This is a genomic window from Marinobacterium aestuarii (genome assembly GCF_001651805.1).
Classification (GTDB): domain Bacteria; phylum Pseudomonadota; class Gammaproteobacteria; order Pseudomonadales; family Balneatricaceae; genus Marinobacterium_A; species Marinobacterium_A aestuarii.
In genome coordinates this window covers 2,014,034-2,129,376 of record NZ_CP015839.1, presented here as the reverse complement: position 1 = coordinate 2,129,376, position 115,343 = coordinate 2,014,034, and the positions used below count along the sequence as shown (strand labels likewise).

80 protein-coding genes and 4 pseudogenes (2 of these 84 running past the window's edge) are annotated in these 115,343 nt (G+C 57.1%); 30 read left to right on the top strand and 54 right to left on the bottom strand.

Annotated features, from left to right (window positions below; genetic code table 11):
* The 6 genes from acpP to A8C75_RS09325 form a co-directional block, all read right to left on the bottom strand.
* A protein-coding gene (acpP, locus tag A8C75_RS09350) for an acyl carrier protein (RefSeq protein ID WP_067381152.1) crosses the window boundary here: on the bottom strand, positions 1–37 show its beginning. 197 nt of this gene lie to the left of the window's left edge; only the first 37 of its 234 coding nucleotides appear in the window; its start codon is at positions 35–37; its stop codon lies off the left edge, out of view.
* Positions 38–204: 167 nt separating this feature from the next.
* Positions 205–948 carry a 3-oxoacyl-ACP reductase FabG gene (gene fabG, locus A8C75_RS09345; protein ID WP_067381149.1) on the bottom strand — a complete coding sequence of 248 codons (744 nt, stop codon included), beginning with the start codon at positions 946–948 and terminating at the stop codon, positions 205–207.
* A gap of 20 nt (positions 949–968) precedes the next feature.
* Complete coding sequence (fabD, locus tag A8C75_RS09340; protein WP_067381146.1) at positions 969–1,901, bottom strand: ACP S-malonyltransferase; 933 nt, start codon at positions 1,899–1,901, stop codon at positions 969–971.
* 144 nt (positions 1,902–2,045) lie between these two features.
* Positions 2,046–3,062 carry a phosphate acyltransferase PlsX gene (gene plsX / locus A8C75_RS09335; protein ID WP_084783914.1) on the bottom strand — a complete coding sequence of 339 codons (1,017 nt, stop codon included), beginning with the start codon at positions 3,060–3,062 and terminating at the stop codon, positions 2,046–2,048.
* Between the two features lie 2 nt (positions 3,063–3,064).
* Positions 3,065–3,247 (bottom strand): 50S ribosomal protein L32, encoded by a 183-nt coding sequence (gene rpmF, locus A8C75_RS09330; RefSeq protein ID WP_067292304.1) that lies wholly within the window; start codon positions 3,245–3,247, stop codon positions 3,065–3,067.
* 18 nt (positions 3,248–3,265) lie between these two features.
* Positions 3,266–3,790, bottom strand: coding sequence for a YceD family protein (locus tag A8C75_RS09325; protein ID WP_067381143.1), 525 nt, complete (start codon positions 3,788–3,790; stop codon positions 3,266–3,268).
* 126 nt (positions 3,791–3,916) lie between these two features.
* On the opposite strand from A8C75_RS09325, the gene A8C75_RS09320 reads away from it, so the two are divergent.
* Positions 3,917–4,495 carry a Maf family protein gene (locus A8C75_RS09320; protein WP_067381140.1) on the top strand — a complete coding sequence of 193 codons (579 nt, stop codon included), beginning with the start codon at positions 3,917–3,919 and terminating at the stop codon, positions 4,493–4,495.
* An 83-nt stretch (positions 4,496–4,578) separates the two neighbouring features.
* Here the strand turns inward: A8C75_RS09320 and A8C75_RS09315 are convergent, their stop codons facing one another.
* Together A8C75_RS09315 and A8C75_RS09310 are read right to left on the bottom strand one after the other, a co-directional pair.
* Positions 4,579–5,586 (bottom strand): S49 family peptidase, encoded by a 1,008-nt coding sequence (locus A8C75_RS09315; protein WP_227819871.1) that lies wholly within the window; start codon positions 5,584–5,586, stop codon positions 4,579–4,581.
* Between the two features lie 12 nt (positions 5,587–5,598).
* A complete protein-coding gene (locus A8C75_RS09310; protein ID WP_067381137.1) occupies positions 5,599–6,255 on the bottom strand; it encodes an HAD family hydrolase in 657 nt (218 codons plus the stop codon).
* A 292-nt stretch (positions 6,256–6,547) separates the two neighbouring features.
* On the opposite strand from A8C75_RS09310, the gene A8C75_RS09305 reads away from it, so the two are divergent.
* On the top strand, positions 6,548–6,976 hold the full coding sequence (locus A8C75_RS09305; protein WP_067381135.1) for an RrF2 family transcriptional regulator: 429 nt from the start codon (positions 6,548–6,550) through the stop codon (positions 6,974–6,976).
* Here A8C75_RS09305 and A8C75_RS09300 read toward each other — a convergent pair.
* Together A8C75_RS09300 and A8C75_RS09295 are read right to left on the bottom strand one after the other, a co-directional pair.
* On the bottom strand, positions 6,973–7,998 hold the full coding sequence (locus A8C75_RS09300; protein WP_067381132.1) for an NAD(P)/FAD-dependent oxidoreductase: 1,026 nt from the start codon (positions 7,996–7,998) through the stop codon (positions 6,973–6,975). The two genes, A8C75_RS09305 and A8C75_RS09300, sit on opposite strands and share 4 nt — an antisense overlap.
* A 179-nt stretch (positions 7,999–8,177) precedes the next feature.
* Entirely contained in the window at positions 8,178–8,669 is a 492-nt protein-coding gene (locus A8C75_RS09295; protein WP_067381129.1) for a putative 4-hydroxy-4-methyl-2-oxoglutarate aldolase, read from the bottom strand.
* Between the two features lie 161 nt (positions 8,670–8,830).
* Between A8C75_RS09295 and A8C75_RS09290 the strand changes: the two genes are divergently transcribed.
* Positions 8,831–9,304: a YaiI/YqxD family protein gene (locus A8C75_RS09290; protein WP_067381126.1), complete on the top strand. Its 474-nt coding sequence runs from the start codon at positions 8,831–8,833 to the stop codon at positions 9,302–9,304.
* Between the two features lie 10 nt (positions 9,305–9,314).
* Here A8C75_RS09290 and chrA read toward each other — a convergent pair whose 3' ends face one another.
* Entirely contained in the window at positions 9,315–10,478 is a 1,164-nt protein-coding gene (chrA, locus tag A8C75_RS09285) for a chromate efflux transporter (protein ID WP_067381123.1), read from the bottom strand.
* A gap of 84 nt (positions 10,479–10,562) precedes the next feature.
* On the bottom strand, positions 10,563–11,441 hold the full coding sequence (locus A8C75_RS09280; protein WP_067381120.1) for a LysR family transcriptional regulator: 879 nt from the start codon (positions 11,439–11,441) through the stop codon (positions 10,563–10,565).
* 117 nt (positions 11,442–11,558) lie between these two features.
* Between A8C75_RS09280 and A8C75_RS09275 the strand changes: the two genes are divergently transcribed.
* The gene (locus A8C75_RS09275; RefSeq protein ID WP_067381117.1) at positions 11,559–12,332 is read left to right on the top strand and encodes a ferredoxin--NADP reductase; all 774 of its coding nucleotides are present in this window, start codon (positions 11,559–11,561) and stop codon (positions 12,330–12,332) included.
* Positions 12,333–12,454: 122 nt separating this feature from the next.
* Here the strand turns inward: A8C75_RS09275 and ydiJ are convergent, their stop codons facing one another.
* Positions 12,455–15,523 carry a D-2-hydroxyglutarate dehydrogenase YdiJ gene (ydiJ, locus tag A8C75_RS09270; protein ID WP_067381113.1) on the bottom strand — a complete coding sequence of 1,023 codons (3,069 nt, stop codon included), beginning with the start codon at positions 15,521–15,523 and terminating at the stop codon, positions 12,455–12,457.
* Positions 15,524–15,646: 123 nt separating this feature from the next.
* Between ydiJ and A8C75_RS09265 the strand changes: the two genes are divergently transcribed.
* Positions 15,647–16,624, top strand: a complete 978-nt coding sequence (locus A8C75_RS09265; protein WP_067381109.1) for a LysR family transcriptional regulator — start codon at positions 15,647–15,649, stop codon at positions 16,622–16,624.
* 325 nt (positions 16,625–16,949) lie between these two features.
* Here A8C75_RS09265 and ppsA read toward each other — a convergent pair whose 3' ends face one another.
* On the bottom strand, positions 16,950–19,340 hold the full coding sequence (ppsA, locus tag A8C75_RS09260; protein ID WP_084783909.1) for a phosphoenolpyruvate synthase: 2,391 nt from the start codon (positions 19,338–19,340) through the stop codon (positions 16,950–16,952).
* A gap of 207 nt (positions 19,341–19,547) precedes the next feature.
* Between ppsA and ppsR the strand changes: the two genes are divergently transcribed.
* Positions 19,548–20,363: a posphoenolpyruvate synthetase regulatory kinase/phosphorylase PpsR gene (gene ppsR / locus A8C75_RS09255; RefSeq protein WP_067381106.1), complete on the top strand. Its 816-nt coding sequence runs from the start codon at positions 19,548–19,550 to the stop codon at positions 20,361–20,363.
* 94 nt (positions 20,364–20,457) lie between these two features.
* Here the strand turns inward: ppsR and prpD are convergent, their stop codons facing one another.
* The 7 genes from prpD to A8C75_RS09220 form a co-directional block, all read right to left on the bottom strand.
* Entirely contained in the window at positions 20,458–21,942 is a 1,485-nt protein-coding gene (prpD, locus tag A8C75_RS09250) for a 2-methylcitrate dehydratase (RefSeq protein ID WP_067381104.1), read from the bottom strand.
* Between the two features lie 49 nt (positions 21,943–21,991).
* Positions 21,992–23,182 (bottom strand): 2-methylaconitate cis-trans isomerase PrpF, encoded by a 1,191-nt coding sequence (prpF, locus tag A8C75_RS09245; protein WP_067381101.1) that lies wholly within the window; start codon positions 23,180–23,182, stop codon positions 21,992–21,994.
* 94 nt (positions 23,183–23,276) lie between these two features.
* A complete protein-coding gene (gene acnD, locus A8C75_RS09240; protein ID WP_067381098.1) occupies positions 23,277–25,871 on the bottom strand; it encodes a Fe/S-dependent 2-methylisocitrate dehydratase AcnD in 2,595 nt (864 codons plus the stop codon).
* 129 nt (positions 25,872–26,000) lie between these two features.
* The gene (gene prpC, locus A8C75_RS09235) at positions 26,001–27,134 is read right to left on the bottom strand and encodes a bifunctional 2-methylcitrate synthase/citrate synthase (RefSeq protein WP_067381095.1); all 1,134 of its coding nucleotides are present in this window, start codon (positions 27,132–27,134) and stop codon (positions 26,001–26,003) included.
* 95 nt (positions 27,135–27,229) lie between these two features.
* Complete coding sequence (gene prpB / locus A8C75_RS09230; RefSeq protein ID WP_067381092.1) at positions 27,230–28,123, bottom strand: methylisocitrate lyase; 894 nt, start codon at positions 28,121–28,123, stop codon at positions 27,230–27,232.
* Between the two features lie 83 nt (positions 28,124–28,206).
* A complete protein-coding gene (locus tag A8C75_RS09225) occupies positions 28,207–28,887 on the bottom strand; it encodes a GntR family transcriptional regulator (RefSeq protein WP_084783907.1) in 681 nt (226 codons plus the stop codon).
* Positions 28,888–29,065: 178 nt separating this feature from the next.
* Entirely contained in the window at positions 29,066–29,944 is an 879-nt protein-coding gene (locus A8C75_RS09220) for an alpha/beta fold hydrolase (RefSeq protein WP_067381086.1), read from the bottom strand.
* A 264-nt stretch (positions 29,945–30,208) separates the two neighbouring features.
* Here A8C75_RS09220 and pabB point away from each other — a divergent pair, with 264 nt between their 5' ends.
* On the top strand, positions 30,209–31,591 hold the full coding sequence (gene pabB, locus A8C75_RS09215; protein ID WP_067381084.1) for an aminodeoxychorismate synthase component I: 1,383 nt from the start codon (positions 30,209–30,211) through the stop codon (positions 31,589–31,591).
* Between the two features lie 2 nt (positions 31,592–31,593).
* Here the strand turns inward: pabB and A8C75_RS09210 are convergent, their stop codons facing one another.
* The 5 genes from A8C75_RS09210 to rluC form a co-directional block, all read right to left on the bottom strand.
* Positions 31,594–33,486: a S8 family serine peptidase gene (locus A8C75_RS09210; protein WP_067387140.1), complete on the bottom strand. Its 1,893-nt coding sequence runs from the start codon at positions 33,484–33,486 to the stop codon at positions 31,594–31,596.
* Between the two features lie 336 nt (positions 33,487–33,822).
* Positions 33,823–34,440, bottom strand: a complete 618-nt coding sequence (gene thrH, locus A8C75_RS09205) for a bifunctional phosphoserine phosphatase/homoserine phosphotransferase ThrH (RefSeq protein WP_067381081.1) — start codon at positions 34,438–34,440, stop codon at positions 33,823–33,825.
* 73 nt (positions 34,441–34,513) lie between these two features.
* Positions 34,514–35,488 (bottom strand): HTH-type transcriptional regulator CysB, encoded by a 975-nt coding sequence (gene cysB / locus A8C75_RS09200; protein WP_067381078.1) that lies wholly within the window; start codon positions 35,486–35,488, stop codon positions 34,514–34,516.
* Positions 35,489–35,606: 118 nt separating this feature from the next.
* Complete coding sequence (locus A8C75_RS09195) at positions 35,607–36,707, bottom strand: DNA-binding protein (RefSeq protein ID WP_067381075.1); 1,101 nt, start codon at positions 36,705–36,707, stop codon at positions 35,607–35,609.
* Positions 36,700–37,701 (bottom strand): 23S rRNA pseudouridine(955/2504/2580) synthase RluC, encoded by a 1,002-nt coding sequence (gene rluC / locus A8C75_RS09190; protein WP_067381072.1) that lies wholly within the window; start codon positions 37,699–37,701, stop codon positions 36,700–36,702. Before rluC ends, A8C75_RS09195 begins: the two co-directional genes overlap by 8 nt.
* 475 nt (positions 37,702–38,176) lie before the next feature.
* Here rluC and rne point away from each other — a divergent pair, with 475 nt between their 5' ends.
* Positions 38,177–41,527 (top strand): ribonuclease E, encoded by a 3,351-nt coding sequence (rne, locus tag A8C75_RS09185; RefSeq protein WP_169822844.1) that lies wholly within the window; start codon positions 38,177–38,179, stop codon positions 41,525–41,527.
* Between the two features lie 143 nt (positions 41,528–41,670).
* Here rne and murB read toward each other — a convergent pair whose 3' ends face one another.
* Both murB and A8C75_RS09175 read right to left on the bottom strand, forming a co-directional pair.
* Complete coding sequence (gene murB / locus A8C75_RS09180; RefSeq protein WP_067381066.1) at positions 41,671–42,693, bottom strand: UDP-N-acetylmuramate dehydrogenase; 1,023 nt, start codon at positions 42,691–42,693, stop codon at positions 41,671–41,673.
* On the bottom strand, positions 42,693–43,187 hold the full coding sequence (locus A8C75_RS09175; RefSeq protein ID WP_067381063.1) for a low molecular weight protein-tyrosine-phosphatase: 495 nt from the start codon (positions 43,185–43,187) through the stop codon (positions 42,693–42,695). The genes murB and A8C75_RS09175 overlap by 1 nt, the downstream gene beginning before the upstream one ends.
* A 367-nt stretch (positions 43,188–43,554) precedes the next feature.
* Between A8C75_RS09175 and A8C75_RS09170 the strand changes: the two genes are divergently transcribed.
* The 6 genes from A8C75_RS09170 (at position 43,555) to A8C75_RS09145 (ending at position 50,982) form a co-directional block, all read left to right on the top strand.
* A complete protein-coding gene (locus A8C75_RS09170) occupies positions 43,555–44,811 on the top strand; it encodes an alkaline phosphatase family protein (RefSeq protein WP_067381060.1) in 1,257 nt (418 codons plus the stop codon).
* A gap of 10 nt (positions 44,812–44,821) precedes the next feature.
* Positions 44,822–46,297, top strand: a complete 1,476-nt coding sequence (locus tag A8C75_RS09165; RefSeq protein WP_084783905.1) for an ABC transporter substrate-binding protein — start codon at positions 44,822–44,824, stop codon at positions 46,295–46,297.
* Positions 46,298–46,350: 53 nt separating this feature from the next.
* A complete protein-coding gene (locus A8C75_RS09160) occupies positions 46,351–47,298 on the top strand; it encodes an ABC transporter permease (RefSeq protein WP_067381055.1) in 948 nt (315 codons plus the stop codon).
* A 13-nt stretch (positions 47,299–47,311) separates the two neighbouring features.
* Positions 47,312–48,202 carry an ABC transporter permease gene (locus A8C75_RS09155; protein WP_084783903.1) on the top strand — a complete coding sequence of 297 codons (891 nt, stop codon included), beginning with the start codon at positions 47,312–47,314 and terminating at the stop codon, positions 48,200–48,202.
* A gap of 12 nt (positions 48,203–48,214) precedes the next feature.
* Positions 48,215–50,257, top strand: a complete 2,043-nt coding sequence (locus A8C75_RS09150) for a dipeptide ABC transporter ATP-binding protein (protein ID WP_227819870.1) — start codon at positions 48,215–48,217, stop codon at positions 50,255–50,257.
* A 74-nt stretch (positions 50,258–50,331) separates the two neighbouring features.
* Entirely contained in the window at positions 50,332–50,982 is a 651-nt protein-coding gene (locus tag A8C75_RS09145; RefSeq protein ID WP_067381052.1) for an HAD family hydrolase, read from the top strand.
* Positions 50,983–51,329: 347 nt separating this feature from the next.
* Here A8C75_RS09145 and A8C75_RS09140 read toward each other — a convergent pair whose 3' ends face one another.
* Positions 51,330–51,920, bottom strand: a complete 591-nt coding sequence (locus A8C75_RS09140; RefSeq protein WP_067381049.1) for an HD domain-containing protein — start codon at positions 51,918–51,920, stop codon at positions 51,330–51,332.
* A gap of 4 nt (positions 51,921–51,924) precedes the next feature.
* Positions 51,925–53,055, bottom strand: a complete 1,131-nt coding sequence (gene tmpA / locus A8C75_RS09135; RefSeq protein ID WP_227819869.1) for a 2-trimethylaminoethylphosphonate dioxygenase — start codon at positions 53,053–53,055, stop codon at positions 51,925–51,927.
* A gap of 93 nt (positions 53,056–53,148) precedes the next feature.
* Here tmpA and A8C75_RS09130 point away from each other — a divergent pair, with 93 nt between their 5' ends.
* Positions 53,149–54,036, top strand: a complete 888-nt coding sequence (locus tag A8C75_RS09130) for a LysR family transcriptional regulator (protein ID WP_227819868.1) — start codon at positions 53,149–53,151, stop codon at positions 54,034–54,036.
* 67 nt (positions 54,037–54,103) lie between these two features.
* On the opposite strand, the gene A8C75_RS09125 is transcribed toward A8C75_RS09130, so the two are convergent.
* The 3 genes from A8C75_RS09125 to nfsB form a co-directional block, all read right to left on the bottom strand.
* Positions 54,104–55,018 carry a LysR substrate-binding domain-containing protein gene (locus A8C75_RS09125; RefSeq protein ID WP_067381043.1) on the bottom strand — a complete coding sequence of 305 codons (915 nt, stop codon included), beginning with the start codon at positions 55,016–55,018 and terminating at the stop codon, positions 54,104–54,106.
* A gap of 125 nt (positions 55,019–55,143) precedes the next feature.
* The gene (aceE, locus tag A8C75_RS09120) at positions 55,144–57,816 is read right to left on the bottom strand and encodes a pyruvate dehydrogenase (acetyl-transferring), homodimeric type (protein ID WP_067381040.1); all 2,673 of its coding nucleotides are present in this window, start codon (positions 57,814–57,816) and stop codon (positions 55,144–55,146) included.
* A 450-nt stretch (positions 57,817–58,266) separates the two neighbouring features.
* Positions 58,267–58,920, bottom strand: coding sequence for an oxygen-insensitive NAD(P)H nitroreductase (nfsB, locus tag A8C75_RS09115; RefSeq protein WP_067381037.1), 654 nt, complete (start codon positions 58,918–58,920; stop codon positions 58,267–58,269).
* Between the two features lie 167 nt (positions 58,921–59,087).
* On the opposite strand from nfsB, the gene A8C75_RS09110 reads away from it, so the two are divergent.
* Positions 59,088–59,990 carry a LysR family transcriptional regulator gene (locus A8C75_RS09110; protein ID WP_193788191.1) on the top strand — a complete coding sequence of 301 codons (903 nt, stop codon included), beginning with the start codon at positions 59,088–59,090 and terminating at the stop codon, positions 59,988–59,990.
* Positions 59,991–61,054: 1,064 nt separating this feature from the next.
* Positions 61,055–61,657: pseudogene (locus tag A8C75_RS23920) on the top strand (IS30 family transposase).
* Between the two features lie 315 nt (positions 61,658–61,972).
* Here A8C75_RS23920 and A8C75_RS23005 read toward each other — a convergent pair.
* Positions 61,973–63,285, bottom strand: a pseudogene (locus A8C75_RS23005) (IS1380 family transposase).
* A gap of 955 nt (positions 63,286–64,240) precedes the next feature.
* Between A8C75_RS23005 and A8C75_RS09085 the strand changes: the two are divergent.
* Together A8C75_RS09085 and A8C75_RS09080 are read left to right on the top strand one after the other, a co-directional pair.
* A complete protein-coding gene (locus tag A8C75_RS09085) occupies positions 64,241–70,036 on the top strand; it encodes a hypothetical protein (protein ID WP_067381019.1) in 5,796 nt (1,931 codons plus the stop codon).
* Positions 70,033–72,990, top strand: a complete 2,958-nt coding sequence (locus tag A8C75_RS09080; protein WP_067381016.1) for a hypothetical protein — start codon at positions 70,033–70,035, stop codon at positions 72,988–72,990. The genes A8C75_RS09085 and A8C75_RS09080 overlap by 4 nt, the downstream gene beginning before the upstream one ends.
* A gap of 135 nt (positions 72,991–73,125) precedes the next feature.
* Here A8C75_RS09080 and A8C75_RS09075 read toward each other — a convergent pair.
* Positions 73,126–74,090, bottom strand: a pseudogene (locus A8C75_RS09075) (IS5 family transposase).
* A gap of 232 nt (positions 74,091–74,322) precedes the next feature.
* On the opposite strand from A8C75_RS09075, the gene A8C75_RS09070 reads away from it, so the two are divergent.
* The 9 genes from A8C75_RS09070 to A8C75_RS24255 all read left to right on the top strand — a co-directional run bounded on the left by A8C75_RS09070 (position 74,323) and on the right by A8C75_RS24255 (position 81,713).
* Positions 74,323–74,688: a hypothetical protein gene (locus A8C75_RS09070; RefSeq protein WP_067381013.1), complete on the top strand. Its 366-nt coding sequence runs from the start codon at positions 74,323–74,325 to the stop codon at positions 74,686–74,688.
* Complete coding sequence (bet, locus tag A8C75_RS09065) at positions 74,681–75,499, top strand: phage recombination protein Bet (protein WP_067381010.1); 819 nt, start codon at positions 74,681–74,683, stop codon at positions 75,497–75,499. The genes A8C75_RS09070 and bet overlap by 8 nt, the downstream gene beginning before the upstream one ends.
* A 70-nt stretch (positions 75,500–75,569) precedes the next feature.
* The gene (locus tag A8C75_RS09060) at positions 75,570–76,625 is read left to right on the top strand and encodes a YqaJ viral recombinase family nuclease (RefSeq protein WP_067381007.1); all 1,056 of its coding nucleotides are present in this window, start codon (positions 75,570–75,572) and stop codon (positions 76,623–76,625) included.
* A gap of 111 nt (positions 76,626–76,736) precedes the next feature.
* On the top strand, positions 76,737–77,696 hold the full coding sequence (locus A8C75_RS09055; RefSeq protein WP_067381004.1) for an AAA family ATPase: 960 nt from the start codon (positions 76,737–76,739) through the stop codon (positions 77,694–77,696).
* A gap of 136 nt (positions 77,697–77,832) precedes the next feature.
* On the top strand, positions 77,833–78,828 hold the full coding sequence (locus tag A8C75_RS09050) for a DUF3150 domain-containing protein (RefSeq protein WP_067381001.1): 996 nt from the start codon (positions 77,833–77,835) through the stop codon (positions 78,826–78,828).
* A 29-nt stretch (positions 78,829–78,857) separates the two neighbouring features.
* Positions 78,858–79,103, top strand: coding sequence for a hypothetical protein (locus A8C75_RS09045; RefSeq protein ID WP_067380997.1), 246 nt, complete (start codon positions 78,858–78,860; stop codon positions 79,101–79,103).
* Positions 79,104–79,234: 131 nt separating this feature from the next.
* The gene (locus A8C75_RS09040) at positions 79,235–80,845 is read left to right on the top strand and encodes a VWA domain-containing protein (RefSeq protein ID WP_067380994.1); all 1,611 of its coding nucleotides are present in this window, start codon (positions 79,235–79,237) and stop codon (positions 80,843–80,845) included.
* Between the two features lie 85 nt (positions 80,846–80,930).
* Positions 80,931–81,428 (top strand): RadC family protein, encoded by a 498-nt coding sequence (gene radC / locus A8C75_RS09035; RefSeq protein ID WP_067380990.1) that lies wholly within the window; start codon positions 80,931–80,933, stop codon positions 81,426–81,428.
* A 201-nt stretch (positions 81,429–81,629) separates the two neighbouring features.
* Positions 81,630–81,713: a transposase gene (locus tag A8C75_RS24255; protein WP_120785177.1), complete on the top strand. Its 84-nt coding sequence runs from the start codon at positions 81,630–81,632 to the stop codon at positions 81,711–81,713.
* A 69-nt stretch (positions 81,714–81,782) separates the two neighbouring features.
* Here A8C75_RS24255 and A8C75_RS09030 read toward each other — a convergent pair whose 3' ends face one another.
* From A8C75_RS09030 to A8C75_RS09015, 4 genes are read right to left on the bottom strand one after another with little or no spacing between them, the layout of a single operon-like run.
* A complete protein-coding gene (locus A8C75_RS09030) occupies positions 81,783–82,667 on the bottom strand; it encodes a DUF7281 domain-containing protein (protein WP_067380987.1) in 885 nt (294 codons plus the stop codon).
* Positions 82,664–85,441 carry a hypothetical protein gene (locus A8C75_RS09025; RefSeq protein ID WP_227819867.1) on the bottom strand — a complete coding sequence of 926 codons (2,778 nt, stop codon included), beginning with the start codon at positions 85,439–85,441 and terminating at the stop codon, positions 82,664–82,666. The genes A8C75_RS09030 and A8C75_RS09025 overlap by 4 nt, the downstream gene beginning before the upstream one ends.
* Complete coding sequence (locus A8C75_RS09020; protein ID WP_067380984.1) at positions 85,438–86,073, bottom strand: condensin complex protein MksE; 636 nt, start codon at positions 86,071–86,073, stop codon at positions 85,438–85,440. The genes A8C75_RS09025 and A8C75_RS09020 overlap by 4 nt, the downstream gene beginning before the upstream one ends.
* Before the next feature lies 1 nt (position 86,074).
* A complete protein-coding gene (locus A8C75_RS09015; RefSeq protein WP_067380981.1) occupies positions 86,075–87,352 on the bottom strand; it encodes a hypothetical protein in 1,278 nt (425 codons plus the stop codon).
* Between the two features lie 639 nt (positions 87,353–87,991).
* Between A8C75_RS09015 and A8C75_RS09005 the strand changes: the two genes are divergently transcribed.
* Complete coding sequence (locus tag A8C75_RS09005) at positions 87,992–88,294, top strand: hypothetical protein (RefSeq protein WP_067380975.1); 303 nt, start codon at positions 87,992–87,994, stop codon at positions 88,292–88,294.
* A 258-nt stretch (positions 88,295–88,552) separates the two neighbouring features.
* On the opposite strand, the pseudogene tnpA reads toward A8C75_RS09005, so the two are convergent.
* From tnpA to A8C75_RS08940, 13 genes and pseudogenes are all read right to left on the bottom strand, one after another.
* Positions 88,553–88,986 (bottom strand): annotated as a pseudogene (gene tnpA, locus A8C75_RS09000) (IS200/IS605 family transposase).
* Between the two features lie 124 nt (positions 88,987–89,110).
* Positions 89,111–92,479: a DEAD/DEAH box helicase family protein gene (locus A8C75_RS08995; protein WP_067380972.1), complete on the bottom strand. Its 3,369-nt coding sequence runs from the start codon at positions 92,477–92,479 to the stop codon at positions 89,111–89,113.
* Entirely contained in the window at positions 92,479–95,625 is a 3,147-nt protein-coding gene (locus A8C75_RS08990; RefSeq protein ID WP_067380969.1) for a site-specific DNA-methyltransferase, read from the bottom strand. Before A8C75_RS08990 ends, A8C75_RS08995 begins: the two co-directional genes overlap by 1 nt.
* Before the next feature lie 33 nt (positions 95,626–95,658).
* Positions 95,659–98,595: an SNF2-related protein gene (locus A8C75_RS08985; protein WP_067380966.1), complete on the bottom strand. Its 2,937-nt coding sequence runs from the start codon at positions 98,593–98,595 to the stop codon at positions 95,659–95,661.
* Positions 98,596–98,740: 145 nt separating this feature from the next.
* Positions 98,741–101,887 carry a UvrD-helicase domain-containing protein gene (locus A8C75_RS08980; RefSeq protein ID WP_067380963.1) on the bottom strand — a complete coding sequence of 1,049 codons (3,147 nt, stop codon included), beginning with the start codon at positions 101,885–101,887 and terminating at the stop codon, positions 98,741–98,743.
* A complete protein-coding gene (locus tag A8C75_RS08975) occupies positions 101,887–104,616 on the bottom strand; it encodes a PD-(D/E)XK nuclease family protein (RefSeq protein ID WP_067380960.1) in 2,730 nt (909 codons plus the stop codon). The genes A8C75_RS08980 and A8C75_RS08975 overlap by 1 nt, the downstream gene beginning before the upstream one ends.
* 134 nt (positions 104,617–104,750) lie before the next feature.
* Entirely contained in the window at positions 104,751–106,673 is a 1,923-nt protein-coding gene (locus A8C75_RS08970) for a DUF262 domain-containing protein (protein WP_067380957.1), read from the bottom strand.
* Complete coding sequence (locus A8C75_RS08965; RefSeq protein WP_067380954.1) at positions 106,674–107,630, bottom strand: phospholipase D family protein; 957 nt, start codon at positions 107,628–107,630, stop codon at positions 106,674–106,676. It abuts the gene before it with no gap.
* Between the two features lie 258 nt (positions 107,631–107,888).
* Positions 107,889–110,957: an AAA family ATPase gene (locus tag A8C75_RS08960; protein WP_067380951.1), complete on the bottom strand. Its 3,069-nt coding sequence runs from the start codon at positions 110,955–110,957 to the stop codon at positions 107,889–107,891.
* The gene (locus tag A8C75_RS08955) at positions 110,954–112,102 is read right to left on the bottom strand and encodes an exonuclease SbcCD subunit D (protein WP_067380948.1); all 1,149 of its coding nucleotides are present in this window, start codon (positions 112,100–112,102) and stop codon (positions 110,954–110,956) included. Before A8C75_RS08955 ends, A8C75_RS08960 begins: the two co-directional genes overlap by 4 nt.
* Positions 112,103–112,158: 56 nt before the next feature.
* On the bottom strand, positions 112,159–112,824 hold the full coding sequence (locus A8C75_RS08950) for a D-Ala-D-Ala carboxypeptidase family metallohydrolase (protein WP_067380946.1): 666 nt from the start codon (positions 112,822–112,824) through the stop codon (positions 112,159–112,161).
* 50 nt (positions 112,825–112,874) lie between these two features.
* Entirely contained in the window at positions 112,875–113,090 is a 216-nt protein-coding gene (locus tag A8C75_RS08945; protein ID WP_157890255.1) for a hypothetical protein, read from the bottom strand.
* Positions 113,091–113,114: 24 nt separating this feature from the next.
* Positions 113,115–113,384, bottom strand: coding sequence for a hypothetical protein (locus A8C75_RS08940; RefSeq protein ID WP_084783899.1), 270 nt, complete (start codon positions 113,382–113,384; stop codon positions 113,115–113,117).
* Positions 113,385–113,512: 128 nt separating this feature from the next.
* On the opposite strand from A8C75_RS08940, the gene A8C75_RS08935 reads away from it, so the two are divergent.
* The gene (locus tag A8C75_RS08935) at positions 113,513–114,406 is read left to right on the top strand and encodes a helix-turn-helix transcriptional regulator (protein ID WP_067380939.1); all 894 of its coding nucleotides are present in this window, start codon (positions 113,513–113,515) and stop codon (positions 114,404–114,406) included.
* Positions 114,407–114,672: 266 nt separating this feature from the next.
* On the opposite strand, the gene A8C75_RS08925 is transcribed toward A8C75_RS08935, so the two are convergent.
* On the bottom strand, positions 114,673–114,933 hold the full coding sequence (locus tag A8C75_RS08925; RefSeq protein ID WP_067380933.1) for a hypothetical protein: 261 nt from the start codon (positions 114,931–114,933) through the stop codon (positions 114,673–114,675).
* 329 nt (positions 114,934–115,262) lie between these two features.
* On the bottom strand, positions 115,263–115,343 hold the end of the coding sequence (locus A8C75_RS08920) for a hypothetical protein (RefSeq protein ID WP_067380929.1). Its footprint extends 315 nt past the window's final position; only the last 81 of its 396 coding nucleotides appear in the window; the start codon falls outside the window, past its right edge; its stop codon occupies positions 115,263–115,265.

The window sequence follows — 115,343 nt, the reverse complement described above, 5'->3', positions numbered from 1 at the left end:
CGATGATTTTCTTTACGCGCTCTTCAATGTTGCTCATAACTCTTCCTATATTCTTTTCAACCCGTGCACCCTGAGATGCGAATCGGGATTTTATAGATACCGCCATGCCCTAGCAAGCGTGACAGCGTTTATTATCACCGTAAACTGACGGCCAATTATCAACAAATTGCCGAAAAAAACAATTCTTTGTGACAGAAGCCGAAATCAGGCCATGTACATCCCGCCGTTGACCTGGATTGTCTCGCCTGTGACATAGGCGCCCCCCTGGCCGGCCAGAAAGCCCACCACGGCAGCGATCTCCTCGGGCTGACCGAGACGATTCATTGGAATTTGCGCCTGCAGATGCGCCTTGTGCTCATCTGCCAGACCACTGGTCATGTCGGTATCGATAAAGCCCGGCGCGACACAGTTAACCGTAACATTGCGTGAACCCACCTCACGCGCCAGCGCACGGGTGAAGCCCTCCATACCCGCCTTGGCGGCCGCGTAGTTGGCCTGGCCGGCATTGCCCATGGAGGCCACCACCGAGCTGACACTGATGATGCGACCCCAGCGCGCCTTGGTCATGCCACGCAGGCACGCCTTGACGACGCGATAAACCGAGGTGAGATTGGTATTCAGCACCGAATCCCACTCATCTTCTTTCATCCGCATCATCAGATTATCGCGGGTGATACCCGCATTATTGACGAGGATATCCACCGCACCAAACTCATCCTGAATGCGCTTGATGACCTGCTCAACAGACTCTGCACTGGAGACATCCAGCACCATGCCTGCGCCTTTGAAACCCGCTTCACCGAGGTAGGCACTGATGGTCTGAGCCCCCGATTCGCTAGTTGCCGTACCCACCACAATGGCGCCCTGACCTGCCAACTCATGCGCAATTGCCCTGCCGATACCACGGGTAGCACCGGTCACCAGCGCCACTTTACCTTCGATACTCATCTGCTGTCCCTTATCGATATTTATTCGCCCAGCGCCTTGGCAAGGCCTGCGGGCTCGTTGATCGCAACCACATTGAGTGCCTTGTGCACTTTCTTGTTGAGGCCGGACAACACCTTGCCGGGGCCGCACTCCACCATGGTCTCAGCACCGGCAGCCACCATGGCCTGCACAGTACGCGTCCAGAGCACCGGACTGTAGAGCTGCGCCAGCAGGTTCTCCCGGATCTGCTCAAGGGTCGCCGGCACAGCGGCATCCACGTTCTGCAGCACCGGAATTTGCGGTGCCTGCAGCACAATATCGGCCAGCACAGGCGCCATCCCCTCAGCTGCCGGACGCATCAGCGCACAGTGTGACGGCACGCTCACCGGCAGCGGAATCGCCCGTTTGGCACCAGCGGCCTTGCAGGCCTCCATGGCGCGCTCAACGGCCGCCTTTTCACCGGCGATCACCACCTGGCCCGGGCAGTTGAAATTGACCGGCGACACCACCTGCCCCTGGGCTGCACCCTCACAGGCCGCGGCAATAGCCGCATCATCCAGCCCGAGAATGGCCGCCATGGCCCCCGTGCCCGCAGGCACTGCCTGCTGCATCAGGCGACCACGCAACTGCACCAGGCGCACGCCATCGGCGAAGCCAAGCACACCGGCGCATACCAGGGCGCTGTATTCACCCAGACTGTGACCGGCCATCAGTGCAGGCGTAGCACCGCCGCGCTCTTGCCACAGACGCCACAGCGCCACGGCAGCACTGAGCAATGCAGGCTGGGTAACCTCGGTATTGTTCAATTCGTCTTCAGAACCCTGCTGTACCAGCGCCCAGAGGTCATACCCCAGCACCTGGGACGCCTCGGCAAAGGTTTCCTGAATAACGGAATACTGTTCGGCGAGTTCAGCCAGCATACCAAGATGCTGGGAACCCTGTCCGGGGAAAACAAAAGCAAGCGCTTGCGACATGGATTCCTCGTCTCTGCAATCTAATTGCGATGACCGCCCTAGGGGCATAATGGAGCCGTAGTTTACATGAATACGTGATGCTTGGCAGACCGAACCGCCCCGCAGATAGCCTTAAAACGGCACATCGGGGATCAGTATAGGCACTCAGACCAGGGATGCAGCAAGCTGCTCGCTGATTCGCCTCGGCACATCCATCTTTATCTCGGCGACCGCCTCATCTATGGCAAAGCCAAAACAGGCACTGTCGGCCCCGCCATGACTCTTGACGACGATACCCTGGAGCCCGAGCAGACTGGCACCATTGCGCCGCGACGGATCCAGCTGCTGCCCCAGCTCGCGCAGTACCGGCCGCGCCAGCCAGGCCAGCACACGCCTGTACCAGGTGCGCCCAAAGGCCGCACGCAGCCGGCTCGCCACCAGGCGCGACACACCCTCACTGCTCTTGAGCGCAATATTACCGACAAAGCCGTCACACACCACCACATCAGCCTTGCCGGCGAAGATATCATCACCCTCGACATAGCCGATATAGTTGAGACGCCCATGCGCCCTGATCAGCGCGGACGCGAGTTTGACCTGCTCGTTACCCTTGATGGCTTCCTGACCAATATTCAGCAAGCCGACACGGGGGGCAGTAATGCCGTCCACCGCCTGGGTCATGACTGAGCCCATGATGGCAAACTGCAGCAGATGCTCGGCACAGCAGTCCACATTGGCGCCCAGATCGAGCATGTAGCAGTGCCCCTCAAGCGTGGGTACCGCCGTCACGATAGCCGGCCTATCAATCCCCTCCAGCATGCGCAACAGATGCCGCCCGATCACCATCAGCGCACCTGTATTGCCCGCACTGACGCAGGCATTTGCCTGACCATCAGCAACCAGCTGCAGGGCAACACTGAGGGAGCTATTCTGGCCTTTGCGCAACGCATGGGATGGTTTTTCATCCATGGCAATAAGGTCATCAGCCTGAACAGGCTGCAGCCGATCGCGCACGGATGCGGAAATATCTTGCAGGTAGGGGGTAAAGGTATCGGTTTGGCCAACCAGCTTAATGGTTAGACCTGGGTATCGCTCAAGCGCCTCAACGGTGGCGGGAACCGTAACGCGGGGACCGAAGTCCCCGCCCATCGCATCAATCGCAATGGTACAAAAGCCGGACAAGCTTAGATTTCGTCCTGCTTGTTGATAACCTGACGACCACGGTAAAAACCATCGGCGCTCACGTGGTGACGCATATGAGTTTCGCCAGTGGTGGCTTCAACAGAAAGACTCGGGGTGCCCAGAGCGTCATGGGAACGACGCATGTCACGCTTAGACCGGGACTTTTTGTTCTTCTGTACTGCCATGGTGAGATAACTCCTAGTTCAACTCTTGTCAGCGTCGGCCTTCAGCCTGGCCAATACACTGAACGGGTTAGGTTTTTGTGACTTCCCATCTTCCGGGGCGATTTCCCCGAAGGAGGTCTGAATACTACAGTCGTCGTGATAAGGCACCACCGGGAGGTTTAGGATCAACTCCTCCTCCACGACAGACCAGAGTTCGATATCTTCGTCCTCAACGATCAGCGGATCATAATGACGTGGCAATGTTTTAGCCACTTCCTCGCTGGGCGCGACTGCCAGATTAAAGCTGGCCTCAACATCAATCTCGACGGACTCCAGACAGCGCTGACACGTCATGTGGACCCTGCCTTGTGCATTGCCCGAAACTGTACGAATTCGCTGAGGATCCAGAGAAAACAGAAGATCCACGGTGATCTCGCCTTCTTCCTCAACAAGGTAAGACGACAAGCGTGGCATTCCATTCAGGCTGGCAAGCCCCTGAATACGTACTTCCCGTTCGGCAAGCTTTCGCGGGTCAACTCTTTTCGGTAATGGTCCGTACGACATAAGCGCGCAATTCTAGGGTGCAAAACCCTGACTGTCAAAGAAAAACAGAGGGCTTCCACAGGATTAATTCGGGTTGGTATTCTACGACGTATAGAACCCCCTGTAACGCTGAAATGGCATTCACTGATGAATAAACTGATCCTGGCCTCGAGTTCCGCCTACAGACGCGCCCTGCTCGACAAATTACAGCTGCCCTATGAATGCATCAGCCCCGATATTGATGAAAGCCCACAGCCGGGCGAAGGCGCCGAAGACCTGGTACGGCGCCTGGCACTGGAGAAGGCCCGCGCCATCGCCAGAACGACACCCAATGCCCTCATTATTGGCTCAGACCAGGTCGCGGTGCTCGAGGGTGACATTATCGGCAAGCCCCTCACGCGTGACAAAGCCCGCGCCCAACTGCTGCGCGCATCGGGCCGCAGCGTACGCTTTGTCACAGGCCTGTGCCTGCTGAACAGCAACAGTCAGCACAGCCAGATCGATGCGATCGACTTTCACGTACATTTTCGCGCTCTCAGCGAACAGCAGATCGAACGCTATCTCGACCGCGAGGAGCCCTACCAGTGCGCCGGCAGCTTCAAGGCCGAAGGGCTCGGCATCGCGCTCTTTGAGCGTCTGGAGGGCGACGACCCCAACAGTCTGATCGGCTTGCCCCTGATACGCCTGGTACGGATGCTGGAAAATGCCGGCATTCAGGTGTTGTAAAAACGCCCGCGCACAAAAAAGGGAGACCTAAGCCTCCCTTTTTGTCGATGCCGCCTATGCCGCGGGCCTCAAGCAGGCACCCCTTAGCGCAGCGTGCCCATGCTGCCCAGGCCGAGCTCTGTGGCCAGGGACCTGGAAACGCTCACGCCGAGCCGGTCGACCAGCTTCTCCAGGGCTGAAAGCTTGGAGCCGTACTCAACCAGCTCTTCCTGCCCGACGATATCCCGCGCAACCATGCTGCTGCTGGCAAGCCCGTCGATAAGCCCCAGTTTCAGCGCCTGCTCGCCGGTCCAGATCAGACCACTAAAGAGACTGTCATCTCCCTTGAGTCGGTCACCGCGCCCGGCACGTACCTGATCAATAAACTGCTGATGGGTGGTGCCCAGCACTTCCTCCCAGAAACGCCGTTCGCTGTCTTTTAGCGGGCTGAACGGATCAAGAAAAGCCTTGTGCTCACCGGAGACCAGCGCACGGCGCTCCACACCGAGCTTGTCGATCAGCTCCACAAAGCCAAAACCCGCCGAGGTCACGCCAATGGAACCGACCAGACTCGCCTTGTCGGCGTAAATCTCATCCGCCGCCGCCGCCATGTAATAGGCCCCTGACGCGCCTATATCGCTGATGACGGCATAGAGTTTCTTCTGCGGATAAAGCCCGCGCAGGCGCTTGATTTCATCATACACATAACCCGACTGTACCGGGCTGCCGCCGGGGCTGTTGATGCGCATGATCACAGCGCGGGACTTGGGCTCCTTGAACGCGGCACGCAGGGCCCCGACTATATTGTCGGCACTGGCCTCTTCGCCATCAGCAATGGGACCGCGCACATCAATGATGGCCGTGTGCTCCTTGGTCAGCACCTCATGCCCCAGATCCTTGCCGATCAGGAAGATCGCCAGAATGCCGAACAGGTAGCCAAAGGTCAGCAACTTGAAGAAAATGCCCCAGCGCCGGCTGCGGCGCTGCTCGGCGTGCAACCCCATCAGCAGTTTTTCGATCAGGCGCCATTCGCGCTTGCCGCCGTCCTGTGCCTTGTCTACCGTCGCTTGCAACTTGTCATCCATTTTTTCGTCCCAGGGATTATCGGCCACAAAGTGCTCCTGTCAGGATAATGTCTGTTCGTCGAGCCAGTGTTCCAGCTCCGGAAAATTATCGATCTCCAGCACCGGCCGCCAGGGCTTGAGCCGGTCAATATGGTGAGCGCCATAGCTCACCGCCACCGTCGCCATGCCGGCCCTATGACCCATTTCAAGATCATACTCGGTATCACCGATCATCAACGCCTGCGACACATCAACCCCCGTTTGCTGCAGTATCTCGTGCAGCATGTGCGGGTCGGGCTTGGAGGTAGTTTCATCGGCGCAGCGCGACAACTCAAACAGATAGCCGAGCCCCGTCTGTGCAAATACCCGATCCAGCCCATGGCGATTCTTGCCCGTGGCCACCGCCAGCCGATAGCCCTTGAGATGCAGGCTCTCCAGACTGCCGCGGGCGCCGGCAAACAAATGGGTGGGTGTATCGTCACCTGTGACATAGTAATGCGCATAGCGCTCGCGCATGCCCTCGATACCTGCGGCATCGATACCCGGCACCAGCGCTTGTATCGCCTCTGGCAACCCCAGGCCGATGATATTGCGGATCGCCTCGGCATCCAGCGGCTCCAGCCCAAGGTCCAGTGCCGAGCGCTGCATGCTCGAAATGATTCGAGCGGCAGAATCGATGACGGTTCCATCCCAATCGAAAATCAGCAATTTATACACAACAGCAACCCCGTTCAGTCCCAAGGCGGCAAAGAATGCAGCAATGCGTCAGCCGGCGCAAGGCAGCAGCAGCCTGTCGGACTTACCACTGATCTACTGCGGAAATGCCGATTTTGGTCATTTTTCGCGCTCTTTATTGTTAAATAGAACCACTATTCGTCTCAAAAGAACTCAAAAACTGCCTCAAAACGGACTTTCCCTCGCTACGACCGGCCAAGCCCGACAGGCTGCTAAAGTTGCAGTCCACGGGCCACCCAACGTATATTTAGAAAACATTTTTCAGGATACCAGCATGCAACTGAGCCGCTTCACGGACTACACCCTGCGGGTACTGTTTTATGTCGCCATCAACAACGAGCGCCTGTCAACCCTGCACGAGATTGCCGACTTCTACCAGATATCGGTGGAACACCTGCGCAAGGTGGTGCATGCGCTGTCCAAAAGCGGCCACCTTAAAACCTACCGCGGACAAAACGGCGGGCTCAAGCTGAACATGGCTCCAGCCGACATCAACCTCGGTGCCATTATCAGCCAGACCGAAGGCACCAGCCCGCTGATCGACTGCGAGTCCCAGCCCTGCCGCCTGGCTGGCATCTGCAACCTGCAAAGTGCCCTGGCCGAAGCCCAGCGCGTCTTTATGGCCAGCCTGGCCCAATACAGCCTGGCCGACATGCTCAACAGCCCCCAGATGCAGCAACAGCTGATCAGCAAGACAGGCTAAGAGTCGGCATCCACACCCAGACGCCGACGCAGCAGCGGACTGGTGGTGGTGTACTGCAGATGCACCTTCTTGCCGGGCTCCAGTCGCGACTTGATGGCGAAGGCCGCCAGCGCCGCCTCATGAAAACCGCTCAGAATCAATTTTTTCTTGCCAGGATAGGTATTGATATCACCGATGGCGAACACGCCCGGCAACGAGGTCTCGAAACGCTCGGTATCCACCTGCAGCTGATTGGCATCCATCGCCAGGCCCCAGTGCTTCACAGGCCCGGGATCCGGCACCATGCCAAAGAACACCAGCAGACTGTCGGCCTCCTGCCAGCGGGTTCGCCCTTCACTGTCGGTCAGCTCAACCGCTGTGAGGCGCCCATCAGAGAGACGATAGTCGCTTGCCCGCCCCGCGACAAAGCGCATGCGCCCCTGCTCGCACAATGCATGCATTTGCTCCACCAGTGCAGGCTGGGCCCGAAAACGCTCGGAGCGGTGCACCAGCACCACAGAGCGAGCCTCAGACACCAGCGCCATGACCCAGTCCAGCGCCGAGTCACCCCCACCGAAGACCAGCAGATCCTTGCCCTGAAATTGCGCCCGATCCTTGACGGCATAGAACAGCTGATCACCCTCAAGCCTTTCGATCCCCTCCAGCTTGAGGCGCACCGGCTGAAAGGCCCCGGCACCGGCGGCGATTACCACGGCGGCAACATCAAATTCAGTCCCCTTGTTGCCACGCAGCCAGAATCGCTCGCCCCGTGGCTCAAGCTGCTCAATACGTTCACCAAAACAGAACTGCGCCTTAAAAGGCGCGATCTGGCGCAGCAGGCTCTGCGTCAGCTGGGCACCGCTGATTTCGGGAATGGCAGGGATATCGAAAATAGGTTTTTGCGGATAAAGCTCGGCGCACTGGCCGCCGGGCTGCTCCAGCGCCTCCACCACTATGGCATTGAGCCCCAGCAGGCCCAGCTCGAACACCTGAAACAGACCGCAGGGGCCTGCGCCTATCACCAGAACATCAGCAGTTCTCATTCATATGCCTCCATTGCCTGAACCGCGAGACCCGCGCCAGGTAAAACCTTCACAGACATCAGCATGCACCCGGTTGTTGAATTCAGCATGAACACCCGGGCAACAACGCCTGCGGCGCACACCCTCAGTGTAGACAGCGGACAGGCGCCAGCAGCGAGCTGCGGGCACCCGGACACACGTCAGCCCTGCGGCAGCTCGAGCTTCTGCGGGCTTACCAGCAGGCCGTTATTGTCACCGTACACGTACTCCCCCGGACGGAAGGTCACACCACCGAAGGTGACCGGCACATTGACATCCCCCAGACCCCGTTTCTCGGTCTTCAGCGGGTGACTGCCAAGCGCCTGCACGCCCAGATCCAGATCGGCGATGGCGTTAACGTCACGGATGCAGCCATAGATCACGATGCCTTCCCAGCCATTATCCGCCGCTTTCTCAGCCAGCATGTCGCCCAGCATGGCACGGCGCATGGAGCCCCCCCCATCGACAACCAGCACCTTGCCCTCACCGGGCAGCGCTACCTGTTCACGCACCCTGGAGTTATCCTCAAACGCCTTGATGGTGACAATCTCGCCACCGAAGGTACCACGGCCGCCAAAGTTGCCGAACATGGGCTCAACCACCTGTACCAGTTCTTCAAAATGGTCACACAGTTCGGGTAAAAGATCGTCCATCAGAAACTCCTTGAGATGAATATCGGCCGCTCAGCGACCATGGCAAAACGCCATGATCAGCGATCAAGCGCACAAATGCACTACCACCATGGCAGGATAACGGCTGATAATGGCATCCACAGAACCCCCCTCATCCACAGCCAACAGGGAGCACAACCACCATGCACATCTGGGTCGACGCCGATGCCTGCCCCAAAATGATCAAGGACATTCTGTTCCGGGCCGCACAGCGCACCAATACACGCATGACGCTGGTCGCCAACCAGTTCATGAGCACGCCACCAGGCAGCCTGATCGATGCCATTCAGGTGGCCAGCGGCTTTGATGTCGCCGATAACACCATCGTCAGCAAACTGCAGCCCGGCGACCTGGTCATTACCGCCGACATTCCGCTGGCGGCCGAGGTCATCGACAACAACGCCTGGGCGCTCAATCCACGGGGCGAGCTCTATACCAAGGAAAACATTCGCCAGCGCCTGTCGATGCGGGACTTTATGGAAACCCTGCGCAGCTCCGGCATTCAGACCGGCGGACCGGCAACGCTGGGCAACACCGACCGACAGGCCTTCGCCAACCAGCTCGACCGCTTTCTTGCGCGCACTACCGCAGCCGGAAGCAACCCGCCTCGCCCCTAAAACACGGTCATCAGAGCAGGAGCAGACCCGCAATGATCGCCAGCGGCACCAGGGCAATAACCCCCAGCCCCACGCCACGCAACAGATAGAGCCCTGCCAGCGCCAGCGCCAGGTCTCGCCCGCCGGTGACGGCGCTGACAAACACCGGCTGATACAGCGCCGCCAGCAACAAGCCCACCACCACCGCATTAACACCCGCCACGGCCCCGGCGAGCGCGGGCCTGGCCACCCAGCGATGCCAATCGGGCAGCGCCGCAATCAGCACCAGGAACCCCGGCAGAAACACCGCCAGGGTTGCCAGCAGCGCGCCCAGCACCGGCGCCTGCGGCACCAGCTCGTACCCCAGAAAGGTCGCCAGGGTAAACATGGGCCCCGGCACGGCCTGGGCGGCGGCGTATCCGAGCAGGAACTGGGATGGCGCCAGATCCGCGCCCAGCTGCGCCTGCAGCAATGGCAGCACCACGTGACCACCGCCAAACACCAAACTGCCGGTCTGATAGAAATCCGCCGCTACCCCCGCCAAGCCTGATTCGGTAGCCAGCCATGACAGCACCAGCAGACATCCAAACAGCAACAGTGCCCAGCGCTGCCTGCCAGCCGCGTTGGATTCGGCCGCAGGCAGCGCAGCACCGGACTGCACGGATTTTCCCGTTCTCCCCAGCCAACCGGCACCGACAGCCGCCGCCAGCACCAGTACCGCAAGTTGTGCGGCGATACCGGGCAACAGCAGTGCCACCATGGCGCCGAACAGCCCGATGACCAGCACAAGCCGACCATTACAGAAAGACCGCGCCATGCCCGAAAGGGCATCTGTCACCACCACCAGCGCCAGCAACTTCAGAGCGTGCAGCACAGAATCAAACCAGGTCTGATCCAGCAACCAGCCACCGCCAGCGGCCAGGGAGAGCATCAGCAACACTGAGGGCAGCGTAAAACCCAAAAAGGCGCAGCAGCCACCCAATATACCGCCGCGCCTATAGCCGATGGCAAACCCCAGCTGACTGGACGCGGGCCCCGGCAGAAACTGGCACAGCGCCAGCAGCTCGGCAAAACTGCGCTCATCGAGCCAGCCCAGGCGCTCTACAAAATGATTGCGAAAGTAACCGATATGGGCGGCCGGGCCACCAAAACTGACGCAGCCCAGCATCAGGAACTGCACAACAATCTGCCACATGGAGATGGATCCGCCGAAATCTGCCTAAAAGCCGCTTTGTAGCACGCCTGCATTACGATTATATGTCAGCGACCGCCGCTACCATCAAGCCTCACGACACAGCTGAATCCAACGCACCAGGCCCGCACTGCGGTATTTCTGCCGATGCATGACAAAGTAGAACAGGCGCCTAAAATCGCGCCCCGGCACCTCCAGCGGTACCAGATCGCCGCGACTAAAGGCATCTTCCAGCGTCACCCTGGACAGGCAACCAACGCCAAGCCCCGCCTGCACCGCCCGTTTGATCGCCTCTGTGTGCTGCAGCTCCAGCAGAATATGCATCTGTGGCATCAAGCCATAGAGCGCACGATCAAACGCCTGGCGCGTGCCGGAGCCGCCTTCACGCAGTATCCAGGGCACCGCCAGTAGCTGCGCGTCGCTGAGCGCACCTGCGCCGGCCAGCGCATAATCCGCGCCGCAGAACACCACCAGTTCGTCCTCGCGCCAGGGAATGACTTCGAGATCCGCATGCTGCACCTCACCTTCCACCAGGCCAATATCCAGCTCGAAGTTGCGCACCTTGTCGGCAATGGCGGCGGTGTTCTCGACATCCAGTGTGACCCTCGCATCGGGATGGTCCCTCATGTAGCGCGCCATGATCTCCACGGCCAGGTAATTGCCGATGCTCAGCGTGGCACCCACTTTCAGCGGCCCAGCCTCGGCATGCTGCAACAGCGCCATCTCCAGCTCCAGCGCCTGAGCCAACAGCGCCTCGACTCTGGGCTGCAGCAGGCGCCCCAGCTCATTCAACTGCAGGCGCTTGCCGACACGGTCAAACAGCTGGATATCAAAGTGGGTTTCGAGTTCACGCAGGGCACCACTGGCAGCAGACTGCGACATCGCCAGCTCCTCGGCCGCACGGGTGATGTTCTGGCTGTGAGCCGCAGCCAGAAACACCTGAAGTTGACGCAGGGTGTACTTCATAATCGCTAAAACCGATAAAGGTTATTGATAAATCCATTTTTACAAATGGTTATAGATAGCGCTACTCTTGCGGTCATTAAGTTATAAGCATCGCCACAGGGTGAAGGACACGACAGCATGAGCAGCCACAATCGCGAAACGGTTACCGCCGTACACCACTGGAACGAAACACTGTTCAGCTTCACCACAACCCGTGATCCGGGTTTTCGCTTCAAGAACGGCCATTTCACCATGATCGGCCTGGAGCTCGAAGGGCGCCCGCTAATGCGCGCTTACAGTATTGCCAGTGCCAACTACGAAGACGAAATGGAATTCTTCAGCATCAAGGTACAGGACGGCCCACTGACCTCTCACCTGCAGCGCCTGCAGGTTGGTGACGAGGTGCTGATCAGCCGCAAACCGACCGGCACCCTGGTGGCCGACCACCTGTTGCCCGGACGTAATCTGTACCTGCTCAGCACCGGAACCGGCCTTGCACCCTTTATGAGCATTATCCGCGACCCTGAAATCTATGATCGCTACGACCGCGTGATTCTGACCCACGGCGTACGCTCGGTATCAGAACTGGCCTATCAGCAGACCATACTGGAAGAACTGCCGAACAACGAATTTTTCGGCGAGGAAATCCGCGAAAAGCTGCTGTACTACCCGACGGTCACCCGCGAGTCCTTCCGTAATCAGGGTCGCCTGACCGACCTGATGCGCAGCGGCAAGCTGTTCAGCGACCTGGGGTTGCCACAGCCCAACCTCGAGGATGACCGCTTCATGATCTGCGGCAGCCCGAGCATGCTGAAGGAAACCTGCGACATTCTGAACGACTGGGGTTTCAGCGAATCACGCCATGGCGAACAGAGCCACTATGTGATCGAACGCGCCTTCGTTGAAAAATAAGGCCGCAGTACAGGTCGCCGCATTCCCCCCAAGGCGCTGACCTAACCAACCCCTGCAAAAAAGGCGCCCGTGCAAAACACGGGCGCCTTTTCGTTAGCTCTTTGCAGAAGATTAGCGGCTAATCAGACCCTCGCCTGGCACAGCTGTTCCAGCAGCGCCTGCACCGGGTGCGGTACTTCCTGATCGTCCAGGCGCTTCACCTGGCTGCGGCACGAATAACCGGTCGCCAGCAGCCGCTCGTGGTTTTCGGCATCGTTCACAGGCTCACGCCAGCTCAGATCATAGATACGCCGCGATGTTTCAAGATTGGCGCTCTCGTGACCGTAGGTGCCGGACATGCCACAGCAGCCCACCGCCAGCAGTTCGAGACGCTGCCCCATGGCCGAAAAAATCTGCTGCCAGTTGCGAATGGACGGCGCCGCCGAGGTCTTCTCGGTGCAGTGGGCCAGCAGCTTGAAGTGCCCTGCCGGCATACTCTTGCCAGCCGCCTCCAGCACCGCCTGCTGCTCCACCAGCCATTCCTGCACCAGCCGCACCGGGGGCAGCTTGTCAGTAGCCAGCGCATAGGCGTATTCCTGGCGGTAGGTCAGGGTCATGGAGGGATCGATGCCCACCAGCGGCAGGCCGCTGTCGGCCAGCGCGTTGAGCATCTGCGCATTGCGCTGCGCCGCTTTCTCGAAGGCCCCCATAAAACCGTGTACATGCAACGGCTTGCCATTGGGACGAAACGGCGCCACCAGCACATAGAAACCGAGCCGGCTGAGCAAATCCACCAGATCCAGCACCAGCCCCGTTTCAAAATAGCTGGTGAAGGCATCCTGCACTATAACCACCGCCTTGCTGCGCTGCGCCTCGGACAGACTCGCCACCTGTTCCGGCGTTGCCAGCTCAATGCCGCGGCGGCGCAGGCTGGACTGCAGATCCAGGGTCGAAATCGACGGACTGTCGACCATGCCAATCTGACTTCTGAAGAAGCGCTTCACCAGCATATTGTCCATGACCCAGTTGTAGGGCCCCGGAAAACGCGCCAGGGTCGGGATCATGTATTCCAGACTACCCACCACATAATCCTTCAGCGGGCGCAGGTAACGGCCGTAATAGACCTCCAGAAAGCGCGCGCGAAAGTCCGGCACATTGACCTTGATCGGGCACTGCCCCACGCAGGACTTGCACGCCAGGCAGCCCATCATCGAGCTATGCACCTCGTTGGAAAAATCATATTCGCCACGACGCTTGCGCAGGCTGTTGCGAATGCGCTGCGGCAGGCCGCCAATAAAGGACGAGCGCCGCACCTGGGCACTGGCATCATTCAGATCCACGCCCTGATTGGACATCAGGCGCAGCCATTCACGCACCAGGGACGCACGCCCCTTGGGTGAATGAATACGCTCGCGGGTGCCCTTCCAGGACGGGCACATGGCGTCATTGGGGTCGTAATTGAAGCAGGCACCATTGCCGTTACAGTTCATGGCGGAGTCGTAACTCTTGCGCACCGCCTCGCCGACCTGGCGGTCATGCTGGCCGCGGGTGGGCACGCCATCGATTTTCAGCAGCTCGGCGCCATCGATCATCGGCGTCGCGATCTTGCCGGGGTTGAGCTGATTATGTGGATCGAAGGCGCCCTTGATGCGCTGCAGTTCGGGGTAGAGTTCGCCAAAGAACTCGGGCGAATACTCCGAACGCACACCCTTGCCATGCTCACCCCAGAGCAGACCCTTGTATTTCTGCGTCAGGCGCACCACTTCATCGGTGACCTCGCGCACCAGGCCCTCCTGCGCCGGATCCTTCATGTCGATGGCCGGGCGCACATGCAGCACACCGGCATCCACATGACCGAACATGCCGTAGGTCAGACCCCGGGCATCCAGCACGGCACGAAACTCCATGATGAAGTCCGCCAGGTTTTCCGGCGGCACCGCCGTATCTTCCACAAAGGGAATCGGCCGCCGGTCGCCTTCGGCATTGCCCAGCAGACCCACGGCCTTTTTGCGCATGCCCCAGATCTTGCCAATCTCGGCGGCGCCGAACACCACCGTATGACCGAAGCTCCGACCCGGCTGGCCACTGACCTGCTCAAGGTGCGCCACCAGCACAGCGACATCGGCCCGCAGCTGCGTTTCATCGTCGCCGGTATATTCCACCAGGTTGATGCCCTGAATATCGGGCTCGCCCTCATGATGCGGGAAATAATCGCTCACCGAATCCCACACGATATCGCCCATGGCCAGATTCAGCACCCGCGAATCCACCGTTTCCAGGGATGTCGGGCCCCAAGCCATCAGTGCCTTGGCATCGCGCAGGGAGCTTTCAAAGCTGTCGTACTTGACGTTAACCAGGGCGGAATATTTGGGGATGGGCAGTACATTGAGCTTGGCCTCAGCGATAAACGCCAGCGAGCCTTCCGAGCCACAAAGCACCGAGTTGAGGTTAAAGCGCCCCTTCTCGTCGCGGATATGAGCCAGGTCGTAACCGGTGAGGCAACGGTTGAGCTTGGGAAAGCGGGCCTCGATCAGCTCTTTTTTATCCGAGTAGATTGCGTCCACCAGCCGGTGTACCTCACCCACCAGATCTTCCCGCGCCTGAATTTTCTGCAGCTTGGCGTCGCTCAGTGGCTTGGACTCCCAGAAACTGCCATCAAGCAGCACCGAGCGCAGCTCCAGCACATGGTCGCGGGTTTTGCCGTACAGACAGGAACCCTGACCACTGGCATCGGTGTTGATCATGCCACCAATGGTGGCGCGGTTGCTGGTTGACAGCTCAGGCGCAAAAAACAGGCCATAGGGTTTGAGAGCCGCATTGAGCTGATCCTTGACCACCCCGCCCTGCACCCGTACCCAGCGCTCCTTGGCATTGATCTCAATGATTCGGTTCATGTGCCGCGAGGTATCGACGATCAGACCATCGCTGAGCGACTGGCCGTTGGTGCCGGTGCCGCCACCGCGGGGACTCATGCGCAGGCGACTGAAACGCGGCAGACTGGACAGCCGTGCGATCAGCATCAGGTCCTCAACGGAAGCGGGATAGACCACGGCCTGGGGCAGCATCTGGTAAATACTGTTGTCGGTGGACTGCACCACCCGGTTAGCGTAATCCGGGCTGGTATCACCCCCGAATCCCTGCTGCTGCAGTTGCTCGATAAACTCCAGGTAAAGGGGGGCCGTAGTATCGATATGCCTGATGTGCGGAATCATGGGCTCGCGCGTCCTCGCTATCGCATCCCGGGTGTATGGGTACGCGGGATTGTCTGTATGGACGCTATGATGCAGAATTCGCATTTATCATTCAAACGCTAAAATTTTATAGATTAATAACTAATGGCGAATAATCTTTCGATCCGGCATCTGCGCGCCTTTGTAGCCGTTGCCCACCAGGGCAGTTTTACCCAGGCTGCCAAGCACCTGCATCTGACCCAGTCATCGCTCACCGCCACCATCAAGCAGCTGGAGCAGCAAAGCGGCCTGAGACTGCTGGACCGCACGACCCGGCGGGTACTGCTCAACCCCGAGGGCGAGCGTTTCCTGCCCGTGGCCGAACGACTGCTATCGGATTTCGATACCGCGCTGTCCGACTTGCAGGCCGTGGCGGAATACCAGCATGGCCAGGTGGGCATAGCAGCGTCGCCCTCCACCATCGCCTGCCTGCTACCGACGGTGGTGCAAGCCTACCGTGCGCGCCATGCCAATATCGGCATTCTGCTGCGCGACGACAGCGCCGCCGGCATCGAACAGCACGTACTGGCCAACGATGTGGACTTCGGCGTGGGGGGCAACCACTCCGACCAGCCCGACCTGAGCTACACCCCCATTCTGCGTGACCGCTTTGGCGTGGTATTCAGCCGCGGTCACCGTTTTGAAAAGCCCGTCCTGGCCGACTCATCAGGCTCGACACCCCCCCCAGAAACCCCTCTGCCCTGGCAGGCACTGGCAGACGAAGAGCTGCTGATGCTCTCGGCCGATACCGGCATTCGCGCCCAGCTGGCGCAAACACCGGCCGGCAACGCCATCCGCCTGGGGCTCGATCGCCCGGCCATCGAAGTGTCCAACCCTGCGGGCCTGGCCGCACTGGTAGAAGCCGGCATCGGCTTGTCCGTACTGCCGGCACTGGCCGCCGGCACGCGCTCCTTCGAGCACCTCGCCTTCCGGCCGCTGTCGGAGCCCGCCATCTACCGCGACCTTTACATCATCCGCCGCCGCGGACGCTCCCTCAGCCCCGCCGCCCACGCCATGCTGCAACTGCTGCGACAGACCTTCGCCGCCATGCCCCTGCCAGCCCATGTCGAGTGCGTGCTCTGAATAGAGACCCAGGGTGACGGCCTGTTAACCGCCAAACCACTGCGCGCTCAATCCGAGTCACAGCGCAAGATAACGGTATAAAATACAGATCAAAAAAAGCGGCCCTAAGGCCGCCGAATCATTGTGGAAATATTTATCGCACCCCGTCAAAACAACAGGGCAAACACAAAAGACAGGGAAGACTGCACTACCCTGTCGCAGCCAGATCGCTACTGCCATCCATTGCCAGGCAGCCACTTCGACTGCGGCGGCCAGACTGACAGCCCATTGCTGCCAGCCATTAAAGCGCGCATTTCATGACAATCGTACTATGAGTGACAGACCCTTACGCCTGAGGCTGCGCTGCGCCTTTCAGGTGGTTGGCCAGGAAGAACCAGGTATCCAGTACCGAGTCCGGGTTCAGGGATACGCTGTTGATCCCCTGCTCCATCAGCCACTGGGCCAGGTCCGGGTGATCAGACGGGCCCTGGCCACAGATGCCGATATACTTGCCCTTACTGCGACAGGCCTCTATTGCCATGGACAGCAGTTTTTTCACCGCCTCATTGCGCTCATCAAACAGGTGCGCGATCACGCCAGAATCGCGATCCAGCCCCAGGGTCAGCTGAGTCAGGTCGTTGGAACCGATGGAGAAACCGTCAAAATATTCCAGGAACTGATCAGCCAGCAGCGCGTTAGAGGGAATTTCGCACATCATGATCAAACGCAGACCATTCTCCCCCCGGCGCAGCCCGTTGTCGGCCAACAGTTCGACTACCTGACGTGCTTCCCCCGGGGTGCGGACAAAGGGAATCATGATCTCGACGTTGGTCAGGCGCATGATGTCACGCACGTACTTCAGCGCCCGGCACTCAAGCTCAAAGCAGTCACGGAACGACTCCGAGATATAGCGCGCCGCACCGCGGAACCCCAGCATCGGGTTTTCTTCGCTGGGCTCAAACTCGGCGCCGCCGATCAGATGGCTGTACTCATTGGACTTGAAGTCCGACATCCGCACTATGACTTTTTTCGGGTAGAAGGCCGCCGCCAGGGTCGAAATGCCCTCCACCAGCTTGTCGATATAAAACTCCACCGGGCCTGCATAGCCTGCGGTACGACGCCTAATGGTCTCTTGCAGTTCCGGCGTTTGACTGTCGAAATTCAGCAGCGCCTTGGGATGCACACCGATCATGCGATTGATGATAAATTCCAGTCGCGCCAGACCAACACCGGCGTTGGGCAGTGCCTGAAAATCAAAGGCGCGGTCCGGATTGCCGACGTTCATCATCACATCGAATGGCAACGGCGGCATGGACACCACCCTGTTGGTCTGATGTTCGAAGCTCAGCTCCCCCTCGTACACCCAGCCGGTATCGCCTTCCGCGCAGGACACCGTCACCGGCTGACCTTCAGTCAGCAGTTCGGTAGCATCGCCACAACCGACGATGGCTGGAATCCCGAGTTCACGGGCAATGATGGCCGCATGACAGGTACGACCACCGCGGTTGGTGACGATGGCCGCCGCGCGCTTCATGACGGGCTCCCAGTCCGGGTCAGTCATGTCGGCGACCAGCACATCACCTTGCTGCACCAGATGCATCTGGCTCAGATCGCTCACCAGGCGCACAGGGCCAGAGCCGATACGGTGCCCAATGGAGCGCCCCTGGGCCAGCACCTTACCTTTCTCTTTTAACAGATAACGCTCGATTACATTGCTCGGAGCACGGCTTTTGACCGTTTCAGGCCGCGCCTGCACTATATACAGCTGGCCGTCATCACCGTCCTTGGCCCACTCGATATCCATAGGCCGGCCATAGTGGTTTTCGATAATGACCGCTATGCGCGCCAGGCCTTCGACATCAGCGTCGGTAATGGAGAACTGGCTGCGCTGCGCCTGGGGCACCTCAACGGTTGCCACCGCCTTGCCGGCACGACCATCCGCCGTATAGATCATCTTGATCGCCTTGGAGCCCAGATTGCGGCGCAGGATTGAGGGTACCTTCTGGCTCAGCGTCGGCTTGAAGACATAGAATTCATCGGGGTTCACTGCGCCCTGCACCACGGTTTCGCCCAAGCCATAGGCGGAGGTGATAAAGACCGCGTGCTGAAAGCCGGATTCCGTATCCAGCGTGAACATGACGCCCGCAGCACCGGTTTCGCTACGCACCATGCGCTGAATACCGGCGGACAGGGCAACATCGATATGATCGTAGCCCTGATGCACGCGGTAGGAGATGGCGCGGTCGTTATACAGGGACGCAAATACTTCGCGGATAGCATGCTTGACGTTGTCCAGGCCGCGGATGTTCAGAAAGGTTTCCTGCTGGCCGGCAAAGGAGGCGTCCGGCAGGTCTTCCGCCGTGGCGGATGAACGTACTGCCACCGCCATTTCGGCGTTGCCCTGGGTCATTTCGGCAAAGGCGGTTTCAATGGCACCCTCAAGCTCCGGCTGCAGCGGTGCTTCGAGAATCCACTGGCGGATCTTGCGACCGGTAACCGCCAGCGCCTGCACATCGCTGGCATCCAGTGTTTCGAGCGTATCCTGGATGCGCTGCGAAAGACCCTCAAACGCCAGAAAATCCCGATACGCCTGGGCCGTGGTGGCAAACCCCGTAGGCACCCGGACACCGGCCGCACTCAGCTGGCTGATCATTTCGCCCAAAGATGCATTTTTCCCGCCCACTGTATCGACATCTGCCATACCAACCTGGTCCAGCCGCTGTACATAATGCTGCAAAATGCGTTCTCCTGTTGCCCTTCGTGAGTACTGCCAAACTGTCCGCAAACGACGGAAGCAGCCGGGATAATACTGCAGTTTTAGCAGAAAATCGCCGCCTCCGGGGATGTAATTTAACTACGTAAAAATCTGTTATAGTGCCAAAATTCAGCGGTTTGCAAGCCGCTAAGCCGCCATCCCAACGGCCCCAAAACCTGGACGCACGCCATGAAACGTACCGCATTCTTTATTTCGGACGGCACCGGAATTACCGCCGGAACCCTGGGCAACAGCCTGCTGTCGCAGTTCGATGGCATCGAGTTCAAAAAGGTCACACTGCCCTATATAGACACCCTTGAAAAGGCCCATGCGGTGGCACTGCAGATCAACGCGGCGATAGAAGAGGATCAGGTTCGGCCCATCATTCTGGACACCATCGTCAATGAAGACATACGCGCCTGCATTGCCCAGTGCAACGGCATGATGATCGATGTCTTCGCGACCTTCATCAAGCCTCTGGAGAAGGAGCTGGGTGTGCACTCAACCTATACGGTTGGCAAATCCCACGGCATCCAGGAAATGAACCGCTACAAGGACCGGATAGAGTCGGTTAATTTCGCCATCGACAACGACGATGGCGCCCGCACTCAGCAGTACGACCGCGCCGACATCATTCTGGTGGGCGTGTCGCGCTCAGGCAAAACGCCCAGCTGCCTTTATATGGCGATGCAATACGGTATCCGTGCGGCCAACTACCCCTTCACCGAAGAGGACATGGCGCTGCAGGGCCTGCCCGATTCCCTGGAGCCCCACCGCGCCAAGCTGTACGGCCTTACCATAGACCCCTTTCAGCTGGCGGCCATTCGCCACGAACGCCGCGCCAACAGCCGCTACGCATCCCTCGATCAGTGCACCCTGGAGGTGCGCACCATCGAGCGACTGTTTCGCCAGGAACAGATCCCGTACATCAATACCACCACCTTTTCGGTGGAGGAAATCGCCACCCGTATCATTTCCGAAGCCCGTTTGGTACGCCAGATCTGAAGCCCCCTCATGCCGATAAACACACCGCTGAATAGAAAGACCTGGCAGCGAAACTGACAGCGCCTTCGGCAACAGGTACCAGCGGCCAATCAATTCAGATTACGAACAGGTCCATAAAGGCGTTAACCGGCATGGCTTCCAGCGCGACCTGATCCCTGCACAGATCAAAGATTTGTTTGCTGCGCGCCGCCGGAAAACGCGTGGCCAGATTCGCCCTGAACTTGTCTTCCAGCAGCGGTATGCCCTCGGCACGACGACGGCGATGTCCCAGCGGATACTCGACAGCTACCTCGTCGGTACTGCTGCCATCAACAAAGAACACCTGGATGGCATTGGCAATGGAGCGCTTGTCCGCTTCCAGGTACTCCGCGGTGTAGCGCTTGTCTTCGACAATGACCATCTTGTTGCGCAGTTCATCGATAATCGGATGGGCGGCGTGAAAATCGTCCTCATAGTGTTCAGCCATGAGGTTACCGAACGCCAGGGGTACGGCGATCATGTACTGCAGGCAGTGATCGCGATCAGCGGCATTGGCCAGCGCACCGACCTTGGAGATAATCCGAATGGCTGATTCGTGGGTCCGGATCACGATCTTCTCGATCTGATCCAGTCGATGCCTCACCTGCGGGTGCAGACACACAGCGGCTTCGGCAGCGGTCTGGGCGTGGAACTCGGCCGGGAAGGAGATCTTGAACAGCACGTTTTCCATCACATAGCTGCCATAGGGCTGCGGCAGGCTGAACTGGCGCTCACCCTCAGGCTTGCTCTGCTGGTCGGCGCAGGTCTTGCTGAAAGACACGTCATAAAAGCCCCACTGCCTGGCACTCAGTACACCCGGGATACCCATTTCACCGCGCATCGACAGGTCCGCCAGTCGCACGGCGCGGGAGGTGGCGTCCCCCGCCGCCCAGGACTTTCGGGATCCGGCATTCGGCGCGTGACGATAGGTCCGCAGCGCCGAACCATCGACCCAGGCCTGGGACAGCGCTGCCATGATAGTATCGCGGTCGCCACCCATCAGTTTGGTCACCACCGCCGTGGAGGCGACGCGGACCAGCAGCACGTGGCAGAGACCAACGCGGTTAAATGAGTTTTCCAGCGCGATAACCCCCTGGATCTCGTGGGCCTTGATCATGGCCTCGAGCACCTCACGCATCATCAACGGCGCCCTGCCCTGGGCGCTGCGAACCTGAGACAGATGGTCCGCCACCGCCAGGATGCCGCCAAGATTGTCGGATGGGTGACCCCACTCGGCCGCAAGCCAAGTATCGTTGTAATCGAGCCAGCGAATGATACAGCCGATATCCCAGGCCGCCTTGACCGGATCCAGCCGCAACCGGGTACCCGGCACGCGGGCACCGTTGGGCACGACCGTACCTTCCACTATCGGTCCCAGGAGCTTGGTACACTCAGGGAATCGCAGCGCCAGCAAGCCGCATCCCAGGGTATCCATCAGGCAGTTTCGGGCGGTATCCAACGCCTCCGGGCTCTCGATTTCGTAGTTCAGCACATAATCGGCGATATCCTGGATGACCCGGTCGTAATCCGGACGCTCGTTCAGATCAAAGGTATCGGACATTTTCCTGCTCCCCGGGGGCGGCCGCCCCCCTAACCTTCAGGATAGCGCCTCAGAATACATCGCCCGGCACACGCACCCAGCCTTCCATCAGCACCCGGGCACTGCGGCTCATGACCGCTTTTTGCACCACCCAGTCGCCATCGACCCGGGTCGCCTGGGCACCAACTCGCAGGGTGCCAGAGGGGTGCCCGAAGCGCACCGCATGGCGCTCACCGCCGCCGGCGGCCAGGTTCACCAGGGTGCCCGGTATCGCCGCCGCCGTACCGATGGCCACCGCCGCTGTCCCCATCATGGCATGGTGCAGCTTGCCCATGGACAGTGCCCGCACCAGCAGGTCTGCATCGTCAGTGGAGACCGGCTTGCCGCTGGACGACACATAGTCGGCAGGACCCGCGACAAAGGCCACCTTGGGCGTATGCTGACGCGTGGCGGCTTCCTCCAGATTTGAAATCAGCCCCATGCGCAGCGCACCATGGGCGCGCAGGGTTTCGAACCGGGCCAGGGCCTGGTCATCACCGTTGATGGCATCCTGCAACTCGGTACCGGTGTAGCCAAGATCGGAGGCATTGACGAAGATCGTCGGTATACCGGCATTGATCAGGGTCGCCCGAATCACGCCGCCGGCGACCACCGCGTCCGGTACTTCCAGCTCATCGACCAGGTTACCGGTCGGGAACATGGCGCCGTCGCCGTCGGCCGGGTCCATGAACTCGACCTGCACTTCCGCCGCCGGGAAGGTCACGCCGTCCAGTTCAAAGTCACCGGTCTCCTGCACCGCACCATCCGTAATGGGGACATGGGCGATGATGGTCTTGCGGATATTCACCTGCCAGATCCGCACAACGGCGACACCGTTTTCAGGCACACGGCTGGCATCAACCAGGCCGCTGCTGATGGCAAAGGAGCCGACCGCCGCGGTGAGGTTGCCGCAATTGCCGCTCCAGTCGACAAAGGGCTTGTCGATAGAGACCTGGCCGAACAGGTAATCGACATCGTGATCCGGCTGAGTGCTTTTGGACAGGATGACAGTCTTGCTGGTGCTGGAAGTGGCGCCCCCCATGCCATCGGTCTGTTTGCCGTAGGGATCGGGACTGCCGATAACGCGCAGCAAGAGCGCATCACGCGCCTTGCCCGGTGTCTGGGCCGACGCCGGAAGATCATCCAGGTTAAAAAACACACCCTTGCTGGTGCCGCCACGCATATAGGTAGCGGCAATTTTTACTTGAGCGACATGAGCCATGGCAGCTGTTCCTTTGAAAGCGGTCCCGTGGTGAAAAGCTCCTGACGAGCCCGCGGCGCGCGCAACCGCGCCCCGCAAACCCTTTGAGTAACGATCAGGCGCTAAGAGTAGATTCAAGGAAGTCCTGCGCAAAGCGCTGCAGCACGCCACCGGCGGCATAGATTGACACTTCCTCGGCAGTATCCAGGCGGCAGCGCACCGGCACCTCGACCTGCTCACCGTTGCGACGGTTAATCACCAGCGTTAGCTCCGCACGGGGGGTGGGTTCGCCGATCACATCATAGGTTTCGGTACCATCGATGGCGTAAGTATGACGGTTCTCACCGGGCATAAACTCCAGCGGCAATACCCCCATGCCCACCAGGTTGGTGCGGTGGATACGCTCGAAGCCTTCGGCCACAATGACCTCAACCCCGGCCAGGCGCACACCCTTGGCCGCCCAGTCGCGGGACGATCCCTGGCCATAGTCAGCACCGGCCACGATGATCAGCGGCTGCTTGCGCTCCATATAAGTCTCAATCGCCTCCCACATGCGGGAGACCTTGCCTTCGGGCTCGATACGCGCCAGTGAGCCCTGCTTCACCTTGCCGTTTTCCTGCACCATTTCATTGAACAGTTTCGGGTTGGCAAAGGTTGCGCGCTGCGCCGTCAGGTGGTCGCCGCGGTGGGTGGCATAGGAGTTGAAGTCCACCTCCGGCAGGCCCATCTTGTGCAGGTAGGCACCAGCGGCGCTGTCCAGCAGAATCGCATTGGAGGGCGACAGGTGGTCGGTGGTGATGTTGTCGCCCAGCACCGCCAGCGGGCGCATGCCTTTCATGGTACGTTCGCCGGCCAGGGCGCCTTCCCAGTAGGGCGGACGGCGAATATAGGTGCTCTGCGGGCGCCAGTCGTACAACGGCATCACCTGCTCACCGTTATCCTCCTCGACGGCGAACATCGGGATATAGACCTGGCGGAACTGCTCAGGCTTGACGCTGGCCTTCACAATCGCATCAATCTCTTCATCACTCGGCCACAGATCCTTCAGTGTCACCGGCTGGCCATCCTTGTCGATGCCCAGCACATCCTTTTCGATATCAAAGCGGATGGTTCCGGCGATGGCGTAGGCCACCACCAGCGGCGGTGAAGCCAGGAAGGCCTGCTTGGCATAGGGATGAATGCGGCCATCGAAATTGCGGTTACCTGACAGTACCGCCGTTGCATAGAGGTCGCGGTCGATGACTTCCTGCTGGATTTTCGGGTCCAGCGCGCCGCTCATGCCGTTACAGGTGGTGCAGGCAAAACCGACGATGCCAAAGCCCAGCTGCTCGAGCTCCGGCAGCAGCTTGGCGTCTTCCAGGTACAACTGCACCGCTTTGGAGCCCGGCGCCAGGGAGGTTTTCACCCAGGGCTTGCGGCTCAGGCCACGGGCATTGGCGTTGCGCGCCAGCAGGCCTGCGGCAATGACATTGCGCGGGTTGCTGGTGTTGGTGCAGCTGGTGATAGCGGCGATAATGACAGCGCCATCCGGCATCAGGCCGGGCTCGTTTTCCACCGTACCAGAGATGCCGCGGGCGGCAAGCTCGGAGGTCGGAACCCGCGCATGGGGATTCGAGGGGCCGGCGATATTGCGGCCTACGCTCGACAGGTCGAATGTCAGCACACGTTCGTACTGCGCATCCACCAGACTGTCTGCCCAGAGGCCGGTGGTTTTGGCGTAGTTTTCCACCAGCTTGACCTGGTCATCGTCACGACCGGTAATACGCAGGTAGTCGATGGTCTGGTCATCGATGTAGAACATCGCCGCCGAGGCACCAAACTCCGGCGTCATGTTGGAAATGGTGGCCCGGTCACCCAAGGTCAGCGCCGCCACACCTTCGCCGAAGAATTCCAGGTAGGAGGATACAACCTTCTGGGCGCGCAGGAATTCGGTGACCGCCAGCACTATATCGGTGGCGGTAATGCCAGGCTGGCGGGTACCGGTCAGCTCGACACCAATGATGTCGGGCAGGCGCATCCAGGAGGCGCGGCCGAGCATCACGCTTTCCGCTTCCAGGCCGCCGACGCCGATGGCGATAACGCCCAGGGCATCCACGTGGGGCGTGTGGCTGTCCGTACCCACCAGGGTATCGGGAAAGGCGACACCCTCACGGGCCTGGATAACCGGTGACATTTTCTCGAGGTTGATCTGGTGCATGATGCCGTTGCCGGGCGGAATCACGTCGACGTTCTTGAACGCCTTCTTGGTCCAGTTAATAAAGTGGAAACGGTCTTCATTGCGGCGATCTTCGATGCTGCGGTTCTTGTCAAAGGCATCCTTTTCAAAACCGCCGTGCTCAACGGCCAGGGAGTGGTCGACGATCAGCTGGGTCGGCACCACCGGGTTAACCTTGGACGGATCGCCGCCCTGCTCGGCAATGGCATCACGCAGGCCGGCAAGATCCACCAGCGCGGTCTGACCCAGGATGTCGTGGCAGACAACACGGGCGGGATACCAAGGGAAATCCAGATCACGCCTGCGCTCGATAAACTGTTTCAGGGAATCGGTCAGGGTCGCAGGATCGCAACGGCGCACCAGGTTTTCGGCCAGCACACGGGAGGTATAGGGAAGCTGGGCGTAGGCGCCAGGCTGGATCGCTTCGACGGCGGCACGGGTGTCGAAATAATCCAGATCGGTGCCGGGCAGGGATTTGCGGTATTGAGTGTTCATGGCGCCGGGACTCCATCGAGTGGTGCTCTGCCAGATAGCACCCGCATCACTCCTCAGGGAATATTGCTGGCGGCTGTCTGGCTGAGCATAAAAGTGAACAGGGCGCTCGCGGTACGAGCGCCAGGGATATCAGGCGCGATCTTCGATCGCAATCCAGTCCGCGTGCTCAGGGCCGGTATAATCGGCGCTGGGGCGGATAATGCGGTTGTTGGCACGCTGCTCGATAATGTGGGCGGTCCAGCCGCTGACGCGGGAACACACAAAGATCGGCGTAAACAGCTTGGTCGGGATCCCCATGAAGTGATAGGCCGAAGCATGGAAGAAGTCGGCGTTGCAGAACAGCTTCTTCTCGCGCCACATCACAGCTTCGCAACGTTCGGAGACCGGGTACAGCACTGTATCACCCACTTCGTCAGCCAGCCGCTTGGACCATTTTTTGATCAGGGCATTGCGCGGGTCGGACTCACGGTAGATCGCGTGACCAAAGCCCATGATCTTTTCCTTGCGCTCAAGCATGCCCATGATTTCGCGCTCGGCCTCGTCCGCCGACGTCCAGTTCTCGATCATTTCCATGGCGGCTTCGTTGGCGCCGCCATGCAGCGGGCCACGCAGCGTGCCTATGGCCGCCGTAACGCTGGAATGTATGTCGGACAGCGTGGAGGCACAGACGCGGGCCGCAAAGGTCGAGGCATTGAATTCGTGCTCGGCGTACAAAATCAGCGACACGTTCATGACGCGCTCATGCAGCTCGTTAGGCTTTTCACCGCGCAGCAGGGTCAGGAAATGACCGCCTATGGAATCGACCTCGGGCGCTGTGGTGTCAATGCGCACACCATCGTGGCTGTAGCGGTACCAGTAACAGATGATCGACGGGAAGCTGCCCAGCATGCGATCAATGTGATCATGCTGTTCGGCAAAGCTGTGTTCGGTTTCCAGGTTGCCCAGCATTGAGCAGCCGGTACGCATGACATCCATCGGATGGGCATCCGCCGGAATCTGCTCCAGCACGGTTTTCAGCGCCTGGGGCAGACCACGATAACCCTTGAGCCGTGTGATGTATGCGTCAAGTTCAGCCCGGTTAGGCAACTTGCCGTACAGCAGCAGGTAGGCCACTTCTTCAAACTGCGCCTTGTCGGCGAGTTCGCTAATATCATAGCCACGGTAGGTCAGACCGGCACCGGACTGACCCACGGTACAGAGCGCAGTTGCGCCGGCAGACTGACCACGAAGACCGGCGCCGCTCAGTTGTTTTGCTTCAGCCATCCTGTCTCTCCTTGTTATTTGGGGCAACGGCTGTGGCGCTGCCCGTATAGTCGAATTGAATCTTGCCTAACAGCCTCACTCGCCCGGCGTCGCTGTTACTTGTTCTTGCCTTCGGCGAAGAGCGCATCGAGCTTCTGCTCGAAATCGTGATAGTTCAGGAAATCGTACAGTTCCATGCGGGTCTGCATGCTGTCGACCACGGCGCGCTGATCGCCGTCGTGCAGCAGATGTTCGAACACATTCAGCGCCGCCTTGTTGGCCGCCCGAAAGGCGGACAGCGGGTAGAGCACCATGCTGGCGCCGTTATCGGCCAGCTCCTGCTTGTTGAACAGCGGCGTAGCACCGAATTCGGTGATATTGGCCAGCAGGTGCGCACCCTTAATACCGTCAGTGAAAGCGCGGTAGTCTTCCAGCGTATGCACGGCTTCGGCAAAGATGCCATCGGCACCGGCTTCCAGGCAGGCCTGGGCGCGCTCAACCGCCGCATTCAGACCGTCCTGCTGGAAGGCGTCGGTACGGGCAATAATGAAGAAATCATCGTCGGTACGGGCATCCACCGCCGCCTTGACGCGGTCGACCATTTCGTCCAGCGATACGATTTCCTTGTTAGGGCGATGACCGCAGCGCTTTTGCGCCACCTGGTCTTCGATATGCACGGCCGCCGCGCCGCCCTTGATCATTTCCCGCACCGTACGGGCAATGTTGAAGGCGCCACCCCAGCCGGTGTCGATATCGACCAGCAGCGGTGTTTCCACCGCGTTGGTGATGCGACGCACATCTTCCAGCACATCGTTCAGGGAGGTCATGCCAAGGTCAGGCAGACCGTAGGACGCATTGGCCACACCGCCCCCGGAGAGGTAAATGGCCTGGTGCCCGACACGGGTGGCCATCATGGCGTGGTAAGCATTGATGGTGCCAACGATCTGCAGCGGCTTGTTTTCAGCCAGTGCCTTGCGAAAGCGTCCGCCTGCGGTAAGTTTGTCAGCCATGTTTTTCTCCCAGATTCTGATTCGGGTTATCCAGTCTGTGTTCAACGTTGAGGCAACGCGACGTCCAGCGCTAGGGTTGGTTGTCAGCCATGATTTTCACCCGCAGTGGAGCTCACGGCTTCGAGTTTGTTTTCGATATTGCGACGGGCCGCACTGATGTGGCGACGCATCAGCAATTCCGCCAGCTCGGGATCCCGCGCATCAATCGCATCCACGATCTGGCGGTGTTCCTTGAGCGCCCTTTTGGGGCGCGAACTGGAAACGCTGAACTGATAGCGGTACATGCGTACCAGGTGGTAAAGATCGCTGCCGAGAATTTCCAGCAGCTTGGCGTTCTTGCTGCCCTGCACGATGCGGAAATGAAAATCCAGATCGCCTTCCTTCTGAAAATAGGCCCGACCTTCGAGTTCTTCCACCGAACGCTCGTGCGCATCCAGCAGATCCCGCAAGCCCTGAATTTCGGCCTCGGTCATAAATTCGGCCGCCAGCCGGCACGCCATGCCCTCAAGGGCCTCGCGCACCCGGTAGATTTCAACCAGCTCATTGGCCGACAGCTTAACCACCCGGGCACCGATATGGGGCTTGCGCTCGATCAGGCGCAGACCTTCGAGGCGCCGCATGGCTTCGCGCAAGGGCCCACGGCTGATGCCGTAAACCCGCGCCAGCTCCGGTTCACTGATCTTGTAACCCGGTGGCATCTCACCCTTGACGATCGCGGTGACAATTTCTTCACAGACGCGATCCGCCAGTGTTCGGGTTTCCATCTGTATTGACCGTACAATCGTTTTGTCTGTCATAAGGACTCGAGAACTGAAGACTGTCGACAATGTTTAAGTAACGCCACCATAACGCCGCTTAAAACAGAGGTCAACAGTCATATTGATATAAAGTGTCGACACTATAGGTATATACACCTACTAAAACCGCCGTTCACACCACACATCACGCGCAAGTGTCGGCAGATCCCATATAACGCAACAGTTCGGCTTGCATGGTTGCCGCAATCTGGCGGGGCTTCTGGAACGGCAGCGAATGATCGGTGCCGGCCACCAGAAAGTAGTGCCAGTTGGGCAGGCGTTCAGCCAGATGACGGTGGTACTGGTGCATGGGATCGACGCTGCGCCCACCGATAAAGCTGCTGACATCGCCCTGGGCGGCGACTATGTCGTCGCGGTTCACCTCATTGATTGCCCGGGTGACGGCATTGAGCGCATTGGCAAAGCCCTGCGGACGCGCCGCCAGACGGGATACCATCATCCGCTCGGCCTCAGGCTTGATCTTGCGATCCGGTGAAATTGCATCGAGAAACTGGATGATGCCCTGCGCAGCATCGCTGCCACTCAGGTGACCCGCCGCATGACTGTAACGCTGGCGCAACGCCACGGTACTGCTCCAGTCCGGCCGATCCAGGATAGCGGACTCCAGCAGATACTGTTTTTTTACCCGCGTCGAATGCCGCTGCTTGAATAACATCGCCACCAACCCGCCCAGGGAATAGCCGCCCAGATCAAACGCCTGCCAGCCCAGGTGATCCACCAGGGCTTCCAGATCCGCCACCAGTGTCTGGACTACATAGGGATACTCCTGACCATCGGGACTGCGGGTATCCCCCATGCCGCGCTGATCAGGCACCAGTATCCAGCGCCACTGCTGAGTGAAAGCGGTCAGCGCATGCCAGGTATCCAGCCCGGCCACACCGGCCCCGTGCAGCAGCACCAGCCTGCGGTCCGATAGCGCCGCCGCGTTGTGATAGAGCCGATAGCTCAGGTGCTGGTCCGCCAGTTTCAGGCAGTGCCTGTCCACAGAAAAAGGGTGACGCATACAGGGTCCTTGAATAAGCACAGCGGGCGCAGCCGCCCAATTGAATAAAGTGTCGACACTTCGAGCACAGCGGGACAATTATAGCGCCCTCATCCGATTGCGCAGCCTTATCAGCCAAGCCGGCACCACTCAAACGACAGTATTTGAACAAGCCCTATTGTCTGGCACCCCATAGAAGCCGCTTCCCTATGCCTTCCCTAGTGCATTGCCCCTGCGCCGCGGGTAGAATTGCGGCTTTCTTACCGGCAGGCAGAATCCAGGCACGTGATCAGTCGTACAGCTTTAGACTACCGTGAAGACAGCAGCCCCCTGTTCGAGGCCATCCGCGACCTTGGCAGCCCGGTGTGGCTGGACAGCGGACGCCCGCTCAGCCCTTACGGCCGCTTCGACATCATCGCCGCGGCGCCGGATTTTCTGGTGCGTTTCAATCGCGGCGATCTGCAACTGATCCGTAACGGCGCCAGCGAAACCCTGCCAGGCTCCCCCTTCGATGCCCTGAGACAACTGCTGGCAAGACACCCCAGCCCCGAATCCCAGGACGACCTGCCATTCTGCGGCGGCCTGATCGGCCATCTGGGATATGATCTGGGACGCGCACTGGAGCAGCTACCAGCGCTGGCGGGCGATGATATTGCCTTTCCGGAAATGCGCATGGGCTTTTACAGCTGGGCCATTATCGTGGATCACCATCAGGCGCGAGCAGAACTGATCGCCCACCCAAGCTGTGAGGCACAACAGCTGCAGGCTGTACTGCAGCGCCTGCAGTGCCCAGCCAAAGCCACCACGACACCTGAGTTCAAACTGCGCGCGGGTTTTAACAATGACCTGCCCCCAGAGCAGTACAATCAGGCGCTGGCGCGCATTGATGACTATATAAAGGATGGCGACTGCTACCAGGTCAACTTTACCCAGCGCTTTAGCTCCACCTTTGACGGCGATCCCTGGCGGGCCTACCAGATGCTGCGCCGCGCCGCCCCCACACCCTATTCGGCTTACCTGGAAAGTGATGATGGCGCCGTACTGTCGCTGTCACCCGAACAGTTCCTCTGTACCGACCAGCGCCAGGTCACCACCAAGCCCATCAAGGGCACAAGACCTCGGGGCGACAACAAAGAGACGGATGCACAGCTGAAACAGGCGCTGCGCGAGTCACACAAGGATAGAGCCGAGAATCTGATGATTGTGGATCTGATGCGCAATGACCTGAGCAAGGTCTGCGCCTTGGGGTCGGTGAAGGTACCGCGACTGTTTGCCGTCGAAAGCTATGCCAACGTGCACCACCTGGTCACTACCGTGACAGGCACCCTGGCGCAGGAACAGCAGCCGCTGGATCTGCTGGAACACTGCTTTCCCGGCGGCTCGATCACCGGTGCCCCAAAAATCCGCGCCATGGAAATCATCGACGAGCTGGAACCGCAGCGACGCAATATCTACTGCGGCTCCATTGGCTATATCAGCCTGTGCGGGCGCATGGACACCAGCATTAGCATCCGCACCCTCTTGTGTGAACAGCACCGTATCTTCTGCTGGGCCGGCGGCGGCATCGTGGCCGACTCGATCACCGAGCAGGAATACGAAGAGACCTACAACAAGGTCAACAACCTGCTGAAGACGCTGGAAGCCACCTGCGATGACCGCGACGCCTGAGATTATTTTTTCGGCTTGCCACCACCCTTGCCACCGCCGTCAGTAACATCAACATAACCAGCCAATTCAACCCAAGCCGAGACTTCGTCGCCGTTACGCGCCCTTATCCGATAAAGGTAGCGACCAGAGCCCACATCATCGGCGTACGCAAGTGGCGATGGCGCTACTGCCCACGAAGCGGTACCGGTAACGGTTCCGCGCTTGGTATTCAGCTTGTCACGCTCGATATCAAATCCGGTGATCAGGCCGTCCTGTTCCCAGGTCAGTTCAACCGATTCGCCACCCGCCGAATCTGGCACTACCGTCGCCACAAGCAGACTCGGCGACAGCGGAACGACGACAGGCGGCGGAGGTGGCGGAGGTGGCGGCTCCACACTTGCCATCAAGGCGCCATGAAGATTGAGCCGGCCGTTCATCGACCAGGCAAGCATATTTTGCCCCAGGGCACCCGCCGTATCAGCTCCGCCTTCCAGATGCTGGCGCACCGCCTGATTGCAGGGTGTGACGCCGTTTGTATCCATACAGTTTCCCGGGTCCGTCAGGGACGCGCTAAAAAAGTGCGCCCATACCAGAGCCGCTGCACCGGCGACATGGGGGCTCGCCATCGAGGTTCCGGAATACCAGTCGAGACAGGCATCGCTTTCCGGATCGAACTCCACCCCCAGAATATCGGCATAGAAGATGCAGAATTCATTGGGCACCGTGGACAGGATGTACTCGCCCGGCGCCATCAGGGACACCCAACTACTGCCAAAGCTCGAAAAATCCGGAATATTGTCATCGTGATCCGTCGCTCCGACCGCAATCACCTGCGGATAGGCGGCGGGATAGAGCGGCGTATTGGTGCCCTCATTACCCGCAGCCGCGACCATCACCACGCCTGCATCCCAGGCGTTAGCGACCGCATCGGCTTCAGCCTGGGAATACTGGCCATAGCTGACCGGATCACCGTTCACGTCAAATTCGTCGCTGGCATAGCTCATGTTGATGACGTGATAGCCATTATCGGCGGCATACTGGATCGCTTCCGCTGATGCCGATACCGGGCAGACCCCAATAATGACGGTGTAGTATTCACAGAGCTCGGGATACGGGCAATAGTAGTACTGAAAGCAGGTCTTCAGGTTTCCGACCGAACTGTTCCAGCCAACACCGGCAACGCCGATTCCATTGTCGGTCGCTGCAGCCGCAATGCCCGCGACGTGAGTACCATGGCCGATAAAGTCAAGAAGCCCCTCCTCTGCGGCAACGAAGTTGACCTGCTCGACGCACTTGCCGGCGTCAAACTCCAGGCTGCCGACGGGGTTACTGGCGGAACGGCAATCGACACCGGTATCGAGTATCCCGATCTTGACATTGGCGGAGCCGGTGGAAATATCCCAGCCCTCGGGCGCATCGATATCCGCATCCTGAGACCCGCGAACCTCGGCGATACCGGTCACCGGATCGGGAATGGCATGGAGCTGAGCGGTATTGTTGAGCGCCCACTGGTCACTAAAATGATCGTTTCCGGTCCCGCTGGGCGGCGGCGGATCAGTACCTTCATTGGGTTCGATCAGAACCCGATAAAAATCAGGCTCGGCAAAAATCACGTTCGGATTACGCTGATAGACCGCAACCCGCTCCAGCACGGTCCCCGCCGGAACCTGAATCACATGCACATCGAGACCGGGAATGGTACGCAGATGACGGTCATGCCCCTGCCGAGCCAGTGACGCCATTTCAGCAGCGGCACTGCCAGGTTTAAACTTGACCAATATCCGGTCGGACGCAAAGGCAGGCGGAGGTGAAGCGTGAATTTGATCCGGAACACGCAGGGGCAATGCCTGAGCATGCCCCGCGGCGAAGGGGAAAAGCATTACAAGAGCAACAATAAGGGTTGTCAAATGGTGCATGGCGCTTACCTCCGCCCTGCCACCGGCGCAACGGCGCACGACCGGTTTGCCCCACATCCGTGAAGGATCAAAGGCAGAGCTGCTTTCGCTGCCACCCACAACCGGCAGTGACCGATACCAACCCCTCGCAGCGAACTACCGCCGTCCCTGACCCCCATGCACTACAAGGAATTACCTGTTGGAGTACGGCACAATCTCCGCGCCGGCGCCGCGTAAAAAACGAACCGAAAGCCGCTCGGAACCCACGGGCACCATGCCCGTAAAGTCTAGTGCACCCGCCCTGCAATAAACGGGACGGCAACCGGCAAATAATTCATGCGCCAAACAGGCCGCCAACTACAGACTCAGATCCCGCTCACTGGCGCGGATAAACTCCTGCTTGAGATCGGCGAAGGTCTGCACCGCCGGGAATTGTGGAAACTCGGCGATCACATTGGCAGGCGCATGGAACAGAATACCGGCCTCGGCCTGGGCCAGCATGGTGGTATCGTTGTAAGAATCGCCGGCCGCAACCACGCGGTAGTTAAGCAGCTGGAAGGCTCGCACTGACTGGCGCTTGGGATCCCGCTGGCGCAGCTTGTAACCGGTGATACGCCCCTGCTCACCACTCTCCAGCCTGTGGCACAGCAGCGTCGGATAGCCCAGCTGCTGCATCAGTGGTGCTGCGAACTCATAGAAAGTATCGGACAGTATTACCACCTGAAAACGCTCGCGCAGCCAGTCGATAAACTCACCGGCACCTTCCAGCGGCTTGAGGCGGCTAATCGTTTGCTGGATTTGCGGCAGCGTCAAACCATGCTCATCGAGAATGCGCAGGCGCTGGCGCATCAGCACATCGTAATCGGGGATATCCCGGGTGGTGGCTTTGAGGGCATCGATGCCCGTTTCTTCTGCGAATGCGATCCAGATTTCCGGGACCAGTACACCTTCCAGGTCAAGACAGGCCAGCTCCACATCAGTCTCCTTGCGTGATTAACGGGCAAAATATTGCCAGTCAATCTACCCCCTGACCCGCGGGCACGCAAGATTACATCTCGGGCAGCACCTGGCCTGCAAAGATGGCGTCGATTTCAGCCCGACTGGAACAGGCCTGAACCTGGCGTACCACATCTTCGGTGAGATGAGGCGCGAACTTCTGGATGAAGTAGTACATATAGCCACGCAGGAAGGTACCCTTGCGAAAACCGATGCGCGTGGTGGATGCCTCGAACAGGTGACTGGCATCCAGTGCTACCAGATCGCTGTCGATATCCGACTCATACGCCATGGTGGCGATAATACCGACGCCGAGCTTGAGCCGCACATAGGTCTTGATCACATCGGAATCGACTGCGGTAAAGATCACCTTGGGAGTCAGGCCTTCGCGCACAAAGGCATCATCGAGCTTGGAGCGCCCGGTAAAGCCGAATACATAGGTCACCAGCGGATAGGCCGCCAGCTCCTTGATCGTCAGCTTCGAGACCTGACACAGCGGATGATCCCTGGGCACCACCACAGAGCGGTTCCAGCGATAGCAGGGCATCATGATCAGATCACTGAAATGGGACATGGCTTCAGTGGCAATCGCAAAGTCCACGGTGCCATCGGCGGCCATTTCCGAAATCTGCATCGGCGTGCCCTGATGCATATGCAGGGATACGTCGGGATAGCTTTTGATAAACTGGGTGATCGACCAGGGCAAGGCATAGCGTGCCTGGGTGTGGGTGGTCGCCACGGCAAGGCTGCCCTTGCGTTCATCGCTGAACTCCTGCGCCACCTGCTTGATGCTTTCGACTTTCTGCAGAATCTCACCGGCCACCGCGAGTATGGCCTCACCGGCGGTGGTGACCCGAGTCAGGTGCTTGCCACTGCGGGCAAAGACCTCAACACCCAGCTCATCCTCCAGTAAACGGATCTGCTTGCTGATACCCGGCTGAGACGTAAACAGACTCTGCGCGGTCGCCGACACATTGAGGTCATGCTTGGCAACCTCACAGATATAACGCAATTGCTGAAGTTTCATTGGCCGGCCTGACCTCGCATCCTGGCTGTTAACATATCGCTACTCATTCAAAAAAGGCAGAGACTTATAACAGTATAGAATAAGATAGGCAGGGTCCCAACCGTAGAATCCCGCCTTATTAAAGGCGGGATGTCATCCGCTTGAGCTCTTCATCCTGGGTTATCAGGCGTTTTTCCTGCGCAACCACCTTGGCATTGGCCCGCAACAACTCTTCCTCGCGAACCTGCACCTGCGCCCGCAGCGCATTTTCGCGCCGTGCTGCTTCACTGGAGGCACTGGCATTGCGCTGTACCTGCTGCTTGATATCGCCCTCAAGCTCCTTGACCTTGCCATCCAGCCGCTTGCTGCGATTGACTTCCGACAGCAGGCTGGCATTGACCTTGGATAGCTCGCGCTGTTGCAGGGTAAGGTCCTGCTGCACCAACTTAAGCTCATCCTCCAGGCTGCGAATGCTGGTCTGCAACGTTTCTATCCGGCTGTCCTTCTTGGCCAGCTGAGCCTGCAAATCGCTGATCTCCCGCCCCAGCACAGACTCCTTCTTGCCGAACTCGTCGCGCAGCTTTTCCTGTACGGAACGGTAATGCTTTACGTCCGCCTCGCTCTTGGCCAGCGCTTCCAGGTTGTGACGCTGTTCGTCCTTGATGCGCAGATCGAAGCTGCGCTTGGCATCTTCATAGGTCTTGTGCAGGTGCTCAAGCTCTTGCTCCAGATGCATGCGCTGGGCTTCTTCCTTGGCGAAACGCGCCGCCTCGGACGTCAGGCTATTCTTCAGGTGCGCAGTTTCGGCTTCCGCCGCCTTGCTGGCACTAACGGCCTTTTCAAGCTTGAGCGTCTGCTCGCGGTAGCGCGTTTCCAGTTCCTGATAGTGATCATGGGACTGCTTGAGCGCATCTTCCGACACACGGCGCTCAGCCTCAGCACCGTATTCAGCATGACGTTTCACCAGCGTGACCGCAGAAGACGCTTCCTGAACCGCCTGCTGCCAGACACGGGAAAACGCCGTCGCCAGGCTATCGGGCACATCCGGAATAGGCGTCACCGCGGCATCCAGCCCCACACGCTCAGACAACATCTGCCACCACAACACCAGACAGGGTTCAATCTCTGCAGCCTCGATCTCAAGCTGCCGCTCGATCAGTGCCGCCGTCGGCGACTGACCACTGAGCAGCAACTGATCTGCGGCCCGAAACACCTGCTGTTTCAACTCTTCGTTACTCATTTGATCCTTCCTGGACTTCCACACCATCAGATCCGGTTTCTTCCAGCCTGGCGAGGCCTGCGAGCAGTTGCAACTCCAGCGGAGCCTCTACCCGCAGACGTTCACCATTGGGCAGCGTCAAACGCAACTGCGCCGCATGCAGGAAGAGCCGGCGTATACCAAGTGCTTTCATCTCACGATTAAGCTCATCTACACCATATTTTTCGTCGCCGATGATTGGATGACCGGCAAACTGTGCGTGCACCCTGATCTGGTGCGTACGCCCGGTCACCGGCTGCGCCTCGACCAGCGTCGCCGTCATGCCGAAGCGGCGCAATACCCGGAACAGCGTAATGGACGGCTTGCCCTCGGGCTGCACCCTGACAATACGCTCGCCGGACTTGAGCTCGTTCTTGTTCAGCGGCGCGTCAACCTGGTGCGTACGTGTCGACCAGCGACCCACCACCAGCGCCTGGTAGATTTTGGTGATCCGGCCCTTCTGACGCAAGCCCTCATGCAGAAACTTCAGCATTGAACGCTTCTTGGCCACCATGATGCAGCCCGAGGTATCCCGATCCAGCCGGTGTACCAGTTCCAGAAATCGCTGTTCCGGGCGTATCTGGCGCAAGGCCTCAATCAGGCCAAGGCTCACACCGCTGCCACCGTGCACCGCCAGCCCTGAAGGCTTGTTGATAATAATCAGATCCTTGTCTTCATACAGTACCGCCGCCTCCAGCACGTCGGCGAGGCCCTGCTTGACCGGCACATCTTCACGCGGCGCGGACACGCGGATCGGCGGAATTCTGACCAGGTCACCCGGTTTAACCCGGTAATCCGGTTTTACCCGTTTCTTGTTGACGCGTAACTCGCCCTTGCGAACGATGCGATAGATCAGACTTTTAGGGACACCCTTGAGTGCCGTGCGCAGAAAATTGTCGATCCGCTGACCGTCCTGATCTTCCGTCACTTCAACAAACTGGACACTGACCGGCGCGGCCGCAATATTTTTTGACATATTAATAGGATAGAGCGCTCTGATTGATGCCTGTAGGGATAGCTGATATATTCTACCGCTGCCGTGTGCGGTTGGCTCTTAGAGAATGCAAATTTATCGAACCGTCTGACCCTCCCCACGATATTTCTGGCGATGCGGTGGGCGCAGAAGCCCGGGCACCGGCAAAAAGACCTATTCGACAACAGTTTTCAGGAATGCACTCCAGCCACCGGTCCTGAGCGGTCCGGTTGCAGGTGAAGATGTACATCAGCCCAGAACCTGCCCGCAACGGCAGCAACAAGCAAAGAACTTAGAACTATATTGGCTGGCGTTTCCTCCACCGACGATACGAGTCTACACATTGCCAGGCGGCACTATCAGCCCCTGGCCGCGTCACACTGACCGCGTCACAAGACCGGGCCGTACCATCAAGATACGGTCAAGCAGCTCGACCAGTGGCCAGACGTGCGTTCCCCTATTAAAGAATGCTAACTACATGAAAAGAATGCTAATTAACGCAACTCAGCCAGAAGAGTTGCGGGTCGCCCTCGTTGACGGGCAGCGGCTTTATGATCTGGATATAGAGTCATCCAACCGTGAGCAGAAAAAGGCCAACATCTACAAGGGCAAAATCACCCGTGTAGAGCCGAGCCTTGAAGCGGCCTTCGTCGACTATGGCGCCGATCGTCACGGCTTCCTGCCCATGAAGGAAATCTCCCGCGACTACTTCAGCAAGCAGCCCGAAAAAGGCGGCCGTCCGAACATCAAGGATGTGCTGAAGGAAGGCACCGAAGTTATTGTTCAGGTTGAAAAAGAAGAACGTGGCAACAAGGGCGCAGCCCTCACCACCTTCATCAGCCTGGCCGGTCGCTACCTGGTTCTGATGCCCAACAACCCCCGTGCCGGCGGCATTTCCCGCCGTATCGAAGGGGATGAGCGCAGCCAGCTGAAAGAAGCCCTGTCCGGCGTCGATGTGCCCGAAAAGATGGGTATCATCATTCGCACCGCGGGTGTCGGTCGCACCTCGGAAGAGCTGCAGTGGGACCTGAACTACCTGGCCACCCTGTGGGAAGCCATCACCGAAGCCGGCACCAAGCGCAACGCGCCCTTCCTTGTTTATCAGGAAAGCAACGTCGTTATCCGTGCGATCCGCGACTACCTGCGCAACGATATCGGCGAAGTGCTGATCGACAGTGACAAGGTGTTCGACGAAGCCCGCCAGTTCATCCGCCATGTGATGCCGAGCTTCGAAAGCAAGATCAAGCTCTATAAAGAGCAGACGCCGCTGTTCAACCGCTACCAGATCGAGTCCCAGATCGAAACGGCCTTTGAGCGCGAAGTCACCCTACCCTCCGGCGGCTCTATCGTGATAGACCCGACCGAGGCCCTGGTATCCATCGATATCAACTCGGCCCGCGCTACCCGTGGCAGCGATATCGAAGAAACGGCACTCAACACCAACCTGGAAGCGGCGGAAGAAATCGCCCGCCAGCTGCGTCTGCGTGATATCGGCGGCCTGGTGGTCATCGATTTCATCGACATGACACCGATCAAGAACCAGCGTGCGGTGGAAGACCGTCTGGCTGATGCCCTCAAGCTGGACCGCGCCCGCGTCCAGATGGGGCGCATCTCCCGCTTTGGCCTGCTGGAAATGTCGCGTCAGCGTCTGCGTCCGTCACTGGCCGAATCCCGCGGCACCGTGTGCCCGCGCTGCAACGGACAGGGCTCCATTCGTGATACCGAATCCCTGGCCCTGTCGATCCTGCGCCTGATCGAGGAAGAGTCCTCCAAGGACCGCACGTCCCAGATTCGCGCCATTCTGCCGGTCACGGCTGCAACCTACCTGCTGAACGAAAAACGTCACGAAGTTCACGAAATCGAACTGCGCCATCAGGTACGCATCGTCATAGTGCCGAATCCGAACATGGAAACGCCGCACTATGAAGTCGTGCGCCTGCGTGATGACCACACCGTGGCCACCACCAACGACGCCAGCTACAGCCTGCAGCCACCGCCCAAGCAGGAAGAGTTCACCGCCTCTGCTGCCAAGGTCGTGAAGCGCGAGGAAGCCGCTGTACAGGGCATAGCTCCCGCCTCCCCGGCACCGGCTGCAGCGCCTGAACCCGCGCCTGCGCCCAAACCGGCAGCCGCAGCGCCTGCACCAGCACGCACCCAGCGCGCCCCTGCAGCGGCTAAACCTGCAGCCGCTGCACCGGCCGCTCCTGCTGCTGCCCCCGTCTCACTGGGCACCAAGCTGGCCGGCTTTATCAAGGGCCTGTTTGGTGATACGCCCAAGCCGGAACCTGAACCGACACCGCTGCCCGAGATTCGTCAGGGTCGCGCGCCGAGTCAGAACCGCGAAGAGCGTAATCGCCCGGCTCAGGAACGCAGCAACAGCAACAAGCCCAAGCGCCGTCGCGACAGCCGTGACAATGACCGTCGTCGTCGCTCGCAGCAGGACTCCGACGAAATCATCACCATCACGCCGCAGCAGGCCGACAGCGCACCGGCACCGAGTTCTTCTGCTGAAGAACAGAGTGGTTCGAGCAAGCCGCGTCGTCGTCGCAGCCGCAGCCGCAAGAATGACAGTGATGAGTCCCGCAACGAACGCTCTGCCCGCAGCGCTGAGACAAGCGAAGAGCAGCAGCTCGAGCAGAATGACACCCGCGTAAAACAGCCGGATGTCGTGAGCCCGAGTGAGACTGATGACACGCCTAAGGCAAAGCCTGCAGCAGAGAAGCGCGAAGCACGCGACAACAGCGCCGAGGACAGCGAAACCCGCGGTCGTCGCCGTGGTCGTCGTCGTCGCGGTTCTGACCGCGTTGCCGAGCGCACAGGGACAGACGCTGATGCGACTGCAACAGTTGCCGCAACGGCGGTAGCCGCCGAGACCATGCAGCAGAACGCAAGCGAGTCAACCGCCGACAAGGTTACTGCCACCGCCGTACAGGATGCCCCAGCTATTGCAGAGTCTACCGAGACGCAAACGGCTGCGAGCGATGAAGCCAATCAGAATGCCACTGTCGCCTCCGGCGACACGCAGAATGATGCGACTGCACCGCAGGCAGAGGCTGAAGCTAGCACGACTGAAGCGCCTGCTCCTGCAGAAAGCGCAGAGACCGCTGCTGAAGAGGCCCCTGTTGCTGAAACTGCAGCGCAATCTGCGGCTCAAGCTGAAGAACCTGTCCAGGAAGACGCAGCAGAAGCCCAAAAGGCAAGCACTGAAGCAACAACTGAAGCTCCTGAAGTAGTGACTGAAGCCGCAACAGACGCTGCCGAAGAGACTGCGACAGACACTGTCGAGGTTGAAACGGTGAGTGCTGAAGTGCTCGCCGAGCCCGCTGCAACCGAAGAAGCTGCACAGCAAGCTGAAGCCGAGCAGGCAACAGCGGTAACGCCTGCGCAGTCCGACAGCGCGGTAGAAGCCTCTGCAGACACAGCAGCAGAGGCTGCAGAAGTGACAGCCAGCCCGGATACCACCGAAGCTGAAAAAGCTGCCGAAGCTGAAAAAGCTGCACCGGTCGAAGCCGCTGAAGCCGCTGAAGCTGAAACAGCCGAAACAGTTACCGACGTGGTCGCTGAAGCCGCACCTGCAGCCGAAACCACTGCAGTAGAAGTAGAAGCCGCCGCTGAAACCACAGAAGTTCAGGCCCCGGAAGAAGCGACTGAAGAGCCGACTGAAGCAGCCGTAGCCGAGCCCGCTATCGACACAGCCGTAGCCCCGGCTGCACAGCAGCCTGCACCGCGTCGCCGTCGTCGCTCAGGCCGCGCGCCTAATGACCCGCGGGAAAAGCGCCGCAGTCAGCAGAAAGCGCAGGATGAAAACGTGGAAAACCAGCACTCCTGAGTGCTGAATACAAAAAAGCCGGCTTAATCGCCGGCTTTTTTTTGCGCGCTTTTTACTGAGCCTTTTTTGCTAAGCCTTCTTTTACTGCTAAAGGGCTTCCTGCCCCTGTCGTCAACCCTGTTCCACCTGCGACTCCAGCAGCATCAGGCCGGATACAGACGCGGCTCCATTTCCAGCTGCACGCCAAAACGTGCAGCAACCGACTGCACGATTTCGCCCGCCAGCAGCATCAGCTCAGGTGCGGTACCAGCACCCAGGTTGACCAGCACCAGTGCCTGACGCTCGTACACCCCCACGGCTCCGCGCACATGCCCTTTCCAGCCACACTGCTCGATCAGCCAACCCGCCGCAAGCTTGTAACCCTCGCCTGCCGGATAAGCCACGAGCCTGGGAAACTGCTGCAGCAACTCACGGTAGTGAACAGCAGATACCAGCGGATTCTTGAAAAAGCTGCCAGCGTTACCAATCTCGGCGGGGTCCGGCAACTTGGCCCTGCGAATATCACACACCACCTGGAACACATCCCTGGGCTGCGGCTCCGCAATGCCCCGGGCCTGCAGCGCGTCTACCAGCGCCTGATAGCGCAGCTGCGGCCTTGGTTGCAGTGATAGCCGAAAGGTCACGTCGATAATGATGTAACGGCCAGGTTCCATGGACTTGAAGCAGCTGTCCCGGTAGCCGAAACAGCAGTCTTCTCGACTAAAAATGCGCAGCTCGCCGGTGTGGGTATCAAGCGCCTGCAGGGAGTCGAACCCCTGTTCCAACTCCACACCGTAAGCGCCAATATTCTGCATGGGAGCCGCACCCACAGTGCCCGGGATCAGCGCCAGATTCTCCAGCCCGTAGTAACCCTGATCCAGCATCCAGTCCAGACTCTGGTGCCAGATTTCACCGGCGCCGAGCGTTACCCGCACTTCATCATCACCCACAGGCTCAGCCCGGCGCCCGCCGATGGCCATCTGGATCACCAGACCCGGTATCTGCTCACGCAGCACCAGATTGCTGCCACCACCCAGCACCAGCACAGGCCAGCCGTTATGCTGTGCCTGGGCAACGGCATCCTGCAGCTGCTCCAGTGTCTCGACACGCACGAAGTTCTCGGCACAGGCCGCGAACCCAAAACTGTTGTGCCGGCGCAGATCCTGATTATGAACAAGACACCCCATCACTCAGCTCCTTGCCAGGCGCCGCTGCGCAACTGCCCAATCAGACCATCACTCGCCGCCTCCACCCTATCCAGCACCTGCTCAAAACCCGCCGCGCCGCCATAGTAGGGGTCAGGCACCTCAGTCCCCAACCCCTTGGCAAAATCCATAAACAGCCGTACCGATGCCAAAGAACCCGCCGGCGCCTGGGCACGCAGGTCCGCCAGATTCTGCGCATCCATGGCCAGAATCAGATCAAACGTTTCGAAATCCGCCGCCACCACCTGGCGTGCCCGCAAATGTGCCAGCGGTACATTCCTACGCGCCGCAGCCGCCGTTGCACGCGCATCCGGTGCATTGCCCTGATGGTAAGCTGCTGTACCGGCCGAATCGACCGTGACCCAGTCAAGGCCGGCAGCACGCAGGCGATGCTCCAGCACGCCATGGGCCGTAGGCGAGCGGCAGATATTCCCCAGGCAGACCAACAAAATGCGCACAGATTTTTCGCAACTCATAAGCTCAACCGCACCCGCAAGACGCCCAGGGCGCCACAGTGACAAAGGGACGCATTATAAAGTAAAGCGGCCTCGTTGCAGACTACGTTGATCCACCACCGTCATTCAACGCACCCTGCCCCCTTAAAGGCCTGCGACGCACGTCTTGTTCACCGAGCCCCAACAGGACCCCATCCAGACCTAGACTACCCGCCCTCAAGTATCGATGCCCAGACAGGAGCGAGCGCCCAAGGGCGTTATTACATTAGAAAAACTATGGATCACCCGGGAAATTCTAGGGTTTATTGCGTTTTTATTTCATCGCCGTGACACAAAGCGTCTCTACCATTGGCCTCGATTACTAATGACCTGAGTGTTGAGAACTGCAATGTCTGGATTGATTCTGATTATGGTCGATGGCATCAGTGCCGATCATTTCACCCGCAAGCGCCACCTGCTGCCCAACCTCGACCGGATGGCGCGTCTGGGGGTTCAGGTCGACGGTGTGACGCCGGAAGTCTGTGGCACGTCCTGCCCCGGCCGCACGTCCATCATTGCCGGAGTCCCCCCCGGCGAACACGGCATCTACGGCAATTACATCCTCGATGGCGATGCTTTCCGCTGGGCCAACCCCTACGACGTGCAGGTCGATACCCTGCCTGCACTCGCCAAGCGCCAGGGCCTTGATGTCGCCTGCCTGGGTTACGGCATGGTCCGCCCGGAGGATTGCACCCTGTATCAGGGCCCCTGGTGGGTCGACGAAATGCTGATGCGTGGCAAGGATGCGCAGCCAACCGAAGCCGATGCTCAATGGCGTCGCGCCGCTGGCCTGCATGATCCCGAAGGCCGCATCCGTGCATTATTCGAACACGGCAAGGCCCAGCCCCCGGTTCAGCCCAACCAGTCACCCCAGATGAAACTGCAGCTCGGCATGCTGGCCGACCATCAGTTACTGGACCTTGCCGCGGCCCTGGCGGCATCGACGACTGCGCCGGACTTTATACTGCTGGAAATCGCCATAACCGATTACTTCCTGCACAAATACGGTCCTGAGCACCCGCTGAGCGACTGGTCGCTGCGTTGCGCCGACGCCCAGATTGGCTGCCTGCTTACACGCCTGGAACAGGCCGGCGTACTGGAGCACTACAACTTTGCAATCCTGAGTGATCACGGCCATACCCCCATGCCGGAGGCGCTCTACGTCGACCGACTGCTGGGCGATGAAGTGACCTGGTCCAGCGAAGGCGGTGTACTGCTGGTCCGCCCGGACACTGCCGAGCAAGCCCGCAGACTAAGCGAAAAGCTCACCGGCGAAGGCATGCAGCCCTGGAATAACGATCACCTGCCAGCCAAACAACGCGAGCGGCTGCTGACCTTCGTGGCCCCTCAAGGCTCCGCTCTGAGTTTTGAAGCCTCCAGGCCCGACACCTGCGGCCTCTATGGCCCGTCCAAGTACCAGTCGAATCACGGCATGAGACCCGGCACCCGGGCGGACGAACGTTTTTGCATTTTCTACGGCAACAACATACCGCAGCAGTCTCTCGCCCATGGTAAGGCCATACAGATCGCCCCCACTTTGGCGGCAATTCTGGATGTGACCACTCCCTGGCAGGCCTCTCCCCTGTTCCAACCCAAACATTCATGAGGAAATTCCGATGAAACCTCTGCTCTCTTCTGCACTGATGGCTGCTGCACTCTTTGCCAGCCTGGCCGACGCCGGCACACTGCGCATCGCTCACGATGTGGGTTACGCTGGCGCCGAGTCACTGGACCCGATTTCCCCGAGCCGCTTTTTCGATGCCAACCAGCTGCTTTACTCGCGCCTGGTTCGCCAGGGCAGCGATGGCGAACCCAGCGCTGAAATCGCCACTGCCTGGCACCCCTCGCCTGACGCCAGAAGCTGGACGTTCGAGTTGCGCCGCGGGGTTAAATTCCACGACGGCTCCGACCTGACCGCCGCCGATGTCAAATACACGCTTGAGCGCATCAAGGACCCCAAGATCGACTCACCGGTCGCCGCGGTCCTTGGCGTTGTCGACAATGTGGATGTGATCAACGACTACAAGCTGCGCATCAACCTGAGCTCCGCCCACGCCGACCTGCCACTGTTACTGATGGACTACCGCATACGAATCATTCCGCAGGATTCCGGTGACAGTATTGCCACCAGCGGTATCGGCTCCGGGCCCTTTATGCTGGAGGAACTGGACCCGGAAGGCACCACGTCCCTGAAGGCTTTTCCCGGTTACTGGGAAGGCCCCCCGGCAGCCGATGGCATTAACCTGATCGGCATTCCCGATTCCCAGGCCCGCGTGCAGGCCCTGATGGCAGGCCAGATAGACCTGGAACAAAGCATCACCAGCCAGCAGGCGCGCCTGTTCGTCAACAACCCTCAGTTCCAGACCCAGAGCATTGCGACCGGTGAATGGCGTACGCTGGTTTTCCGCACCGATACCGCCCCCTATGACGATCCCAGGGTACGCAAGGCCCTGCGCATGGTGGTTGATCGTGCCGAAATGATGAAACTCATTTCCGGTGAGCATGGCGGCACCGTCACCTGCGATAACCCGGTGTGGTCCGGTGATCAGTACCGAGCCGAGATCGACTGCGCCCAGGATATTGAGGGCGCACGGAAGCTGCTGGCCGATGCCGGTTATCCAAACGGCATAGAGGTACAAATCAGTTCCGCCGACAACGAACCCGAGTTTATCCGCATGATCGAGGTGTACCAGCAGCAGGCTGCCGCCGCGGGTATCAACGTCAGGCTGAACATGGTGCCGTCCGACGGCTATTGGAGCGATGTCTGGATGAAGGACCCGGCCGTCTCCAGCCGCTGGTCCCAGCGCCCGGCCGACCAGATCATGAACGAGGCCTTTCGCTCCGGCGCCGCCTGGAACGAAAGCTTCTATCAGAACCCCGAATTCGACCGAATGCTGGACGCTGCCCGCAGCGAACTTCACTTCGACAAGCGCAAGGCACTGTATGCACAGTTGCAGCAAACCCTGTGGCAGGACGGCGGCGCCCTGATTCCCTATCACCTCAACCAGACGCGGGCCCTGCGCAGCGCTGTCAGCGGCATGGACCCGGTTGAACAGTTCTCAATCCGCTGGAACAAGGTCGCAATCGACTGATTTCACCCCCTGTGGCCACCCCGACAGAGGTGGCCACGCATCCGGATTACACAATGCTGAATCTTATCTTTAAACGGCTGGTACTGGCCCTGATGACGCTCGCAACCGTCTGCGTGCTGGTATTCGCCATGACTGAATACCTGCCAGGTGATGTCTGCAGCGCCTACCTCGGTCGTGACGCCCAGGGCACCCGTCTGGACAACTGTCGCCTGGAGCGCGGGCTTGATCGCCCCGCACTGCAACGCTTTGGCGACTGGACAAGCGGGGTCTTGCAAGGTGACCTGGGCACTTCGTTAAAACGCAACAAGCCGATCAACGATCTGGTCGGTAACCGCATGCGCAATACGCTGGTGCTGGGCGTGAGCGCCGCGCTGGTTGGTATCCCGCTGGCTGTTGCACTGGGGGTATTTGCGGCACTTCGCCGCGACCGCGGTAGCGATATTGCTATCTCGACCCTGTCAATTTTTACCATGACAATTCCGGAGTTCGTCACCGCCTCCTTGCTGATCCTGGTTTTTTCCGTGCAGCTACAGTGGTTTCCTGCGGTCGTCACCGTGCGGCCGACGGTGCCGATAGTCGAGCTCCTGCCCAATGTAGTGCTGCCAATGCTCACCCTGGCGCTGGTGATGATGGCACACATTCTGCGCATGGTGCGCAGCTCAATGATCGACGTAATGGCCAGCGACTTCGTACAGATGGCAAGGCTCAAGGGCGTTCCGCTACGCCAGATCGTCTGGCGCCATGCCCTGCCCAACGCCATGCTGCCGGCGATCAACATCATCGCCCTGACCATCGCCTGGCTCCTGGGCGGCGTCGTGATCATCGAGCAAGTCTTCAATTACCCCGGTATCGGCACACTCATGATCCGCGCCATTCAGGACCGTGACCTGCCGCTGGTCCAGGCCATCGCACTGCTGCTGGCCGCGGTCTATGTCGCCTGTAATCTGCTGGCGGACCTCTGCAGCCTGGCGCTCAACCCACGTCTGCGCACCGCCCGCTAAGGAAGTCCTTACCATGATCCTATCTGCTGTTTCCGTGAACGCACCAGCCCCTCACCCCTCGGGCTGGCGCCTCCTGTGCCGCAACCTCCGCCGCTCCCGCTCCGGCGTGATAGGCCTGTCAGTGCTTGGCCTGCATCTGCTACTCGCTGTTGCCGCCCCATGGATTGCCCCCCATGACTGGACGCTTCAGGATGGCTACATGATGCTGCAGCCACCGAGCCCTGTGCACTGGTTCGGCACCGACCACCTGGGACGTGACCTGCTCAGCCGCACCCTCATGGGAGGCCGTCTGGCCATTTTCGTGACGCTGTTCGGCACCCTGACCGCCGTCGCCTGGGGGAGCCTGGTGGGCATTTTGCTGGGATTTCTTGGTGGCCGCGTCGACGAGTGGGCCATGCGACTTGTCGATGCGCTGCTGGCCATTCCCTGGCTATTGTTCCTGTTATTGATCATTGCGCTGCTGGGACAGCAGACCTGGACGCTGGTCCTGACGCTGGGATTCTTTTACGGCATCTCGGTGATCCGTGTGGTACGCGCGGCAACGCTCGATGTCGTCAATCGGGATTTTGTCATCGCAGCCCGCACCCGCGGCGAGCGGCGCATGACAATCGTGCTGCGTGAGCTGCTGCCCAATGTGCTCGATACCGTGCTGGTTGAAGTCGCCATGCGCTGGGCCTGGATGCTGCTGGCCTTCAGCTCCCTCTCCTTCCTCGGGTTCGGGGCTGTGCCACCCACACCCGACTGGGGTCTGATGATCGCCGATGCCCGCAGCATGATCTCCATCGCCCCCTGGGCAACGCTGTTCCCGGCACTTGCGCTTTCAAGCCTGATTATCAGTATCAACCTGTCGGCCGACGCCCTTGCCAAGGCAACGGGGCTCGATCGTGCCAAGGCACCCGTCTAAGGATTTCGCCCGATGATGACACCAACTCCCCTCATACAGATCAACCACCTCAGCCTGGGCTACCACAACCAGCAGGGCGCTCTGATACAGGTCTTGCGAGACATCACCCTGTCGATCAACAGCGGCGAATCCCTGGCACTGGTGGGAGAGTCAGGCTGCGGCAAGAGCACCCTGGCCCTGGCCTTGATGGGCTTTCTGCGTGCCGGCTCCCAAGTGCTGAACGGACAGATCCGCTTCCAGGGCGATGACCTGTTGCAGCTGCAGGCTCGGGAACTGGAGGCCCTGCGTGGCCAGCGTATCGGCCTGATTCCGCAGAATGCCGGCCAGTCCCTGACCCCGAGCATGACGATCGGCCGGCAACTAAACGAAGCCCTGCGCTTGCATACTGACCTGCCCCGCGCCGCCTGGCGCGATCGCAGCCTCGAGCTGTTGCAGCAGGTACGACTGCCAGCGCCGCAATCGCTGCTGGCACGCTACCCTCACCAGCTCTCCGGTGGCCAGCAACAGCGGGTTGCCATCGCCATGGCCCTGGCCGGCAATCCCTCACTGCTGGTCCTTGACGAACCCACCACCGGTCTTGATGTCACCACCCAGGCCCATATACTCGAGCTGCTGCGTGACCTGAGGCAACAACTGGGCACTACCCTTGTCTTTGTCAGCCACGACCTGGGCGCCGTCGCGCGTATCAGCGACCGCATTGCCGTGATGTACGCCGGCGAAATCGTCGAGCTGGGCAGCAGCCGCGCAGTACTGCGCCAGCCTGCCCATCCCTACACCCGGGGCCTGCTGGCCTCGATTCCGCGCCTGGAGGATGCCGGCCTGCCGCCGACCATGCCGGGCTATCCGCCACGCAGCGGGAGCACCGGCCGGATCTGCGCTTTCGCAGCCCGCTGTCCCGACGTAACACCCATGTGCCAGGACCTGCCCGCGCCGCTCAAAACCACCGACGGCCGCGCCGTACGTTGCCATCTGGAATGCTCCCAGCTGAGCCCGGCAGCAACGCCCCTGCGACCTTCGGTATCCAGGAAAAACACTGCTCAAACGCAGCTCAGTCTGCAGGCGGTAACGGTACGGTACGACAAACCAGGCCTGCTGCACCGCCTCAGAGGCCAGAGCCCGACAACGCCGGCCACTGTCGAGGACATTGAACTTGTCCTGAAAAAGGGTGAAACCCTCGCCCTGGTAGGCGAGTCCGGCAGCGGCAAGAGCACCCTGATGCGGGCGATCTGCGGTATACACCCGGCCAGCAATGGCGATATCAGGCTCGAAGGTGAAGACCTGAACGCGCCGCTGGATCAGCGCAGCCAGGCCCTGAAGCAACGGGTACAGATGATCTTCCAGAACCCCGATGCCTCACTCAATCCGCGCCATAGCATCGCCCAGATACTTGAGCAGCCACTGCGCCTGTACAGCGGTCTGGACCGGCAGGCATGCCGTTTGCGAGCAACCGAACTGCTCGCCATGGTGCGTCTTGGGCCCCACTATCTGGACCGGATGCCGGCACAGCTGTCGGGCGGCGAAAAGCAGCGGGTGGCCATTGCCCGCACCTTCGCCGGCGACCCCCAACTGATACTCTGTGACGAGGTCACCTCGGCGCTCGATGTCTCGGTCCAGGCCGCGGTTTTGCAACTGCTCAAGGAGCTGCAGGCAAAAAAAGGCGTGAGCTACCTGTTTATCGCCCACGACCTTGCCGTCGTGAAGGCAGTCGCCGACCAGGTAGCCGTGCTCTACCAGGGCCGGCTCTGCCAGGTGGGCTCAACCGCCGACGTCTTTGGCGGTGCCCGCCACCCCTACACTTGCGCACTATTGAACGCGGTACTCGAACCCGACCCCGACCATCATCCCAGACTACTGGACAATGAGGCTCCGGAGCAGCACCCGCCGGCCCGGGGCTGCGCCTATCAACGCCGCTGCCCCGGGGCAAGCGAGCGCTGCCGGCAACAGCTGCCACCCTGGCAGGAACATGGCAGCAACCGCATTCGCTGCCACCTGCCGCTTGATACGCTGTTACCACAGACCGCTGTGCGTGAAGCCCAGCTTGTCGCCTGTAACTGAACGCCCTCAATGCCGGGCCTGGCAGGCTGCCAGGGTCCCGGCACACTTTCCCCTTTATCAGGACTATTAATGCCATGGCACTGGCTCTTTACGACCTAGACGACACCCTTCTCAACGGCGATTGTTCAAGCCTGTGGATCAGTTACATGAGTGATCAGTACATCACGGACCCCGCCCCCTGGCGGGCGCAGGAACAGGCGCTGATGGTCGATTACCAACGCGGCGAACTGGACATACACCGCTACGTCGAAATGCAGCTGCAACATCACATAGGCGTGCCTCTGGCCGCGCTTGACGCGGATCTCGAGCGCTACGTGGAACAGCATATCCGGCCACGGCTGCGCCCCGGCGCCATCGAAAGTATCCTTGAACACCGGGCCGCCGGCGATCGCTGCGTGGTGATCTCGGCCTCGACTCGCTTTTTGGTTGAACCGGTCGCCCGCCTGCTCGGGATCACAGATGTGCTTGCCATTGAAATAGAACTTGAGGGGGGCTGCATTACGGGTCGCACTCAGGGCACACCGACCTACCGTGAGGGCAAGGTTATACGGCTGCAGCAGTGGCTCGAAGCCGAACGCGAAAGCCTGCAGGGCAGCTGGTTCTACTCCGACTCGCACAACGATCTGCCACTCCTGGAGAAAGTGGACAACCCGGTCGCCGTGAGCGCCGATGCGCAACTCAATGCCATCGCCGCCGAACGCGGCTGGCAGCAGCGAAACTGGTAAGATTGCACCTGCGTCTTACCCTGGTCTGAACAACGCCTGCGCACGACTTGTCCTGCGCAGGCGCAATTTGATCTATGGCGACTGCGCAATGCAGCCCCCAAGCCCCCTTCTATTTTCCCACCCTGCTGACCGCCAGCTGAGACCAGGGATTTGCCCCCCCCCGCGCGGAAAGGCGTCCCGGTCGCCTTGGTAGACAGAGCCTCGATGGATTGACCATCAGCCCAGCTGCCGGGGCTGGCGGCCGGACGACCATCCCCCGCAAAGACTCACGCTCACCCGTTGCAACGAATATCCTGAACCTGGGCAAAGGTGGCCCGCGACGGGCCGCAACCGGGGGACCTCCGTGCTCAGTACCCTGCCTGCAGGTGGGCATCGACCAAGCGCTGTACCTGAGGTGCAAAGTGGGAAAAACCGGGCGTGTTCATAGCCGGGCATTTGCCTGCTTCATCGAGGTAGCGTACCTGAAGGATGGTCTCCAGGTTGGGCAGCCGTTCGAATTCGGCGACTTCATCCGCCGTCATCGGGCCGCCCTGCAACTGCAGTGAATGTACCGAGGCCTGCGATAAACGATCGAAATAATCCGGCTGCGTCGCGCACAGAAAGCGTTTGGCGGCCACGTGGTGACGTACGCAGTCGACAACGACTTGCGGGAAGTAACCGGCCAGCAGCCGCGCGCCGCTGTTTTCGTGATGTCGGTCCCAGGTATCGTCAATCGCAAAGGTTCCCAGCGGCGAAACCATATGGCCAATATCGTGCAGCAAGGCACCGACAATCACTTCATCCGGCATGCCCCCGCGCTGCGCCAGGGTCGCACCTTGCAGCATGTGCTGCGACACCGTGACCGCCTCACCCAGGTAAGCATCATTGCAGTTGTCGAATAGCGTCTGTAGAAAGGCGACTATATTTTGCGCACTCAAGGAAGGGTATTGCTGATTCATGTGGTTATTCCCCTAAGGTTTCCCGCAGCGTTGCGAGCCGTGACAGCAGGCTATCCCTGTCGGCATAACAGCCTTGAAAATGACGCATACCCTGGCCTGAAAATTCCGTTCTGGCATGCATCACGCGGGTATTGTCCACAACAAAACATTCCCCCGGATTAAGACGAAAACGCACCGCCATCGCCGGGTCGTCGATAATTTCGCCGAAACGACGATAGGCGGCGTAGTAGGCCTCCATATCGGCGTAGGGCACATCGGTAAACGCGGCCGCGGAGCGGTTATTGAAGCGCACTGCGATCAGGCTGCCGTCGGGCTGAAGCTCGATCATCGGTCGGCGAGCTTGCAGAATCACGCCCTGTGCGCCCCGGTACTCGAAACGTGCGCAGTAGCGGCTCAGCAGATCAAAGGCCCCGGGGGCTTCGTCGCGCAGGCGCGCGGCGGCACGAAAGCCATCCACGATAAGGCTGTCGCCTCCGTCCACTGAGTTTTCCAGGCAGTACAGCACCTGCACCGTCGGCACCGGATCGCGGTAGGGGTTGTCAGTGTGCGCCTGCAGTCCCTGGCGGGTAAACGCCAGGCTGGTGGGGTTAACCTCACTGCGGACCTCAAAATATCGGCCATAGTTTGTTTCACGCACATAGCCGAACAGGTCGACCACCTGCATCAGCGCCTGGTCGGCAACAGGCCCCTGCTCAAGCTTGGCAACGCCAAAACGGGCGAGATCTGCGAGCCAGTCGTGCAACGCCTGCGGGCTGGCACAGACCTCGGCGAAACTCCCCACCGGGGGGCTGGGCATGCCCGCCCTGTCCCAGGGTTCCACCCGGGAATCAATCCAGCCCTTTTGCTGCACCCTGTCGTGGTCATAGGCATGGGCTAGCAGCCAGTCCACATCGTAGCGAACCGCCTTGTTTTCCGGTGCAAAGGTCAGCTTCAGCACCTTGCCTTCACAACAGGCCGCCGCGATCACCGTGTCGATGGGTATATCACTCAGTTTGATAAGCTTCTGGCCGTTTCCGGCCGCACGGGTCTCGCTGTCCCAGGCATTGTCACGCAGCCAGATGGCGTGAAAACGCACCCTCCTGCCCTGAGCCCGAACCTCGAGTGCCCGGCCCTCCTGCAGTATCGAAATATTCACTATGCAGCCCTCAATGAGTGGAAAATTCAGGTGCCATTCTTGGTGAGAGCTGACATCATTACAAATTATGCTTTTGTAACCTGAGATGCTGTTTTGCTAATACCTAAACGATCACTGGAGAACCTGCCGCTGGAGTGGGTAAGGGCATTCGAGGCGGCAGGCCGCAACGGCAGCTTTTCCGCAGCGGCACAGGAAACCGGACTCACCCAGTCCGCCATCAGTCAGCGTATCGGCAACCTGGAGCATCGACTTGGTACTCAGCTGTTCTTGCGCGGCGCCAGGGGCGTGGTGCTGACCGTTGACGGCGAAGCCTGGCTGCCCTATGTCAGCAGCGCCCTGCGCACACTGCAACAAAGCTCGGAGGAGCTTTTCGGCGTGAAACGCAATCAACTGAGTATCTCGGCCAGCGCGTCCATTATCGAGCTCTGGATCGGACAACGACTGCAAACGCTGCTGGCCGCAGACCAGACCCACTATTCGTTCAAGACCATGGTCCTGTCGACCGATAGCGCACTGCAGGAAGACGTGCTGCGCATCCGTTACGGCACAGGGGATTGGCCTTACCACTTCAAGGCACCGCTGTTCCAGGAAGTCATAAGCCCCGTTGCCGCCCCCTCGCTTCTGCAGGACGATGGGCACTGGCAGACACTGCCGCGCATCGCATTGTCCGGCCCCCGGGCCGGCTGGCAGGAATGGGTACAGCAGACGGGGGATCCCGCCACCCCGGTGCCACGACTTCGCTATGACTCGATGTCGGCCGCACTCGCGGCCGCCCGTGCTGGGCTCGGGGTCGTGCTGGCGTCATTACCCCTGTGTGCAGACGACCTGGCCTCGAAAAACCTGGTCAGGCTTTCCTCCCATGAACTCATATCCGCGCAAACCTACTGGCTACTTGCCCCCGAGGGTGCCATCACGGCCCGGCAATGGCGTGCGCTCACACAGGCCCTGGTCGAGCACACACCGACCCAGCACAAAGCCTGACCCGCAAGTACAAAGCTGCGAGCCAAATTAAGGCCTGCGCCGATGCGACCCTCGCAAAAACGGGGATTCATGCATCGAAACGTTGCTCCTCCGCGGCCATCTGCTGCTTCAGCCACTGGCTGAAAGCCATCACTTTGGGGGCTGGCGGCTTGTTCGGCAACACCAGGTAATGTGCCCCGGAGGCTGGCAGTGTGAAGGCGTGCGCCTGCTGCAGCTGGCCAGAGGCCAGCACTGGCGCAACACTGAAACTGCGACACATGAGCAGACCGATATGGTGGCAGGCGGCATCGATCGACGCCGTACTGGTATCGCACTCCAGCACCGGCTGCGGATAGAAATCAACCACACCCTGGCTGCGGAACCATTGTTGCCAATGCTCCTGTTCCCCGACGGTACTGATCAGTGGCAACTGCAACAGCCGCAACGGATCTTCGTTAATGCTGTAGCGCGCCAGATATTCCGGGCTTGCCACCACCAGCCAGCGCTCACGCGTCAACCTCTCGACCTGCATGCCGCGCCAGTCGCCAAACCCGTTCGAGATTTCCAGATCCGCCTCCTCCACTTCATCCTGGGAGGGCCAGACCGACGACATCAGCCGCATTCTGATGCCGGGGTGCTGGCGATAAAAATCCGCCAACCGCGGCATCAACCAGCGCTGCATAAAGCTGCTACCGCACTTGACGTTAAGCAAGGCGCGATGATCGGTATCGAACAACTGGTGGGTACTGGCCTGCAACCTGTTAAAGAGTTCGGTCAATACCGGCAGATATGCCCTTGCGGCATCGGTTAGCTCCAGCTTGCGCGGTTTACGCACGAACAGCTGGGTATCCAGATAGTCCTCCAGCAATTTAACCTGCTGGCTGACGGCGCCCTGGGTCACGTGCAGCTCTTCGGCCGCCCGGGTCAGGTTGCGCAGGCGCGCGGCAGCCTCGAAGGCCTTCAGTGCATTCAACGGTGGCAACGGTTTACGGCAGGTTTTCATAGAATCACGGGCAGGTTACGGATGGATTGACGATGACATCCACCCGCCTTTTACCTTGTTCAGATGACAGCAGGATTACAACGCCGCTTTTGGTGACGGGCAGGCCAAGCGGCCCCAGACCCTGCTCAGAACGAAGCAGGGTCTGTCTTCACCTGCGGGATATTCAACTGCACCCGCGCCTGTCGCAGCGCATCCGCACTCAAGACGCCGTCCCGGTACAGGCCGGTCAGGGCTGACCAGGCGATATAGCGCGCATCGACCTCGAAGTGATCACGTAGATCCGGCCTGGATTCACTCAAGCCAAAGCCATCCGTGCCCAGGGCAATGAACGTCTGCGGGAGCCAGCGGGCAATGCCCGTTGGCAGCGACTTCATGAAGTCACTGCACGCCACTACAACCCCGCCCTCATCCGCCATCAGTTGCTCAATGTAATTTTGCGTGGCTGCTTCTGGCGTCAGCATGTTCTGCCGCTCGGTCTGCTGGGCCTGGCGCAGCAATTCGTTATAGCTGGTGACACTCCAGATGTTGGCGCTGCAACCAAAGCCCTGCAGAATGTCGGCCGCCTGCAGCACTTCCTGCATCAGGCTGCCACTGCCCAGCAGATGAACCTTGTGCCCCTGAGCCTCACTGCGCTGATAGCAATACATCCCCTTGATAACCCCTTCTTCCACACCCTGTGGCATGGCCGGCATCGGGTAGTTCTGGTTGTAGAGCGTCAGGTAGTAGAAGATATTTTCATCGTTCTGATACATGCGCTCGATACCATCACGCACAATCACCGCCAGCTCGTAGGCAAATGCCGGGTCGTAACTGCGCATGTTCGGCACCGTGGACGCCACCACCTGTGAATGGCCGTCCTGATGCTGCAGACCCTCGCCGTTCAGGGTCGTGCGTCCGGCTGTAGCGCCGACCAGAAAGCCTTTGGCCATGGAATCGGCACAGCCCCAGATCATGTCGCCAACGCGCTGGAAACCAAAGATCGAGTAGAAGATATAAAACGGGATCATCGGCACCGCGAAATTGGCATAGGCCGTACCCGCCGCCAGAAAGGACGCCATTGCCCCGGCTTCACAGATACCTTCCTGCAACAGCTGGCCATCTTTGGCTTCCTTGTAGGGCAGCAACGAACTGGCATCCACCGGCTTATATTTTTGCCCTTCACTGGAATAGATACCGAACTGCTTAAACAGCGACTCCATGCCAAAGGTGCGTGCTTCATCCGGCACTATGGGCACAATGTATCGACCCAGCTCCTTGTCCTTGAGCATCGCCGCCAGCATGCGCACAAAGGCCATGGTGGTGGATTGCTCCCGGCTACTGCCGTCCGTCGCGGCTTTGAACAGACTCAGGGGCGGGGCCGCCAGGCACTGACAGCTCACCTCCCGCGCCGGCAAATAACCCCCGAGCTGCCGACGATGCTGGTGCAGGTACTGTGCTTCCGGGCTCTCGCCGGCAGGTTTGTACAACTCGGCCCGTGCCATCTGCTCATCGCTCAGCGGAATACCAAAACGCCGACCAATCGCAATACGCTCCTCAGCGCTGAACTGCTTCTTTTGATGCGCCGTATTCTGCCCCTCGGCGGACGCGCCCATACCCTCGCCCTTGACCGTTTTCATCAGAATGACCGTCGGTCGCCCGGTGTTTTTCGCCGCACGCTCAAAGGCTGCATAGATCTTTTTGCGATCATGGCCGCCACGGCGGATAACGCGAATCTCGTCATCATTCAGGCTCTTCATCAAGTCGGCCAAACGCTCATCGCCGTCTATCCAGTTCTCACGCACCGTCTTGCCATCGGACACCGTATAGAATTGATAGTCGCCATCGACCGCCCGGTCCATGCGCGCCTGCAGCAAGCCATCCTGATCGCGGGAGAAGAGCTCATCCCACTCGCTGCCCCAGATCACCTTGATAACGTCCCAACCGGCACCCCTATAGCTGCGTTCCAGCTCCTGAATGATCTTGCCATTGCCCCGCACCGGACCATCCAGGCGCTGCAGGTTGCAGTTCACCACCATCACCAGGTTATCGAGATTTTCGCGGGTCGCCATATTGATGGTACCCAGAACCTCCGGCTCATCCGATTCACCGTCACCGATAAAGCACCAGACCTTGCCGCCGTTATCGGGCTTGAGCCCCCGATTCTCAAGGTATTTCATGAAGCGCGCCTGATAGATCGCCGACGGCGTCGACAGCCCCATGGATGCGGTCGGCAGCTGCCAGAATTGCGGCAGGCGCCGCGGGTGCGGGTATGACGGCAAGCCACCACCGTCCTGCAGTTCGCGGCGAAAGTTGTTCAGCTGCTGCTCGCTCAGCCGGCCTTCCAGGTAGGCGCGGGCATAAATACCCGGCGCGGAATGGGCCTGCACCATCAGGATATCGCCGCCGTATGAGCCGGTGCGCCGGCGGAACCAGTGGTTGAACCCCACCTCCAGAGTGGTGGCGGCGGACTGATAGGTCGCAATGTGCCCACCCACCCCCGAGCCGTTATCGTTGGCCTTGAGCACCATCGCCATGGCATTCCAGCGAATGATGTTTTCGACCTTCTGTTCCAGCTCGATATTGCCTGGGTAGCCTGGCTGCTGATGGGGATGGATGCTATTGCGATAGGGCGTATTCAAGGTCGCCTCGGCCAGGCTGACACCCTGTTTCAGCAGGTGATCCTGCAACAACCGCAGCATCTCGCGACTACGGCCTTCGCCCTGGTCGCGGCGGATATACTCCAGCGCCTCTATCCAGTCGCTGTTTTCAAGCGCTATATCCCGTGCATCATATTCATCTGTTGAATTCAGGTTATTCATAACCAGTACCCGCCCTTTGAATTGCGCTTTGTATTTAAAATAATCCTAACATTAGGCTCTGAGTCAAAATCACCAAATGAGAAGACTAATCAGCAGAAGAACACAGATAAACCTCAAAACAGTCCGGCATATTAGTTAAAAAAAACCATGCATCACCTGCGTTCAAAACCTCTTGACCAGTAAAAACATCAGCGCCATACAATAAATAAAAGAGGCCTGTGCAATCTCGTTACAGTAGGAAATTCATGTAAACCAACGGAGTAACACCTTAATTTTTAATGAAATTATTAGCACCTCTCTACAGGAGACAGGAGACCATCAACCTCAAGAAAAGATAAAATATAATTAAATAAAAACGAGAAAGGCTACACCAAAACGCCCGTACAGCGGGATCAAGTTATGGGAACGGGGGTTAGAAAAACCTGAATAAAACCAGGCAGTAATTAAAAATCATATTTCAGTGAATACATGTTCCGCCCCATGGCGTGACTTGGGCAAAGGCGCATTAAAGTCGTCCACTGATCTTTTTCCAAGGGATACCAATACAACACTGCTATACCCCTGCTCGCGCAATCCAAGTTCCTCATCCAGTATCTCGGAATCAAAACCTTCCATCGGGCAGGCGTCTATATTGAGCGCACCGGCGCCGAGCAATACTGTACCGAGTGCCAGATAAACCTGCTTTTCCATCCAGTGCTGCATATCATTGAGTTCATCCTGGTGCAGGTTCACAAAGGTTGAACGGCCCTTGTGCTGGGCTGCACGCAGATCCGCATTGGCGAAGCGACCGCTCGCATCTTCCTGGTCCAGCAGCTGTTCAAGGTACGCCGCATCGATAGCGGTTTTCGAACACAGGGCAATAACATGGGAGGCTTTCAGAATCTTGGGCGCGTTGTAGGCATAGGCCCCAGTCGCGGCCCTGGCTATACGCGCCTTGCCCTCCTGCGTGGATGCAATCACAAAGTGCCAGGGCTGCGAGTTAACCGATGACGGGCTCATCTGCAACAGCGCCTTGATTTCGTCAATCTTGCCCTGCGGTATCTGGTAGCTCGAATCGAACACCTTGGTGGTGTAACGCGCCCGGGAAACCTGCTGAATAGCCATATGTCGACCTCTTGTCTGATAACGCTAAATAGACCTGCGCAGGACAGGCTACAAAATTTCGGGACCGCTGGGGGTCACCACCCTGCAGTCTGTTCAGACAGATTACTTTATGTGGTAAATTTGAAACACTGCTAATCAAAGCCAACACTTTCAAAAATTATTTGATAATGAAAGCCTTCAAGGATATCGAAATCTTTACCCGTACCGCGGAGCTCGGAAGCCTCTCGAAAGCCGCCAGAAGCCTGGACATCACCCCTTCGGCCGCAAGTGCAGCCCTGAAGCGGGTTGAAGAGGATGTGGATGCCCTGCTGATCGTCCGCTCGACCCGCAGTTTGCGCCTGACTCAGGAGGGAACCCTCTATCTGCGCTATTGCCAGCAGGCGCTCAAGCTGATGATCGAAGCCCGGGATGCAACCCGCTCGATTCATGCAGCACCGGGTGGCACCCTGCGGGTGTCGGTGTCCTCTGACTTTGGCCGCAACCTGCTGGCGCCCTGGCTGGATGAACTGCAGACGACACATCCGGAGTTTCAGATCCGCCTGATCCTGTCGGACCATGTCTCGAACGTTATGAAAGAAGAAGTCGACATCGCCATTCGCTATGGCGTGCCACCGGACTCGACTCAGATCGCAGTGCCACTGGCGCCCGATAATAGGCGCATACTCTGCGCATCCCCCGACTTCATCGCCCGCGCAGGACAGCCTGCCACACCCTATGACCTGGTGAACTACAACTGCCTGTGCTTCATGGTAGGCGAACGGGTGCATGATCAGTGGCACTTCCTCAACCGGCAAAAGCAGGATGAAGCTATGATCACGGTCAGCGGCAACTGCTCCTCCAATGACGGTGACATGGTCAGACGCTGGGCGATTAGCGGTAAGGGTATCGCCTACAAGTCCAAGCTCGACATCACCGAAGACCTGCGCGCCGGACGCCTGGTCCAGGTGTGCAGCGAATGGCAGGGAGAAGTCGCCCCGCTCTACCTGGTGGTTGCCGATCGCAGACAGCTGAGCCCACTGGTGAGAGTGCTGAAGGAATTCCTGCAGCACAAATGCGCAGGCTTGTCGTGATTGCGACCTACGGAATCTATCGACCTGAAGGACTTACGCGACGCTGAGACGTAATTTGGGCGGCCATAAACTGGAGCGGGTAGCGGGAATCCAATATGGAACATAACTAATTGTTATATTTGTATTTATATTCTTTATAAATATACAGATACCCCCATATATACCCCCATACTTTCTCACAATGGCTATAGAAGTCTTGACACCCACGCCCTCCTAGCTGCCTGTCGGGCTTGATGCTCTCATGATAGCCAAGCGCCACTCGTTATTGCGGAATGCTCTATGTTGGTGCGCATGTCAACCTATCATCAGGCGGACTCGCCTCCGACGAGCGAAATTTCCCGCCTTTTAAACCCATTGGGCGAAGTGTGGACGCAAATCAGTCATGCGTTCCAAGCTCCATCAGCGCCCATTCAGTTTCGGCATTCTACAATCCGTGCAGCGGGAATTGGCGAAAGCCCATAACCGACTTAATGATCCCGAACACAGGCTCGACCGTCTGATCTTCAGCGCGTAGAGCGCCCAGCCGGCTTTGGTTTTCAGCCTATACTTCATCTGCTCGAGCTGACTGGCCGACTCTGCCAGCGATGCCTGCTCCTAAAAACGCTAGCGCCAGTTCTGGTGGTGCTCGTCGCACGCGGTGTGGCAATCAGCTGTTCGGTCTTTGCGAGGTGGTAGATGTCAATATTCTTCTCGCTAAAATAGCCGGTATCGGCTAGGAATTGCTCCGGCTGATTCAGCCCCGCGGGGAGCGATTGTAGCTTGACCAGCGTAGACTCGACCTGCCGCTTGTCATTCCCCCCTCCGGCCACTTTCATGATGCAGCAGTACCTTATCTTTATTTTATAAGCATTAATTGAACAAAAAATCACTGACCTACACTTCAACCTACACTAAATTCCCATCTGCGAGTGCGAGTAGGCAAATGCTACAGACCAGGTTTGAGGGACACGTACGCACAAGTTTCAAGTGACCGCCATAGTAAGTGGGCGCTCTCCTTGCAATGGAGTCCGGAACAGATCAGCAGCATTGGCAGCCGTATCGGGATGCCAGTCAGCCATTAATGGATTTACCGCTATGTAGCGGCCGACAAAGCACGTGTCGACAAGCTCTACAAAGCGCTGCGTCAGGGGTATAAGCGGTATCGCCGAGGTAAGAACAGCAAGCGCTCGGTGATCCCGGAGCCTCGATCAATCGAGGACAGACCGGCCATCGTAGATACGCGGGAGCGCTTCGGCGACAGGAAAGTCGATACGGTATTGGACAAGCCCGGTACTGGCGCGCTGGTTACCCTGGTGGAGCGCAAAAGTAGACTTTATCTGGTGCGCAAGGTCGAGACCAAACACGGCGGCTAATGGCGCCGAGCTCGTTGAGCATCGGGAGATCGCCAAGGCACGGATACGGACGTCTACTTTGCCCATCCGTATACCCCAAGGGAGCGAGGGCTTAATGAAAACTTTAACGGCCTACTTCGCCAGTACATCCCGAAGGGAACGGATCTACGGATGATCACTGACGAGGATGTCCGGCAGGCGGAGAAACGGTTAAACCTGAGGCCTCGAAAATGCCTCTGGTTCGGGCAGCCTGAAATGGTCTTTGAGGAATACCTTGCCAGCATAGGGGGGCGTCGCTCTTCGAAGTTTAATTCACAACCTTCTTGCTTTTCGTAATTTTCCGTTTTTTATGAATCTATAACGCTATGTTTACGGCTTATTCAATATACCTAATTAATCAAAGATAAATAACTACAAGATATAAACATATATTTGAGCTTACATAACTAGTAGTCAAAATATAAATTCTATTGAAAGTGCTAGCCCGAATGTTTCATCCGGCCCTCGAGTAGAGGGCCCAATCGTTTAGTTCTGTCCGATGTGAAGAGCACGCTCCGGCGAACTGTTTGTTTCTTGATCAAATGGTACGATGAGAGCGCAACTTCCCCTTACCCCATTGTTTATTTCGTGCCGGGAGCAGCACCGCTGGCGCTACCCCGGCGCCAGCTTGGCGGCTATCTTCTGGAACAGCTCCTGGTCCGGATAAGTGCTACTCATCATGATGCGGATCCGGCGAGTGTTGCGGGTGATGACGGCACCGATTTTCAATAGCCGGGTACGCAGCGTGGTCACTTGGGCGCGGGCATAGCGGGTGCCACGCAGGTAGCCACTGCGCAGCCTTTCCATCAGGACGTAGGCCAGACCGGACAGCAGCAGACGATATTGATTGGGCCACCAGTCGTGGCAGCTGGTTCTGTCCGAGAACAGCCACTGCTGTTCCTTGATCCGGTTCTCCATATCGCCCCGCAGACAGTAGCGCCGGTCATAGAGCCACTTGGCAGAGCCCGGCAGGTTGGTGACGATATAGCGGTTGTTGTCACCTGATAGCTGAACTCCGCTTTGACGATCACTTTGCGCACGCGTTTCTTCCAGCTCCGGGCCGAGTACCAGAGCGTCGCAAAGCCGCGCTGCTTTACCCGAGTGGCCTCGAACGCCACAGCGGCTCGGTAACGGGTATCCAGTGCCAGCTGTTCCAGCTTGGAGTTCTTGCCGATGCCGACGACATAACCGACATCGTGGCGCTCACACCAGGTCAGCAGCCGTGGTCGGCAGAAGCCGCTGTCGCCCCGGAAGATGATCTGCACCTGCGGCCACTCGGCTCGAAGCCGCCTGACCAGCAGGGCCAGAACGGCCCAGGCATGCTTGGCAGCGTCAACATAGGCAGGGCGCAGATAGCTCACCAAGAGCTTCTGCCCGCAGAAAACGAAAAGCGGCAAGAAACAGTAACTTCTGTAGTAACCACTGAAATAGCGGCCCACCTGCTCCCCATGCACCGTATCGTCAGTCGCGTCGAAATCGAGAATCAGCCGCTTCGGTGGCTTCCTGTACGAGCGAATGAACTGCTCAACCAGTTCTTCATGCATGGCCACGGCCCAGGCCCGATTAGCGTTGAGTTCGAACCGGCACAATGTGGACTGACTGGCCAGTTCAGCATCGCTATCGACGGCCGTCTGAAGTGCCAGGTCATGCCTCAGTGTCTTGTGATCATTGAGGTCTTCGTAACCCAGCGCCAGTCCGTAAACGCGTTGTCGGATCATGGTCTGTGCCTGGTGCCGGCAATGGGAGGGGCTGCGCGGATCCGTAATCTTGCGGGCGATCGAGCGGGTAAGCCCCAGCTCCCGGTCGAGCTGTCGGAGCAGCAACACACCGGCATCGGACGTGATGTCGCCACCGTCGAAATTGGTCTCGATTTTACGACCTTTACAACGTGGAAATAGGTCCTGTGTAACAGTACAATGTGTCATGGGCGACCGGGTAGTTATATTCGACTTAAGCAATTGAATTATAACGCAAAACCAGGTCGCCCTTCTTGTTTATGCTGCAACATCCGGGCTAGTATCATCGCCGCATTGTGAATAGCTGAAAGTTCTCTACGACTCCTGACAGTCAAGCAACACAAGTTACTTGCGTGGTTTTTTGTACAATATCCTAGAAGCCAACTGTTTGCCAGGGCCAGACTGGAACTGTAGGTATTTGAGCCGCTTCCTGTTATGACTGAAAAATAGCAGTAATAACTGCATCAATAAACTTGCCAAAGCGTCCTGATCACATACACTGGCTAATGTTCCAAGCCATATATAACGCGAGGAAGACAAATGATTTGGTGGCAGGCTTCGTGCGACGACTCATCCCATCCAGACTGGAAAGGTCCTATTCGTGACGATTGGGACAGAGTGCAAGGCGACAAGACCGGGCATGACGGTACACGCCATAACAATGAGGACTTTGCCGTAATCGATGAAGTTGATGGACCAGCGACCATACCTCCAGATTCCCATAAGAACGAATAGTAACAACAGGTCAGCCATCGATCTAGGCTCGCGGTCACTCACAGACGTTGGGCAGAAACCTGAGACTTCGGAAACTAAATTTAATTGACAAAAGCGCCCACTCCAAAGCTTAGTCAGCGGCAGACGTTGCAACGGTTCCTGCAGGATATCGGTTGTCCGAGTGTAATCTGGAAGAGCGAATGCAATCTGCAAACTCCAGACGAGGCATTAAAAAACCAATATTTAATGTAATTCCAAGTAAACATTGCCATAAATGCTATGGAAAGTTTTTGCGTTGATCGCACGCCTCCGTTCCAAGAGCGTTAACTTTCAAGCACTAGGCATACTAATGACTTAACGGAAGAGGTTTGACAAAGCCGGTTTAAATGACTTAGGCGTACTTGCCTTCGAACTATTCAAGGGGATAGCGATGCCGGAAGCGGAAAACAGGAAGGCTTCGTTGGGTGCTTTCGTGCCCTCCCACAATGCCAATTCGATCAAAATGTTTCGCGATCTATCTTCAGACGCCTTCGATTGGGCAGTCGATCCGGGCGAAGCAGCTGGCCTGTTTCAAGCAATCGATAAAGATCCAAATGCTCTTGAGTATCGAGTCTGCCGAGCATTTGACGCGCCTGCCTCCTGGTTCTCGTTCGGGCACCTTTCCGCATCGTCCCAGCACACGTCCGGCCGCTATATCGCGGAGGTAGTCGCGCAATTTTCCGAAAACTCCCTTGACCAACTTTCTATCGTGCTGATCCTCTTCAATGCGCAGTTCATCGTCTCGCAAAGAGGCTTTCATCCAGCGACCATTGGTAATGACTTTCACTATGTAGTTGCGGGCACCGACGAAACTGTCGGCCTAAGGCTCTTCCTCACACAGACACGAGACGGAAGCAACGACGACACCGCTCTTTTTACCGAACTGACGGACGGTCTCTCTATAGAGCTGACTGTGCCCGAAGGAGACGATTGGCAGGCAATTGCGCCGGGAGCTCTCCGTTCGCGCATCGACGTTACCACTCGTTGGAAACGAAAAGGCCAGGAATTTCCAAGCGATGCTACTGGCGCGATAGCAACAATACGCGCTGCGGCGACCGGCGGCAAGCATGTGGCATTTAAGTTCTGGTCACCGGGGGTAAATGTAGGCTTCTCGGGGATACTACACGAATCCTACCGATTTGGTCTATGTCCTATCGACATGGACGGGTACCTAACGAAAGTAGGCCTGATCCTTGGCGATCACGGCACAATCGGAAATGCGGGATCGCTTACGAAAACCAAGCGGGAGTTCGGGTTCGGGAGCGATTTCCGCGGGGTGATCTTTGAAGGACTCGGGGCACATTGGCTCGATGACGGCCTTATGGGCGCCGATATAACCTCCTCCAGCTCGAGCGGGGCAGTATCCTTCCACGAACCGCCGGTCAGAACCTCGCCCACCCGTTTCTATGCCTCAATCAGCGCCAAAATCGATCCGAGCAACCGGGAAAGCTACCTCAGTTTCCTGAAGAGAGGGGCAAAGCTCAAGCTAACAGTCGCGGGGAACAAGTTGCGGCTGTGCAGCTTGAGCGCCGAATTCAAGGATATTCCCAATAATGGCAATCCATTCGGATGGCTGTCCGGTCGCAAAGCGGTGATCGCCCTCAGGTCAGTCGGTGTTGGCGGTGCCGGCAGTAGTGAAGACTACAAGCTTGATATCACACTCGATGCCGCCGAACGCGGCACGCTCAAAACGCTTACAGCGGCGGATTTGGGTGTCGATCCTACGACTTTCAGCTATCTGGCGAGCGTCCTGACGCTGGCGCCGGTGTTCAAACTGGCGGGCAGCAAGGCCCAATCGAACTCCAGCTCAAAAGACAGCCGAGTCCGCCTCATCGAGATCGCTACCGGCGATCTAACGGGGGCGCTATTCGCAGCAGAAGTGCTCGAGGATTCTTGGTTCTTCAAGAATGCCGTCAGAGCTGACGAATTTAGGGTGACTGGCGTCCGGCTCCTGAGCCAACGCACGACTGGCGGCCGTGACACCGCATTGCTATTTGACGTCGAGACTGACTTTGCGGTTCAGAGTGTCGAGCTTCCACTCAAGTCCACCAAAGCGATGTCTGTCCGTATCGAGAACACAGGTCTTCTCCAAAGAAGTGGCAAGGTACACTGGGTGCAGGCCGAACAAGGTGCTCTCGATCTCAAGATTCTCGATGCGAGCGCGTGGGATTTCGGTAACTTCGGCGGCCTGCTTGCAGTAAAGAAGATCGGCTTCCAGCTCACCGACCGCCCCTTCCTTAATATGACTCTCGGGCTTAGCCTTAATCTTGGCGTTGTAACAGCAGATGACATTAAGGCCACGCTCAACCTCAAGTCGCCGACCAAGGATATCCAGTTCTACCCGTCGACGTTCAGTATCAACACGCCCGCGGTCATCGGCGAAGGCACTCTCGACCTCGGGCCGCCGGGCCACGCTACCGATGAGGTCGCAGGCTCGGTGGATTTAAAGTTTTTGTCTGGCCTGCGTATGAGCGGCGCAATTCAGATTCTCAAGGTTGAAGACGACAGGACATACACCGCGTTCGCTGCGGGCGCGCGCGTAGAATGGCCCAGTCCGGTTCCCTTAGCCAGTTCCGGTTTGGCCATCAAGGGGTTGGACGCGGTCTACACTACGCACCTCAAACGGCTCGAAAACAAAGTCGTCGGCGTACCGCCAGCGCTCGACTGGCTACAGCGCGCCGGGGGTGATGTCGCGATCACAGCAGTTTCGAACAAGGCATTGTGGATACCAGACTATGACCGCTGGTCGTTCGGCGCCGGCGCGTTGCTCGTTCCGAATGCCGCCAACTCGCTCCTGAGCTTAAACAGCTTCATCCTTGTCGAGCTGCCTGGCCCGAAGATCCTCGGATTCATGAAGGTTAACTTTCTGGAAGATCCCAAAGGAAACAAGGAAAAGGCCGAGAGCGGCGACAAGCTGAATATTGGGATTCTCGGCATCCTCGAGATCGACGTCAACACTAAGCGCATACGGGCTGGGGCTTCGATCCACCTTACCTTCGCCAACGTCCTTACGCTCGACGGCACGACCGACACGGAATGGGCGATGGGCAGCATATCACGCTGGCATCATTACATTGGCCACTTCAAGCGACCCAACAGGATCGAGCTAACGCTCAGCGACTTTCACAGCGTTGGTGCAACTGGCTATCTAATGGTTGCTGGCGATGAGATCAAGAGCATCCCCGCAGGATCTTCAGGCATTCGCGACTTACCAGGATTGGCCCTTGCGATCGGCGCAACGGCCATGGTCAAACTGGGCTCGGGGTCGCTCTATCTGAGAATGAAAATGCAGCTCTTCCTCAACCTGTCACTTGGCACCAACATCTATGCGGCAGGCGAGCTCGAGTTGAGCGGAGAGCTTTACATCTTCATCGGCGGGATTAGCTCATCTGGTCGCCTCGGCTTTCAATATTACGATGACGGCAACGATATTTATGTGTGCCTTTCGGGGGAGCTGTGTGGGCATATCCGGGTCGGATTCGCCAGAATTGGCGGTTGCGTCTCCGCGAGCATCGGCGCAAAAGTTCCCAACAAGATCGCCATTCCTCCGCTCATCAACAAGATAAGCCTCGTAAGTGGCACAAATGTCGCGCTCTTTGGTCAAGGCGCGATCTCGAAAATCGACTCGGTCATTGCGTCTTTTGATGCGAACGGCGCGGCGAAAACGTTAACTGAAATCCCAGTCGACTGCGTCATCGCCGTTTCACTAGAATGCGCACCGGACCTTCGCGGCAAAAAGGGGTTTCTCGGGCGACTCCAGGCCGCTGCAGACAGAACCCTTTTCAACTATGGAGACAAGACCGGCGGCTATATTCTCACCGATGTGACGCTCAGCGCGTTGGAAAGCGATGGTTCACATAAACCTATCAAGCATGGCGATGCCGACGCGGTCTGGTGGCGCAATGCGCAATCACCTGGGGATGGGCATGCCATTCCGATGACACTCGCACTTCTGACACGTAACCCGTTTGGTACGCCCAATGCCGTGGCCTCGCCTGAGACAATAGAGCGGTGGATCGACGCGCTCACCAGCACCACAGGCATTTGCGACACGCTGGGACCGCAGCTCTCACTTAACCTCTTCCCTCAGCGATCAGTTTCCGGCAAGTACATAGGATCCAGATGCCAATGGCAGCTTCAAGGCCGGTTCCGCTCAGCCAACATCGAGCAATTGCTCGCGGGGTCGCCGCACGAGACACTTGCGGCTTCGGTCGAGCAACGGCCGAGCTACGGCAGGATCGAAGATCCGTTGCACGGATTTCCTCGTTTTGCGGGAGCCGTCCGCTACGAGGAGCCATATCAAGCGCCTGAGCCGGTCAGCGTCCTGGAAATCTGCAATTTCGCGCTAAAGACCGATATGCCTCCAACCGAGCTCTTCTTGAGTTGCGCGGGAATGACGCCGGTGCCCAATAGCGGCGGCGCGATCATGACCATTCTTCTCGCCTGTAGCGTCACCAATGCTCTCGACTTTAGTGAACTCGATGTGCGCTGCACCGACGCGAACGGGACCGACCTCGCAGTCGAGGTCAATCTCGACACAAGTTCCACCAGCGCCGCCAATTTCCACGAGGATTCCGACACTTGGCGCCCCGCCGTGGAGAGCTCCATGGCTCTCGTTGATGTACCCGGTTATGGTGCTCTGCAGTTTGCCCAACTGACGATCAAGCTTTGCGATGAGAATCTTTGGGACGAGATGGCTCCCCCGGTCGAACTTATTGTTCAGCTTCGGCCTCGAACGGCCAGCCCCGACGACCGGCCTCCCCCGGTCTATATCGCAGCGTGCAAGTATCTGAGTATCGAGGAATATCGTCGCCATATCGAGCAGAAAAAATTTAACGAGGGAGTCGTCAAAGAGCTCGAAGCCTATTTGCAGCCACGTCCTGCGCCAGTTCTCGAGCCCGACCGCGAGTATCAATTGCAGCTGACGTGGAGCACGAGGGGCGCTGGTGTCATCCAAAGCAGAAAAACCGAACGTTACGTGTTCACGACCGAAGCCAATCCACCTCGCACGCTCGCGCCCTACCTGCTCGGAACCTACCCCGAACACGAGGCACGTTTCCATCCGCCCGGACAGCAGTTCGGCTTCTCGCTGTCCTCTGGCGACATCCTCAAAATTCTGACCAAGTTTCCGGGCGCCGCGCTCAAGATTTCCGTAGCCGAGGACGGCAACAATCCGGTCTCCGGCAATACCGGCGGGCAGGTGGTCGACTGGGTGGCGGGTCGCATCTACCCTCCGGCAGACTTGCTTAATCTCAAGAAAAACCCTGTCGGACTGACGCGCAAGCACTTCCGCGCGCTGCCATCGGCACTTTTACGAGCGATCAAGACGGCCATCGCGAAGGGCCAACTCGGATGCATCGCTAAGGAAATCTCGCTCGACGACGGCATTTGGCTTGGGATCGAAGCCGATCTCGAGCCGCTCCGGGGCTATACAGTCACCTTGGACATTGTGGATAGCACGGGCGTCCCTTGGCCATACTCCCCTGAAGCCGAAAAACCCTTCTTCCGCTGGCACTTCCGTACCGGGATTCATCCCGACATCAGGGCGCACGCCGACGCGTTCGCGCGACCAGCGAAGCACAGCCGGCTTCTTCAACCGTCCGCTTTCGCCAATAAACAGGCACTTCTCCAAGCTCTGGACTCTCTCGCCAAGCCCACTCGCGTCAGCGAGGAATATCGCGACAGCGACCTCGCCGGCGAGGCGCCGCCAGTGGTGCCCGACACACTGTCGATTATCGAGGACCAATTGCTGGAGGACTTTCTGACCCGGGCGACGGGCGCGCGCTCGGCGCTTGACGGCGAGACAGAAACATTACTCGTCTGGGGTGGCAAGGTCGAACAACCCGAATGCGTGGCGGTAGTCCTCAGGAGCCGAGAGCCAATATCCAGGCACACGAGCAGCGTTCACGTACGAAAGGAAACCAACGGGCTCAATACCGCTGAAGTGCTTCATCTCGAGGAGGTGACGACGCGCTATCCAATCTTCGAGAAGAGCCAAGCCGCCGAGCGCCTCTTCCTGTCGAGCAGCGGAACCATGATTGTCATCATCCCCGATCGCGCGCAGCTCGAGGCCTTGGGTCGGCTGACGGTCGCCCTTAAGGACCATCCTCCCTACTATCTACCGTACGCCGATGCCGAGGTCGTGGTGGATCTCATCGGAATAGCGGCAACGGAGTTCGACCGATGAACTATTCGCATCGAATCGCTGCGCGCTTCGCCCAGTTTCCTGCGGAAATAGACGAGCCACCCTACGGCGGCGCAGGCGATATCGCGACGCTCGGCCTCCCCGGGGTCGATCAGATTGATCATTTCATGACGATCAACTGGGTTGTCGCGGCAACTGACGAGCGTGGGCTTCCCTTTCGGCCCTACACGGTCGAGGTCGCAGGCGAGCCCTATGAGTATGCATTTGCTAGTTACCCCCGCTCGATTCGTTTGGGTAAGGCCAATAGCCACAGATGGTATGTCGATTCCCTTTTCGACCCCGGTCCCATTCGACCCTGGGGCATTCTGTGTCTCGGGCTCATAGCAAAAGCTAAAGAGGACGGCGCTGAGCTCTTTTGTCGCAGCTTCGATGGGAGCGAGATCTACGGTACAAGGCTCGCCGTCGACGCGACAGATCGCAAATGCGCCTTCTTCGGGCCTAACATATTCGAGATCTGCGCGAGCGCTGACGTGGAAATCTCCGACATCGCCGCTTTCACCGTGACGCCGGAGCTGCTCTATACATTCCAATTCGATCTTGTCGCGTCTGTCGGTCCTGCCTTTGAGCCGCAAAACAAGCCGTCGCCCTGGCCCTACGACAATCAATCCTATCTTAGCTTGCCCAACCTCTCGCCGATGCAGGCATTGACCCTTCGGCAGTGCGCAGACGGGCTTGCGCGTGCCAACACGTTGCCGCCCGCGCTCCAACGTTTGGAGGATGCGGTTCATCGACAGGACCCGAATACCATCGCGGGGGCGATTCATGGCGAAGACGCGGTGGCGGCTTTGGCGGACCATCTTAACTTCTATCTGCAACACCCCGCCGAGCGCTTCGAGGCCCCAGTCGACGCTGGGCCGTCCGGTCGCGGGACCGACACGATGTCGCTCACCTACGCGCAGATCCTGAATCTCCTAGCTCGCCAAGGACCGGTCGAGGCCTTGACGCTCGGAAATGCGGTCACCATTCCCAGGGCCAGGAAGGATTATTTCATCGGGCTCATAAGAAGTATGGACGCCGCGTTCGATCTCATTGCCAAAGGACATATGCCTTATCCGCTCATCAGGGTCGGCGGGCAATTCTACGACGCCCAAATCGGCGCGCTCGTTGAGGAATTCGGCTTCGCAGGCCTTGATCTTCCCGTCGATAGCCTGCAGCCCAAAAGCCAAGCGGTAGACTATTTCGAGCCGGAGGCACGGGACAAGCCGGCCTCGGCTGCTATCAAAACCAGACTCCATCCGAATGCCTCTTCGCTGATTGCCTATGTGTCGCTAGAGGATGAGACCAACGCCGAGCAGGTGATCGAGGAACGGAGCAAACCGCGGGCATTCTATCCGAACACTCCTGATCCAAATCGGGCCAACAAAACAGGCGCGCCCGAGCTTTGGCTTGGTACTTTCGACGTTCCGCTGACCGAAGAAGCCGACGTTGCCATCAGGCTCCATCCGCGCGACATATTCGGCCGATGGCCTCGACGCGAATCGGCCCCATGCCATTTACTGCCCAGGCCGGTCGGGACGCCAGTCCTCATCTCCTGCCAGATAGGCTATAATGCCGACGAGACGATCAGCGCTACTGTCGTCTTCGAATGGGATCGCACCATTCGTAACCTGCAGTCTGTGGCATTCGGCCTTGCCTTGTCGAACGATCCACCCGAAGGTCGAAACAAGCAGCTTAAGCCTGGCGATGGACTGTCCTGCCCCGCATTCCCAACAGGAACAGCGCTCCAAATCGAGTTTGACATGAATGGCGCACCGATGAATAGCTTGGAACTGCCGGCCGGTGTGGCGATTGCCGAAATTCCGCCTCCACAGCCGCACGCCAAACTGGCAGCAAATCGTTCGCACTACGAACTGACGATCCCGCTCGGCACCGTACGCGACGCTATGGCGCTACGCAAGGATCCCGCTCTACCGCTCCTGCTTGACCTCGTCGCCGATGCCAGCGAACAGGTGAGCGGGGCAAGGCGCACCGAACCGCCCCTGCCGCGATTAGCCAGCGAGGTACGCGATCCGCGACCGCCAGTGCTCGACGTCCAGCCCTGGGCCATCACTTGGACGGCCTTGCCCAATGGCGAGACCAACGAGGCACGCGCCTCGTTAGCCCTGCCCCGCGGGACCGGTGATCCACCTGCCCAATCGTTCAATATCTGGCGGTCGCAGGAAACCGCAGTGCTGTCCTTCGCGCTCGCCCGCCACTTTGCCAACGACGACGATGTAAACGCCTATCTCGCCGCGGTGCGCCGCGAAACCAAGCCTGCGGTACGCCTCGGACTGATCCAACGCCTGATCGAACCCAAGATGAAAGATGCAGATTTCATGGAGGGGCTCAGTGCGCTGTTCAAAGCCAATTCGACCGGGACAATCGAATCCTCCGACAGCGTCGAGATCGTCGTACCGGCCCACCAGACTGGCTTCGAATTCGTTCTTTTCACTGCTAACTCGCGGGATGGCGTAGCAAGTAATAAGATCACCAATCCTTGTATGTGCGTTGTCGCGATCCCTCGACCGGTGATGGCGGATACACCGGCACTACGAATAATCAGTTGGGACGACGCGGGCTATTTTGAAGTCGCTGGCCTTTGCATGGCAATCGCATCTTATCCCGAGCAGTTCGATGGGGGACATGTCCGTGTATTCTGGGACCATGGCGGCACGATTACCGACGCGAATGAGCTACGGTTCAATATTCCGGTGCTCGCAGAAATGAGCGTTGCGGAAGCAAAGAGCTATGTTGCTGATATCGAGAAAATTATTCGGAACTCAATGCCATTCGAGTACAATCGCATCTTCCTATTAATGCCGCCTGTGACCACTGATTTCCATCACTTCGCGATCGAGTTGCAGACTGAAACGCAGGCAGATCATCCCGCCGCGGAGATACCTACCCCAAGGTCTCAAATCACGAGTCTTTATCTACGGGGTGGGATTGTTCGCTAGGAGCTAAGGAAGCTACGAATAAGTCGCAGTTCGATAAACGACTGCTGATTTGAGCTGGCATGGTCGCCAGAATGACTTTTTTGTTCAGATTTTGATGCCTGCATTCGGATTTTCCGACATGCAGGCGTACCTGTCCTACGCCCGGATCATCTGACCCACTCGAACGATATTCGCCAGGGCAAATAGCATGGCCAGCTTGTTGTCGTTCTTCATCAAGCAACGGTAGCGGGCTTTGGTAAAACCGAACTGACATTTGATGATCCTGAACGGGTGCTCGACCTTGGCACGAATGCTGGCTTTCAAGTACTCGATTTTCAGTGCCACTTTGTTGAGCCGGGGACTCTGCTTGAGGGCCTTCACCTTGCTGGGTTGCTCGGCAATATTCCAGTCAACGTCGGAGTCCTTTAGTGCATCGCGCTTCTCCGCTCCTCGATAGCCCGAGTCAGCGAAGACAAAGGCTTCTTCCCCGTGGAGCAGGTGGTGAGCCTGGTTGAGATCATGCTCATTGGCTGCCGTCGTGGTGAAGCTATGGGTCAGACCGGTTCTGGCATCGACCCCGATATGAGCTTTCATACCAAAGTGCCAAGCATTCCCTTTTTTGGTCTGATGCATCTCGGGGTCGCGCTCGCCCGCTTTGTTCTTGGTTGAACCGGGCGCTTCGATGATGGTGGCATCCATCAACGTGCCTTCCTTTAGCTGCACGCCGGCCTCTGTGAGCCACTCATTGACCGCCTCAAAGATCTTACGCGCCAAGCCATGGCGTTCCAGCAAATGTCGGAAGTTCATAATCGTGGTGAGATCCGGAATGGGCCTGTCCAGCGAGAGCCCCCCGAACAGCCGCATCGAGGCGATCTCATACAGTGCATCTTCCATCGCCGGATCGCTCATGCTGTACCACTGCTGCATGCAGTGGATACGCAGCATCGTCATCAACGGATAGGGCTACGACCGTTACCTGCTTTGGGGTAATGCGGTTCGATGACAGCCTCCAAACGCTGCCAAGGCACCGGTTCCTCCATCCGGGCGAGAGATTTTTCCTTACGCGTACGGTGGCGCTTGTGATGGTACTCGCTGTCGGCGAAGCTCAGTTGCTGTTCCATGCCTCAGGGTCTGGTCGATTGAAGACGCGGGATTTTCTCATAGCTGGGGACTTGTTCGCATCTTCCCTAAGAGTACCTACCCTCGCTCCAAGACCACGGCAGCAAGCATCCCCTGATTCAAAACTATTTCAGATACATATTACCTACCTGACCACGCACAAGGTGGCGTGTGTTTGGGCCCTGAATTCTCGCGGCCCTGTTCAGACTTTCTTTTCGTATCTGGAGATTTCTCATGATTATTCGTTGTTCAGCCTGCGGTTCGACGCAGGTGTTTACCCGTAACTATGGCAAGAAGATTGGTGCTGTCACTGGCGGTGTGGCCGGTACGGTGACCGGCATCAGTGGCGCTCTGTCCGGCTCGCGGGTAGGTATGGCTGTCGGTATGGTTGGTGGTCCGGTGGGGATTGCCGTGGGCAGTATTGCTGGCGCCATTATTGGCGGCTTGATTGGCGGAGCATCGGGCAGTGTCGCGGGCGCCAAGGTCGGTGCAGTGGTCGATGAGCGCGTACTCGACAACTATGAGTGCCGCGACTGCGGCCATACCTTCTCACTGATGCTGTCCGACCCTCCCCTGGGCGGAGGGAATCGCCATGAATAATCCCAAACTCACCGCGCGCTTTGCCGAACGCTTCAATGTCGATCCCGCCAAGCTGTTCGAGACGCTCAAGGCCACTGCTTTCCGACAGCGAGATGGCAGTGCGCCGAGCAACGAACAGATGATGGCGTTACTGGTCGTGGCGGATCAGTACGGCCTCAACCCCTTCACCCGGGAGATCTATGCCTTTCCGGACAAGCACGCCGGGATCATACCGGTGGTTGGGGTCGATGGCTGGTCACGAATCATCAACCAGCACGACCAATTCGATGGCATGGAGTTTCGCAGTGCCGACTCCCGCGTGACGCCGGATGGTGCCAAAGAATGCCCTGAATGGATGGAGTGCATCATTTACCGGCGTGACCGCTCGCATCCTGTCAAGATCACGGAGCACTTGGATGAGGTCTACCGCCCACCGTTTGAGGGAGTTGGCAGCAACGGCCCTTACCGTAACAGCGGCCCCTGGCAGACCCACACCAAACGCATGCTCCGGCACAAGGCGATGATTCAGTGTTCGCGCCTTGCCTTCGGCTTTGTCGGCATCTTCGATCAGGATGAAGCCGAGCGGATTATTGAAGCCCAGGCCACGGTCGTATTTGAACCTCAGTTGGCCGATCCCGCTCAGGTTCCTGCGCGGACCCAGGGCCTGGTCAGCAAACTCATCGAACGGGCCGAGGCGGCCGGCGCCTGGAATAGCGCGCTGGAATACGCGCAGGAGCACTTCCAGGGAACGGATCTGGCGTTTGCTCAGCAGCAGATTCATATCGCTCGCCAGCTGATCCCCGTACCGCTTGAGGCGCGCCAGGCGTCCTGAGCCTTTCCCACTAACCCATCCGGGGAGACCGTCACCCCGGCCGGGTGCTGTCTCCCGTTCAGGAGGCTGCATGCGTATCGTGGATCTCTCCCAGCGAACACCCGCCTGGCACCAGTGGCGTAATGGCGGTATCACGGCGTCGGAAGCGCCAGTCATCATGGACCGTTCGCCCTATAAAACGCCCTGGCGCCTGTGGGCCGAAAAAACGGCACTGGTACTGCCGGATGATCTGTCCGCTAACCCTAACGTGCAACGCGGTATCCAACTGGAACCCAAAGCTCGCCTGGCCTTTGAGCAGGCGCACCAGGATCTGCTGCTGCCGCTGTGTGCAGAAGCGGACCACAACCCCCTGCTGCGTGCCAGCTTCGATGGCATCAACAATGCCGGTGAGCCGGTCGAACTCAAATGCCCAACCGCCAACGTATTCGAGGAAGTACGCTCAGCCGCAGAACAGAGCAGTGCCTATCAGCTGTACTGGGTTCAGGTGCAGCACCAGATTCTCGTCGCCAACGCGTCCCGCGGCTGGTTGGCGTTCTTTTACGCCGATGAGCTGATCGAGTTCGAGATTGCCCGGGATGATGCCTTCCTTGTAACGCTGGAGGAGAACGCCCGTCAGTTCTGGACGCTGATCCAGACCCGGCAGGAACCCGCCAAATGCCCGGAGCGAGATTATTTTGTCCCCGCGGGGGCGGATCAGTCGCGCTGGGCGGCCCTGTCCCACCATTATCTGGAGGTGAACCATCAAGCCAAAGCACTGGAGCAACAACTCAACACCCATAAGCAGGCCATGACCGAGGTACAGCAGCGTCTGGTGGCGATGATGGGCGCTTTCGCCCATGCCGAGTATGCCGGCATCAAGCTCTGCCGCTATTGGGTCAATGGTACTGTCGACTATCCCGCGCTCATTGCCGAGCAACTGGGCGGGATCGATGAAGCCACACTATCGCCATACCGCAAGCCCGCGGCGGAGCGTATTCGCCTCACCGTCACTCAGCCCGAGACGACAGACACGACCATTCCTGCAACGGTCCCAACTGAGGAGCACACGGCTCAGGGGCGCAATACGCCCGACAATCAGCTTCAGTCCACGTTGTCCCCACAGCAACCCCGCTCATTTTATTTCTGAATAGCCGGCGTATGTCGCCGACCTTCGCGCCATCCACAACCATCACTCCATCACTAAAAGCCCCCTGACCTCTCGGTCTCGGGGGCTTTTGCATTTATGCCGAGGTTAATCATGACGGATACCACGCACTACCTGGTTCAGGTAAACACCACCTTCAACGTGCCCGCGCCCGACAGCTTTGTGCTCGAAGGATACGGCCCTGACAGTGATCACCCCAACATCCCGCGCCGCAGAGATGAGTATGTGTTTCGCAAGGAGGATCTGCGTGACGTATTGGCCTTTTTGTCCAACCCGGACGGTGACGGTCTGTACATTAGCGGCCCCACCGGATGCGGCAAGACATCACTGATCTGCCAGATCGCCGCGCGCCTGCACTGGCCCGTCCAGCAGGTCACGGCTCATGGTCGACTGGAGCTGGCCGACCTCACCGGTCACCACACCCTGGTCAACGGCAACATGGCCTTTGTTTATGGCCCCCTGGCCCTGGCAGTCAAGCATGGCCACCTGCTGGTGATCAACGAGTTGGACTTGGCGGAGCCGGCGGAACTGGCCGGGCTCAATGACATCCTTGAGGGTGCGCCACTGGTGATCGCGCAGAACGGCGGGGAGATCATTCTGCCCCATCCCAAGTTCCGCTTCATCGCCACCGGCAACAGTGCCGGCAGCGGTGACCAGACGGGGCTGTATCAGGGCGTTCTGCAACAGAACCTGGCGTTTCTTGATCGCTTTCGCCTCCTTGAGGCCCGCTATGCCGACAGGGCTATAGAAGAAGCCATACTCGAACGTGTCGTGCCCGCCTTACCGGAGCTCTTCCGACAGAAGATGGTGAAGGTGGCCAACGATATTCGACGCCTGTTTATCGGGGGTGCCGACAACGGCGCCGAGCTCAGTATCACTCTGTCAACGCGCACCCTGCTGCGCTGGGCCAAGCTCACGCTGGCCTTCAAGGGCGCGCCCAATGCCGTGGAATACGCCCTGATCCGTGCGCTGACCGCCCGGGCAGAACCGGAGCAGCGCGACGCCATTCACCGTATCGCGGCCGATGTCTTTGGGGATCACTGGGAGGCATGACACAGGCTCCCTGGATATCGCCAACAACACCACCCTCAACACCGCCAACCGCCATTACCACCGACCGCATAACGACCCCGGCGACGCGTCATCCATCAGGCTGGCGCGCCCCCCCATCTATCAAGGAACCACCCTCATGAGCATTAAGACCCTGGAAAAACTGGTGATCTGCCACATCGACTGCTCCATCTGGAGTGGCCGTAAAAAGCTGCGTCCCGAGGACCTGCGTCTCGTCGATGGCAGTGAACTGCCCCCCACCGATGTCGCGAGCCTGGGCAGCAAGAAGATCTGTGATCCCGAAGCCCTCTCGCAGTTTGAGCGCCTGAAGAAGGAAGCGCAGCGCCTGTGCGAGCAGATCGGTGTGCGCTTCCTTGGCGGTTATGCGGTACCTGAGGCCCGTATCGAGCAGATACTGCCGGAGCTGGACCGGATTGGTCGGGAGTTTGCGGCCTGCAAAAGCGCTTTCCTCGATAACTATGATCAGGTCACCCATGACTGGATCGCCAAACACCCCAACTTTGCGGAGGCGATTCGTCGCGCCATTGCCCCGGTCGCTGATGTCGCCCAGCGGCTGCAGTTCGATTACACGGTCTACCGGATACAGCCCTCCCGCCAGGCTGCCCCGCTGGATGACAAGGTCAACGGCATGGGGCATACCCTCCTGTGCGAAGTGGCCCGGGATGCCAATGAACTGTTTGAACGTTCCGTCGCCGGCAAGAACCAGATCAGTCAGCGCTCCCTCAATCCCCTGCGGCGCCTGCATGACAAGCTCAACGGATTGTCCTTTCTGGATCACCGCGTACAACCGATGGTCGATGCAATGGACCGGCTCTTTCCGCAACTTCCCAACACCGGGCCGATAACGGGTCACCAGTACCATGAACTGCTGGCCCTTATTCTGATCCTGTCCGATCCGGACAAAATGAAGCGTCATGGCGAAGGGCAACTGACGCTGCAGCATGTGTTGGCCAGCACCCTTCCCCAAGTCGACATACCCACCGATGAGGATACCCATTCCGCACCGCGGTCCTCGCCGCACTCAAAGCCGCACACCGGTCCAGGTTCCAGACCAGCGACGCTGCCGTCACGCACACCGGCGCCTCCTGCCCAGCCAGGGTCCTTCTATTTCTAGCCCAGAGTACCAAACACGGAGATATCACCATGCCCTCAAACCTCCATCTGCACTCAGCTACAGAACTGCAACGACTGGAGCCTGAACTCTCAGCATTGATAGAGCCGGTCGACAGCGAGCAGTTGTTCGACGTTCAGCGTTGCCGCCACATCGCACAACAGAGCTATGCCACCCACAGCGTCGTCATTCCGAAAAACCCGCTGGTTGTTTCATCCGCCGATGCCGCAGGTCTCTGGGTAACGGCAATGGTGTTCCTGCCAGCAGACCCTGCCTGAGCGCACCAAACGAAGGGTGGGAACAACAGCATAAAAAGACCCGTTCAGGTGATCTGTCACCCGGCCAATCCACTAACCCAACTGGGGTGTCGCTCCCCGCGGGGCGTCGCGCCCCTGCAAAGGAGCTAAAGATGAACCATCCACTGAAGAATGCACTGCCGATCGTGGCTGCGGCCTATGGTGAAAAGTTTGGCGTCAAAGTCCTCATCCAGGGTCAGGACGCCTATACCGACGGTGAGAACATCGTCATACCGGCCGCCAATCCGGATGACCCACGCTTCCAGCAGGTCGCCTGGGGCTATCTGGCCCATGAGGCGGCGCATATCCGCCATACCGACTTTGACGTGGTGGCTGCAGCGGCCTCCCGCCCGCTGCGCAAGGCACTGTTGAACATCATCGAAGACATCCGTATAGAAGCTGCACTCGCCCAGGATTACCCCGGAACCCGTCGCACCATTCACGAGGTGCTGAGATACATGGTGGATCACCAGCAGCTCAGGGTGCCCACGGACAACCACCCCGCTACGTTGTTACAGAGTTGGTTGCTGTTCCGGCTGCGGAGCCGGTTACTGGGTCAGTCGATACTGGAACCGCTGTATCTGGTAGTAGACGCCCAATTCAGTACCCAGCTTCCGGCGGATGTGCTGTCACGCCTGACGGTTATCGCGGATGCCATCCAAGGTCTGGCGTCCACGGCAGACGCCCTGCAGAGTGCTGATGCCATTATTCAACTATTTGAGGAGTTTAAAGAGGATGCTGAACAGGTACCGCGACCGGCGGGCCAACACGACGCCCGTGCAATCGGAAACGAGCCAGGCAGTTCATCCGCAGACCAAGACCCGTCGTCCTCAGACCTAAACGAACCCGTGTTGCAGCAGATTCTGTCAGCGGGCGAAGGTGCATTCAACGCAGACCTGTTCACCCAGGTCGCGACCCTGTTACAGGCGGAAGCACAGCAGCATCAGGGGGCTACGGCATTTAACATGCCCCGCCCTGAGCTGGCACAACCCGGCGATCCAGCCATTCTGCAACGCGCAGCAGGAGAGTCTGCCCGAGTCCGTGCCCGCTTGAAGGGCCTGGTGCAGTCCAGTCAGGACAACCGGCCCCATGCCAAACAGCAGGGACGACAGGTCGCCCACAACCGGCTCGCCCGTTCCCAGACCGGCGAATCTCGCCTGTTCCTGACACGCAGCAACCGGGTGGCACCGAATGCGGCGGTGCACCTGCTGGTCGATGTCTCAGGCTCCATGGCCAAAACCTCCACTGACAGCGGCCGCAAATACTATCAAATCGCCAATGAAGCCGCCCTGGCCTTAGCGCTGGCACTGGAAGGCATACCCGGCGTATCGACCGCGGTGAGCTTCTTTCCAGGCTGCGTTGAAGATGTCGCGATGGCGTTACGCCCTCGTCAATCCGTACGTCGGGAGGCAGCGCGCTTTGCCCAGTCACCCCGAGGTTGCACCCCACTGGCCTCCGCCATGTGGTTTGCCGCCCATGACCTGCTCAGACAAAAGGAGAAACGCAAGCTGATGATCGTGTTAACCGACGGTGAGCCGGACGACTGGAACGCCGCCCACGATATCGTCAACCGTTGCCAGCGCAGTGGCTTTGAACTGCTGGGCATCGGCATACAAACCCGCTCCGTCGAGCGGTTCTTCCCCTCCAGCCTGGTGATCAACGACCTGAAAGACCTGAAGCGCGAACTGTTCAACGTCACGAAAAACCTGCTGTTAACGCCATAACCCGACACCATCCACTTTCCCATGGGAGACAGACCGCTCCCATAGGGAACGGTCTGCATCCCGGGGACCTCCGGAGTAGCCTTCAATGAAATACCACAAATTCAAAGCCGGCGAGAAAGCCGGTACCTATGTTGCTGAAACACCTGTCACTGAAGAGGACATTCTGACCATGGCGCAACAGCTATCCCGCCAGCGCCTGGCCAAGGGGCGCCGCATCGAGCAACCCGCCGATGCATTTACCTACCTACAAACTTTGATGCATGCCTACGAGCATGAAGTCTTTGGCGCTCTGCTGCTGGATAACCGTCATCGGATCATTACGTTTGCGGAGATCTTTCGAGGCACGCTGGATGCTGCCAGCGTCTATCCGCGGGAAGTCGTCAAGATCGCGTTATCTCATAACGCTGCCGCCCTGGTCCTGGTCCATAACCACCCATCGGGTGACCCAGAACCCAGCGAGGCCGATAAACGTATCACCATCCAACTTCGGGATGCATTAAGCATGGTGGGCGTACGCACTCTGGATCATGTTGTCGTCAGTACCGAGGGGCATGTGTCTCTGGCGGAGCGGGCGCTTCTGTGAAATTCGACTAACTCAATACCGCATGATCTTTATAACAATACAAGGGGAATCCAACCGATTTCCCCAGCTCTCTTCCCCTTCGCGTCAATTCACAATCTCGATATTAATTTTTTTTGGATAAATATCAAAAATACGTAAACGTGACGTGGGCTAATGCTGCCGGACACCTCAGTTAAACGATAATCTCTGAAACCGAGGTAGATGATGACGACGAGAAAGAAATACACCAAAGAGTTTAAACAGGACGCGGTCCGACTGGTCACGGAGCAAGGCTATTCTCGTTAGAGGGTCTCGCTCACGTTTTCGAGTATCTACAGGTCTATCAGGGCGAGGATTGAAACATATAGTTTCACTTCAAGCTTCCAGCCACACTGCTTCTTGCTCCAATGCCAAGCCTTGCGACTGCATGGCAATAACCAGTTGATTTAATACCTTATCGGATTCCATGATAGGTTGCAGCCCCGGCAAGGCAGCATGAAAGTCTCTGGCTGTAGCCTGCCAGAGCGTGTTGCTGCCGAAGCGTTGTAGCTTATGCTCCCACTGAGGCATCAACCAGAAACTAACCTGATCGCCCAGCCGCAGTTTCAACCGCAGATAGTTATGTAAGCCAACGCCGTCGTAGTCGGGAAACATGTGGATGGTGCTGGCACGTGGACGCTGCGCCAGCCACTCAATAAACGAGGTCCGCAGTTGGCCGCTGTACCAGACCACCGTTGCGGCCTGATCACCCGGCAGCCAGTCCAACTGGTCGAACAGCGCCTGATTTTCTACCAGCCAAAGTGGTCCTTCGGTATACCAGCCTTGCCCTGTCTCGCCCCCAATAGCAAAAACGGCAGCGCCCTGCTGCCGGGTCACGGACTCCAGATCGAGGCACTGCCCACCATTTTGGTACCAAACAACCGGCCCACGTGCTTTGAGCAGCAGATAATAAAGTTCATGGGCATGTTGGCCGATCTTGCTGGAACGTGCACGGCCGATATTGGCGGCACGTTGCGGCAAGGCATCATCCATCCTCGTATTGGCAAGGGGGGCCTGTTCGTGCAGATGCTGCTCGATGACGGCTCTGTTCACAATTCGATAGACAGATCCCCGCCCGCTGCTTTGCTGCACTATCGAACCGGTGCGGACCCGAAAGTCATCCAGCGCACGGCGCTGGGACGAGGTCAGCTGAGACGCGGATATCTGTTCATTTTCCGATTGTAAAAGGCGCGTAAGCGCGGGTTGCAGCGCCCTGGTCATAGAGCCACCTCGGTCGGTTTTTCGTCCAGTGGCTCCAGGATCTGCCAGCTGTCCCGGCTGATATGGTTGGCCCCCTTGTGATGATGAATCGGGACACAGTAACGCACCGTGGTCAGCGGTGCCGGTGAGGCAAAGATCAATGAGAAGCCAAACTCCTGGGCAGTGGCGATCAGACTGGCCTGGTTGCGACTGTCCAGAGCCAGTGCTTCATCCAGATAGCAAACGGCGTGAAGGTTGTGGCGCTTGTCCTGCATCAAGTGCAGCATGGCCAGGCCCGTCACCAGTTTGGCCATCAACACTGTGCCATTGGAGGCGGCACCATCGATCTCCTGAAAAGACTCTGGCGTTTGATCCACCTTACCCACTACGAACACCAACCGGAACAGGTCTGCCACTTTCAGCCCCTGCCGGGCGTTACCTTCGTCGATCAGAACCTGCTTGGCGCGGTCTAGCTTGTCGTCATCCAGCACGCTCGCCTGGTTGAAAAGTTCGAAGCTGTCACCGGTCTCAACCTGCTCCGCCTTGTCGATCAGAGCATCAATCGCTTCAACCAAATGGATTTCATCCTCGGCCTCAATCTTGAAAGTTTTCAGATCCGACAGCTGCCGGTGTCCGATCAGGCGGTTGAACTCACGCATCTTGTTCTGAAACGCCCAGAGTCCATCACGCAGCTCTCTCAGGCTGGCGGTCACATTCACAACGGCACTGCGGGCCTTTTTCTCCAGTGCCTCCCGCTCCTGCGGTAGCTGATGGCTGAATTCGATGATGCGCTTCAGCTCCAGGTCGCGGATATCAGTGTACTGATACTTGGTCAGCCCTCCAGTATGCAGCTCATTCAGTCCGAGATTCAGTTCGGCATTAAGCTGTTGAAGTTGTTTGCAGTCATGCTGATAGGTCTGCAAGCGCTCGGCCAACTGCTCCAGCGGCCACTCGGTTTCACCCAACCAGGGGTGATGCGGCATGTCTGCTACATAGCTGTATTCCTCTGCGGTATCGGCCCTGTGGTTGCGCAACTGTTCAATCACTCGGTGATCGTGCTCCAGCCTGTTCTGCTGCCGAATCACCTCATCCAGTTGCATTCGCAACTGCTCAGACTGCTGTTGCGAATTCGCCAACTCGTGTTCAACCGTCCGTAGCTCGGCGCTAACTTTCTGCAGTTGTGCCTGCCGCTCCGGAGCCTTCTGAAGCAGGGTCTGTAACTGATCGAAATCGGCCAGATCCTGTTCGCACTGCCGCTTATCTTTCTCCAGCGTCCTTTTACGCTGCTGTGTCATTTCCAGCGATTGCGCGGCTTCAAGCTGCTGTTGTAGAGCGGAGACTTGACGCTCGCCATCGCCGATCTGCTCATCCAGCTCCGCCGCCGTCAGCTGTTGATGTTGAGGGCTCAGGTTCTCCAGCGTCAGTTCCAGCCCTGCCAGCGCAAGCCTGTCGCCCGAGGTTGTTGCCAGAGCAGCACGCAAAGGCTCCGGGTCAAGCGAAAACGCGTCCACTGCGAGCACCATCGCCTGTCCGCTCAATACACGGTTAAGCCGTTCCAGTTCTTCGACGGACAGAACTTCAGCCAAACGCCGATACAGGTTGTCGTCCAGATGACGCCTTTGTCGTTTCAGGGTATCCAGGTCTTCGCGCTGCCGGCGCAGTGCTTGCTGGATAACAGCCGGCGAGCGACCATCGGCCTGTAACAGTATAGAAGTCACCTGATCCAACTCGGCTTGTGTCGCCTCCAGCTGTTGTTCCAGCACCCGGCGTTCGCTGACCAGGGCAAACCGTTTCTGCAGTTTTTCCTGTTGCGCTTCTTCCAGCTGTATCCGTTGATCCTGCTGCTTCAGCTCTACTTCGGTTTCCACCAATTTGCGAATTTGCTCTGTATGTTCACTCTGGTGTGCATGCATCTGCTGGACCTGGGCATTCAGCTCCCCCTGCCGTTGCTGATAGTGTGCCTGCCAGCGAGACAAGCCATCATCGATCCGCCCTCGCCAGTCAATCAGCTTGCCTCGCAGGGCCAAACGCATCTCATAGAACTGTTCCAGCTTGCGGATGCGATCCTGCTGCCTGTCTGCGGCTTCATACTGGGCGCGATCGGCATTTACGTCATGAAACGCCTTGTCCCACTCCTGCTTGAAATCGATACTGGCATCCGGCAGGTCACGTCGGAATATCTGCAACAGATATGCTTTCACATCGGTAGAGGTCAGCTTGTCCAGCCGCAGCGTCCGTGTCAGAACTTGCTGGAACACCCTCGCATCACTGGCGTGCTCCAGCTTGAAAACCGTGAAATCCGGTTCGGCACTGCGCCTCCCACGATTGCCACCGTAGATCAACCGAGAAAAATCACTCGAATCGTAGCGATAGACTGTCCGTCCTTTTCCAGCCAGGTGGCCGATCAACTGCGGTTGCTGTACCAGGGTTTCTTGGAGCTGACGAAAATCGTCCACATTCAGCTCCCCTTTGTAGGCAAAATACTCGTACTCGTGACTGACCCCCTTGCCGACACAGCCGAATACCACTGTGCCGGTCTGGGGCAATACCACTTCCAGCAAAATGTAAGCACTGTTGTTGGGAAAGTAGAACCTACGGGTTTTACCCCACTCGTGGGAGCCGAAATCCATCCGCCGCTGGTCGATTATCAGCAGAAACTGCAGCGCGTTGATCAGGCTGGTCTTACCTGTGTTGTTCGGCGCGATCAGGGATACTGCATCGTCCAGTGGCAGTTCCGCCCGTTGGTAGCCGGCGCTGCCCAGCAGCACCAGACGCTGAAAGCCGTAGCGCATCATACCAATACCTTATTTTCATCGTTATCCACTGTCCTGGCGGAGTCGTGAATTTCTGTATTATGGCTATCGGATTCATCAAGGTCAGTATCAAGCGCAGTTGCTTGTTCACGCGCCTGTTCGGCCAGTGCCTCGAAATGGTCTAGATAACGGCAAACTGCCGGCAGCAGTTCCCAGTGACCGGACATCCGTCTTGCAAAGCCGAAGGTTTCTGCCTTGTCCAACAAGCCCAGCAAGGTGTCCGCATCCAGCCCCTCGGCGACCAGCAGGTCCTGATGCTGGTCGAAGACAACCTCCATCAGCGAGCGCTCGACCCGCCACTCGCTGCATCGGTTCAGTGCCTTGCCCGCATCGGCCTGGGTGTCAAAAATCACCATGAACAGCAGCGCCAGTTGGCGTGACTGATTACTCACCGTTGGGCTCAAGTCATCGCTGTGGAACCAGGCAAAACCGCGGCCATCGACACAAAGTTCGTACCCCAATGCCTGGAACAACGCCGTGTAAACTTCTTGTTCCTGTTCCAGCTCGGCCCAGAGAGCCGCATCGGACAGACGGTTCAGATGCTTGCCACCGTTGAATAGCTTGAACAGCTCAGCCAAATGTCGCAGCCGCTGCAGTTCGATATTACCGCTCATCCTAAGCTCCTCCTTTCGTTGCAGACAGGGGCAACAACCGGTGCGGATGGTAACTCACCCTAACAATTTGAAGGTCAGTACGCGTTTCCTGCAACAGCAGTTGTGCCTGCCAGTCCGGCTCGCGGACCAAATCATGATACAGGCGTAAGAGCACGGCATCAGGCAATTTCGGGTTGTGTTGTTGCAGCCAAAGCAGCAGATTCTCCACTGGCAAGGCCTGCGCTAAAATCTGCCGCAAGCCCCGCTCATCGACCCAGACATTCAGATCAGCAGGATCACCCAGTACTGCTTCGGGGAAGGCCTGCATCTGCGGCTCGAAATATTGCGCCTCGGCCATTAGCGTGCGGGTCTCATCACCAAGATGTATGCGGGTACGGCGTTCACGTTGCCACCCCGGCAGAGCACCCACTCTGGACTTGTTGCGCAACACCGTTTTCAGACCACGTTTGCGGACAAGCCCCAGAAGTTCACTAATAGCTGTGGACAACGCATTGTGCTGACGAGCCTCCTCCCGCAAGGGCAGCAGAGTATCGGCACACTGCTGAGCTACCACGCGTCCCAGCCTACGTAGTTCCTTGGCCTGCTGGGCCACCTGGCGAAGCTGCAAACGCTGAGTGTACAGAGCACCGCGAATCGAGAGATATTCTTCAGCCCGGTCCAGGGTCTGCACCGCCAGTTCAAGATGCGGATAAAATGTACCGCCCAGCCCGCTATCCATCATCTCGTTCATGGGTTCGACGTACTGGTCGTAGGCGTCCAGCACCGACCGATAACGTCGTGCAATCGGCATGGAAGCATCACTGGACTTGGCCTTCTCGGCCAGTTCCAGGATTGCGTGGCGGTCTTGGTCCAGCTGTTGAGCGATCTGGCGGAACAACTCCGACAAACGCGCAGCGCCCGTGCGCATGCTGTCCGTACCCTGTTGCTCAATGCCATCGGCCAGTTGGCGAGTCGCGTCACGGACAGCTTCGACACGAGCCTTGAGTACGGCCGATAGGCCCAGCTCGTGTTCCCGAGTCAAACCACGTACAAAGTCCAGCACCAGCGGATTGATCTGAAGATCTTCCGAGCGACTCAAGGGTTGGAGCAGGTCGGCTGAACAGAGTGATCGCAGCACCTCCGCGGGGGCCTGCTGATTTGCTTGAGAGGAAAAGCGCTCAATGGCTGCAAGCACCCGAAACTGCTCGAAGGCCGGTAGCTCACGCGACAGCCGACACAGGTACTCGATCACCTCCCAGTGTCGATAGAGATGAAGAACCAGATTTTTGGGTACAGCCATAGTGGCAAATTCCGTTTAGAACAGTGAGATCCACAGAGAGCTATAGTCTGCCACAGGTCGGTGACTGGCTGTGTGGCCCTACCTCCCCATACAAGCACAAATCTTATTCAGTACTCATCCGGTTCTTTAATCATGTACTCTAACCTATCTGCTTCGGCGGCCAAGACATAGGCTGCAAATCGAAACTCATCAAAGCCCATACTGGCTGCAGGATGGCACGCTCTTCCTACGAGGAAACCATCTGGGCGCACCAGGAACTCGACAAGATCGATATTCCGGTTCCTTAACCAAGTCAGCCTGAGCAGCTTTCTTTTTAATGTCATTATTTTTTAAAGACTGGGCTCTGTGCACAAAAACTTCTGCACGAGGCACCAAGCGGTAGCACAGTTTTTATGAATTACAATGTTGCTGAACGCCGTATAAATTCAGGGATCGACCATCTAACCAAACACAACCGAAACGGCACGATTATCGCTGTGCAGCGGTATATTGAAAACTGAGATTGAGAGGGCCTTGCAACGTCTCCATACGTCGATATTATTCATACTGTCCTTGTGCGACAACAACTCGTTGAGGTTACTATAAGACGTAAGTTTAGCTATAATTACTTGAATTTATAGCCAAATTTATACTTAATCCATGAAATTGCTCAACACATACGACGACGAAGACGAAGCCGAAGCGGCCACCAGCAAGTTGGTCGGTGAAAAGCGCCTCGCCAGTGAGCGTGACGCAACTGTTGTTATTTACAACCTGTTCGGCATCCCCAGTTGGGGTAACTTCCATCGGCTGGGCATGTACAACCTGGGCGAATTGAAAGACCTGCTGGGCCGCCGCACAAGCTGGCAACCAGCCGATCTGGCCCGGCATGCAGAGATCCTATCTACCCTCCAGATTGTAGCGAAGAACTATAGCATCGAGGTGCCGAGTCACTGGCTGTAAAGGCCCAACGACTCATCAGCCCCAATCGGCGATAGCCACTGCTGACGCCCCCGTTTTTTTCTAGCAGAGTTAATCTGATAGCCCTTCGAGCGTGTTCTCTGATAAGCCTCCGGCAATGCCGGAGGTCATCTAGCTTTTATCAAGGTGAATTGATTAAGAAATTACTATTGCGCCAGCCCCCTTAGTTAAATGACCTCCGGCAAAGCCGGAGGCTTATCAGGGGACGCCCTCAAAGGGCTATCAGTTGCGCCCAAGGCGCTACATCATCCCCAACCTCAGTTGATCCCGATGTTCATCCGCTTTCTCCTGATTACGGATGTACTCACGAACCATCTCTTCATCCAGGCCACCGTCGAGACGAAGTAGCCTCTTGCCCAAAAATTTTCGCCATTGAAATTTCTCTGACGACCTCTGAATTGTCTTGCGATAGCGATCGCACTTTTGCCCTTGAGGTAGCCAACCACGTTGGATACCGAGTACTTGGGCGGAATGCTGATACACATGTGGATGTGATCCGGCATCAGGTGTCCCTCAACGATCTTCACGCCCTTGCGTCCTGCAAGCTCATGGAAAATTTCTCCCATGTACCGGCGCAACTTCCCATAGATCACCTTTCGCCTCTTCTTCGGGATGAACACCACGTGGTACTTACAATCCCAGCGCGTATGCGCCAAACTTTCATAGTCTCGCATAGGGTTTCCTTCTGCTTTCTTGGTCGAAAGACGAAGGTACATTGACCGTAGCCTCGGTCAAACCTATGCGAGTCACCCCGGCATAGCCGGGGGTTTACCCCTGATTAATTATCTATTTATTTTTTTAAACCAATTTCGCAAACATTTTAGTGAGGTATCGAGCACCGCCCTCTTCCATGAACAGGACATGATGGTCTTCAAGCTCTGCTTTTTTGGTGGGGTCACCCACATTGAGCAGATCCGAGAACTTCGTCGGTGAAAGCACAAAGGCATTCAAAACAAGCGGTGACTCACCAGGCTTCGCCTGATCTGCCAGCGTTTTTTCCAGCGTCTTCACTTCTTTGTACAGCCCCAATTTAGGGTGCGAGAGATCCAGGTTGCGAAGACCCTTGGGATCGACCAAGGTCAACCACTGTTTGCCCGTGGCATCATCAACCAGCCACAGCAAAAAATCAGGGTAAAAATTGCCAGCCAGGGCAAACCCCAGGCCTTTCTTCTCGCTATCGGCGTTCCGCAACAAGTAAAGGCTGCGAGCACCAATAGCTTCCTTGCCATCGGGCGAGTTGTAGAAGGCCTCAAGGTCGTGCACAAACTCCCATTCACTCGGTGCATCGAAGGCTAACGGTCGCAGCTTCAATGGCACTGCGTCCTTGTCTTCCAGTGCCAGAAGCGGGTAGTAAAGGTGTCGGTCGAAGCTAATGGCCACCATGTGCGGTGCGCTCCACTGGCTAGCCTCGCCAATTTTGCCATCAGTCACCAACTGCTTCAGCACTTCCAGTTTTTTCTGATATTCCAGACCGTCGTCGTTATTTTCGATTTCGAACTGGTAGAGTTTGAGCACCGAACCGTGGTCTTCATCAATACGAGTAATATCGTAAAACTGACCTTCATAGCCTTTTTTCAAGGCATTGTAGAAGCGGTCGGTGTAGTCGATCAGCAATCGAATCAGGATGTCTTCCTGCTTGCGAATGTCACCGAAATTTCTAACTGTCAACTCGACTACAGGAATGAACAGCGTGTACCAGTCCGCTGAGCCGGAGCAGAAAGCGACCAGCTTTTGCCGATCCAAACGCAGGTTGCTCCAACTGCGTTGGATTTTGTACTCATGCAACGCCAAATAGATGCGATCCCAATCAAACAGGGCAAACAGATCGGTATTCAGTTTGCCTTTGTACCGGGCTTCAGTGGCTATCTGGGGGCCTTTGCCTTGCGGGGCACTTCGCTGGGTGCTAAGCGCTTCCACACGCGGATACAGATCCAGCATCACATGAGGCACTTTGATCTTGTCCTGAAACTGCTCAGGAATTTCGTACAGCCATGGGAAATGAGTACGCTTGAAGCCCAGCTTCTGATTGTCCTTATAGCCATCTTTCAGCGTCAGGGTTTTGAGCTTGCCAGCGGGCAGGTTGGCCCGAGTTGGGAAATCCAGCTCCAGAATCTCATCGCTGGGGGTAATGCCTTCCTCACGCAGATAGTCCTTGAACGCAGCCATATAGCTAGCACGTACACCGAAGATGTTGAGTGCTTCCAGCTTGTCCAAGTGCACGCCTTTGGGTCGCTCCTGCGGGGTGGTACGTTTGAGCGAAAATCCCTTGCCTTTCAGACGCACGCCGCGACCGAACAACTGTATGATCTGCGAGCCTTCACCCTGCCCCATGTTCAACAGACCCATGGTGGAGACACGCCAACTACTCCAGCCCTCGGTGAATTTGCGTGAGCCGATCAGGACATTGAGCTGGCTGTCCTTGTTATTCAGGGTGCCGAACATTGCACCACCAAAGTCGTCACGTTCGCTGTCAAAGGCCTCCGCATCCTCGGCCTGGCTGAAAAACTTGCTATCCTCCCCGATATTGATCAAACCGAAAGGCGATGCATCCCCGATGCGCAGTGCCAGCTCGCCTTTACTGCTCTTGATATTGACCAGTTTCAGCCGTTGCCGAGCAGGGGCGTTGAATACCCGCAGCAGAATGTCAGCATAGAGCGCATCCACCTTGTCCGTCAAACCCATTAAGGGGGTGAACCGCCCTTTGAAAATGTTGCTGCCCTTGGCGTCCAGAATCTGGGCCCTGTCGGCAATCATGTCGGCCAGCCAGGTCTTGATCTGAGCATCGTTATTGAGGAAGTCGGCCAGAAAATTCACCACTTCCAGAATATCCGACTCTTCGCCAGATACCGTATTACCTACGAATACCCATAACGGCTTTTCGATATTGAAGTCGCTTAGCGTTTCACGATGGGTACTCCATAGCCACAGCTGCTGATAGAAGGCTAGCAGGCAAGCAGTGAAATATTTTCGGGCATTGTCTGCCTGCTCGTAGGCCTCGCCGTTCATATTGAGGATCAGCGACTCCTTGCCGTAGCCATCCTCATAAAAGAACTTGTAAGAGTAGTCAAACAGAATACATTTGGCATAGATTTCGCGGGTGGCTGTGACGCGTGCGAGGCGCTTTTCCTCATGAGTCAAGACCAACTGCGCCATCTGGTCTTCTTCCAGTTTTCTTAGGCTGGCGGTGCCAAACAGCATTTTAGCGCGCTTTTTCTGAAGCTCTAACTCAGCAGTTTCTACGGTAAAGCCTTTGGCGACGGCCTGTCCGAAGGTGGCGGAGTATTCGAAGGCAAAGCCACCGCGCACCAAGGCTTCGCGGCGACTCATCCACGCACCGGCTGCCGTACCTGTACCCCGGTGGCCTTCATCCACCAGCACCAGGTTATTGCCCTCGAAGGCCTCCACTGCGACCGTCTTGTCGCCCATCTCATCGCCCAGCTTGTTGATATCGATGATCTCGACCATGCCGGGGTAACGCAGCGTTTGGCTCTTGTTGAAGTATTGCGCGGCAAAGCCAGACAGTTTCAATTCTTCCAAGTGTTGACGCGACAGTCCTTCGTTGGGCGTCAACAGGATTATCTTGCTGGGGAAATGATCTTTTATACCTGCTTGGAAATAATGCATATACTGCTTGATGTTGACGTGCAGCAGCAGTGTTTTTCCGCTACCTGTTGCATTCCAGAAGGCTACCTTGTTCAGGTCGTCTGCCACGAAGTCGCGGAAAGACTCTGCCCCTTTTTCATCACGATAACGCGCCATCTCCTCGTTCAGGCCATCAAGCAATGTCTGACGCTTGTTGAAGTACCAATCCAGGTAGATCTCGGTGAACAGTAGCGACAGGTACTGGAAGTACTTCATCTGTAGCTCGTGACCTTCCAGCTTGTTGCGCTCAGCCGTAATTTCTTGCCAATAGCGGACGATATTCAGGTCATAGCGGCGCAGGTCGATCTCGGACACGCGATCCACTTCAAACAGATTACGTGTCAGCTCATGGAAAAACTTGGTTTGCCCATCCTCGTCGAGGCCTTCATGCCGGTCATCACCAAGGCGCAGCTTCAAGGCACCCAGGCTGCCACCCTTAAAAAAGCCCACCATCCAGCGGTTTAGAACCAGTTCCTGATGGAAGCTGCGCTTCTTTACACCGGCCTTTTTGCGTACTCCTGCCATCACACATCCTCCATCGCAAACATGCGTTCGAGGAACTCCGACTCGATCTGGCGCAGCTTGAGTACCCGAGTCGCACCGCCGTCCTCGGCGGATTGGGTCAGCACGGTTGGAATATTGTGGTCACCGTTGATATAGACCACATCGAATTCGTTATCCGCCGGGTTGATGGCCAGCTTGTCGCAGAGCCCACTAACACCGTCGTAATCCAACAGCTCACAGTCGCGCCACAGCACCAGGCAACTTTCGCCGCTGGGCAGGGTACCGGTAACGGTGACAAAACCCCGCTCTGGCTGGGCGTCGATATGCTTAACGCGCAAGCCGATCAAGTAGTTGAAGGTTTCCACAAGATCGACCTTGCGCTGCTCGTAGGCGCCCGCCGAATCCGTAGCGATGTTCATTTCATAGTCAAAGGGCTTCTTGAAATCCTCCACCGACAGCAACGAACCACGGCTTTCTACGTCCAGCATGTAGTGCAACAGGTAATCCTCCGTGGCCTGTTGGTTCAACAGGCCAAGTGTCTGGTGCTGCCGAGTTTCACGGTGCAGTTGCAGGTTGTTCAGCGTGTCTTCGTAGCTTTCCAGCTTGAGCACCTTAAAGCAGTGGGAAATGCCGGTTGCGGGAGCGGAAGGTTTACCATCCTTCCAATCCTGCGAATAAACTACCTTCTGCACACGCCCCTTTATTACCTTATCAAAGTATTCACCTTGATCTGCCAAGATGTATTTCCGCTGCCCTCCGTAAGCTCGATTCATGGCTATAACAGCATGTGCCGTTGTTCCTGAACCACCGAAATAATCTAGAACAACGGAATCTTTGCCGGCAGCGCCACCAATCCATATGCAATCAAAAACTGCATGGATACTTTTTGGGAAGTCAAATACTGCTGACGTTCCAAATAGGTCCTTAACAACACCTGTTCCATGCTCTGTTGCAGAATACTTAGCATCTACCCAGGCGGTTGGAGGAAGCACTGTCTCACTTTGCGGCCGATACTTGTAGTAAACAGTTTTAACTCCCCCTTCTTCCTTTACTTTAAACTGAGAGTAATCTTTTTTCACTCTGGTGGGACTCCAACGCCACCGGCGCTGTAACCCCTGCTCGTCAATAGGCCAGAGAATTTCTTCATGAATAGATGGATTTTCAGTGAGAATCCAATCCTTCTCATCCTCATTCCATTCCATCTCAGGGACGCGGACCTCACTTCCGTTGAAGTATAGTGGGTAGTACATAGTGCGACGATCAGATCGGAGTGACGCCGAGCCTCGCTTTCTGAAAAGCTCCCACATGTATCGCCCGTTACTATCCTCTTCCCGATACCGCTGGAGCTGCGCTTCTGACCGCGGCAATGTCCCTATCTTTGCAGTGGCTGACTTATGTGCATAAATTGCATACTCATGTGATTGAGCAAATCCGCTTGGAACAGGCCGTCCTGATGGATTTGAACGAATTGCGACAGTGCCTGCAATTCCATCTACGCCAAAAACGTCCTGCATGACAAATGTCAGATCTTCCTTCTGGAAATCATCAATTGTCGCACAAAGCAACCCATTCTCCGACATTAGTGGAACGGTTCGCCTTAGCCTTGTATCAATCAACGCGTTCCAACTTGATTTTTTGTATCCGTTTTTGTAAGCGATTGGGCTTCCATCTGTGTTGTAAGGAGGGTCAATGTAAACGGAGTCAATGTTGCTCTTATAGCGCTCTCCCAAAATTGAGAGAGCTTGAAAATTATCCCCGTGAATAAGAACCCCATTTATTCCTGATTCCAATTCGGATATAAGGTTAAGCAAGGCATGACGGAATGATTCTGCAAACAAGCTGGTATCTACCATCCGAAACGACCCAGCCTCCAGGTCCTCAACCGTGCCGTGCGTCACTCCATTCCACACCCCAAGCTGCCTCCACTGCTCCCACTGCCTTTCATTCGCCACAATCTCCGGGTACAGCTCCGCCGGCACCCGATCCAACGTGATGCAGTAATGGCTGGACACCACAAACTTCTTCTTTAACCAGAGCTTCTTCTGGAAATTTTCTAGCTGAGCGAGAAAATCAACAACCTCCAGCGAAATCGCCCGCAGGCACTGGATCATGCGTAAGTTCTTTTCGATGTTGGCAAAGGCGTCGGCATTCTGCACATCGTCCAGGTGCATAACTTCGTTCTTGATATAGAAATCCAGCTCCCGGCGCAGGAAGCCGCCCAGGTCCTTGTGGATGAAATAGTCAGCGGTGTTCTTGGTGGTGTAATCCACAAGGTGTTTTACCAGCAGGGTGCGCTGAGGGTTTTTCTCAGTGGGGGCTCGATTTTCCAGATCCAGCCAGCGGGTCTTGACGGCCTCGTCGGCGAGTATGACATTCACCGCCTGGCTGACCAGGACGCCCTGTTTGGTGCCCTTGGGTTGAAGTGCGTACTCAAAGCGGATAATCAGTTCCTTGCCGTTAGTGCCGTCCACTTCTTCGACAGGGGGCAGTATTTCGTCGTATTCATCACCTTGCTCATCAATGCGGGTGACGGTTTTGTGCTGAATCAGCGTGAAGCGACGTTCTTTATCGTTGTCCTTGCGGTTATCCTTGGCCGTATCGGCAGACACCAGACGGAAGTGTACGGTACGACCGTCTTGGAGCTTGAAGCTGTAGTTGGCAAAGTTCTCGCCGCTCTTGGTGTAGTACTGGTCCTTGTTGGCCCAGTGCAGCATGACTTCTTCACCTGCGTAGGGAATGGCGTAGGTATCCCCTTTGTAACGGCGTTGGCTGATAAAGTCGCCGTTGTCGTAGTAGCGGGAGAAAAAGGTCAACAGGTGCGAGAAGACGGCATTTTCATGCTCTGAGGCGCCGGCACTGTATTCGGCCAGTTTTTGCCGCAGCTCCTGAACCTTGGGTACAGTGTCCGGGTTGAGGCCATCAGCGGCGTACTGCTCTTCTTTTTCCTTCAGTTCTTTGGCGGCATGCTCGCGCTGTGCTTCGTTGCCACTGTTCAATGCAGCCTGCACTTTTTCGGGTAAGCGCTTCTCCAAATAATCATTGATTTCATCCGCACGGGCATTGAGGATGCGGTAGATGCCAAAATCCAAGTCTGGGCGGTCAATCTGAAAAATCTCGCGCAGTTTGGTGACGAGTTCCTGAAATTTGGCGTTCTGCTTTGCACTCATGTCTTAAGCCTTAAATGTTGTGTCCATACGGTGTTACACCACTTGCCAGCGCAGGGTGAACAGTGTGTTGATTTCGGTTTTTTCCTGCAGGCGTTGCTGCAGGGCTTCGATCAGAGCATCGCGTTTCTCAATGATTTCGTCTTCGACAGCAAAAATTTCCTGCCGCTGGCGGCGCTGTTGCCTTTCCAGCGACGAGATTTCCTGCAGGATGTCGGATTGCTCCTGCAGGGTGATGGCCTTGCGGGCATCGCGCTTGAGCTGGGCGATTCGTGCTTTGGTATTCTTCAACGCCTCTTCGGCGGCCACCAGCTTGTCTTCAGCCCATTTTTCCAGCTTGTCGCGCTCTTCATTGAACAGGCGCTGATTGGCTTCGAGAATGTTGGCAATGCCTGCGGCGATATGACGCTCACTGTTGGCCATCAGTTGAGTCGGCGGCGCTGCATTGACCGGTCCAGGTTTGCCTTGGGCCTCTATCGCCATCAGCTTTTCGCAAGCCTCCTGGTCGAGCAGCTGGCCATCGTCAGTGAGGCCGGAAAACAACAGAGTATCCGTGGTTTCAAAGGCGGTGACCTGTAGCCTGTCCAGCCGTAGCCAGCCAGACTTATCTATCAGCTTTTCCACCAGGCTGATCTTAGTGCCGTGGGCGCTATAGTCGAGGGTGATCTTTGCCGTGGGCGTAAGCGCGTTCAAGCTAGATTCCAGCGCCCATTCACCCAGCGGATGACTGAGACGGTAGGCATGGGCGAGCATGTCCGGCTGGGCGGCGCCACGAATGAGCTGATAGCGACCGGAAGCTACCGGCGGCTCGATGCCTTCGGGTGACTGGGGCAAAGCAAAGGCATAGGAAGCGTGATCAAAGCGCACATGTTTTTGTAATGCATAGCAGGTTACCCCCCAGAACCAGCGGCCCAGTTTATCGAGACGCGCTTCAGCTTCATCCAGCCGCAGCTTGAGCCGGTCGTGCACGTCTTCATCGAAATTTTCCAGTAGTTGGCTCTGGGTGTCCTGGATCCGGTCGTTAATCGCGTCTTCCAGCTCGGCCTGCAGGGCATTAAAGGCTTGATCGATGTCGTCTGGATGACGGCAGGTCTGATAGATGGAGAGAATGCGTTTTTCAAAATCGATGCCGCTTTCAATGCGACCCAATATTTCATCCGAGGCACCGAATACACCGGAAAAAAGATGAAGCTTTTCGGATAACAGCTCCAGCACACGCTGGTCGGCCTGGTTGCGGGTATTGAGAAAGTTGATCACTACCACATCAAAGCGCTGGCCATAGCGGTGGCAGCGACCAATGCGCTGCTCTACCCGCTGAGGGTTCCAGGGCAGGTCGTAATTAACCAGTAACGCACAGAATTGCAGGTTGACCCCTTCGGCGGCGGCTTCGGTGGCGATCATGATGTCTGCCCCCGTTCCATCGTCCTTGCGGAAGTGGTCAATCAGGGCGGTGCGCCGATCAACTTGGGGAGAGCCGGTCACGCGATCCGTGCCCTGGTGTTCTGCCAACCATTGTTGGTAGATTGCAGTGGTATCCGGATGGTTGTTGGTGCCACTGAACAGCATCAGTTTGCTGTCATAGCCGTTGGCGGCCATAAACTGGTACAGGTACTCCTGAGTGCGCTTGGATTCGGTAAAGATGATGGCTTTACGGGGCGCACCCAGCTCGGCCATATTGGCGAAACCAAGCTGTAGCGCGGTAAGTAACGATTGTGCTTTGGTATCGTTTTGGAGCCCTTGGGCCATCGCGATGATACCGCTCAGCTCATCTATTTCCTGTTGAATAGCCTGCTTTTTCTGCTCGGGATCTGACAGTGCCTGCTCCGCGGCAGGCAGATAGCCTGGGTTGGAGTCTTCAAGCTCGGTACTATCGCCAAGCTCTTGTTCTTCGAGATAGTCGGTTTCGAGATCATCCTCTTCCACCCACTGTTCCAGCAAGTTGATCTTGTCCACAGCGGCGTCATCCAGCAGCATCTGCTCCAGCCGCGCACGGATGGTTGCTAGGGTGGCGACAATGGCGGAGGTACTGGAGGCAAGCAGCTTGCGCAGAACCAGTCCGGTGAGATGGCGTTGGCGCTTTGGTAGGGCAAAAGATTCTTCTCGCAGTAGAAATACGGATACTCGTTCGTAGACTGCCTGTTCTTCGTCCGTGGGGTTGAACGGTTGGGTAAGCGCCTTGCGTTCGGTGTATTGAATGTACTCCAGTACATCCTTTCGCAACGTGCGCTGGGTAAAGCCAGCCAGGCGGCCGCGCAGCTCTTCAAGCCCGCCGGAATTGTTCAGGTATTGCTTGCGGAAGGCCTTTTCATCGCCAAACAAATGTTCGTCGATCATGGTGGAAAGCCCATAAAGCTCCATCAGCGAATTTTGCAGCGGTGTGGCCGTCAGGAGCAGTTTCTTGCGACCTTGCAACGCCCGGCGAAGGGCTTGCCCGGTACGGTTACTCTGGCGATGGGCATTGCGTAGCTTGTGTGCCTCATCAATCACAACTATATCCCAAGGCACAGCACGCAGCTCGGCCTCCAGCCGGGCGGCAAACTGGTAGGACATGATGATAGCGGTCTTTCCAACCAGGCGTTGCAGAGTATCCAGCACACTGCCAGCGGACTGCTTGCGCAGGGCGACAGCGTCCAGCACGGTGGTGGGCACGGCAAACTTCTCCAGCAGCTCCTGAGCCCACTGCTTACGCAGGCTGGCAGGAGCAATGATCAGTAGCTTGCGGCGACGCTCAGCCCACAGCTGGCACACCACCAACGCCGCTTCGATGGTTTTACCTAGACCCACTTCATCAGCGAGCAGCACCCCTTGCTGCAGCGGATTACGCAGGGCGAACAACGCTGCCTCAATCTGGTGGGGATTCAGGTCTACGCTGGCATCAAACAGTGACTGCGACAAGCGATCGACACCATCAGCGGCATGGCGACGTGTAAGCTCATGCGCGTAGTACTTGGCGTGATACCCTGTAATTTGCATTGGAACCTAAATCCTTTTGACCAGGACCCGCTATTCTACAATCCTGTAGATTCAGATGCTTACTTGAATGAAGCTAGATTAGATGTTTATACCGAGATAGCTCGAGCGAGTTGCTAGCACATCGGTCTCATAAAGTGCATGTTTTTCATGTTCGCACTTCCACCAGACCTCCAGTGATTGCAAAATGAATCCAACATCCAAGCACAGGCTTGAAAGTTAATTCACTGATTGCCTGCTCGTACAACGCTAGCTGTCCTGAATAACCAAGCGCTATGCCCTGCCATTCACTTCTCCGCGCGGGGGATGATTTGTGGTCAATAATCAACCAACCTTCCGGCGTTTCCACGAGTAGATCAATAAACCCTGTCATCTCCTGACCCAACTCGGTCACATAACTGACGGGATATTCAACCAGCCAGCTGACGACCTGATAGCGGTCACAAATTGCGCGTCTTAGCCGCCTGCTGGCTTCGATGGCTGATTCCGGCGCAATAGCATCCCGAACACCCCATTCCACCAGGATTTCGTCGACTCTATCCAGCGTCAGAGACTCACCGGCATTAGTATCTGCGGCGATCGAGTTGTGAATGGCCGTACCTAGCCGCGCTATGTCTTCGACTTTGCCGGTCAGTGGCAAGCGTTCGCCAAGCTCGACGATCTCCCCAATAGTTGCGTCAAACCGCGGCTCCATAGCTGAGGCCGTTACACTTCTACTCAAAAGTACGCCAGTCTGGAGATCGGTATGCATCCACAAGGGTTGATAGATATCTGCAAGCGCTTGGCGATCTTCTAGCGGTTCAATGGATACTTGCCGTGCCGGTAGGCTTGCACCATCCGGTAGTAGCAAACAGTTATCATGCGGATAAACCCACTCGACACCCAATGTACTCGGCACCTGAGCTCTTCGTTCATCCTTTACAGGCAGAATCAACAGATCCCGAGCACGTGTAAAGGTTACGTACTGCAGTCGTTTTTCCTCCTCTAGAGCCTCGAATTCGGCTTGTTGGCCGGATTCAGCGGCCTGGATTCGCTCGACCACCGGAATATCTTTCGCCTGTTTACCAAATGGATATGGCCAGAAACGTAATACTCGGTGTGCTAGCGGTTCCAGAATGTCGACATCTTCAGCAGAACCCCGAACCGAAACGCCCCACAGTCGGGTCTTGATCGGGTAGTCTTGATCAAATGCGATAACGACGGGCCACTCTAGCCCCTTGGCACCGTGATAAGTCACCAGCGTTAATACATCATCATCCTGCCGTGTTGCTTGCCAGTCCTCGCCCTCTTTTTCGAGCATTTTCAACCATAAAATGAGTCCCGAGACGTTGGCCGCCTCGCTTCGAATTTTGCAATGGCTTTCATACTGCTCCGCCAGTCCCTGCAACGCATCCAAGTTTGCGTGCCGACTGCGAACTCGTTGCCTCGTAGGCCCCCAACGATTGACAGTCTCACGAACTTTACCGCGCTGTAGCGCTTCAGCGAGCGATTCGGACGGCGTCAAGTTACGCAGATGAGTACGTACATCAGCCAGTGAGGTCAGAATGTCATTGGTCCCGTCTTCTCCCCAAATACATTCGGATGCCTCGTCTGCCACATAATTGAGCCGTTCAGGCAGCCACTCTGGGACGCTTTCCCCCATAGCAAGCATGCGGATTTCCGCGGTTGCCAGGGAGTCATTGCGGTCAGACACTCGCCTCAAACAAGCAATCGCTAGCGTACACTCGGGTGTCGCTAGCAATCCAGGTCGAGTGTAACTGACATCGAGCCCCTGGACAGCACAAGCCTGAGCAAGCACTTTCAACCGGTCATTGGATCGACATAAAACTGCAATATCACCGGGACGTACATTACGTGGCTCACCTGTCTCTTTATCGATCACCTGGTACCGTTCTACCAGCAGATTCCTGATTCCGCTGGCCAATGCTGCAAGCTGATTATCGATATTTCCAGAAAGGGACCAGCGCACAATGGCCGGTTCGTCAACTTGCTCTTTGCGAGCTGGCTCCAAACACACTTGCTTGGCTGGTACAGTATTTTGGAAAGCGTGGGAAAAAATGGCATTGCAGTAGTGCACCAGTGCAGGACGCGAACGCCATGATTTTTCAAGTATTCCGGTCTGCCCTCCTCCTGACAGGACCGCCGACAGCACACGTTGCATCAACGCTGGATCGGAGCCTCGGAAACCGTAAATCGCCTGTTTGACGTCTCCCACCCAGACGACATGATCAGCCAACTTCGCAAGACGTAAGAACAATGCAAGTTGAATCGGACTTGTATCCTGGAACTCATCGACCATCAGCAGCTGAAGCTCATCCTCCAGAACAGCTTGAATCGTTGGGCTCTCCAGCAGTCGAAATAGCAGCAACTCCTGATCGACAAAATCGAGCAGCCCTTGTTGACGTTTTGTGGTCTGATAGGTTTCCAGGCTGATCTCCGCCAACTGGAACACCAGATCGATATATTCGTTCAGGTCTTGATGAAGACGGGGATGAACCTCAAAGTCCTCAGCCACCAGTTGAACGCCTTCTGCTGCCGCGCGACTTTTTGCACCAGGCGACGTCTTCGACATTTTGACCCACTGGTCCCAACTCAGTTGTCCAGACGTCAAGCTGCGTTTGGTCTGTTTCAGAAGTAACAGATAGTCTCTGGTCGCCTTAGTGGTATCGGCCGCCGTATCGATAGTCTCTAGCGCACCTTCTATCTGCTGAAGGAGCTCTTGATCAAGATCTCTGTCAGTTGGCTTTCGAAAGAAACTGAGGAGTTCCTCTCGACTTAGCTGCGAAAACTGGACCAGCTGGCTGTCATTACAATCATTGGCGCGGGCGGCACTGACAAGCTCGATCACATAACGGCGCCATAAAGGCTTGCCGCCATCTTCATGACCCAACCGTCGTGCAAGCTGATTCAGAGTTCTTACTCGATCGGGAGTCGCATCGATAACCGTATCGAGCGCCTCGCCAAACAACTGCTTGGCTTCCGGTTCATCGAGCACCCGCTGCTCCGGCGATAAACCAGCTTCGAACGCAAATCGCTTTAAGAGCTGCCCACAGACCCCATTCACAGTATTGATGGCAGCGAGCCCCATCGAATTCGCAAGGTCATTCCTACCCGCTTTGAGCAATGCTTGTCGCACACGCTCTCGCAATTCAGTGGCGGCTAGCCGCGTAAAAGTTGTCGCAATAATTCCTTCTGGCTGAACACCCTGGTTCTCCAGGAAGTCTTTTAGCCGTTGCGTTAAGCTTGTGGTTTTACCACTACCGGCACCAGCGCTGATAAACTCAATATTACGCATTACGCTTCGGCCTCCCATCCTACCAACGCTACAAACTCGTTAAATGATTCAAAGGTATCCGGAACCGTCAAAGCATTTTCATCTAGCTGAAACGCTCCCAACGGTTCTGTACCGCTGACATTCACCTCGATCATTCCCCGGTCCAACTGTTGCCGGCGCTGTTTCCAAGTTGTTTCGAGTCGCTGCCAGATCTGCAGTAAACCTTCGTTATTCTCAGGACGAATCGATTCCGCTTGTGGGAAATAGTCAGAGTCAAACATCAGTAGTTCTCGGCTCGAAATAACGAAATAGCCAACGTCCGGCATTCGTCCGCTGTCTTGTAGCCGAAGCTGAGCGTAGATAGCCAACTGTAGACAAGTACCTTCTCGAAGCGATTCTCGACGGTACTTTGCACCCGCCCATTTCAAATCGATAACGGCTTCTCGCCCATCACGTCGAGTTGTTATCATATCCAGCACACCTGCGAGTTTGCCGCCGGTGAAGGTTCCATCCTGCTCGGACTCAAGCTGTACGCTGACAACATCGCCTGCTTGTAAGTGTTGAACAAGGGCTACCAGCGCCTCAGTGCTATCTTCAATGAAGCGCTCTCGCTCAGCCATACGACCTGGAAGCAGCAGCACTGTCCCACGAGTCGCAATAAGGTCATTTAGTGCCGAACGGGACCACTCGCGCACATCACTGAGCAAAAGGCTATGAAGCGCAGCATGCTCAGGCCGGCTAAAGAAGGCTTCGAAAAGCGCGTGGGCTAGATTGCCTTTCAGACGATTATCATCGCTGATTTCCAACAAAGCCCCAGTCTTGAGTCGTGCCGGATACCGGAGTACCCACTGATATGGGCCTAACAGGAAGCTTTCCAGACTGGAGAACGATTCTCTTTCCCGTCGAGGAATCAGTTGCCCTTCCGGCAACTGCCATATACGTGTGCGAGAAGGTAGACAAAGGGCGGTCTGGTCTCGCAACGTTACGGCCAATGGAAAATTTTCCATCTCGTCCGTCGATTGTATCAACGTTTGCAGGTCGTACTCCGGTATGCATCTCACTCGTGACTTGATCAAGTCCAGCACTGGGTGCTTACTTTCAGCATCATCGTGAATCACAAGGCACAGCAGACTGCGAGCAGCAAACAAGGGGCGTAACCATGAGTTCGCGTGCCAACTGATGGTTTCGCCCACGTCATCGATCTCAACGCCACTGGCGCACAACTCAGCACGTTCGGATCTGTTCCAACCTGTGTGCTGAGGCTGATGTGGAGCATCCATTCCCCACCAGACAAGCAGATCCTGATTACTAATGCAGCATGCTGGATCCTTTGCATAGTCAATTGTCGGCAGATTGGCCGATAGCTCGGGCCATACGTCAGGACGGGTAAATCCGTCTCCGCGAACTTCGTTAATCAAGCGACGCAGATCGTTGGCACCAATATGGCTCAAATTTTGTTGTTCTAACTGGTCTAGCGCTTCCAAGCACTCCCATAAATGGCTTTGTGCCTGGCCAATCAGCTCGATCTCCGCTTCCGATTCAGATTTCTGGCTTAGAACCTGACGATACCCTCCCATCCACGTTGATATCGCTCGAACTCGTTCCTTGACAATTTCCAGCGGTGCCCCCTCGGAATTGGAGTATCGTTCGTTCATCAGCCAAAAGGCTAATTGATCACGAATTTTGCCTTCAACGCCGGCAACCTTCTCCGATATATCACATTTAGCGATTTCCGATTCGATCATCTTTTCGATGCAGGCGTCCCAGACTTCTCCACCGATACCAGGCTCATTGGCTACCAGTTCAGCCAAAGGTCTGCGGAGTCGCACCGGTAATGGGCCTACGGGATGAGCGAGGAAAGCCAGCAAGTACTGAGGATTGAGAGGCTCCCATAGCAACTCCAGTGCCAGTGACAGCACCTGAAATACGGGGCGCAGTGCCGACGCCTGACCTACTGCGAGCTGAGGAACTCCAACCTGTTTTAATGCAAGATCAACTGCATCAGCTGGACCGTCGCACAGAAGGCCGATACTTTGTCCAGACTGAGCCGTTAATTTTTCCGCAATTGCGTGTGCCAACCATTCAGCCGAGCATGCCCGAGAAGGCGCTCGAATCAAAATCAGACTACCATCACCTTCCAGCTGAACTGCATCTGAAGTCTCGGAACGCAATGCAGTTTGTAGCCGCCCCAAATCGGAGTCCGACTTCGCGGGAATTTCTGCATAAAAGGGCTGATAATGAGGCTCCAGATAGTTCAAGAGGCGCTGCCAGACAGCCGGAAAGCTTGTTACTGGGTCGCAGACCTCTAACTCGATATCGAGAGAAATAACCTCCAGCGCTTCAATAACTCGAAAAACCCGTTGCCCTTCGTTAAATGCGACGCGATCACGCGCAAGTTTCTCAACCGCTTCTATGTCTGTCAGGCGCGGCGATACATGGGGGAGCTGTCCACCGTCCCATGCTGCTAAATACAGATGGTCTCGCCACTGAAGTATCTGCCTTGCAACACCCAGTGGGTCAACCAGCAAAGACTCATGGTAAAACCGTGAGGTAGAATCCACCTCTTTGAGACACGCCAGATATTGCAACATCCGCTTTGTGAAGCCCGTGTCTGGTACCGCAAGACCGAGCTGCGCCTCCAGCCACGCCAGAACTTTAGATGGTCCACCAACAATCAGACCAGCTTGTGCTGGGTGAGGCATCATGAGCTTGCCATCTAGCCCAAGACCTATCTTTATCGATACGGACATAATTTCCCTTTAATCCAATTTTGGTATCGTGAGGCTAGCTGTCGAGTTAGCAATTTGGATGACTCATCATTCTTCACCTTCAGCTCACTACACCGCTATGCCTAAGTTCAAACTTCAACGGTTCTCCACGTCATTCAATATGGCCACACACGAATCGCCAATTCGGAAAGATGTTCAGCACGCTTCGCTATTGCTTCCTCATTCCACTCGGCCAGCTCATCCGTAGCCTCTGGATCTGAAGGCCTGTGGAAATAGCGATTAAGATTCAGCTTGCTGTACTTCACGAGTTCCGGACGTTTCTGGTGCCAGGTACCATTGGACAGTGCAGGGTTCAGGCTGCCAGTGATCAGCGTCAGGTTGCCCAGTGTATGTAACGCATGATTGCGGTTTTGAACAAAGGCCACCTTACGCTCCGGATGCTCCGCATCCAACTCCGGAATTGACCAGTTCTCCAGCCAGATTCGCGGCATGATATGTTCGATTGTCAGCCCGTCAGGTAAGGGAAGCTGTTCACTTTTCTTGTCATGCATTGCCATATCCAAGGCCTCAAGTACTGCTCGCAGTTTGTACTGCCTAAGGCGCTTATAGAGAGGATTGATTTTTATCGCATGGCTGAGCTCATCATTATCAGGGAAACGAACACTGTCCCCACCTCTGCTATTTTTCAAAAATTCAGCAAGAACAGCGGCGCTTACTACGCCGCTGCGGCCCATGAACTTGATGGCATCCAAAAACAGACGGTTATAGTTCTTGGTGGTCAGACAGCAGATCATGCGGCGCATCAGGAAGGACTCAAGCACATAAAGCAGCTTGTCGAACTCCTCATGCTGGGTAGGCAATAGCTTATTTCCTGCAAGCAGCAACAGTGGATAGACCGTCGCGGTATCGACAGCTTCCAGGCGATGCAGGAAATGCGCCAAGCGAGATCCTACATCTGGCTGCACGAAGGACTTGAATGCGCGAGCGTAGCGGTCGAGTGACTCTAAATGCCCCCGGGTGTCACAGGGATGTATTGTTAATGGCTCAACAGAATCCTCCCCATAGCCCAAAGGCGCTTCAGGAGCATCCAACTCTAGGTCCTGGACATAATGTTTGAACGACTCAAATAAATGAGTTGGGCGAATTTCTTCTCGCATCATCAAAGTCAGGTAGTGCTGCATAAAGAGGTCGATACGGGGCCGTTTAAGACGCCCTTGCTTGATCTCTTTTCGCCAGAACTTAGCGTCAAACGCCTTCCAGTAGTCTTCATAAAGCGGTTCGATCTCCTGACCTTCCCCCTGCGCTCGACGGAACAAATAGTTTTTGACGAGATCCGCCGAGAGGAGCTGGGTACCACGGGCATTCAAGGTTTCGAATATCACCTGGGATTCGTCATCCCTGTCCAGATCGATAACGACAAGCTGCAGCGCATTGCGCACGACCTGCCAAAGTGCATCCAACCGATCATCGACTGAAATATCCTTGTTGCTATAATCTTCATTATCCAGATCGCCAGCAAGCCAGTTGCGCAGAACGCCATAGAAGTACTGGTAGCCGCCAATTATCTGGTGAGACTGCGAACTCAGTTGTGGATCCGCTTGCAGAGCCGCCTTGATGGTCTCATCAGAGCCTGACCTGTGGACCAATTCAAAGGCCTCACGGTCGCTATTGGTAGGCCAAACCTTGTAGACTTCTAGGGCGAGATCCACCTTGTTTGCCTTGTTGGTTACCAAGTCGTTGAAGCGCTCGAAGTACTTGTCATTTTCAGCCGGTCGACAGAGGTCACGTACCGCAATCATAAACAGCTGCAGGGTAGTAAAGCGTTGCTGCCCATCAATAACCTGGCGTGTTTCGATCGAGCCTGAAGCATTGTTAAGCTGCTCCAGCACCACAGCCCCCAGAAAGTGCGTGCGGCATCGGCCCTCATTCAATTGGCGCTCAAGCAGGCTGAGAATATCTTCCCACAACGGTAGCCAGTTGCTTTCCTCTTTCCAGACATAAGGGCGCTGAAACAGCGGGATCTGATATGAAACGGTGCTATCAAAAATACGTTCCAGATTGCGGGCATTGGCTTCCATTCATTTATCTCCACTTGTATACTTTTGCCAGGCAGTCATTAGCAGATGAGAAGCCACCTTGGATATACGGCTATTTGAGTTATTTTCTATAGTAATCCACCGCAAAAACCTCTTGACGGTATCATCTTTTACCTTTTCATCTCGCCATCGATTGACCACTTGCTCAGGACGGTGAAATGTACCAAGCTTCCATGAAATGCTATGACCAAGATGAGTCCATAACAGGTTAACCACATAGGCAGCGATCCATCCATCTCTTCCTTTAACATCACGTCCTGTCATCTTACGGTAACTATTCAAAAGCGGCGTACTAGCTGTCCTGAGTATATTGTTTGTATTAATCTTCTCAGGAGCAAAAAGGTCATATTCCGATAAAGTTGGTAGTCGGACTTCAGCTTCAGCCCCCTCGTATTCTTCAGCATTATCAGTAGGCTTCTCATCTTTGGGGGGGATCGGTTGTGATGGATTCCGCTTGGCATAAGCCTCTTTCGCTTTACGCAGGGTTTCTTGATCGACTTCATTAGCCGACCGCCATACTTCCTCTGCCCAGGCGAGCACGTCGTTGTACGGATCAGTCGCAGACGATAAAAAAATACCTGCCTCAATATTGCCTGATTGCTCACCTAGCGAGAGACCATTCGACGAAATATTCGCAGAGGAAACTAGCGCTCCCGACTCGCCCACCACAACCTTCGAATGCAGCCGCAGCTGATGTCGCAGCTCTATATCTATATCGTCCCGGTGCTGCAGCACCTCAATGATGGCGGGGTTCGTCCCACCATCTGTCAAATTACAAACAGCTTTGTAAGTTTTCCCTGGCTCAAGAATATCATCTATACCGATGCCCCAATAAGCCACCAGCATCAGTAGAGCTTCGCCGTCAGGTTGCGTAGAGATCAGCTCCGTGAGCTTTTTTTTTATCTTGAGCCCGCTACCGAGAAATTTTATTTCCGACATAACACAAACTCCTGCTCATCCTTGTTCAGCTAGCGCCGCTCTCTGAACACAAGGTAATCAATTTGTAGTAACTTATTCGGTCAGCGCCTTTCAACTGTGGATGGAAAGCGCTCTTAAACATCCGATTAGCTTTGCTAAAAAATCAAACAAATCGATACGGTAAAGCTGCCTGATAAAGTGGATCTGAATCATCTATCTCGTTGCAGCTCGCACCGGCTAACTCACGTTGCAAATCAGATACTCCCAAGCTCCTGCTAATCACGGCAGACAGCTCATTCTTACGGTGCTCCCCGCTCGCGAGCTACTAACATCAATCCGCAGCGGCATCTGCTCTTTCAGCTCCGACACATGAGAGATGATGCCAATGGTCCGCCCGCTGGACTGCAGCTCAACAAGAGTGTTTATAGCTAACTGCAATGACTCCTGATCCAGGCTTCCGAAGCCTTCATCGATAAACAGGGTGTCGAGCTGGATTCCCCCGGAGCGCTGCTGCACCACATCGGACAACGCCAGCGCCAATGCAAGCGAAGCCATGAAAGATTCACCACCCGATAAGGTGGCAACCGGCCGGGTCTTGCCGCTGTAAGCGTCATCGATGGCCAGATCCAGCCCGGCGGTCATGGTCCGCTTCTGGTCCGCTTCGTTCTGACGCACGAGACGGTACTGGCCTCTGCTCATGGCATGCAGGCGCTGGCTCGCGACGCTGAGCACCGAATCGAGCAGGTTGCCAAGGACAAAACGCTCCAGGCTAACCCGGACGTCACCTCTTCCTCCGGCAGCCTTGGCCATTTTGCCAACCACTTCGTATTGCCGCTGCACCGCTTGCTGCTGTGTTTCCAGGGAACGAATTTTCGCTAATGTTCGATTCAGCAGCGCTTTAGCTTGCTGAGCTTCTGTCCAGGCCTTCTCGGCCTCCTGGTAGGCGGTTTCAGAAGCTTTATGATTCGCTTCCAGTGAGGCCATATCCGGTGGCTGTTGATCCGCCAGCTGCTGTGCGATCAGTTCCAGCTGGGAGTTCAGCGAACGAAGTTTGTCATCATAACCCTTTACAGTGGTCCGCAATTCTTCAGTCGTCGTCTCTTCCAGCACACTGGTTTCAAAATCTGCTTGGTTTTCAAACTCGCTATCCGACAGCACCCTTTGCCAAAGGCTGGACTGAGTCGTTCTACGCGTCTGCAGGTCTTGCAGCTGCTTGTTGAGTGCCTTCAGATTCGATTGTGCTGCGGAAGCAGCATTTGAAGCTTCGGCCTGCCGTTTCTGGGCCCCTTGGTAGTCTGTTTCAAGTTTTTTGATTGCCTGAACGGTATCTAGGATGGCCCGGTTCAGCGCATCTAGGCTCCGGTATGCTTCAGGCAATTCTTTCTCGGCATTTGCCAACTGGTTCTCGGCTGCCGCTTTCGCAGCACTCAGTTCCGGCATACCCTTATTGAGACTGGTGCGTTCCGTATCCAGCGGGATCCGCTTGGTCTCCTCTGTCTTTCTATTTGCCTTTACGGTTTCTAACTGCTGTTCGCTCTTGCAAATCTGCTGCAAGCGCTTCTCCAGCTCACGATGAGCCTGCGTTAACTCATCTACCGTATGTGTGGCATTTTCGCCCAGCTCCGACTCCAGCTCAGTAATGAGCTTTCTCTGGTGCTGTACTGCACTTACGCACTCAGTTAGCTGCGTCTCCGATGAATACCGAGCATTCAGGCAGTCGCTCGCATCTCTTCGCGCCTGATCAACTGCGTCCTGATTGACCTTCTCTATGTCTTCTGGAAACTCAGCTGGGTGAGGATGCTCGGAGCTACCGCACACAGGACAGGGTTGGTCCAGCTGCAGCTTTTGCGCAAGCACTGCAGCCTGATTGGTAAACCAGGTCATCTCCAGCCGATCGGCGTTGGTGTTCGCTTGCTTATAGCTTCTATCTGCTTCTTCTAGTGCCGCCTGGGCCACGCGCACGGCTTTTTCGCGCGTTGCCAAATATGCCGCTGCGGCCTCCAGCTTAACTCGAGTGTCTAGTCGACGCTTAGCCGCAATCTGCAGCTCAATGCACTCTGCCTTCTGCCCGATCTGTTTACCGAGCACTTCGATTTCTTCAATCTGACCCTCGAGAGTCTTGTCGATACTGGCCATCTCGTGATCGAGCGCTTCAACCCTGGACAGGGCTTTTTGATGCGCTAAGTTAGCCTTCTGAACAGCTGCCTTTAACGACTCATAGCCTTCCAGCGTTTTCCGGTAGCCTGCAAGACGAGTTTCCGTAGCCTTCAGTTCATCACGCGATTCGTAACGTTTTTCCATTTCCTGCAGGCTTCTCACGGCTTCATCAGCTTCAAGCTTCGCCTGATTCACCGCACTATTCGCCGCTTTAGTCTCGACGTCCTGAACCCGAATTTGCTGATCCAGTCCCTGCAACGTCTGCCAGAGCGGCGCGATGGCAGCGGCTTTCTCCGCTCTCTGGATTCGCACTCGAGCCTCGTCGACTTCGGGCTTGCGTTCCTGATGAGTCTTCAGATCTGTTTGCTTGGTCTCCTGCTCTTCAAAGCGTTTCTGCAATGCCTCAGCTGCTTTCAGCTTCGCCTCTTCAGCTCGTTTGAAGGTGTCCGCCTTTGCCTTTGCGCTCTCTCTTTCCGCCAAAGTAGTGGATGACTGAGCAATGGCCTCCAGTAAAGCGTCAACATCGGCAATGTGGATTTCGTGCAGTGCTTCGGTCTTACTCTCTTCAAATCTTCTGTGTTGTCTCTCTATGTCGCCCGCTTTGTCCTTCAATAGCTGCTCGATGCGCTTGTAGACCTCGGTCTGAAATAGCGTCGACAGGATTTCCTGGCGGTCGTCAGATTTCGCCAACAGCAGCTCACGAAACTTCCCCTGCGGTAACACCATGACTTGACGGAACTGATCAGTGGTCAGGCCCAGTATCGCCCTGATATGGACATCGGCCTCTGTTTTCTTCTTGGGGACCAGCGTCTCTTCAGTCCCATCATCTGCAATTCGGACCAGGTGTGCGGTAGCTTTCTGTTCCGTTTCGCCATCACCTCGTCGGGCCGGGCGCACTTGTGTCGGCACTCGATGAATACGATAACGCTGTCCACGGATGCTGAACTCGAGCTTCAACTCCGTGAGTACATCGGGATCTGCATTGTCGCACCGGATACCGAGCTCTTTTCGCTCGGCATCGGTCGTTTCACCATAGAGGGCATAGCAGACCGCATGCAGAAGAGATGATTTTCCTGCCCCGGTCGGGCCATCGATCAAGAACAGCGGATTCTCACCAAGTTGCGAGAAATCGATGGACTCATTGCCGGCGAAGGGACCGAAGGCAGACAGTTTCAGTTTATGCAGCTTCATCCCTGTTCCTCCATGCCGGCACGAGCCTCGGTAATCACTTCAAACAGCAACTCGTTCTGTTCATCAGTAAGCTCACCACCCATCACTTGCCGAAAGAAATCCTTGAACACCTGGTCCTCACTGCGTCGACTGCTGACATCGGCGACAAGCTGGCTGCCACGGGAAATGACGAAGTTGGTCCTTTCCAGCTCGAGCGTATTGGGATACACCTGTCTCAACTGGCTCATTGGCTCCAGCAGGTCCTGGGTATCGGTTAAGCGGGCGAGTATATAGTCGTCCTGGCGAGGATCTCTGCGCCCCTGCTCCATCAGCTCGGCCAACGTTCCCTCCAACACTCGCAGGTCACGTTTAGGAATCAGTTCTAGGTGCTCCCAAATCACGCCATCGTCCGTAAGTTCGACCAGGATCACACCTTTCTGCTGCCGGTGCTCTGAAAACGAGTACTTCAGCGGCGAACCCGAGTACCGGATATGGTCGGCGCCTTTGTACTGCGGCCCGTGCAGGTGACCCAGCGCCACATAATCAAACTCCTGCAGCGGTTGATAGGAGACACGATCAGCCCCGCCAAGGGAGAGTTGGCGCTCGGAGTCACACCCCTCAGCTCCGTCGATAAAACAGTGGCTGATCAAAACAGCAGGAATGCCAGGAGTCCGTGCCTGTTCGGCAAGTCGCGCAAGATACGTGTGCGCCTCATCATAATTCTTTACGTCACACCCATAAGCCTCCCGCACCTCGACCGGATCATGATAGGGAATGCCGTAGAAATGGACCGGGCCGCTGTCCGTCTCGAGCGTTACTGGAGTCGCAACGTTAAGGATATCGCCGAGAATATGCAGGCCGGATCCGGACATGTACTGAGCGCCGAATCGTAATCGTTTAGCACTGTCATGATTACCGGATATCAAGATGACTGGAATGGAAAGCTCAGCCGTGAAGTCGGCCAGAAATGCGCTCAGCGCATCAACCGTTTCAGCGGGTGGAACGGAGCGATCGTAGATATCCCCAGCCACGACCAAGGCATCTACACCGTGTTCCTTCGCATAACTTTTGATCTGCTTCAGAACATGCAGCTGATCATCGAGTAACGATACGTTCTGAAACAGCCGCCCAATATGCCAATCAGAAGTGTGTAGAAATCGTGGCATCACATCATCCTTGTCTGCACTTGCGAGTGAAATAGAGCATAGCCGCCATTTGGACCTTAAACAGCAAGTATCGAATTGATCATGACTTGGGCCCCTGCACAGCGCTGTGCCTCAGGCATTAACGCGTAATACGAATGGACCTGCCCCCTGCTGAGCAAAGCTGCTTTATCACCCGTATCAGGGTTCGGTAGGAAGGAGCGGATGGTCTTGTTGCCATCATTGCCCTGGTACCAGCGGATATTGAAGGCGCAGAGGTTCTTGAAGAACACCATCTCGTAGTAGCCGGGCACCTGATGATGAATCCACCAGGCCAGTGACGCCCAGTCGCCCGTCTTTTCGAACTGATCCAGCCAGGCGGGTATAACAATGCAGGCGGTTGCACCCATCTGGCCGCTAGCGTCCAGCGCATCCCAGATATGGGCAGCCCGATTGCTCTCGTTGCTGGCGCAATTCATTTTTGCACTGTTGCCCAGGGCATTGACCTCGGGCGATCGATAACCGGACCGAATATGGACCTTGCCCCAGGCCGCCTGGATTGGCTCCAGTACCTGCTCGCACAGCTGTGTACCTGCCGCGATCGCCAGCTCCGGGTTTTCCGGCGCGTTGGTTAAGCCATGGGCCTGGGCGATCTCGGAGTGCAAAAACTCCCGCATAAAAAAGTTTTCCGACAACCGGGTACGACCCAGCCCTTCCAGCTTTGCGTAAGTCCATTGACTAGCCATGGGAGTTTCTCCGTTCTTATCATTTTTCAGGATCAGCCGAGTTGGTTTAACTATCCGCCAAGACCGGTCTGGTGCATTGCACTTGAGCACGAGTGCAGGACATAGAGCAGAAACAACCCTCCGACTACGCCGACAATACCGATCGCACAGGTGTCAGCTTCGCTCGGGTTACTTGCAGCCAGCACCCCAAGCCCCGCGATTAGCTCACCCCAAAAGGGGTGATCCATCATGACGGCCAAACCAACCAATATAAGCAGCATCGCCATGGTCATCGCCTCGGTTTGAAAGCTTCAGTGACGTTTTGTCTTGAAGTGGCAGGTCTTGTGCCCAACGGTGACCACGATGCCAGCCGCCATAACCAGGTAGCAGCGGCGCACCTTGTCGAGCACTTGCCTGGTACAGGGCAGCTCCCGGCATAGCTGTCGCCAGCCACGCTTGTCGAGCCAGATCACTTGTGCGCCACGGTGGTAGTCGACTGCGCCATAGTCGATCAGCAGATCAACCATCAGGCCTGAAACACCGCGCTGCTGCATACGTTGTGTGGCATGTTTTGAAAACATCACCGCCTCCGTTATCCATCAACCGTTGTTGAGAGCCCAATACTAGGTTATCTTTTGATCACATGTAAGATTTGTATACATGTATATGTCCCCTTAACAGGACATGTACCCTGAAAGGGACAGGTAGGATGCTGACGGCACTGAAAGATCTGAAGTGGGAAGTGTTACTGCGTTATCGCTATATCGAGATCATTGCCCTGTGGGAGGGGCGCCTGACAACCAATCACCTGTGCAACACCTTTGGCATCAAGCGTCAGCAGGCCTCCCGGGATATCAATCAATACAAGCAGATGGTACCGGAGAACCTCGATTACGACGCTCATCTGAAGGGCTATATACCTTCCGTAAACTTCACCCCGCACTTCACGACTGGTACCGTAGATGAATACCTGAACCTGCTGGATTCACACAGCTTCCTTGAGGGCTTTGTTGAACGCATCGCCCTGTCACAAAGCCACACCTGCGTTATTCGTCCACCCCAGCGCCGGGCAGAACCACGTATCGTGCGTCAAGTAGTCGAAGCCTGCCGGACAGGCCAGCGGCTGGAGCTGACCTATGCCTCCATGACCAGCCCAAAGGGAGAAGAACGGATCATAGCTCCGCACTCACTGGTCTCCAGTGGCTACCGCTGGCACCTGCGTGCCTTCTGCGAGAAAAACCGGGATTATCGCGACTTCCTGCTCGGGAGGATTCTGGCGTGCGGCGAAATACTTGGCCCCCGGCTGGAGGATCCGACGCACGATAGGCTCTGGCAGCGGGAGGTTGAACTAAGACTGATCCCCAACCCCGGGCTGACGCCAGAACAGCAGGCACTTATCCGGCACGAACGCTGTTTCAGCGACGAGGTGCTGTGCATTAAAACCCGCGCTGCCACGGCGATCTACCTGCTGCAACTCATGCAGGTGCCGACAGCCCCGCTTGACGTGGAAGACATCAACCTCTGCAGGGCCAACCCAGTGGTACTGGAAGACTATTCACAAATAGAAGCGTTACGGTTTGAAGGGGCCAAAAAGGCGCCGTAGATATGCTGAAACGGGTTTCTGGCTCGGTACGAATGCCTAACCAACGGTTAAGCCGTGCGCTGATCAAGTGGGATATGGCGCAAATACGAATTAAAAATTGAAAGTACTGAGGGGCTTGGCAGCATCAGGCCACGTTACCCTGAACTGTGGCGCCTTCAGGGTAACGCTGTGAAGTTGCCACTCCGCCCACGGCGGGTGGGCCATCATGCTGAGTGCGGTGTACGCTTCAGACTGCCATTTGACCCTGTGCGAATACGTCGTATTGATCAATTATCGATATAGGCTTTAACAGCGCATCCTTCAAAGTACATCTTCCCTTTCGTCACACGATTCAGGGCCGGCGGATTCTTCCCCTTCAGCGGCAGGTTATGCTGCACGGCATGCTTCAACTCGGTGATCCTGACGCCCAGGACACAGGCAACCTCTTCGATAGACAGCATGCGATCCCAGTAGCTTGATGCCTGGCTGTTATGCCAGCCAACGCTACCAGGGACGGCCCATGACTTCGACGATGTATCCTTTGCCATTTTAATATCCTGTGATCTGATGGTTAAGCCTTTGCATCTATGGTAGCTTGTAGCGATCAACGCTACGACACTCTGATCGCCATGATGGTCGCTACGGCACAAAGCGGACGTTGCGCGATTAGTACCTAACGTCCGGTTAGGCGGCGATCATTAGCGAGTTCGGTGGAGGCCACGCTTTTGTCGCCGGAATGAATTTTAGCCCGCTGTTATATTTCAACTGTACGCAGCTAGATAAGCGTCAGACAATCTCCGCCAAATTGGCTGAAGGCATTCAAAATCCAACTTTCCATTGGCTTTACCACCTTTCAAACTTCCTAGCTGGACTTCCTCTATAAGCACCTCATTTTGACTTTTCCAATGGTCTCTGAGGTGTTGAGGAAACTTTGGGGTGGGATACCGACCACCCAAAT

Bases quoted from the DNA above. Each gene is read 5' to 3' on its own strand.
- fabG (WP_067381149.1), bottom strand. From the start codon at position 948: ATGAGTATCGAAGGTAAAGTGGCGCTGGTGACCGGTGCTACCCGTGGT.
- fabD (WP_067381146.1), bottom strand. From the start codon at position 1,901: ATGTCGCAAGCGCTTGCTTTTGTTTTCCCCGGACAGGGTTCCCAGCAT.
- rpmF (WP_067292304.1), bottom strand. From the start codon at position 3,247: ATGGCAGTACAGAAGAACAAAAAGTCCCGGTCTAAGCGTGACATGCGT.
- A8C75_RS09325 (WP_067381143.1), bottom strand. From the start codon at position 3,790: ATGTCGTACGGACCATTACCGAAAAGAGTTGACCCGCGAAAGCTTGCC.
- A8C75_RS09320 (WP_067381140.1), top strand. From the start codon at position 3,917: ATGAATAAACTGATCCTGGCCTCGAGTTCCGCCTACAGACGCGCCCTG.
- A8C75_RS09305 (WP_067381135.1), top strand. From the start codon at position 6,548: ATGCAACTGAGCCGCTTCACGGACTACACCCTGCGGGTACTGTTTTAT.
- A8C75_RS09300 (WP_067381132.1), bottom strand. From the start codon at position 7,998: ATGAGAACTGCTGATGTTCTGGTGATAGGCGCAGGCCCCTGCGGTCTG.
- A8C75_RS09295 (WP_067381129.1), bottom strand. From the start codon at position 8,669: ATGGACGATCTTTTACCCGAACTGTGTGACCATTTTGAAGAACTGGTA.
- A8C75_RS09290 (WP_067381126.1), top strand. From the start codon at position 8,831: ATGCACATCTGGGTCGACGCCGATGCCTGCCCCAAAATGATCAAGGAC.
- chrA (WP_067381123.1), bottom strand. From the start codon at position 10,478: ATGTGGCAGATTGTTGTGCAGTTCCTGATGCTGGGCTGCGTCAGTTTT.
- A8C75_RS09280 (WP_067381120.1), bottom strand. From the start codon at position 11,441: ATGAAGTACACCCTGCGTCAACTTCAGGTGTTTCTGGCTGCGGCTCAC.
- A8C75_RS09275 (WP_067381117.1), top strand. From the start codon at position 11,559: ATGAGCAGCCACAATCGCGAAACGGTTACCGCCGTACACCACTGGAAC.
- ydiJ (WP_067381113.1), bottom strand. From the start codon at position 15,523: ATGATTCCGCACATCAGGCATATCGATACTACGGCCCCCCTTTACCTG.
- A8C75_RS09265 (WP_067381109.1), top strand. From the start codon at position 15,647: ATGGCGAATAATCTTTCGATCCGGCATCTGCGCGCCTTTGTAGCCGTT.
- ppsR (WP_067381106.1), top strand. From the start codon at position 19,548: ATGAAACGTACCGCATTCTTTATTTCGGACGGCACCGGAATTACCGCC.
- prpD (WP_067381104.1), bottom strand. From the start codon at position 21,942: ATGTCCGATACCTTTGATCTGAACGAGCGTCCGGATTACGACCGGGTC.
- prpF (WP_067381101.1), bottom strand. From the start codon at position 23,182: ATGGCTCATGTCGCTCAAGTAAAAATTGCCGCTACCTATATGCGTGGC.
- acnD (WP_067381098.1), bottom strand. From the start codon at position 25,871: ATGAACACTCAATACCGCAAATCCCTGCCCGGCACCGATCTGGATTAT.
- prpC (WP_067381095.1), bottom strand. From the start codon at position 27,134: ATGGCTGAAGCAAAACAACTGAGCGGCGCCGGTCTTCGTGGTCAGTCT.
- prpB (WP_067381092.1), bottom strand. From the start codon at position 28,123: ATGGCTGACAAACTTACCGCAGGCGGACGCTTTCGCAAGGCACTGGCT.
- A8C75_RS09225 (WP_084783907.1), bottom strand. From the start codon at position 28,887: ATGGAAACCCGAACACTGGCGGATCGCGTCTGTGAAGAAATTGTCACC.
- A8C75_RS09220 (WP_067381086.1), bottom strand. From the start codon at position 29,944: ATGCGTCACCCTTTTTCTGTGGACAGGCACTGCCTGAAACTGGCGGAC.
- A8C75_RS09210 (WP_067387140.1), bottom strand. From the start codon at position 33,486: ATGCACCATTTGACAACCCTTATTGTTGCTCTTGTAATGCTTTTCCCC.
- cysB (WP_067381078.1), bottom strand. From the start codon at position 35,488: ATGAAACTTCAGCAATTGCGTTATATCTGTGAGGTTGCCAAGCATGAC.
- A8C75_RS09195 (WP_067381075.1), bottom strand. From the start codon at position 36,707: ATGAGTAACGAAGAGTTGAAACAGCAGGTGTTTCGGGCCGCAGATCAG.
- rluC (WP_067381072.1), bottom strand. From the start codon at position 37,701: ATGTCAAAAAATATTGCGGCCGCGCCGGTCAGTGTCCAGTTTGTTGAA.
- rne (WP_169822844.1), top strand. From the start codon at position 38,177: ATGAAAAGAATGCTAATTAACGCAACTCAGCCAGAAGAGTTGCGGGTC.
- murB (WP_067381066.1), bottom strand. From the start codon at position 42,693: ATGGGGTGTCTTGTTCATAATCAGGATCTGCGCCGGCACAACAGTTTT.
- A8C75_RS09175 (WP_067381063.1), bottom strand. From the start codon at position 43,187: ATGAGTTGCGAAAAATCTGTGCGCATTTTGTTGGTCTGCCTGGGGAAT.
- A8C75_RS09170 (WP_067381060.1), top strand. From the start codon at position 43,555: ATGTCTGGATTGATTCTGATTATGGTCGATGGCATCAGTGCCGATCAT.
- A8C75_RS09165 (WP_084783905.1), top strand. From the start codon at position 44,822: ATGAAACCTCTGCTCTCTTCTGCACTGATGGCTGCTGCACTCTTTGCC.
- A8C75_RS09160 (WP_067381055.1), top strand. From the start codon at position 46,351: ATGCTGAATCTTATCTTTAAACGGCTGGTACTGGCCCTGATGACGCTC.
- A8C75_RS09155 (WP_084783903.1), top strand. From the start codon at position 47,312: ATGATCCTATCTGCTGTTTCCGTGAACGCACCAGCCCCTCACCCCTCG.
- A8C75_RS09150 (WP_227819870.1), top strand. From the start codon at position 48,215: ATGATGACACCAACTCCCCTCATACAGATCAACCACCTCAGCCTGGGC.
- A8C75_RS09145 (WP_067381052.1), top strand. From the start codon at position 50,332: ATGGCACTGGCTCTTTACGACCTAGACGACACCCTTCTCAACGGCGAT.
- A8C75_RS09140 (WP_067381049.1), bottom strand. From the start codon at position 51,920: ATGAATCAGCAATACCCTTCCTTGAGTGCGCAAAATATAGTCGCCTTT.
- A8C75_RS09125 (WP_067381043.1), bottom strand. From the start codon at position 55,018: ATGAAAACCTGCCGTAAACCGTTGCCACCGTTGAATGCACTGAAGGCC.
- aceE (WP_067381040.1), bottom strand. From the start codon at position 57,816: ATGAATAACCTGAATTCAACAGATGAATATGATGCACGGGATATAGCG.
- nfsB (WP_067381037.1), bottom strand. From the start codon at position 58,920: ATGGCTATTCAGCAGGTTTCCCGGGCGCGTTACACCACCAAGGTGTTC.
- A8C75_RS09110 (WP_193788191.1), top strand. From the start codon at position 59,088: ATGAAAGCCTTCAAGGATATCGAAATCTTTACCCGTACCGCGGAGCTC.
- A8C75_RS09085 (WP_067381019.1), top strand. From the start codon at position 64,241: ATGCCGGAAGCGGAAAACAGGAAGGCTTCGTTGGGTGCTTTCGTGCCC.
- A8C75_RS09080 (WP_067381016.1), top strand. From the start codon at position 70,033: ATGAACTATTCGCATCGAATCGCTGCGCGCTTCGCCCAGTTTCCTGCG.
- A8C75_RS09070 (WP_067381013.1), top strand. From the start codon at position 74,323: ATGATTATTCGTTGTTCAGCCTGCGGTTCGACGCAGGTGTTTACCCGT.
- bet (WP_067381010.1), top strand. From the start codon at position 74,681: ATGAATAATCCCAAACTCACCGCGCGCTTTGCCGAACGCTTCAATGTC.
- A8C75_RS09060 (WP_067381007.1), top strand. From the start codon at position 75,570: ATGCGTATCGTGGATCTCTCCCAGCGAACACCCGCCTGGCACCAGTGG.
- A8C75_RS09055 (WP_067381004.1), top strand. From the start codon at position 76,737: ATGACGGATACCACGCACTACCTGGTTCAGGTAAACACCACCTTCAAC.
- A8C75_RS09050 (WP_067381001.1), top strand. From the start codon at position 77,833: ATGAGCATTAAGACCCTGGAAAAACTGGTGATCTGCCACATCGACTGC.
- A8C75_RS09045 (WP_067380997.1), top strand. From the start codon at position 78,858: ATGCCCTCAAACCTCCATCTGCACTCAGCTACAGAACTGCAACGACTG.
- A8C75_RS09040 (WP_067380994.1), top strand. From the start codon at position 79,235: ATGAACCATCCACTGAAGAATGCACTGCCGATCGTGGCTGCGGCCTAT.
- radC (WP_067380990.1), top strand. From the start codon at position 80,931: ATGAAATACCACAAATTCAAAGCCGGCGAGAAAGCCGGTACCTATGTT.
- A8C75_RS24255 (WP_120785177.1), top strand. From the start codon at position 81,630: ATGATGACGACGAGAAAGAAATACACCAAAGAGTTTAAACAGGACGCG.
- A8C75_RS09030 (WP_067380987.1), bottom strand. From the start codon at position 82,667: ATGACCAGGGCGCTGCAACCCGCGCTTACGCGCCTTTTACAATCGGAA.
- A8C75_RS09025 (WP_227819867.1), bottom strand. From the start codon at position 85,441: ATGATGCGCTACGGCTTTCAGCGTCTGGTGCTGCTGGGCAGCGCCGGC.
- A8C75_RS09020 (WP_067380984.1), bottom strand. From the start codon at position 86,073: ATGAGCGGTAATATCGAACTGCAGCGGCTGCGACATTTGGCTGAGCTG.
- A8C75_RS09015 (WP_067380981.1), bottom strand. From the start codon at position 87,352: ATGGCTGTACCCAAAAATCTGGTTCTTCATCTCTATCGACACTGGGAG.
- A8C75_RS09005 (WP_067380975.1), top strand. From the start codon at position 87,992: ATGAAATTGCTCAACACATACGACGACGAAGACGAAGCCGAAGCGGCC.
- A8C75_RS08995 (WP_067380972.1), bottom strand. From the start codon at position 92,479: ATGGCAGGAGTACGCAAAAAGGCCGGTGTAAAGAAGCGCAGCTTCCAT.
- A8C75_RS08990 (WP_067380969.1), bottom strand. From the start codon at position 95,625: ATGAGTGCAAAGCAGAACGCCAAATTTCAGGAACTCGTCACCAAACTG.
- A8C75_RS08985 (WP_067380966.1), bottom strand. From the start codon at position 98,595: ATGCAAATTACAGGGTATCACGCCAAGTACTACGCGCATGAGCTTACA.
- A8C75_RS08980 (WP_067380963.1), bottom strand. From the start codon at position 101,887: ATGCGTAATATTGAGTTTATCAGCGCTGGTGCCGGTAGTGGTAAAACC.
- A8C75_RS08975 (WP_067380960.1), bottom strand. From the start codon at position 104,616: ATGTCCGTATCGATAAAGATAGGTCTTGGGCTAGATGGCAAGCTCATG.
- A8C75_RS08970 (WP_067380957.1), bottom strand. From the start codon at position 106,673: ATGGAAGCCAATGCCCGCAATCTGGAACGTATTTTTGATAGCACCGTT.
- A8C75_RS08965 (WP_067380954.1), bottom strand. From the start codon at position 107,630: ATGTCGGAAATAAAATTTCTCGGTAGCGGGCTCAAGATAAAAAAAAAG.
- A8C75_RS08960 (WP_067380951.1), bottom strand. From the start codon at position 110,957: ATGAAGCTGCATAAACTGAAACTGTCTGCCTTCGGTCCCTTCGCCGGC.
- A8C75_RS08955 (WP_067380948.1), bottom strand. From the start codon at position 112,102: ATGCCACGATTTCTACACACTTCTGATTGGCATATTGGGCGGCTGTTT.
- A8C75_RS08950 (WP_067380946.1), bottom strand. From the start codon at position 112,824: ATGGCTAGTCAATGGACTTACGCAAAGCTGGAAGGGCTGGGTCGTACC.
- A8C75_RS08945 (WP_157890255.1), bottom strand. From the start codon at position 113,090: ATGGCGATGCTGCTTATATTGGTTGGTTTGGCCGTCATGATGGATCAC.
- A8C75_RS08940 (WP_084783899.1), bottom strand. From the start codon at position 113,384: ATGTTTTCAAAACATGCCACACAACGTATGCAGCAGCGCGGTGTTTCA.
- A8C75_RS08935 (WP_067380939.1), top strand. From the start codon at position 113,513: ATGCTGACGGCACTGAAAGATCTGAAGTGGGAAGTGTTACTGCGTTAT.
- A8C75_RS08925 (WP_067380933.1), bottom strand. From the start codon at position 114,933: ATGGCAAAGGATACATCGTCGAAGTCATGGGCCGTCCCTGGTAGCGTT.